The organism is Reinekea sp. G2M2-21 (assembly GCF_015687175.1).
Taxonomy (GTDB): domain Bacteria; phylum Pseudomonadota; class Gammaproteobacteria; order Pseudomonadales; family Natronospirillaceae; genus Reinekea.
In genome coordinates, this window is the sequence record NZ_JADPQG010000002.1 from 692,058 (window position 1) to 807,400 (window position 115,343).

Genomic DNA, 115,343 nt, shown 5'->3' on the forward strand with positions numbered 1-115,343 from the left:
TGGCGAATCAGGAAAATACCGAATGGATTGATGGTGAACGGTAACCAAACCGCCAGATGGGTGTTCGCCAGTCCGAGCGCAGAAATCACCATGTAATATGGGATCAGCGTCAGTACCGGTGGAATCATCATGGAGCCGACCATAATGCCAAAAATAGCGTTCTTGCCTTTGAATTGATAAGTCGCCAGGGCGTAACCTGCCATGCTGCAAAATAACAGAGAAACAGCGGTGCCGATGACGGAAATCGAGAAGCTGTTCATCATGCCAGTCCAGAAATCCATGATTTTCAACAGATTGCCGTAGTTCTGAACGATCTTGTCACCGAGGGCAAAATTGATCCCACCGCTGAACATCGTGGTGCGGTCGTGCGTTGCCAAAATGGCCGACCAGACGAACGGGAAGACGGTGATGAAAACAAACACGGCCAGGAAAACATTTACCACGCCCTTGCCGAGCTTGCGGTATAGATTAACGATAAAAGTCGCTTGATTAAAAGTCATGTTATTCGCCCCCCAGACCTTGGCGGCCGAAGAAATAGAAGTAAACCGCGGTGAAGATGCCGATCACGACAAAGAGGATCCAGGACACTGCCGCAGCGGCTCCCATATCCAACCATTCCCAGGCGATTTGATAGAGGTAGTTGGAAATTGTCTTACCGGCGGTTTGTGCAAACTGGCCGCCGACGGTCAACACGAAGGGTTCGTCGAACAAGTTCATGTTACCGATAATGGTTAAGGTGACGCCGAAGAAAATAAACGGTTTTAGCAATGGTAATGATACATGGCGGAAGCGCTGCCAGGAGTTCGCGCCATCAATTTTTGCAGCTTCGTACAGATCGTGACTGATCGTGGCTAAACCAGCAGTGTATATGACGGTGTTAAAGCCGACGTATTTCCACCATACGACAAAAGAGACTGAATAGCGGATCAGGCTGTTTTCCTGTACCCAACCCAGCGGAAGGACGTCTTTCAACCCGCCGAACAACCAACTGCTCCATCCCGCGTCGGCCAGGTAAGCCAAGACGGCGTTGATAATGCCGCTGTCTTTTGAATACATTACATAGAAGATCATCGATACGGCGACGGTAGACGTGATGTACGGTAAAAAATACGCAGTAGTCAGCCAATGACGAACTTTAGGGCCCATCATCACCAGAAAATAGGCCAGTGGCAGGGCGAATAAATGCTGGGGTACACCCGACAGGATGGCCATGACCAGCGTGTTCCACATGGTTTGCCATAATTGCGGGTCGGTTAGTGACAGAACATAGTTCTCGAAACCGACATATTCCATGGAGCTCAACCCTTCAACCGGGTTCCACAAATGGAATGACAGATAAATCATAAAAAATACGGGAAAGATGCCAAATACGCCGTAGATCAAAATGTACGGTGACAAAAATCCATAGGGTGTGAACTTGGTTAAGAACCGTTCTCTTTTTTGAGTACCCGTTTCTTCAAGCTGGGTTAAATCATGTGGGGATGCTATATCACTGTTCATAACAGTTCTCGCTCACAGGTTTGCGGTTAATTAAAGATAGTGGGTTATTGCGATCAGTCGACGTCTGCCATGAAAAAGATTGGCCGATTGATTGAGAAGCGTGCTGTATCCGAGAGGATTGTCGTTTCATTGCGACACACCCGGAGGTGTGTCGCACAATGCAGAAGTGCTATAGCGGTTCTGCGAACGTTCGATTAACGAACACGACGCTTGATTTGCTTCTCAGCATCTTTCAGCGCTTTCTCGATAGACACACCATCGTTCAACACTTTATCCAATGCTTGGTTGACCAGGTCTTCTGCGATCAGGTCGCCGTTCATTGGTGTGACAGGCGTAATGTTGTTCGCGATGTTGGCAAACATTTGACGAGCTTTCTGGCCACGCAGGAACTCAATTGACTCATTAAATGATGGGTCAGAATAGGTGCCTGTGTGTGCGGGGAACGCAGCGATGTTTTTGAAGCCAGCCAACTGAATGTCTTCAGAGATCATGTACTGGATCAGGTCCCAGGCAGCGGCAGGGTTTTTCGCTTGCTTAGGAATAGCCAGGTAAGAACCACCCCAAGTACCGTAGGTACCTGCTGGCAGATTACTCACGCCCCACAGACCGGAAGTATCAGGAGCAATCCAGTTTTTCAGGTGACCCAGCAACCAGGCACCAGACATTTGAGTCGCAAACTTGCCTTCACGGAAGCCCGCGTACCAGTCTTCAGTCCACTCACTGATGTTTCCGTCCATGCCGCCATCACGTACCGCTTTAGCTAATTCGAAACCACGGACGAAACGTTCAGAGGTGACCAGAGACTTGCCATCGGCGTCGAAGTACAGACCTTCACCTTCTGCAACGTTGAACCGGTAGTAAGCATTGGCAATCGCGCTGGCGTTACCGATCAGCAAAATGCCTTTCTTTTTCAGTTCCGCGCCGTATGCAACATAAGTGTCCCAATCGGTCATCACTTCATCAAGGTCGAAGCCCATGTCTTCCATGTAGTCACGACGGAAGTACATAACGCCTGGACCTAAGTCGACAGGAACTGCATATTGCTTACCATCGTTACCTTTACCGGCTTCAACCGCGTAGCTTGCGTAGTCGCCAGCCATGCCTTTGTAGAAGTCAGACAGGTCAACGAAACCACCGGCATTCACGAAAGAACCGATAAAGCCAACGTCGATTAAAACAACGTCACCGGCACCAGAACCTGTTGCCAGGTTGGTTTTCAGTTTGTTGTGGTGGTCGCCATGGTTGTTTTTCAGCATTTCAATGTTGTGCTGTGGCAAACCATCTTTGATTGCGTTGATTTGTGTATCGTAGTCCGGGAATCCGTCAATTCGGATATCGGCTGCAAAGGTCGCAGCTGCCAGAAGTGACAGTGCAGCAACACCCGCTTTCAGTTGGGTTTTCATAGAGTTATCTCCGCGTTGTTGTTTTTATTGCTGTTGGTAGGTGCGCTGAGCACCCGAATTAGGTAACGGCTGTAAATCAGCCTGTAACCGATTACAGGAAAGATTAAGAATTACCGTGCAAACTGTCAACCGTTAATAAAAGAAAAAACTGATCTCAGTCATACAGATTGCCCGCAATCCGTTGCAATTCCTTATATATCAAGCAGTTACTCCATTGCTGCTAAATCAATGCACTTTAAGCATTGACAGCTAAGACCTGTAAACGGTTACAATTCAAGCGATAAAACAAAAACAATGGACTCAAACCATGAAAACGCTTCTCGCCTGTTTGTTTTTATGTGCCTCAGTTGCTGTCGAGCCGTTGCAGTACTCTTTGGAATTCTTTGCTGATCCGGTACCGGGCTGGAGTAAAAACCGACTCGCAGGTCAGGTATTGCCTGGGAATAGCGGATTTCGAATCTATGACCTGCGACCGCAAGACGCACCGTTTGACGATGCCGAAACCTTCAAGGTGGATACCCCGTTAACTCTGCCGTATGGCGAAAAAAGAATCGCGTTGGATTTGGCTGTCGGCGATAGCATTAAGCCGCTTTGGGGTAACCGGTTAATGCAGTTTCAGGTTAATGGCCGGGAGCTGGATGTTGCCATTTCGGCAGAAGGTGTCGCCAGTTTTGAAAAAGAATTTGGTGACGATGGTAAAGGATTTGTGCCGGCCGTTTCCGGTCATTATGAGTTTGCGTTGGAAAAAGACTTAACCGATGTGCAGTTCCTATCGTTCATGACGGCCGGTGCCGGTGGCTACGACATGACAGTCAAAAATGTGGTGATCAGTGTGCAACCTGAAGAAGATTTACGCCCCCAACCGTACCTTCTGCGCTATAACCGGTTGGGTTACCTGAATGATCAGTCGCAGCCGGTGCTACTCGAGTGGCAAGCCGACCTGACCACCGATACTTTGCCGTTAACGGTGCGTCAGGCCAGTCATGAGGAAACTCAACTGGACCTGAAACGAGGCGCATTGAACAGCGATTCGGGTATGGAATTGACTGTGCTGGATCTGAAATTGCTGCAACCGGATTACACGACGTTGATCATTCCGGAGACTGTCAAGCGAACGAAACACACGTCCGCGTTGCTGCGCATTCGAGATTCGCTGAGCGAATACGAAAAAGCCCGAGATCAGGCCTTAGGCGCATTTCACTGGTTTGACATGCGCACCTATCCCGGTGCGCATGCGCAAGATCATAGCGCCAGGGTGTTTGGTACCAGCGAACGCAAAGATGTTTACGGTGGTTGGTACGATGCCGGTGACTACGGTCGCTACAGCGTTAACGGTGCCTGGTCCGTTTATTTGATGTTGCTCTCTTACGTCGCAGATCCTACCGCCTTTGATGTCGCCATTTCTCCACTACAGCGCACCGAACCTGCCCGCAAAGATGTTCTCGATTTGCTGGTGCCAGAGTTGAACTTTTTGGCGGCCATGCAACGTGACGACGGCGCTGTCTATCACAAAGTTAACCCACGGGACTGGCCCGCACTGACCGTGGCACCGGCGGATGACACTGATGAGAAATTCATTATGCCGATTTCGACCACCGCTACCGCCGACGTTGCTGCGGTGATGAACTTGGCGGCGTTCGTGTTCGGTCAAAGTGAATTGGTGGCAGATAAAAAACTAGCCGCGCATTATCGTTCCGTTGCACAAAAGGCCAGTGCTTTTCTCGACGCGAACCCGCAACGGATCATGATCGAAGATCGCTACGATGGTCATGAGTATGGCGGCCCTTATACCGATGCCAACGATGACGATGAGCGCTTGCTGGCGCGCGTGTCTCACAGTTGGCAAGGTAAAAGAGTGTCTCCGGACGACCAGGAACAATTGTTGGCTCTGGCCGCGCAACCGCGTTTTGGCGATGAAACCCCGGATTGGATGAACGTTCGTTTCCTGGCATTGTTTTCGGCCCTGATGCAACCGTCCGACGACTCCGAATTCTTTGAGCAATTGCTGGCGAGAGTTGAATCGCAGTTTGAGCCACTTCTTCAAGAACAGGTCCAAAACCCTTATGGGATTCTCTACGCCGGTCCCGGCAACGCGTTTAGTTGGGGCAGCAATGGCATCATCGCAACATTGGGTACGCAACTGCTGTGGTTGCATCGATTGACCGGCAATGAGCTTTATTGGCAGGCAGCGTATCGCTCCAGTCATTGGTTTTTCGGGTTGAACCCGCACGGAGTGATTTTCGCCACCGGTAACAGCCGCTTCCATATTCAGCGGCCACATTTCCGACCACTGGTGTCACAGGCGGCGCCACAACCCTTTGGCCTACTGGCTGGCGGACCAAATTCTGTTGAATTGAAAGGCGACACCGCAGCAGCGCCTCTGTTCAACAAAGCACCGATGCAGGTGTATATCGATCATCAGGACTCTTGGGCCACCAACGAAGTGGCCATCAACTGGCAGTCTGCGTGGGCAAGTTATCTCAGTTTGCTGACACAGCGCCAATAGAGGGATTTTCAAACAGCCGCTGTTTCGGCAGCGGTGTGATAACCAATTAAAAAGAAAAGAGACACTTTCTATGTTAAAACAATGCTTGATTACGGCAGGGCTGTTTGCATCCAGTGTATTTGCCAGTACCGATCTGACCTTGGTGCCCACTCATACCTTCAGTTACGAACGGAATTTCAATCCGTTCGATGCGACGGTTGGCTCGGGATACGCCACAGATTTCATATACGAACCGCTGTGGATATTCAACGTATGGCACCCTGAAAATGACTATCCGCGTTTAGCGGAATCGGTTGAATTGAGCCGGGATTTTCGCAGTGTAACTTACCAGTTGCGCAAAGGGGTGAAATGGTCCGATGGCAAAGCTTTCACGGCCAAAGATGTTGTCTTCACCGTTGAGTATGCGAAGGCGCACCCTGAGTATCCGATAAACATCGACCTGTACAATACGCAGAAGCAGACAGGTTTGGTGACGGATGTCGTGGCCAACAATGATTACAGCGTGACTTTTTTTCTGGCGCAGCCCAATGCCTTGGCCCATCAATCCATCGGTCGGTTGTATCCGCTGCCAAAACACATCTTTGACGACATTGCTGACCCACTGAATTACCCGAATAACAACCCGGTCGGTACCGGCCCTTTTTCAGAGGTCGACGCCTTTACCACGACCTACTTCAAAATTTGCCGAAATCCTTTTTATTACGATGCAGCTAATCTGCACATAGATTGTCTTCGATTCCCGCATTACTCCGGTAATGAACAATTGTGGGCCGCGGCGCGGCGCGGAAAAATTGACTGGATGGGTGAAGGCATTAACCAACCTGGCGAGCAATACACCGATCACCTGGATACAAACAAAGTTTGGTTGGCTCCGGGCGCAAACACTAATCTTCAATTCAATACCACAAAAGCGCCATTCAACGACGTGAAATTCCGCACAGCTTTGAGTATGGCGATCGACCGACAGCAACTCAGAGATGTCGATACCTTTGGCTTAACCAGCCCAACTTTGTGGCCAGTGGGGACCGGTCCATTGTATGCCTCGTGGTACGATGAGCAGGCTCTGCAGCCCTACAAAAAGCTTATGCAATACGATCCACAAGCGACCGAAACAGCGCTTGCCGAAGCTGGGTATGTTGACAATGATGGCGACGGTTGGCGCGACCAGCCGAATGGGCAGCCGCTGACGTTTAACGTGTCCGTACCCAGTGGTTGGACCGATTGGTATAACGCGGTGTTAACCATTGTGGAAAATTTCCGAGCGGTGGGTCTAGATGCGAATGTGGAAGCTATGGATGAAAATAAATGGTTTGGCCGTATCCCAACCGGTGAGTTTGATGTCTACGTGATGTGGACCAGTCCAGGCATTACGCCCTGGAAGGTGTATAACGACATGTTTTCCCCGAACAACATGGTAAAGGGCCGAGTATTGGATCAGGCGATGCATCAGTTTCAGTCGGAGTCCATCCAGCGTTGGCTAGCCGACTTCGCGCTGACCGATGATGTTGCACGTCAACATGCACTCATGACCAGCATCCAAAAAACAGTGGCAGACAACATGCCGGTGATCCCGTTGTTTGCCAATCCGATCTGGTATGAATACTCGACGCGGCGGTTTACGGGTTGGGTGACAGAGGATAATCCGTTTGTCCGCCCCCAGGTGCATAACGGTATTCCGGAACGATTGATCCATCTGTTGAATTTGCGTCCGATTGAACCCTAGTGGGTCATGCGGAAAATAAGGTGGCGAAATCGCTTCGCCCTCCTACCGAAGCATGCGTTGGAAAAGTTTGACAGAGCACCACTATGCCTTCACTTTTCCGCCTTGCCTTCGGCGCGATCAATATACGCTTTACTTACCTCATTTCACGCATGGACACTAGCCGCAACACGGGCGACCTGCGTGCTATTGCGTTAATAGGTCGCTTGCGGCGGTCGGCGATCGCCAATGCTCGGAAAAGTCCTTGGCGGAAACGGCTTGCCCCATCAGGAACCCCTGAATCAGGTCACAGTCAAATTCCAGTAATAACATGGCTTGTTCTGCGGTTTCCACACCCTCTGCCAGAACTTTAAGTCGCAGGCTGTGTGCCATACTGATGATGGCTTTCACTAATTCGCGGGAGTGGTCAGACGTGGTCATGTTGCTGACAAACGAACGGTCGATTTTTACCATATCGAACGGATAATCCTGCAGGTAACTCAGTGACGAATAACCGGTACCGAAGTCGTCCATGGAAATGGATATTCCTTGGTTATGCAAGCCGGTGAGCACATCGTTTACGGTTTCGTAGCCGCGTAATAACACCCCCTCGGTGACTTCGAACTCGAGATGGTGACCCGCCAATTGATGCGTGGCCATGCTTTGACTGACGACCTTCAGTACATCCTTATCCCGGAATTGGCGCGGCGACAGATTGATGGCGATACGAAACTCTGGGGTAAGCCTATTAACCCATTCGGCACACTGCGCAACAGCCTGCTCAATAACAAAATGACCGATGGCAATGATCTTGCCATTTTGTTCCGCAATAGGAATGAATTCTGCCGGAGACACCAAACCCAGTTCCGGAGAATGCCAACGCAACAGTGCTTCGGCACCGACTAATCTGCGTCCGCGCAGGTCAAATTGTGGCTGGTAATAGACTTCATACTCCTGGTTCTCCAGCGCTCGGACCATGCATTCTTCGATGCGCAGTCGCCGGCTCATGTTGGTATTCATATCTTTGGTGAAAAAAGAATACTGATTCTTGCCGTGCGCTTTGGAGTGGTACATCGCAGTGTCGGCATTGCGCAGCAGATCGGTCGCGGTTTCCCCATCGCCGGGGTAAATAGACACCCCCATGCTGGTAGCGATAAGCAGATCTCGGTTTTCACTCTGAATGGGTTGATGCAATTCAAAACTGATCTGTTTTACGGTTGTTAGCAGTTGCTGCGGTGAGTCGACCTGATTGAACAGGATGACAAACTCATCCCCCCCTAAACGGGCAACCGTATCCTTGTCACTGACACAGCGGGTCAGACGTTGCGCTGTTTCAATCAACACCTCATCGCCCGCCGTGTGGCCCAAGGTGTCATTGATTTTTTTAAAGTCATCAAGATCCAGAAATAGCACCGCAATCGACCCCTGGTCTCGTTTTGCCTCAGCCATCAGCTTTTCCAGCCGCGTTAAAGCAAGGTAGCGGTTAGGCAGATCGGTCAGCGCGTCATAGTGCGCCTGATGTAAAATCAGCAGCTCATTTTGTTTTTGTTGCGTCACATCGCGCACCACGATGACGACTTGATCGACATGCGGAACCGGTGCCATTCGGGCCTCAAAGTACAAGTCTTGTCCATCTTTCGGGAGCAGATAGTCGAACGTCACCACACGGTTGGTGGTCATGACCTTCGAGAAATTTTCGACAAATTGTTTGCCTATGTGTGCGGGCAGTACATCGGACATGCGCCTGTGAAGAAATTTTTCGGGTGGAATATAAAGGTTGTCCGCCGTCATAGAGCGATAGTCGATGATCGCTTCGTTCGCATCCAGCAAAAAATAGAGATCGGGTAGCAGCAAGAAGAGTGAGTCAAAAATCGAGTTTCTCTGGTTGACTTCGAATTGAGCATCTTTGCGTTGATTATCCAGCTGTACAATGTCTGCGGACATTTTGCGCACGGCGTCGGCTATCTCGCGCAGTTCACCGTGACCAGAAATATTAGGGTCAATTTCAGCACGTGACTTCGAAAACTCCTGCACCGATGCAATAATTTGTTGCGCTGGTCGTTGAATGAATTGACGGTATACCCAAAGAAAAATCAGTGTCACAAGCACGAAAACGGCGGCAAAATAAATGCTTTGTTGATAGGCCCTTCGGGTTATGAGAGCCAGATCTTCCTCGAGGTTATAGCGGGCAATGAGCACGCCATCACGGTCATCCACATTATTAATGTGCAGCGGAAGAGAAAAATACGCATTAATTAATAAGGTTTCTTCATTGAAGGCGACCTGTGCAATTTTAGTTCTTTTAAGGTCACTCAAATACTGTTTATCAAATGCATCGACATTTTGGAATTTGCGAATCAGTGGCGATTGAATACCGGTGATTTCCATCTGCCCGGTTACTAAGTTGACAATGAATATGGAGCGGTACTTTGTATTGACGCTTCGCGCCATCAAGCTGCTGGCCACTCTTTCTCTATCCTGTTTTTGCAGTAGCTGTTCAACTTCGCGTGCCAGAGTTGCCATGTCAAACTGCACCACTTCCAGCCGAGATGACACGAGTGCTTGCCGATCTTGCCGCCAGTCGAACAATAATGTGCCTGTTAATAACAAAAACATCAGAAACATGATGCCGAAGGGCAGCCAGAATTTAATTTTTATGGTCACTGTCGTTTTCATGGCGTTGCGTCTATGTGGCTGTGGTCGATGATCGGACGTGCCATGTGGTCGTTTCGCACCAGTCCCTGGTCTCGTAAAACCTCGGTTGTGTGATCAATCAGCCGTGACAGCGGTGACGGTTGTCCGCTCATCAAATTCTTGGCCTGCCATGCCGTTGGCAGCTCAATGCCTTCATAGGCGCGGTCCAATTCATCGATGGTTAAGCCGGTAAATTCTGCCAGAGTTGCATGCGCGAAGTTGTTATCACTGTTAATGCTGGCAACAGTTTGGTAATAGTCGGCGACCATCGCATTGATGGTGGTCGATAAGGCCGGGTAGGCGGATTCCGTGACGGCGAGAACATCCAATATTTCGTTCGGCATTTCCCGGCTGTCGAACAGTATATGCGCCCCCAGGTTCTGGATTTTCGATTTCATGGGCTCAAAGGTGACGATAGCGTCGGCTTCGTTGAAGCAAGTCAGGTGGTTCTGTAGGGGGCAATACATCAGTTCAATATCGTTTTCAGACAATTGTGCCGTTTCCATGGCCCTTCTCAAAACCAGTGCACTGACTGTGGAATTTTCAACGGCAACGGTACGGTTGCGCAAATCCGCCAATGACTCGACAAAGGGCTTGCCCAGAATCGCGTCGCCGCCCATGGAAATATCGAATATCAGCACAATTCGTAACTCGATACCGTCGTTCGCCAGGGTGATGACTTCATCGAGGGTTAAGGCGCCTGCCTCCAGGGTGCCGCTACGAATGCCGTGCATAACATCGGCTGATGACGCCATGGGAATCAGCTGAAAATCAGACGCTGAGGCGGGGTTGAGTACACTGCTCAGATATAGTGGCGCATAGCCTGGCCAGTTATTTAAACCCACCCGGAAAGGTGGCGCGTGTTCTGGTGCGCAACTGCTGGTGATGTACAGTACAAACACAACGGCAGCGAAAAGTCGCTGATTCAGCAGTGGCATGTGTGAATTCGTAGGGCGAAGCGTTGCGTTTTGGTGCATGCGCAGTTAACTTTAGGTAGTCGTTAACTGGCAGTATAGACAGCGCCTCACAATGTGCGAATGCCAAACGAACGCGCATAACAAGGGTTTCAATTTTTAGACGGCGTGCGCTAACTGCATGGTGTCATAGGGGGCTTGAATCGGATCAATGAAAAAATTATTGCTAATAGCTGCATTGGCGGTGATCGCCTATCAATTCATGCCTTCTCAAACCGTGACGCTGGGGCCGGGCGTGGTGGCTTCGCAGTTGCCAATGCAGCAACCATTGGCGAATGCAAAGCCCTTCAACCTGGGAGACTATCGGATTACCCCCTTGTCGGACTTTGATATTGAGGCAAAGCTTCTCGCAAAAAAACGCTACCGAACCGGTCGGGAAGCTGATTTGTCACCTTACGACCTGGCTTTGGGGTGGGGAAGGATGTCGGACGAAACCGTGTTGGCTAATATCGACATATCCCAATCGGGGCGTTGGTATCGTTGGTCGACTAAGGATTTTCCGATACCGCGACGAGAAATAGAGCAGTCCAGTGCCAACATGCATATGATTCCAGGTGATGAATACGTGCGGGCTCAACTCGACGATCTTGTCCCAGGGCAGCATATTCGGCTGTCGGGATTTCTGGTGCGGGTGGATGCATCCGACGGGTGGCATTGGCAGAGTTCTCTTACCCGCGACGATGTTGGCGATGGCGCTTGTGAACTGGTTTATGTGCGCAGCGTCACTTTGCTTTAGCGCTTTTAGGGTTGCTGGCTTTCCGGCAGTCGGTGAGCGGTCCAGGACACCAGAATTAAAATGGCCGTAATGGCGAGCAGCAGCCATGGGTACAGCGTCAGCGAGGTTTGCCCGGCGATCCAGCCGATAAGCCCGGGTAGCAGGGCAATTCCCAAGCTGGCACCGGTCACCTGTAACCCCATGGCATTATTGAAATGCTCAATACCGACCCGACGCAGGGTCGTCGACACCATGGCAGGATAAAGCGGTGCATAGGCAAATCCGATGATGATAATCGCGAGCAGGTTGATATAAACGTCAGAGCTGATGGCAAACAGGGTGGTGCCCAAAGCGGCAGAGATCAAACCGAATACAATCATCCGGGCAGGTGCAAACTTGTGCGCAATGGTACCCATAACCATACGGCCCACGGTAAACATTCCCCAGTAAATGCTAACCCATAGACCGGCTTGAGCTGTGCTGACACCACGATTTTCAGTGAGTAAGCTGAAGGTCCATAAACCGACAGAGTATTCCAGCCCGCAATAGAAAAAGAAGCTGGCCATTGCTAACCAAATGCGGATGTCTCTGATTGAATGCATCATGGAAGTGTCATGATGGTCAGCGGCATGCTTTTCCTGTTGCAGCGCGGCAGACGATTTTTTCCCAGCGAGCCAGATGCCGGCTGTCACGAAGAATAGGGCTGCCAGTGCTAACTGAAGACCGGCGTGAATGGTGTAGCCTAACTGCCAGGATAAATGCTGGGCCAGAATGAGCGTCATGACGACAGGGCCGATGGTAATGCCAACGCCAAAACTGGCGTGCAGCCATTGCATGAGCCGGTCGCCAAAGTTTTTCGCAACGTAGCCATTTACCGTCGCGTCTGTCGCACCAGCGGCAATACCAATGACGATGGCGCACAAGAGAATAAAGCCAAGGTTAGGCGCCAGCGCATAGCCGATTAACGCGACGCCGGTCAGGGTACAACTTAATGCTAGTAAGCGTCCAATCCCCAAATGCCGCCCCAGCCAACTACTGAAAAAACCACTTAATGCCGCCCCAAGTGTCCCCGACAGTACAATAAGTCCGCTGGCCTCCAGTGGTTGTCCAATTGCCGTACGCATGAACGGCCAGGCGAGACCGAGTAACGCATCCGGCAGACCCAGAGCGATGAACGCGATAAAACCGAGGATGAGCGTCAACGTACGGCGAGACATAAACTACCTTATACAACGGACGGGGATGAAAGCCCAAGTCAGGGGACGCAAAGGTTAACTCAAATCACAAGGGTGCGGAATTTTTTTCAAGTTTGGGCTCAAGCCTGTTTCAGTTTCCTCTATACTGACCGAGACGTTACCTGCAGCCATGAGTATTCGAATACCTAAATGGTTGTGGTTTTAAATGTGTTTTACTTAGGTTCTACTGATGAAGTTGATTTTGTCCCGGTATTTAATATTTGCTTGTATATCCGTGGGTTTTGCCTTTGCGAAACGTCGCATTCTTTATTGGCTGCTTTGCACGTTTATTGCCATTGCGCACAGCAGCCTTTATGCCGAAGAGCCGTTGGTGAAACTGGTAATTGCTTATGAAAACAAAACTCAGTTTCCATACTATTTGGGCGATTCTCAACATGTGTTAGATGAGCCCGGCGCTGCTGTGGATATCGTTCAGCTGTTGCCGAAACGAATTCCAGGCATCGAAATTGAATTAGTACGTTACCCCTGGAGCCGATGTTTAGCATTGTTGGCTGCCGGTCAGGTGGATGCCATTTTTAATGCATCTTATAGCGAAAGCAGAGCTGAATACGGCGTTTATCCGCATACCGATGACGACAAACTGGATGATACGCGTCGTTTGACCACTATCAGTTACAGTTGGTATGCGCTGAAGGGAAATGAGAATCAAACAGTTGAGAAAGTGGTTGCGCCACAAGGTTATTCTATTAACGAACAGATGCGAGCTCGCGGTTACACCTTATACGAAGCGGCGCAGTCGTCATCGGCTTTACGAATGTTGCAGGCAGGACACGTTAACCGCGCCGCCTTACAAACCGTTACCGGCGACTATTTGCTCGCCAATGACCGGACCTTTGACAATATTGTCCGGTTGGACCCCCCGTTAGTTATCAAGCCGTATTTTTTACTGTTTGGCCGTCGTTTTTACGAACAGCATCCGAACCTAACGGAAGCGATCTGGACGGAACTGGCGCAGTTGCGTGAAACGCAGTTGCCCGAACGTATTGAGCATTATCTGCAATCGGAAGGGCGTTAAACAACGGTTTATCATGCCGCGTAATCGTAAGGACCGCCTTTCGCCAGCCCCCGCTGGTAGGCTGGCAGTGCGTGAATCCGTCTGAGGTAGCCTTCAATATTCGGGTAGCGTCGATCGATTAGCCCTCGTGCTTGTGCGGCTTCCAGTGGAAAGCTCATTTGGAAGTCCGCTCCAGACAGCGCTTCACCGGCGAACCAAGTGTGTTGCGCCAGGTGCTGGTCAATAAAGGTGAGTAATCGTTTGACGTTGGGTTGAACAAAGGCACTGCCCACTTGCTGGCTAATGCTTTTAGCTATCGGTTTGGCAAAAAAAGGCATGGGACTGGTGCGAATTTTGTCGAGGACCAGTGAGAGCAACAATGGCGGCATCAGGCTGCCTTCAGCGAAATGTAACCAATACAAATATTGGCCGTGGGCTGGGGTTGTTTTATCCGGCACAAAGGCATGACCATAGCGACCCAGCAGATATTCGATAATTGCGCCCGACTCAGCCATGACGATCTCTCCGTCGGTAATCACCGGCGCCTTCCCCAGCGGATGTATCTGTTCCAGTTCAGCCGGGGCCAGCATTGTTTTTGGGTTCCGTTGGTAGTATTTAACCTCGTAATCGAGTCCTAGCTCTTCCAGCAGCCAAAGCAGCCGTTGCGAACGGGAATTATTCAAATGATGCAGAGTGATCATGGTGCGGGCTCCAATGATAAAGTTCGGGTAACCAGTGTCCTGAGTCGGAAGTTCGTATCGTTTCAGAGCTAATGGGAGGCGCTAGTACAAGGCGCTCTTTGTAGAGAATATCGCGATCTTTTCAAGAAGAGCAACGCCGTTATAGTGTTTTCCATTCGCTCTCTTCGGGCGCGACATTCAAGCTCTCTAGTGTCGTTCTGTCTCTTGCAAATGGAATAACCATTGACTGCGAGGCACGCCTAGCTATAAACCTTGAATGGCACGCTGCATTCATGCGAACTTCTGATTCAGGACACTAGCGACATTTGTACTGAAAAAGACAGGAATTGGATTCATTTGTGTTCATATCCCAGATATTTACCAGAAGGCTTGCTGAAATGGAACGAGATAGCCGAATCGTTTCTGGAAGTTGAGTGATGGCAGGTGTCAGCATCGGACAGTCTGAACAGCTGCATCAGCTGATACTTGATCTGAGTTCGATCTTCGCGTTTTGCGTCCTACCGTTTGTAATTGTCATGATTGAGGCTTAAGTTGCGATTGAGTAAGCTCACATTAGTCCCTGGTAAGTTGTTGATACTGGATAGTCTCAACGGCAAGCAAAATAAGCTGGGTCGGTGTGAATATTCGCTTTGTTTGCCATAAATCAACCATCAACTGCTTTATAGTCCCCATAACGGATCGACGATTCAACATCGATCTTTTTCATGCCAGCGACCTTGCCCTGAAACGAGAATAGATAGTGCGCGGGCAGGGTTTGCCCCAGAAAAGTGGCGAATTCGAATTGGATGGTCAGCCGAGCAATGGAAACCCCAAAGGAGGGCGAAAATTCGTCGATGCTGAAGATGCGCAATGACAGTAACCGCAGGGTTTGCGGGTCTACCTCGGCTTCGCCGCGCATAAAAGCCTGACTGTCTGCTGCGCTCATGTCTTTCAGGTAGGGTGCAAAGGTCAGCAGGATACGCGAATCGGTCACGTCTGCGACGGCAACGGTGCCGGGAGTAATCAGATCCGCAAAACGGTCTTCGCCCCGGCGTTCACTGGCCCGTTCACGTTCTTTCAAAAATTTGCTTTGTTCTTTGTCCGTGGGCGCGCGATCATCCACACTGATTAACTGCCATTGCGGCTCGCGTTTTGGCGTAAAGCTGGCAACCTGACGTTCGTTATCCTGATTGTTCGTGCTTTGGGAAAATGCAAATCGCTGGTGGGTGTCGAGCTCAGCCTCAGCCAACTGAGATTTCAGCAGCTGCTCCCAGTCGGTATCTTGGGCAGTGGTCCACGGTGTCGCGAATAAAAACAGTAAGGTGAACAGTGATTTCCGTATCATGGCTCATGTCTTCAGTTTGGTGGGAGATGGCTTTCAAGCGCGATACCATACGCGAATCTTGAAGGCAGAACTCATCCAAAAGTCACAAAGCGCAATGCGGTTAACGGAAATTGGCCATTAGTCATCCCAAAGGTTCCTGTTTTTTGTGACTTTTCCCTATTCCATGATCGTCAATGCTCTGTAAACTGAATCGGATCGCAGCCACTCGCATAGGATTTCAATGTGAATATACCAACGATGATTGTCGCTATTGTGTTCTTACTTATTGTGGGAACGTTGTTGATTCTGCAACAGGTCAAGGGGTTGCGACGAAAATCGACACCGTCTGAAGAAGAGCTTAAACTGCGCTCACATGTGGCTAATCTGGAACAGCGGGTCCGTACACTGGAACGGATTGCGACGGATAAATCGGCATCATTAAAAGAAGAAATCAACACGCTTTAGGAGTCACTCATGGAATGGATATGGTTTGTCGTCGCTATCGTGGGTATTACCACACTGGGCGACCTCGGGAAAAAATGGCTCGCACTGAAAGCGAAGGATACCAAGCCCGATACCGCGCAGGATCAACGCATCCGGCAGCTTGAAGAACGAGTGGCAACGCTTGAACGGATTGCCACGGATGAAAAAACACATTTAAAAAACACGATTGACGCGCTGTAAGGACAGGACATGGATGTATTCGTATTTGTAATCGCTATTGTGGGTATCGCGACTTTCGGTTCGATTGTCCGCGAAATTATCAAACAGAGTGAAAAAAAATCCGCTCAGCAAATGAATGCCGATGTTGATCAGCGTTTTCAAGCCATGGAAGACCGCATTCGTACGCTCGAACGAATTGTTACGGATCAGAAATCTCAATTAAGGGATAAGATCGATTCGTTGAATTAACGCTCGTTGCGTCAGCGAATTCTGCGTTATTGCCCTCCATTCTAGAAACGGCGGCCGAACGACCTTCGCGGCTGCCGACGCAAACATAAGCCAATTCAAGTTTAACTTATTGTTATTTTGATACTTCGCAGGTTCTTCACAAAGCCACTTTCTTTTCTTTCAGGTTAATTTTTTCCAATCATTCTCTGGCGTACTTTTTTTAGTCTTTCACCTTCTGCAACAACAAGGTAAGGCTTATGAGAAAGGTCATTTATTATATTGCGACGTCTGCGGATGGTTTCATTGCGGACCAGGACGGGGGTGTGGATAAGTTCTTGATGGAAGGTCCTCATGTCGATGACTTTCAACAGGAACTGCAGCAGTTTTCAGATGTGATCATGGGTGCGAATACGTATCGCTTTGGTTTTCAATATGGCATTCAACCTGGCCAGCCTGCATACCCAGGACTAAAACATTGGGTGGTCTCGACACATCTGAAATTTCCGTCGAGCCAGGAGGTTGTCTGCCTGTCGGACGATGTCCTCTCAACACTGCAGTCACGCAAAGAGTTAAACGGCCCTTCTATTTGGTTGTGCGGTGGCGGAGAGCTGGCGGGCTGGATGATGGCGCATGGACTGATCGACGAAGTGAAGCTGAAAGTGAACCCGTTCTTTCTGGGCCAGGGCATACCGCTATTCGGGCGCTCTTCCGCATTGCCAGCGCGAGCTACGCTTAAAACCTCGCGGCAATATTCCAATGGTGTGGCTATTCTGCATTACACTGTTGAGGCATCAGGATAACGTCGTTTATTGGACAGCGACCGGAGGGCGCATGGAGATCTGTCAATACAGGCCAGAAGGCCTGCTCAGGAATTGGATCCATTGCATTATCTTTTATCGAGGGTATTCGTCTGAATGTCCTGTGGAACGTGTTCTTCCCGGTAATTACAGCCAATTGGTGATCCCGCTGGATGATCAGGTGCGCCGGGTCAGACGGCATCAGCAGATCGGCGCCTGCGAATTCAGACAAGGTTGGCTCATGGGGATTCAAACCCACCCGGTTGATTATGAGTCCGAGCAAAACGCCACGACCGTCGTTGTGCAGTTTAACGCGTTGGCACTGAGTCCTCTTTGCCAACTGGCAAGCCATGAGTTGACGAACCAGATGATTGCGTTGGAGAGTCTGGGACCGACTTTCGTTCAATTACGGGAGCGACTCTGTCGCTTGTCTGAGGCCAAAGATATTTTGCAGTTTCTTGAATCATCATTGACTCAGTTGTTAGCCCGTTCGTCGCCAGATGATCGAGTTGTCCGTTATTTGCAAGCCGATCGTATGAGTGATTGTCTGTCTCTGCGAGACATATCAGAAGCCATGGGCTTTAGTCACAAACACTTCATTAACAAGTTTAAACAGGCCACTGGTATTACCCCAAAACTGTACCAACGTCTCATGCGCTTGAATCAGGCATTACTGGGGTTGGGTGGCGGCGAAGCACCGAGAGGTCTGACCGACTTCGGTGATTTTTTTGATCAGTCCCACGCGATCCACGAAATGAAATCCTTTACCGGGCTGACACCGCGCCAATTGCAGCAATCCCGCCGGCCTTACCCCAACGTCATTGAGTTATTTCATGACAGCGCGGAACTTTCTGAGGCGAAGTAACTGTTTACATTTTTCCGGTCGCCATCAGCCATTGCAGGCAATCCGCTAAAGGTTCTTTTACTGGGATCGAGGCGTTATAGCCCAATTCCTGTTGTGCTTTCGCACTGCTCACTTGCAGTTTGTCACTGACGATAAAGGCTTTTTCTGGGGTAACATCCGGTTCCTTTCCAGAGACGTTGGCCCAGAGCGCAGACAGCTGACCGACCAGTTGCAGCACCCAGGCGGGCATTGCTTTTGACGGCGTCGTTTCGCCAACCAACGCGCCGATTTCCCGAATGAATTGTACGAAGCTCATGTCGTCGCCCGACAAGATATAATTCTCGCCCCGGCGCCCTGTGTCGTAAGCACGAATATGCGCTTTGGCGACTTCCTTAATGTCGCAGAAACTGCCGACACCGGGTGGCACGCCAGGTAAGGTTTTGTTTTTAACCATTCGCATCATCTGCGACCAGTTGTGATAATCTGGTGCGCCAACGAGGTGACAGGGGTTGAGAATCACCGCATCGAGTTGACGGTGTTGGACGGCATCTCTGACCAACTTTTCAGACAAATGCTTAGTCCGGTAGTAATTGCAGAAAGACATTTCACCCAACTGCAATGAGGCTTCGGTGATGGTGTCCTCGTGAACGCCGTAGGCGGCAATACTGGACGTATGAATGAAGCGTTTGGCGTGTTTTTGCAGCGCGGTGGTAATGGCGTTTTCCGTTCCTGTTAGGTTGATCCGATCTTGTTGGGCGTTTTTCTTGCGCCACAGGCTGGTGTCCGCTGCCACGTGAAAAAAAGCATCAACCTTATCTGGGCAGCCCGCCAGCAGCGTTTCCAGTTGGGTGACATCGCCGTTGTGCCAATGGATATCCAGACCATCAAATTCAGCTGTGTTCGATGTTGCCCGCTTTAATGCGTGAACCTTCACGCCGGAAGCCGCCAGCTGACGAACGATGTTGGTACCCAGGAAGCCAGTGGCGCCGGTGACGAAGGCGGTTTTTAAAGTCGACATGTTTTTACGTTGCCCTTAACCCAAAACGTTGACTACCATCTAAGCATAAGCCTTCGGTGAAATCTAACCATCGATTGCAAAACTCTCGAGGAACGCGGAGTAAAGGATATGACTCAGACTTCTCCCGGTACGGTGCTGTTCGACATGGATGGCGTTCTGATTGACTCTCATCGCTGTGCGCACAAAATTTTAGCCAAGGTTGCCGCGACGTATGGAATTACGCTGTCCGTCGCCGATATTCGGGCCATGGGCAGCCTCAGTGGCGCGCAGTTTTGGCGAACCCTGAAACAATGCTATGGCTTGACCCCAACGGTGGAAGAGTTGCAGGCCAGCTACCCTGTGGCCGACGAAATTGCGCAGTATTCACAATTGGGACTCATGCCCGGTATAGAACAGCAACTGCAGCAACTGAAGAGTAAGGGCTATCAGCTGGGTCTGGTGACCAGTGCAACACGCGAACGGGTCGACGCCGTTCTAGCTCTGTTGACTGACGCTGACGTGTTCGAGGTGGTGATCAGCGCGGAAGATGTCAGTCGTCATAAACCCGAACCGCATTGCTATCATCTGGCACTGGAGCTCATGTCAGCTAGTTCGGCCCGCAGTGTGGCTGTTGAGGATTCCGCCAACGGTGCCATGGCGGCCTGTCTGGCCGGATGCAAAGTCATTGGTTTTAAGTCGCCGCAATGGGCGGACGACCCCTTCGCTGCGAACGCCTTTGTGGACGATTTTCGCAATCATGATTTATCAACCACAGTTGAGGTTGTCTTAAAGGCATGAGCCGAATTGATATTCTGTTTCAGATGACTCAAATCATTCGCAGCCGGCCCTACACTACCGCAGCGTATCTGTCTGACCGCTTAAACATTTCGGTGCGTTCGGTTTACCGTTATGTGAACGACCTGACGCTGGCAGGTGTACCCATCATCAGTCAAACAGGCAAGGGCTATTGGATCGACAAAGATTTCGATATGCCCCCATTGCATCTGTCCCCGGAAGAATTGTTGGCGTTGTCTTTAGGCAGCCGATTGGTTCAGGCTGTCGCGGACCCGTTTCTGGCAGACGCGGCACAGCAGTTGCTGGACAAGGTTGATGCCGTGGTACCTCATAACCACCGTAAATTGTTGTGGCAAACCCGAATTCACGCACCCGCCGCAATTATTGATGAGCCAACCGCTGCACGCCTGGGTTGCGTGCGACAAGCGGTTGAACAGAAGCAAAAGTTGAGCATTCATTATCTGGACGCTAATGACCGAACGTCTGAGCGCGTCATCTGGCCACTGGCGTTAGCTTTTTGGGGACAGGCCTGGACCATCGCTGCCTGGTGTGAGCAGCGCACTGCGTTCCGCGCTTTTCGAGTCGACCGCATTCGCCAGGCCGATCGTCTTGGCCAGGCATTTCCAGACCAGCCCGGAAGGACACTGGCTGATTTTGTTGAACAGCAGAAAGCTGGCTAAGCCGCAACGAAAGCGCCCTGAGAGCGGTCTGTTGATGCCCATTGAGTGCCCAATTGAGCGCTGACCCGCTCGATGTACAGTTTCAGATTCGGAAATTCTGCGGCGACATCGGTTAATTGAATTTTCAGTTCGCAATTCACTAATTGGCTGAGCACTGCCCAGATCGAGCAATCGTAATGGGTCATCTGCTGCCCGCAAACGAAGGGCTGCTCAGTCAGACGCTGGCTCAGTGCGCTCAGGTCGGCGCGGGCGCGCTCCAGGATAAACGATTCGGGCAACCGGCCCAGCCCCTGGCCATAGAGTGCGTTCCTGGCTTGCTTACGGGCCTTGCTCACAATGAACGGCCGTACCGGAAACGGGATTTGACCGAAAAAAGCGTCTCGCAAAATCGGCCAGGCGCGGTTGTCCATCCAGCGAAAATAAACCATCGCCCAGTACAGGTGGTCTTCCGTTAAACGCTGAAATGCGTGACCGATCGCCATGTCCAAACCTTCGGGATAACGGATGTTCTTATCTTGGATCAGACGGTCGATAATCAGGCTCGAATCGCCCAGCCGTTCAGCGTTGTAGTCGACAAAAGGCACCTTATTGAATGGTCCCTGAAACGGCAGACCTTCCTGAATGGTAAATGGAATTTCCTGCCAGCGCAGAAACGCCTCCAGCTTTAAGCAATAAGGACTGGCATTGGGCAGGCCAAACATCGGTTTTGGTTGGAACAGGGTAATCATATGCGCTCTCCTTGGTTGATTTGGCGAAAGCATACCAACAGGCTACTGCCAACAGGCTGGCAGTAAGTCGTGACAGAGGTTGATAGTTCTTTCAAAAACCGAATGTACTCAATTAGCCGTTAGCGAAATTTCTGCGTGAAGAATCAAAAGGGTCTGAGGATTCAGGCTTAGCCATTAACAATCCCAGCCCGAATCGTCGGACCGGCTCGGCCCTTGACGGCGAAAGTTTCCCAGTGAAACCAAGTCACTGAATGATGCAAACGCTGAAGATAAAAACTAAATACGCTTAAGTAAGTGCCATTCGGGCTGCCCTCTTTGAACGAAAAAACTTCCGAAAGATTATTTCGTTAAGAACTACAAACAAACGTTCAGATCTGACGGGTTCTTCACAACAAAGAATGCCGATATTGACAGCCGAAATTGGCAGAGTTATTTAGGTGCGGGGCCGGACGAACCCCGGACCACCAACTCCGGTTGGAAATGTTGGAATATCTTGCCGGTTTTCTCGCCGAGTCGACTCAGCGCCAGATTCGCGGCTTGTTGACCGAATTGGGCTACCGGGATATTCACCGTCGTTAGGCCCGGCTCAGTGTAGCGCGCCATCACCATGTCGTCGTAGCCCACCACACTGACATCATCAGGCACCGACAGTCCGTGCATTTTCAGCGCGTTCATGGCACCGATGGCCATATGGTCGTTTTGTGCGACCACACCTGTGAAGCGCATATTACGACGGCGTAACCGCTCTATGGATGCCTTACCACCGGCTTCCTGGTAGTCCGACTCAATGACCAATCGCTCATCGTATTCCATACCTGCTTGCTCAATGGCGCGGCGATACCCTGCCAAGCGAGAACGCGCATCGGCTTTAAACAGCGGACCGGTAATGCAGGCAATGTTGGTGTGACCCAGCTCGATAAGATGTTGCGTGGCCAGATAACCGCCCATGTCGTTATCCAGTGAAATACATTGGTCCGGCAGTTCCGGAATGAGGCGGTTCATCAGAATGATCGGGATATTCGCGGTGTCGCTGAGTTTTATGATGTCTTCATCGGGGATGGAGTCGAGATGCAACAGTAGTGCATCGACGCGGCGTTGCATCAGGAATTCGATGGCATCCTGCTCACTGTCGAGGGTGTCATGGCCACTGGTGATGATGAGATGCTTGCCGAGTTTGCGCACTTCATCTTCCGCGGCACGCATCATATCTCCGAAAAAGGGACCACCAAGATCACTGACCACCATACCGACCGTATCAGATTTGTTCGTGGCTAACGCTTTGGCAAAGGAGTTAGGTTGATAACCCAGTTCTTTCATGGCGGCGAGAACTTTTTCGCGCGTCGAATCTGACACCCATTTGTTGCCATTCACGACTCGACTGACCGTCGCCACTGAGACATTTGCGTGTTTTGAGACTTCGCGGATAGTTGCCATAGCAGTCAGGATCTAAGAATAGAGGTTTAATGTAACCGGTTACAGTGAGCTTGCCAAGCACATTTTAGGGTTTTATCGGACGAAAGTCCCCTTCAAAGTCAAAAAGTGGCGCAGATATCTGATGGTTGTTTCAGGTTTTTGCGGCGTGTTGCGGTGCTGTTTCAGATACGGCGCCCGCTGGACCGTTATCTGTGGCCGGCGGGCGATCCGGCGAGGTTACAGAATTTTAAAACGCGAGACTTTTTCTGCTAAGGTTGAGGCTTCGTCTGCCAACTGGTGGCTGCCAGCTTGCATGGCTTGCGCCGACTGTTGTGTCTGTTCGGCGAGGTTAGACACCTGCAGCACATTGTTATTGATTTCATTGACGGTAGCCGCTTGCTCTTCGGATGCGGTGGCAATCAGGTGGCTGAGGTCCTGTACCTCCTCCATGATCCCGGTAAAGCCCGCAATGGTGGTGTCGGCGCGTTGCGTACTTTCGAGACTTTTCGCCACTAGTTCACTGCTTTGCTGCATGACACTGACAGCGCTGGATGATTCTTTCAACATGGTGTCGGTCATCTGCTGGATTTCCAGCGTCGATGCCTGTGTGCGACTGGCCAGCGCGCGGACTTCATCGGCAACCACCGCAAATCCACGCCCCTGTTCTCCAGCGCGTGCTGCTTCAATAGCCGCATTCAGTGCCAGCAAGTTGGTTTGTTCGGCGATTCCGCCAATGGTGGTAAGAATCGATTCAATCCCCTGAACGCCATTATTCAATGAATGAATAACATTCTGTGCTTCCGCCGTTTGTACACTCACTTGCTCCACCAGTGTGCGGCATTCGCCAACTTCCTGCCGACCTTGCCCGGCAACTTTTCCGGCGTCGTTAACTTTCTTCAGTGTGTCACTGGCGTGCTGGGCCACCTCATGTGCCGTGGCGGACATTTCGGTGAGTGCGGTGGCCACCATGTCCAGCTCGTTTTTCTGCCCAGCGACAAACGACAGCGTGTTTTCAGACTGTTTACTGACGGTATCGACACTGTCGTTAATCTGGACCTGTGCCTGCCCAATACCACTAACGATATCGCGCAGACCGTCACTGACGTCGGTCACGGCAGTCTGAATGCGGCCAAACTCATCAGCTTTGGCTTGTTCGTGCGTCGAATGCAGTTCGCCGAGTGCGAGTTTGTGCAGTGGTCGCTGGATTTTTGCGATAGCCGTCTTGAAGTAGCGAGTCAGATAAACCGAAATCGCCAACACAAAGCTCAACGCAATTAACCCGCTGACCAGACCAACCCATATCTGTGTTTTTAAGGCTGTCTTGGTGGTGCTGGCTGACCGTTGCAAGTCATCAAAACTTAACCGAACAATCGCGTCTGTGGTATCAAGAATGGCCGTCATTTGTTCACGGAAAGTCTGCAGAGCTTGGGTTTGCTGTTGCGCCAAACCCACCTGCGTTTGCTTTATGGTGACCAGTCCGTTGGTGTAGTCGTTGGTATCGGTGTTGTATTCACCTTGCGCCGTGATTTTAATCTGCGAGTTGGTGGCACTGAAGGTTTTCAGGAAATCCCGGTACAGGGCTGGGTCGTCGCCCGCCATACTGGGGAGCATGCCAAAAAAGGAATCGAAATCCTGTATCCAACCGGAAAGCTCAGTTTGCAATTCATCTACGCGTTGTGGGTCATTGGCCGACTTCAGCTTTTCAATGATCAACATGCCGTAGTTGGCTGAGGCCGCCAGTTCCTGAATCAAACTGATGACGTAGTCGTCTGTTAATTCGTAAACGAAATCACCGATCAATGGCGTCAGGATATTTTCTGCTTCGCTTAAGGTTTGACTGGCGGAATTGAATTTTGAAATGGTACTGATCAACTCGGTTTGCTGGGTCGACAAGGTATCGATGCCGGAACCGATTGCCGTGATTTGACCATCCAATGTTTGCAACAGTTGCCGTACTTTCGTGGCCAGAGGTTCACTGATGTCAACCGTTTGCATGCGTGTAATTTCATTCAGAATATCACTGGCTAACGATTGGTAGCTTTGCTGCTCAGCCGCAAAATCAGCGTTCGATTTCGATTCCAGAATGGCGAGCACCACCGGTTCCAGTTTCTGCACATCCGAGGCCAGGTTTGCCGCCGAGGAAAATATCGGCAATGCCTCATCGGTCATGCGCGTCAACAGAGACTGAGTACGCTGTGCATCGAAGTAGCTTTTCCCCACGTTGGCAAAAAATATCAGCGCAATGACGCTGAACGCGAGGGTGATTTTAAACACCATGCTTTGACTCAGGCGAGTCGGGATTTGAGCGGTCACTGTGATTTTTCTCCAAAAACAGCGTCTATATATTCGACAAATGAAGAAAATCCTTCTCGCTACCTTTTTGTGGGTAGTTGGTCTGTGCCGCGTTACACGGCACAACGTAATTCCATCGATTGTGGTCGAACGCGCGCTGGGTTTTTTAATACATTTCTATCGGCCCCGCGCGCACTTTCTTTAACCCAGAGTGACGGTCACCTGGCACGATTGACCGGCTTCAATAATGGGCAATACATTGCCGTCAATAGTGGTGCCATCGACGTCCACCGAGGCCACCCCTTTGCACACACCGTTAGGGTTTTCCACACGGATGTGATAGATGGCGCCACGGAATTCGCGGGTTACTTCATAGCCTTTCCAACCGGCCGGAATGCAGGGGTCAACCTGCAGTCCCTGGTACTGTGGTTTGATACCCAGAATATGTTGGGTAATGGCAACATAGTTCCACGCGGCTGTCCCAGTGAGCCAAGAGTTTTTTGCCTGACCTGGTGTCGCCGCTTCTTTGCCGGCAATCATTTGAGCGTAGACGTAAGGCTCGGTTTTGTGCAGTTTAACTTTGTCGTCCTGATACGCGGGAGCGATTTTCGTGTAGTACTCAAATGCGCGATCGCCATTGCCTTGAACGGTTTCGCCGATCATGATCCACGGGTTGTTGTGGCAGAAAATACCGCCATTTTCCTTGTAACCTTGTGGGTAGGTGGATATCTCACCGTATTCCACGTAGTAACGGGTAAAGGCCGGGTAGTTCAGCACAATGCCGTAGTCGCAGGCGAGGTATTGGTTGACGGCATCCAGAGATTTTTTCACCAGACCGTTTTCCAAACCGACCCCGGCCATGGTGCAGAAACCTTGTGACTCAATAAAGATTTTAGATTCTTCGGCCTCATGGGTGCCTACCTTATTACCGGCAGCGTCGTAGGCACGCAGGAACCATTCGCCATCCCATGCGTGGGTTTTAATGGCGTCTTCCATCGCACGGATATGACCTCGGGCGCGTTCGGCTTCCTCCGGTTCACCCAGCTGTTCACAGAGCTCGACATAGTCATTGCCGAACAGAACGAACTGACCAGCAATCATGACCGATTCTGCGCGCCCGCCTTCTTTGTTTTCTGTGGTTTGGAAACTTTCGTTCGGTTCCATTGAAAAGCAGTTTAGGTTCAAACAGTCGTTCCAGTCCGCGCGACCGATCAATGGCAGACCATGTTCTCCCAAGTTACGGGTGACAAAGTTGAACGATCGCGTCAGGTGATCGAATAGGCTGGTGGCTTTGCTGACATCGTTATCGAAGGCAACCGGTTCTTCCAGAATCGTGAAGTCGCCGGTTTCTTTGACATACACGGTGACCGACTGGACCAGCCACATTGGGTCGTCATTGAAATTGCCGCCCACCGCTGCGTTACCGCGCTTGGTTAACGGTTGGTATTGGTGGTAAGCCGAACCATCTTCAAACTGGGTTGCCGCAATATCCAGAATGCGTTCACGTGCACGTTCTGGTACCAGGTGAACGAACCCGATCAAGTCCTGGTTCGAGTCTCGGAACCCCATACCACGACCAATACCGGATTCAAAAAACGATGCCGAACGTGACATATTGAACGTCACCATGTTCTGGTATTGGTTCCAGATGTTCACGCCGCGGTTTAACCGCTCGTCGTCTGATTTAACTACGTATTTACTGAGCAGATTTTCCCAGTAACTATTTAATGCGGCGAAAGCCGATTGCACTTTCTCGACGCTGTCGAATCGTTCGATGGCAGCGAGCGCTTTGCGCTTGTTGATAACAGCCGGGGCTTCCCATTTGTCATCAAGCGGCATTTCCACATAGCCCAATGTGAAGACGAGATCTTTGCTTTCACCCGGCGCCAATGTGACTTCAATATAGTGCGAGGCGATCGGTGACCAGCCATGCGCAATGGAGTTTTTCGGTGCGCCGTTGCTGACAACGTCGGGAGTGTCAAAGCTGTTATAGTCGCCCAGGAAGACATCGCGGTCGGTATCGAAGCCGTGGATGTCCGTATTCACCGAGTAGAACGCGAAATGATCGCGGCGTTCACGGTATTCGGTTTTGTGATAGATAACCGAGTCTTTCACTTCAACCTGACCGGTGGAAAAATTCCGCTGGAAATTGGTCATGTCGTCTTCTGCGTTCCACAGGCACCATTCAACAAATGAAAATAATTTTAGAGTTTTTGGTGCATCGCTGTGGTTGGTCAGCGTCATTTGTTGCACTTCCAGGTTTTCACCTTGCGGTACAAAAAATAACACCGAACTTTCAACATCGTTCTTGCGTCCGGTAATGCGACTGTAACCCATGCCATGGCGGCATTCGTAATAGTCTAAATCGGTCTTGAGTGGTTTCCAGCTTGGCGACCAGGCGACATCGCCATCTTTGACGTAGAAATAACGACCCCCGGTATCCACCGGTACGTTGTTGTAACGGTAACGGGTTAAGCGGCGAAACTTGGCATCTTTGTAGAAGCTGTAGCCGCCAGCGGTGTTGGAAATCAACGAAAAGAACGCCGTATCACCCAAATAGTTGATCCATGGGTACGGTGTTTTTGGCTCCGTAATGACGTATTCTTTGTTGGCGTCATCGAAATAGCCGTATTCTTGTTCAGTTTCATGCGCAGTCATAATTGCCCCTTTAGTGCTTTTATTAGAAGCCGATCAGTGACGGTGCAACGGCAGCCGTGAACGCGTCGGTTTCATTGTTTTTAATGGGTGTCAGTAACGCGTCTTCCCCACGGGACAACGCAAAGCAGGCGCGGGTACTGTGGTAAACGCAGCGCCATAAATCGGCCTTATTGAGATTACCGGTTGGTCGCAGATGTAAATCGAGATCGGTAAACCATTCGTCATTTTCGGTGTCGACCCAATGCGTTTTTATGTCCTGCCACAGTTGGGACAGCGCATTGAGATAACGTTCATCTTGAGTAAAGCGATAAACGTGTTGCAGTGCGTTGCTGGCTTCCGCCTGACCCCACCAGGTTAATGTGCCGGTGGGTTGTCCGGCAGAATCAAGGCCGTACAAAAAGCCTCCTTCGCTGTGCAGACCTTCTTCCAGGGTTAGGTCCACCAGACGTTTCATTTCATGATCCACACAAAGTCCGCGCTCTTTATCCTGAATGGCCTGACACGCCAAGCTGAGCAGCCAAGGAGCTTCAAAGTTGTGCCCATAGGAACGGGCAGGATTCAGTACTTGCCATTGCCGGTCGAACAGCATGGGCAGGTGTTTTTCAGCAGGGAAGATCCGCACCAGAAACAAATCGATAATATGCGTCAGCGATTGCTTGATTGCGTCTGTTGGTTGCACCAGATACAACTGGGTTAAGGCCTCCAATACATGCAGTTGATGACAGCTGTCTGTTTCATTTTCGATCTCTGGGGTGCTTGCGGAAAAATCACGCGCGAATTCACTGGCGTAGGTACCATCCGATCGCTGGTACCGCACTTCAATCAACTGTGCAAGGCGGTTGGCCCGCATTAAAGCGGTACTGTCTCCGCTGGCAGCATAATATTGAGCAAAGGCATACAGGGCATAGGTTTGCGCCAACAGGGCTTTGCTGTCATCACGTGGACGCCCGGCGCTGTCGACGGTCCAATACATGCCACCGTATTCGCGGTCTTCGAACTGGTCGATAAAACCTTCATAACAATGCGCTGCGGCCAAAAACAACCGGGGGTTTCGGGTTTGACGGTAAGCGAATGCGAAACTCCACAAAGCACGGGCATTCATCACTGCCCCTTTGGGGCCAGTTACAACGGGCTGGCCTGTGGCAGACATAGCACCCATGACGCCTTCTTTCTGACGCATGGCGTGTTTGACCCACACAGGTAAGATTTGTTTAGTGACCTGATTTTCAGCGTACTGCGCTAAGAACGAGGGGATATTGGAATTCAATTCTGTCACAGGGAAGTCGCTTTTTGTTTGGTTTATGTAATCGGTTACAGGTTGTTTTCCAAAAAAAGTCCACATATACATTGCAGACTGGGCCTTTCAGGGACAATTAATACCTAAATGGGTCTATTTTCATCGAAATGTGCTTAATTTCGGGCAAAATAGCTGAAAGTAGACGAGTTTCTATTTTTGTTGTTTCCTGTAACCGGTTACAATACGGATTTACAAGTCGCCATGCAACTGCAAGCTGAGGTTTTTTTGACCGAAGTCTAAAAATTTAGGAAAACAGCGATATCTACTGGTCACATCGGCCGAACCCCGGCTCAACCGGAGCGTCGGCCGACTCTGATAATCACGACTTGAGAGCTTGGAAGCGCAAAATGGTGTTGAGTTTGTCCGGTGCTACCTTGCGGGCGTCGCTTAAATAGATTTCCCTGTGTACTTTGCTTTTGCGCTGCAAGCCTTGAGCTGTACAGAAGGCTTCCATGCGACTGAAACTGGCGGGTTCGTCATCGTAAGAACCAACATGCAGCATCTGAACGCAACGCCCCTCCGTCATGGTCGTAAACGACAGGTTGCGGATAAAGTCGTTTTTCTTTTTGACTGCAGCCGCCTCAATGAATTCACTAGCCCGGGCCTCTGTGAGGAAATCCGGTTGACGGATCATCAGGCGGTATTTGAAGTTGTTTTTGTCGAGTGGTCCTTTGTTGGGGTCGATCAGGTCCCAAACGCCTTCCAGCGGATATACCGTGTACTCGAAATAGCCAGGCAACGGATTCTGCCCTTTGTGAGACATGCGAACCGCGTAACTGGCTGCGTAGAGCGCTTCCAGACAGTTTCTGAACTGATCTGACTCAGGGTGCCCCTCGCCATCAATACAGAAAAAACTCAGAGACGGGATGTCGATGACTTCCGGTTCGGTTTTCGGTGCATAGAGCGCTTTCTCGTGTTTCTTCCATTCGTGTTTCATAATAATCGGTCTCCATGGTTGCCTTAATAATAGTCACTTCGGCTGTCAATGAATGTCAGGTATCATTTCGCATCTGCTTTTTCCGTACATCGATTGGTTATGAAGGTACTTTTTCTGTGACGAACACTGCCCGCAATGAACAGCGTTTTATGCCAGTGGCTGTTTTTGGTTTCTTTGTATTTGCGATTAACTTCTCTGGTGACCACGTCTTTTATAAAACGAACACACTTAATCTGGTTCTGTTTTTCGTCGCAATCGTGATATTAACAGCGTGTTGGATGTTCCGAATGCGAAAGCTCAATGTCGGAAATATCCGGCATGAACTAAATCTGCTCCTTGTTCTTATCACATTAACGATTGTCGCAACTGTCCCCGGGTATTTGTTAAATGGGTCTCATTACCGCTACTTCTCGACTCATGAATACGTATTGCATCTATGCAGTCTATTGTGGGTTTTCTATATTCTTCACTCATTCGAAAACGACAAATCAGTTGAATCCTTAGGTCTTTGGTTCGCAGTTTTGACACTTTATTTGTTTGTTGTTTCAGTATTACAGGTTTTAGGCGTACAGCCGTTGATAAGGCTAGGCATTAACTTTTTTGATCGCCAGTGGACCGGTGGCATTATTCCATATAACGGGTTCGATCATCGAGTCGCAGCCACCGCTGGAAATCCGAACTACCTGGCCGGTGTTCTGATTCAATTGTCACCTGTTTTGCTATCTCTGTTTTTCACTAGTTTCCTTCATAGGGGAAAACGCTTCTCTTTGCAACTCAGTTTATTTGCTGTTGCTTTTTCTTTAAGCATGGTGACGCTGGTCTTAACGGGATCCCGTGCTGGATTCATTGCCTCTGCCTTGTCAATGTTGGTTTTCTGCATGCTAGGTGTTTTTATTACGCGAGGGAAAATTAGTTCCACTGCATTTGCTGCTGTCCCATTGGTTATTGGTGTGTTAATCGTATTTCTGGTGACACTAAACAATGAATTTGCAGATCGTTTACTTGCTGTTGGCAGCGACAGCTCCTCGATAACAAGACTCAGTATATGGAAGGCCGCTTTGAACTCCATTTTCGAACACCCAATTCTGGGTTACGGTTTGGGGTCTTCTTATGCTTTGGTCTTCAGCTTTGCCGATCCAGACATCCAATTAATGCACATCAATAGTTTTGTTCACGCACATAATGACCTGTTGGAGGTATGGCAAGAGGGCGGGCTACTCGGTCTTTTAGCTTACCTGGCTTTGTGGGCTTCGTCGTTTCTCCTGGGTTGGTGTGTGATCAAAAACAAATATGAACCGATGACTCGGCGAATGCTTACGCTGGGCGTTGTCTGCGGGCTGTTGGCTATTCACATTCAAGGATTGTTTTCGGTAGCTCCGCGCATGGTTGTGGTGAAAGTAATTACGAGTACTTTATTAGCCTGTCTTTTTTTCCTGGCACGCGGCTATTTGACTAATAAGCTACGTAGCCTATCGACTATTCTTTGCCACCGCCTCACCTGGATAGTGTTGATCGGTCTGCTTTCAGTTTCGATCGTTTGGGTTTATTCCTTTGCACGTGGGCAGTTCAGTTTGACCAATGCGATCGCCTCTGCGGGCTCAGATCCGTTGCAAATGGTTGAGTTAGCTTTGAATGAGAATGTTTCGGATCCATATCTTTTAGAGCGTGCCATCGATATTGCTCAAGACAATAAAGACTATGCTACCGCGTTGGCGTTCGCCTATCGTGTGAGACGGGAACTGGCCCATTTTCGTGATGTTGACGCAGAAACTTCCCATAGCCTTTTGCAGCTAGGGCAACATGAGTCTGCGTTAGATGAAGCGCTGCGGGCGTATCATCGAAACCGTTTTAGCATCCAGAATTTGCAGGTGTTGTACTTTCTATCTTTGAAGAATGAGCAGATGGAAGATTCGAGTGCCTATTTGGCCGATATAATTCGCTACCGTTTGTGTCGATCAGCTTTAAAAGATTGTGAACCGTTAGTGGCTCAGATGGACAGTGAGGTGGCTATGTTGGCCATATCGAGTGCAGGCACCTCAAAGACGTTATTGGTGTCGCCCAGCTTCATGACGGATTATCGAGCTCAATTCATCACCCAGCCTAAGCAAACGGATGTTCGACTGTGGTTGACACAAGCAATCGCTAATGCCTTGATCAGCAGTAGAACACGTATAGATTTACTGCAGCCGGAGCAACGAAATCAGGTCAGAATGGCGTTGGCAACGGCAAAGAACCTTGACCAATTTAATCAAGAGCTTGAGTCTCTGTCGGTTTACTCTGGACGAGGCTTTATTGCAGACTATCGGCAATATCAGGCGAAGAAAGCAGACCTAAATCGCCGCATAACCGCTCTGGAGTCCGATTTAACAGGGCACTTGAAGAGGTTACCGGTCTCGTTTGATTTTGAAGAATTCCGCGCGGTGCGTGACGTTATACTGATGATTTCCGCTGATTTAACACCAGATTACTTATTTAACGGGATATTGGATCTGTATCAATTGGAGTAGAGGATCAAATTGGGTATAGTCAGCAGCTTGCTGAAAGACCAGTTGTATAAAAAGTGTTCAAGGGAGCTCGAATGAACAAAATAACGCAATGGCCTGCATTAATTGCACTCGCCACGTCATTAGTATTAACCGGTTGTAACCTGACTGCTGAAGATCGAGACCGGATCGACAGTGCTGAGGACAATCTACAAAAAGTCGCCTTAGACCCCAAAATTCTCCAACCCAGTAATGATGAAACCATATCCGGTGTTGTCGACGTTATCGTCGATGTAGACGATAGCGTCGAATACGACAAAGTCACATTACAAGTCGGCACAGTTGTTGTCGGTACGTTGACCGAAGCCCCATACACATTTTCATTGGACACCTACTTTCTGGCTGATCAGGAAAAAGTGACCTTGTTAGCCAAGGCATACATGGTTGATGGTAATGTACTGCGGTCAGATGTTGTCTCGGTTGTGATTGATGATACTGCCGCTGGTAGCCTTCAAATCACCTCGCCTGTACAAGGTGAGACCTTTCCTAAAAGTGCTGACGTTACGGTCGCGTGGAACGCGCTGGCCAGTGCAAGTTCCTATGAGTACCAAATCGATGATGGCAGTATTGTTGAGACACAGGAGACTTCAATTTCCGTTACCTTTGATGAAATAGCGAAACACACGGTCAGAATTCGAGCTAAAAATGCAGATGGTGAGCGAGGCGTTTGGACAGAAAGAACGCAGTTCGCAACGGGACTGTTTGCCTTTGCGTTAGATATTAAAAAATATGGCTACTCTTGGGAACGAGATGATCAACCCATCGATTTTCTGATTTCAGATGACGATTTTATCGTTTTGGCTAGTGGCTCCGACGACTACTCTGATGGTTCGGGTGACAGCTACAATGCGAATATTGCCAAAATCAATCAAAGTGGTGAGTTGGCCTGGCATAAGACTTATGCCTCCTATTTAAGCCCCAGTGCTTTGTCATTGTCGCCCAAGGGTTTTTTGGTTAATGCCAGAAAGCAAAATTGGGGAACCGGTGTCGTATTTGAGCTGGATGCAAATGGCAACGTGACTTGGGATTATCAGGTCACAGGTGTGCCAAGAATAGGATCTGAACCCTATAGCAATGAATCTATCAATGGCGTGGTTGCGTTGCCGGATGATCAGGTACTGGTTAGTCGGATGACTTTTGAGTATGAGCAGTACAAGAATGACCCGTCAGACAGTTATTGGCGTTCAAGGTTGACCAATAAAGAACTGGCGTTCGAGGTCATTGATCAAAACACAGACGAAATTCAGCGAACCGTTGTTGAACAACCTGTTGGCGGTGAATATACCACCGTAAATCAATTTATGCTGACAGACGATGACATCATCGCGGCCGGGAAATTTGTGTCGGAATCTGGCGGTAACGATGGTTCTTCAGATAGCTATCAATACATTAGTTCGACCGGCTCTGGCGCCGTATTGTTTCACTTAGACAAAGAGTCCGGTGCGTTGAATAACGCAAAAACACGAACTGGTGGTGGTTTGGCGAATGGTCAGATCAATGATCTGGGTCGCGACAGTAGTGGAAATATCTACGTGGCATACAGTGACTGGAGTCGAGCAGGTGCGACAGTGTTTAACCCAGCGTCCAGTTACAACTTTTTCGCGAATGCAACTGGGGTTGCTTATGGGGTCATGGGCAGTCATGAATCCACGCATGAGGTACTCATTGGTGGGGAGTCGACAACCAGTTACCTGCCTACACAAATGGTAAGGCTTAGCAGTGGTTACGAAACCGATCGATTTAATTTATACGACTATTCAAGTGACTTGAAGATAAAGTCGATTAAATACGATGAACGCTTTGGATTCGTTGTTTTGGCGACAGATAAAGGGAACGTAAACTTTAATAATGGGGCCTATACCGTGTTGTTTAATATATCGGAGTACAACGACTACATTAGCCCTACTGGTTTGATTAATCCTTAAATAGGTATCAATCCATTGGTGTAAGTTAACACTTAAGAATTTGTAAAACGGGGCATCTGCCCCGTTTTTTATTAGACTATTATCAAATCAGACATGAATCCCGTTATGTCTTAGCAGAGCATCGACACTCGGTTCACGTCCACGGAACTCTTTGAACAGTTCAGCCGCGGGCTTACTGCCGCCATTGGCCAGTATGATGTTTCGGAAGTCTGCGCCGGTTGTTTCGTTGAAAATACCTTCCTCTTCAAAGCGGCTGAAAGCATCTGCGCTGAGCACTTCGGCCCATTTATAGCTGTAATAACCCGCCGCATAGCCACCACCGAAAATATGGCCGAATCCATTTTGGAATTTGTTCTCGGCAATGGCGGGCACCACCGCGACTTGTTCGCGCACTGAGTTCAGAATCTGCTGAATGCTGTTGGTGTCGAAACCATCGGACTTCATGTGCAAATGCATGTCGAACAATGAAAATTCCAGTTGACGAACTTTGGCCATCGCGCTCTGGAAATTTTTTGCCGCCAGCAATTTGTCGAGCAGGTCCTTTGGCAGGGGTTTGCCTGTTTCAACATGGCCGGAAATAAACGCCAGCGCTTCTTCCTGCCAACACCAGTTTTCCAAAAACTGGCTGGGCAGCTCGACGGCATCCCAGGCGACGCCATTGATGCCACTGACTGGTTTTACATCTATTTTGGTGAGCATGTGATGCAAACCATGACCGAATTCGTGGTACAGGGTGGTCAGCTCATCATGTGTCAGCAAGGATGGTTTGCCGTCGATCGGTGGTGTGAAGTTACAAGCCAGATAGGCGACGGGAATCTGCGTTTGCTCGTCGTCGAGTTTCATCCGAGTGCGGCATTCATCCATCCACGCGCCGCCACGTTTGCCTTCGCGAGCGTACAGGTCTAGGTAGAACCGTGCGATGAGTTTGCCTTTCTCAAACACGTTGTGCAGCTGAACATCGGGGTGATAGGTTTCGTAGCCTTCGGCGGGTTCGAAGGTCACATTAAACAGGCGAGTTGCGGTTTCAAATAAACCGACAACGGCTTTTGGTGCGGGGAAATAGGCACGTAGTTCTTCCTGCGAAATGCTATAGCGTTTTTGCTTTAATTTTTCGGAAGCATAGCTGACATCCCAGGGTTGCAGATCGGGCAACCCCAGTTCCGTCGCGGCAAACTCGGCCAGTTCAGAAAATTCCTGTTTTGCTTGTGGGTAGGCTTTGTCGGCCAGTTCATCCAGAAACTCGATGACGTCTTCGGGCGATTCCGCCATTTTGGTCGCCAGTGATACTTCCGCGTGGTTCCGATAGCCCAATAATTCAGCCACCTGTTGGCGTTTTTCGAGGATCTGCGTCATCACTGGACCGTTATCGAATTTACCGGCGTCAGGTCCTTGGTCGGAGGCTTTGGAAACATTGGCGCGGTAGACTTCTTCGCGAATCGCCCGGTTATCGGCATAGGTTAACACCGGTATCACGGAGGGCATTTCCAGCGTAATCAACCAGCCGCTTTTGTCTTTTTGTTTCGCGTATTGAGCTAATGTCGCCTTGGCGGAATCCGGTAAGCCGGCTAAGTCTGCTTCGTCAGTAATGTGCTTGCTCCAACTTTGGGTTGCATCCAGTACCTGCTCCGAAAACTTTTGTTGTAATTGCGCCAGTTCGTTTGCCAAGGTGGCGTATTCTTTTTTTTGCGCTTCCGGTAGGTCGATACCGCTCAAGCGGAAATCGAGCAATGCTTTGCGAACCGCTTCCTGTTGAGGTTGCGATAGTTCGCTGAAGTCGTCGCGATCGTGAATTGCCTGATACGCTTTGAATAACCCTTCATGCTGGCCCACCCAAGTGGAAAACTCCGTTACCATACCCAACGCCTTGCCGTAGGCTTCGCGTAATTCTGGCGAGTCTTTTACGCCGTTCAGATGGCCGAAAACCGCCCAAGCGTTATCGAGTAACCGTTCTTTCTGTTCGATTGGGGCAATTACCGATTCCCAGGTAGCGGCAGCAGGGTTCGCCAGTACCTGATCAATAGTCGCTTTGATGTCTGCGATTAACTGTGTAATGGCCGGTTCTATTTCGCTTGGTGAAAATTGGTCAAATGCGGGTAATTCGTGATTCTGTAACAGGGAATTTTGTTCACTCATAATCGGGTTCCTTTCTCGTTACTCAAAACTATAAGGGCAAAGCTCGCGTCTGCAAGGGAGCGGGGGCAAATTGACCAAACCGCGAAACGAGTTAGTGCTGTCATCTGTTCGACATACCGGTGTGCTATACAGCCTGCTTTTGCTGTGAATACGATGATGGTTATGGCTTGGCACCGGCGGCGACTGATTTGGGGCGTCTTGTTGCTCTTTGTGGGATGGCTGATCGGCGTGGCAGTATTGTCGCAAGGACAGTCACGACAGGTGACACTGATTTGGCGAGAGCCATCGTACCGCGTCAGTGCGGATTATCTGGGTGTTGCGATTGATGCTGCGATGCTCACCGAAGGGGAATGGTGGGCGAACTCGGATTCACCGCCACGGCCATTGGATTTCAGCGACTCCGACCTGCTCGCTTGGACGGCTGTGTTGCAACCCGCCTGGTTGCGTCTTGGCGGCACCGAAGCCGATAAACTGTGGCTGGCTGAGACAGGTGACGAACCGATTGGACCCCATTTGAATCGTGAACAGATCACGGAATTTCTGAGTTTTGCGCAGGCCGTTGGTGCTAAACCGTTTATAACTGCGAATGCCGGACCTTTAACGCGTGTTGATAATCAATGGCAGCCCGCCCAGTTGCAACGGCTCCTGAGTTGGTTGCCCCAGGACTACCCAGGCGCGCTGGAGTGGGGCAACGAACCCGGCGCTTATTGGTTGATATTTGGGCGTGCTCATCAGATACCGTTCGCGCAGTTGGCCGATGAATATCGGCACGCCCGACAATGGATTCAACCGCGAAGTATTCCGCTCGCAGGACCGGCGAATGCCTTCTGGCCAGAAATTGGTGAGCCGCTCAAGCAGGTGTTTGGTTCGTCAAAAGACTTTTTGGCCGCCGGTGCGAAGCCGGATATTTTTACCTGGCACTATTACCCGACTCAGTCGAGCCGGTGTGGCGTGAAAACCGAAGGCGCCGATTGGGAAGGCCTGCTCGATACCGAAACCGTGGCGGAATTTGAAAAGCGGTCGCGCATTATTCAACGTTGGTTAACGCAATATTCACCGGACTCAAGGCAATGGCTGGGTGAGACCGGCCCGGCGCAGTGTGGTGGCAAAGCCAAATTAACCGACCGTTTTGGTGCGTCGTTGTGGTGGTTAACACAACTGGGCATTGCCGCTAAAACGGGCAACGAAACCATTATTCGTCAGAGTTTGGTTGGGGGCGACTATGCGCTGTTGCGATATCACCAACAATACTCGCCGAACCCGGATTTCTGGGCCAGCGTGCTCTGGCAGCAAAACATGGGTCCTGTTGGCGTGCCCGTGCAGGGTGCCCGCGATACACTGCATGCCTTCGCCCATTGTCACGCACGGTTGCCTGGCACTCTGACGCTGGTGGTGATCAACGCCGGCAAGCAATCGGTGAAAATCAACCTACCCAATGTCGCGTCCTTGACCTTCATGGACGTTACTTCACTGCAATTGGACAGCCGCTTTACCTTTGTTGAGCGCCAGCTGGCTGAAACCCTTAATTGGCACACACCAGACAACTTGCCCTGGCAGGCAAAAGCGCAGTGGCGTGCATTGCCGGGTTACAGTTACCGTTGGGTCTTGATCCCAAATGTTCCCCAATGTGGTGATTAAGCGGGTAGGTCTATATAATCGTGCGCTTCTTTTACCTTAACGAGGAGCCACCATGCGTCCAAGCGGCCGTCAAAATGATCAACTGCGCGAGATCTCCATTGTTCGTCAATTCACCAAACATGCGGAAGGTTCGGTGCTGGTGAGCTTCGGCGATACCAAAGTGATCTGTACCGCCAGTGTGGAAAGTGGTGTCCCCCGCTTCATGAAAGGTCAGGGCAAAGGCTGGGTTACTGGCGAGTACGGCATGTTGCCGCGCGCGACAGGTACCCGTAACGGTCGTGAAGCTGCCCGAGGTAAACAATCTGGTCGTACCGTTGAAATTGGCCGGTTGATTGGCCGCTCGCTGCGCGCTTGTATCGACATGGAACTGCTCGGTGAGAACACCATTACCATTGACTGTGACGTGATCCAGGCCGACGGGGGTACTCGAACCGCTTCCATCACTGGCGCGTATGTTGCCCTTGCCGACGCCGTTAACCAAATGCTGGCCGATGGCGTTCTGAAAAAGAACCCGATCAAACACAACCTGGCTGCCGTGTCCGTGGGCATCTGGAATGACACCGCCGTGTTGGATTTAGACTACGCCGAAGACAGCACCGCCGAAACCGACTTGAATGTGGTGATGGCAGGTAACGGTGGCTTTGTTGAAATTCAAGGCACCGCAGAAGGCGAACCGTTCCAGCCGGACCAATTACAGGCCATGTTGGCGTTAGCCGAGAAAGGCGCAAAAGAATTGTTCGAGATTCAAAACAACGCATTAGCGGTGTGATAAGGAACCCACATGACCTATTCCATGACTGCCTTCGCGCGTAAAGAACAAAGTTACGACTTCGGCACGCTGCAGATTGAAATTAAATCGGTGAATCAACGGTATCTGGAACCTACTTTTCGGTTGCATGAGACTGTTCGTCCGGCGGAAATGAAACTGCGCGAATTGCTCAAACAAAAAGTGAAACGCGGCAAGCTCGAAGTTAACGTGCGGTTCCATTTAGCGCATGGCGAGCAAAGCCTGGGCATCGACCAAGCCCGTTTAAATGCCGTAACCAAAGCGTTGGAAAAAATTCAGGCCACCGTGGATAACACCTCTTCCATCAACCCGGTTGAATTGCTGCAATACCCCGGTGTATTGATCGATGCCGAGCTGGATGTGGAGGCGGTCAACAAGGAACTAATCAACCTTTATAACGACGCGTTGGATGACTTCCTGGCAGGGCGTGAACGCGAAGGCGCTGTTCTGGCTGCGGCCATTAAAGAACGTTTGGATGACATCACTACCATTGTCGCCGAGATCCGCAAAGAGGTCCCCGAATGGGTACAGACGTTCCGCGACAACCTGCGTGAAAAAGCCAAGAATCTGGGTGTCGACCTGGACGCCGATCGTTTAGAGCAGGAAGTGGTGTTGTTGGCTCAAAAAGCCGACGTTGCTGAAGAGTTGGACCGCCTCGACGGTCACGTAAAAGAATGCTACAGCATTTTAAAACAGAAAGGCGCGGTTGGCCGTAAGCTGGATTTCTTAATGCAGGAATTCAATCGAGAAGCCAATACCTTGGGTAGCAAGGCCACTAAAGAAAGCATTACCCGGAATGCAGTTCAGTTAAAAGTGTTGATTGAACAAATGCGCGAGCAGGTGCAGAACATCGAATAATCGCACTTTTTCAGGTTAATGAAGCTACGGCAGTTTTTTGAGATTGTCGTAGCTTTTTACTCTACGTTTTACCTTTCACTCTTCTCCATGTTTCACCACTGCCAGCAGGGGCGGGATCTTAATTACTCACGGTAAAATTCACGGTTCGGTGTTGAATGCTTTCTATTTTGCTGCCTCGGTCAAGGTTTGGGTCAACATCGCCAAATTGTCGACGTTCCAGAGTAACGAAGCCCTCACAAACACCCGAAGGCGTTGTCTCAAACAGGGTTAACATGTCTGAAACTTTTACGGTATGGTCGCCGTCATCCTCTACCGATACCGTAAACCCGAATTCCGTTTCGCTTCCGCACGCAAGCTCCCATGTAACATCCATGGTGTAACCATCGCCTAAGGCAGGCGACCAGGAAACGTCCAGGTTCTGATTCGCGACCAGATCGGCATTTACGACACTGGCCGTGTAAGGTGCTGGCAACATAACCGTAGAGGAGGGCGCGCTAACCCGTTCTTCTCGCATGAGGGCAACGACGAACTGCGCGTTAATTCTGGAGGAATTAATAGGCGTTTCGTAGTGGATTACACCTAAGAGTCGCTTTTTGCGAAGCGTCCGCTCTATACCATTGATATAAACCGTCAACGTATCCGACGGCGCCAAGTCAATATCGGGCGCATCAAGCCCTGTGCCATCACTGAGCCAAGCTTTTACCGTGGACCAGCCATCGCCCTGTGTGCTTACTTCATACCTTGCATGAATGTCAGCAGTGGCGATATTGCTGGAATCTACAACGGAGCAACCACTGAGTGCTGCCAAAAATAAAAACGCTAAAAGTGCTGTCAGGTGTATTGAAACAGTTCTCATCTATATTCCTTCATAGTGATAGGGTGACTTTTAAAAACTGATAAAGGTTGCAGCAAGCGAGAAATTCAACACCCAATTGCCAGTGTTTGGGGATGTTCACTCAAGCCCCAAACGTTTGGCCATTTTAACGTAGGGAATATCGCCCTTGAAGAACCGATTGCCTTCCGGCTCGAAACCAAATTTACGATAGAAGCCAAGGGCAGATTCTCTGGCATCAAACCAAAACAAGGACACCGTTTGTTGCGAGAGCTCTTCGAGAATATGGTTCAGCATCGCACTGCCAATACCTTGATTCTGGTGGCTTTCGAGTGTTGCAAATTTCCGCAAACGTGCTTGATTTTCGTTCACAAAAACAGACGCCACACAAACCAGTATTTCATCAACAAAACAACCGTAGTGCGCAGCCTGTTCGTCACCCTCTACCTGGCAAAAAGTGCGCGGCTTGTCAGGCCATAACATTTCATGGCGGATGTCGATGGTTTGTTCCCAAGGTATACGAGCTATTTTCATGTCAGTATTTCAGTGTATTTCCAGATTGAGTTCTTAAGAACGACAAGAGCCTCGTTGAAGTAGACATGCCGCAAAGGTCTTTTATTCACAAAGCATCCGATAGATTCTGAATTCTTCCGGAACCAGCATGAAGCCATCTTTTCCGGTATCCGACCCAATGTAGGTTAAGCCACATTTTTCCATAACGTGTCCGGAAGCGGGGTTACGGGATAGATGCTTTCCATAGATAGCTTTTAAGCTGAAACGCTCGATACAAAATTTAATCATCTCTCTACAGGCTTCTGTGCAATACCCACGGCCCCAATGTTCCACACCCAGCCAATAACCAAGTTCTGGATGCTCAGAACTCAAGTGTATCAGACTGATGCAGCCGATTAGCTCCCCATTTTCTTTTAAGCAAATTGCGTAGGTTACTCTGGACTGATTCGCGAAATTTTCACCATGGGTTGAAATCCACTTTTCCGCCAAACCATCTGGATAGGGATGCGGAATGTTTGCCGTGGTAGAGGATACATCTGCGTTGCCCGCTAACCGCTGAACTTGATGAGCATCAGCGGACTCGAACGCCCGAAGTAATAGACGTTCAGTGGTGAGTGTTAGCTGCTGCATCTGTTACCCTTAAACGTTTTTTTAGTGTTGAGCTGTTGTGGCAGTGCACCTGTGCGCAAAGTTCAGAATGCCTCTGCCAGATTGGCAGCAATGAGTTCGTTAACACTGACTGCTCTTTCTTTTGCCGCTTCGAGGTTGCCTTGCTCTTTCAAAATTTTAGTCAATTGAGCTAAGTTTTTGGTTGCGGAAGGGTCTTTGTGTGCCGCGGCATATTGCATCCAAGCATACGACTCGACAAAATCGTTCGGAACGCCCATACCTTGCGCAAACATCAGAGCGAACTCATTGACACTTGGGACGTGCCCATAGACTGCTCCAATACGATATAAAGCGACAGCTTTCTCAGCCGACGGTTTTATGTCGAGCCATCCCTTTCGGTATATTTGGCCCAAGCGAAAAGAAGACTGATAGTCGCCCATTTTCGCTGCTTCACTGTAGTGAAAAAGAGCCTTTTTTGAATCGGCTTGCACACCATCGCCGTTTTGGTACATCAGCCCAAGGTTGGCATGCGATGCAGGGTATCCCTGGCTTGCGGCCCGTTCGAACAATTCCACTGCCTTGGCTATGTCTTTCTTTACGCCATGACCTTGGTAGTAAAGGCTCGCCAGTAAGTGGTCGCCAACAGGGTCACCCGAGTCAGAAGCTTCCTGAAACTCGTCAAGCGCAGTTGCGTAATTCCCCTCATTATATGCAGCGATACCCAGCTCGATATCGGCCCATACTGAGCTCGTTAAACTCAGCAATGCGCACACTAAACATTTCTGAATCATTCTATTCATTCCTTCTTTAGCTTGTATTTCCATGTAAGAAAACTAGATGTAGTAAGGTTTTTGGGGATCGTGATAAACCTACAATGACTAACTTTGCGATCATACTTTATCACTTTCTAGACCTTTCTGGAGCAAGGTCTGGGAACAATAAATAGATAATTGGCCGTTACAGAAGCCTCGGAATAGGGTCTTCGGTGGCAATGCTACCACTTAGGGAAACTTTCCTTGTCTACCCTCATTAGCACTTGAGTTTTGTCGCTGTAGAATTCATTGCTGTAAGTTTTTCTACACAAGCTTTTGGCATTAATAAGCTTTTGATATATTCTTTCGTGTTTTTCATAGAAAGTAAAAAGGCAAGTTTCAATATCAGCTTTAAGTGCTTCTTCTATTGTTCCTTTTAGGAGGGCTCGCAATACTTTGAGTTGATTTCTAAATTCGGGTTCAACAGCGATGCGCCATGACGATGCAAGTCGCCTGCCTTCTTGTCGAATTAACTTAGTTTCCTCCGGAAAGAACTTGTCTGTGTGCACTCCAGCGGAACTGTCAAATGTGATGGAGTTAGTTCCCACAATTTTATTATCAACTTCAGCAACTATTACCTTTGTCTCGGTAATGCCATCTAGTTCTGGAAAATGTACTAACTGTCGCGTTTTCTGAATTTTACTGAGCCCCGCTTGTACAAAAGAATCATGGGTCAAGCGGTAAACAGATTCCATATCGGTTTCATTTGCTAATCTATAAAGTACTTCAATCATCTAAAACTCGTACTACGTATCTATGGAGTGAGCGGAATTTAAGGAAGTGGGTAGCTATCGTCAACCGTAACAGATCAAGGAAAATACAGATATTTTTAGTCCTATCCAAAATTATTGTGTTCAAGTTTCTTAAAACATTGTTTGAAGTGTTAGCACTGGCTACTCATTTTATTTTTCCTTATTTGAATCTAACTTGTCTATTTTTATAAATAGGAAAAGCAAAGGAGTTGGAAGTATTGGCTGCGATAGGTCGGTAGGAGCCGTTGTAGTATCTGGAGTTGGCGTATCTTGATTTGAAGTATCATTTAAGATGCTAAATACTGTTGGGTGAATATCCTATTTTAACTAAGTCGTCGCGGATATCGTTTAACGTAATAGCGTTTGGAATTGAACTTTGCCTTTTTACGAGGTAGCAGGAATTGCGGGGGTTTACAAATTAAGACAATGCTTAGGCTGCCAGAAGTTTCGGTACTTAGAATATAAAAAATTGGGTCTGGAATGGAGGGGTTCCATAGACATTCCGCTTCTCATCAATATAACCTCCTGCTGCCACTTATGGTACTAGAATTCCACCACTAATCTAAGGAGTACCGACACGCGTGATGGTCGTGTTACCTAATGCCACCTGTTAATTGCTAACCTTACATTGCAAAACTGATTGGAATGGTAAAAGCAATCAGAAAAATGCCAAATTTTAATGTCTTCTTGGCCATTGAATGTTTCTACTTGGCCGATTCGACTAGGTTGATAGTGTGATCCAGAAGATCGGAATGACCAACGGCGCCGTGACCAGGAACGACGATTTCAATAACGTAATTCCTCTGCTTGATTCGAGCGATGGACTGAGCCCAATCTTTAATAGAAGCATCTCCGACGAACCCCAGGTTTTTCGTTTCGTGGCTTTTAATAATGCAACCCCCAAAGAGTATTTTGCTTTGCGGTAACCAGGCAACAATATTGTCTTCTGTATGCCCTGCACCAGGGTAAAACAGTTCTATCAGCCCATTGCCTAAAGAGTAGTGGTCACCTTTGAACGTATGCGTAGGTACGGGTTTTTGTTGCAGTACAAGAAGCGAATGCGTTAATTCGGATGTATAGGTCGGGATGGATTTTGAATTCAGTAGTTCAATTCCTACGGTACGGTCGTCATGAGAGTGCGTTGAAACACTGGCGGCAGCTGTGTAGCCTTGATCGGAAATCCAGGTTAGTAGTGACACCGTAGCTTCTTCTGACCATGGAGTATCAATAATGTAAGCTTGGTTATCATCGATAACGACTAATCCATTTGAATCGACAAGCCCATAACCCTCAAACTGCTTATACGAGGTATGTAAATAGACACTTTCGGCTAGCTGGGTAATCTCTAACTGTTTGTCGGCCAATGCCAGTGCCGGTAAGGTCAACACAGTAAATAGGGCAATTAATATTCTGTTCATCATTAACTCTGACTTAAATCCCAGGCTCATGTGACCCCGTATTGAGTGCTTGAAACGGATTCATTAAAAAGTGGTGGTGCGCTCAAGGGCAGACTTGCATTAACTCACACCTTTGGCGTGACCTGGAAATTCCAACTTATTTCTAAGATGCATACATTGATACACGGCAGCAAAGTACCAGCTTGTGTTTGGTATTTACTTTTTAGTCAGATGGATGCTAACCTTTGCATCCGACAGTTGCTCGCGATACGCGTTGTCAGGGGAGGGATTAATCAGATCTTATATCGAATCGGGTAGTACTGGATTGCCAAAGACAGACTTTTCAGTATTCCGGAAAACTCGGTTTTACCGATGTTGAATACGATACTCCAGTTTTCGCTAGCTCGCCCGAACTGTTCTAGATTGAACGCAGGCTTTAGCTCATGCTTTAATTTTATTGCGATTCTTACCGTTGATTCCTCATGGGCTAAAAACTCAAATTCCAAGCAAGGTTCAATAAAGGTTAAGCGGGAATACCGGGGTAATCGATTACTCGAAAGACACTCAAACCAATCATGTAAATCAACCAAATCCGTTGTTTGTAAGGCGGGGTCTGCAGATTCGAATACTTTCTCAGCTTGTGCTACGGTCACCTTAATCATGAGCCAGTTATCGCCAGCCTGTTCCGGGAATTCGTACCCGGTGATTGAGAGCCCCAGCTGAACTTTATTGTCTATATTGGTCAAATTTAACATGGCATCGTTCTATCTTTCCCGTCGAATGACAGAAATGGCTATAGAGTAAAACGTTCAACGGTAAACTCATCACCTTCGTGTTTCGAATTAATTGCCGCTATCTGGAAGTCATCTTCATATACTACTTCGCCAGGTACCTTTGATACTGATGTCTTATAGAGGGTTAAACCGTACTTGTTAGCCATATCAAAATAGAAACTCATTTTTCTGGCGACTTCATTTCCTTCTTAGGTATTTTTATACCAGGTTATCGCTTTATTTGGGTTGCCGGTATCGTAGAATGGCGGTACTGGAAGGATTCGTTCAAAATACGCTTTGTTTTTATAGTAGGTTTCTTTTTCTGCTTCCGTGAAAAGACCCTGTTCTAGTAGTTTCCAGATTGCCACAAAAACTCCGCGTGGCTTGCCTGTCGCCCAGGCAACCTCATTTTCGTGTATACGATAGTATTTCATCCGTTCCCGGTTACCGTGTTGTTCATAAGAAGAATTAAATATGCCAAAATTTTGTCTACCTTAGTGACTTTGTTGCTTGCCTGTTGGTTTATAGTTAGGTACCAAAACGAAGGCTTTTTTGCTGGCAGTTTTGTGTGGCTCTCGATGTATTTTTGGTTTCTCCTGCGGCAGCGTTAAACAGGCATCTCCATTCAAACTTCAGCGCTTGTTATGACTCATCAAATATAACCCGCGCATCCGGCTTATAGTAAATCAAGAAGTTATTGCGGAGTCCTTTTAAGTAAACTCTAATTACTTGCTCGCTGTTCCATGCTTGAAAACAAATGCGTTCAATATCTTCTTGCGACAATGAAAGTATGGTTTTCTCAGCCTCTACTATTTTCACATTTACAGAAGAATGCTCAAGGGAAAGAATCAAGCTCTTTCCATTCTCATATAGATAAATATATGAAATAATTCCTTCGTCGTGATCATGATACTTAGACAGCCCAAATTCCTTCTCGAAGAAATCAAGCTCATTAGGCGCATCATAAGTTAAAATAACCATCCATCCCTCATCAGTTATAACAGTGTGATATACGAACCCAACTGCAAATGACGTGTCCGCACATCACTATTTATGCATTTGCATTCTTACTGGTATTTACGCCGGCATTCGCCATTTCTTCTCTAAGAAGAATTACAGCATATACGATTGATGCGACGGAAGACCCTATATACAAAAAGAGATTTGAGAACAAGACAGATACTATTTGAATATAACCGCGATGCGAGGAAGCAACTTGAGCTAAGCCTGCAAATGCCAAAAAATAAAACATATACCACAACCGACCCAGCACTCCATCTGTCTCTTTAAAATCTCGCGATGATACCTCAAGAAGAATACCGCCAATACAAAGTACCGCAAACGACAAAATATTACCGTTTCTAAAAAAGAATAACGAAGCCGCAGTTACCCACAGGAAAGAACCAACTATCGCCTGAAATCCTTTTCTAAATTTCAACATTCATGAAATTCCATATGATGCATAACGTTTGTGGATGTGGTGAGGTACGAGTCCACAACCCACACTTGCTAAATTAGTAGGTGCTAATTGCTTCATAATTGCCCGGGTAGTCCTCATCAAGCATCTTTTTGATTTCTTCATCAATCTGCTGGAATCTTTCTTCATTAAAACAATTAAAGCTTTGGGAATCTATTACTAGCCGTTCTTCTTTTTGCCTAGCGCCAATAACCTCATAGCATCGCTTATCTCCTGAGAAATAGCAGAAAGTCTCTTCCTTTTTTGGGTTTTGCCTTTCAAACCCATACTCATTCGCTATGGTGGCTAGTTTCGTACAAACCGTTTCTGACTCGCCCTCGAGCGAATACTGACTTGCAACTCCCAGTCCATACGAAGAGCTTAAATATTGAGATGCACAACCTGAAAGATAAAATGCAAATGTGATGATTAGGATTCGAGTCATATTCTTAATTTAACGCAAATCTTAGCGGCGAGCGTGAGCGAGTCCACAGCCCACCGCGTAGCGGTGATTTTAGGGCTGTATTGCTACAGCGTTTTGTTAAGTATTAGTTTACGTAACCATTAAACTTATACTTATTTGTACCAAAATATTTGGGTTCTATAACCTTCAAACTAACTATTTCACCTTGCTTATAGTTAGTGGAACGACGAATGCGCACCCGAACGACTTGATCGGTTTCTAAGCGAACTAACATTACCAGCTTATCACCTTCATCTGAAGGAACTCCGGTCAATGTCTCTACAGTACCAGTAGTTAAGTAAGTATCCCCGAGATTCATATGAACAAATGGAAATAAAGTTAGCAGAGAAATAAAAACAACCATCAATGCTATATCGCTCCAATGTTTCCTTACTAATTGAAGGCGAAGTTTTATGTCGTTTTTATTCAAAAGCATCCATCACTTTAAATACTTAACAGCTTATTCTACCGCTGCAGCGGTTTTTTATAGTTTCGGCATATGCAAAAAAATGTTCGCAACCAAAACACTTTCATGGCCAGTCATACTGCGCACTTCAGTATGCTTTGTCAATTTGATTATGTTGAAAAAAACCGCTGCGCTTTTACTAATAAAAATAGTACCACCTCGGTAGCCCTTTAATGATGAGGGGTTTTGCAAGATGCTGTTCCCCGCCATATTGATATCCCCTTGATTTTACCGCCCCAGCGGTACTATTACGGTTTTTCCGATGTTTTGCCGATACATGGCAATACTTTTGAGAATTGGTAATTAGGGCTACTCATTGGGTTCGCTGTAACTGATGAATTGAACACAGCTTTCGGATGAGAGACGTTCTCGTTGAGCGTCGCAATACATAGCGCTTAGCCGTTTGCTGATTCTGCTGAGTTCTAATTTTTGGGGCTGGCTACGTGTTTAGTTACCCTTCGAATACTTCGCGCTCATGGCAAGAGGAAGATATGGGATTGTCGGGCTAAAGCCCGACTTATTTTATTTCGGCTCTCCGCGTTGCTAAGAAGATTATACCAAGCCGAGTCTTGCGAGTGAGGTGGTGTTCATTCGGTTATAGCCACTGCCCTTTTCAGTATAGGCCTTGGTGATGAGGAAGAAATCGTCCAGCCAAATCGAGTATTCCAGCAATCGGTCTTTCATTCTTGTAGCTTCCAGCAAGTGTTTGTCTTTGATCGATAAGTTTCCTTTGGGGTTGTGGTGGATGAGGATAAGCCGTGTGGCGCTGGCTTGAATAATGTGGCTGATGAGTAAGTTAGTGGTGAGTTCTTTCAATGAAAATTTACCGGTGAGAATGGGTCGGCTTTCTAATAATACACTGCGAGTACTGAGCATGAGTGCGTGAATGGCTTCGTGTTTTAAGTGGATGAAGGTGTTGGCAATGTACAGCTCGGCACGGGCGATGCTGTCCAATAGTACGGGGTTAGTTTTTTCCAGTTCACGTTGATGGGCGTGGGTGAACAGCAGTTCGTCGTCTATGTTAGTGATATTTTTGTACATGATGGTCTCGCTTTTTAAATTCGTTTTCTGTTTTTAAGCATCAGAAACCTTGCCTGCATGCGCAGGCAAGATGTGCGGCTAAGCAATGTGTTCTGTGTTTTTTTTACTGCGTGAGTTCAGCGCCTGTTTTTACTTCGGTACTGCTTTAACAGTTGCTGATAACTCACGTAGGTCACCGAACACGGCTTAAGCCGCATCGAATTTGGAAAAGCTCCGGTGTACAACGCCAGGGCAATACGAAAACGCCACCAGTGCAGGGCGCGTAAATACGCGGGGCCGGTTTCTATCTGTGGGTTTCGGTGCCGGTTGGCGAGTGTGGAGTTTGCTGTTGTGTTAACAGCGGTTTCACAAGGTTTTTTCACTTCAACGGGGTGTTGAAGGTCGCTGTTTTGTGCGCTTAGTTTTTCTTGTGAGTGGAAATTTTCTTGGAACGAGCGGTGCTCTAGCTTAGAATCCTGCTTAGCCATAATTGATACCCTTAATATCGGTTGTGGTTAGCTGCCCTTGAGTGCTCCAACACTCTTGGGTAGCGCTTAGTTTTACGCTACTTTCTTTCCGTTATTTGCCTCCTGAATTTTTCTGAAGTGCCAACCTGTATAAAACACTGGGTGAGGATTGAACACAATTTATTTTTTGTGTGAGGTGAGGTTATTGTGATGGATGTCTAAAAAATTTGGTTTGTTCAATGAGGAGGTGGCTTTTTTTTACATCAGAGTAATGGTCTCTTTCTTCGTTTTGTCGAGTTTGAATTTAAATTCGCGGCATTTGGATAGTTCAAGACGTGTTTTAATTGGGAGGTTTTTTTCGTCAAGGGCCAAACCGGTCCGACGATTCGGGCTTGGCCCTTAACAATCCCAGCCGCCACAAACGACTGGTCACACTTCTCAATTCCGTCTTCGACAGGTCGTTCGCGACTGCCACCGAAACGTCGGACCGCCATTTCCGGCTCACTTGTTCAAGCATCCCTGCTTGAACAACCTGTGAGACGATAATTGCTCCGCGCGGTTGTTTGAAAGGCGGTGAAACAACGGCATGAGTCACTCTCTGGACAGCCAGTTAAACCGTCAGTTCCTGTCGCTATATTTTGACCCACCTAAATGTATCCCATTGCCGACATCGGCGTAAATAACCGCTCCGTCGCATCTGCTTTAGCTGACTTAATTGGCACGTCGCAACGGGTTCAAGGGCATGGATGCCCTTGGAAGCGCTGCGCGTGCAGGGACGCACGCTCAAGCGACCGTTCGAAGAAAGTGGCAATTAAGGAAGAACACCAAAGCAGGCGACAAAAAGGGGGTTTAAGGGGATCGCCCCTTTGAAAGAAAAAGGTCTCAGCGTATTTCAATTATCAATAGACAAGCCCGAATCGTCGGATCGGTACGGTCTTCGACGAAAAAAATCTTCCAATTAAACCATTTCGCTCATTAATGCAAATGCCGCGGATACTTAAAAAGGCGCTTAGGAAATCACCATTAAGGCCTGCCCCACTGAAAAGAAAAAACTAAAATGTTTACCTGCACAAACACCAAAAAAACAACGTGCATAAAAAATATCGCGACCGAAAGCGTGTCTCGGCTATTCACTCTTGCAAGTTAAATGCAGTATCAATTAATGATAAACGCTAGCGCTGGCAAAAAGGGAGCCGCATGGGGATCGCCTCTCAATAAAAAACTTTGAGAAATTTTACCGCCATGAACCACGCCAGAATCTATTTATATTCCGATGCCTCTGGCCATGAGTACCGCCAGCAGGGGAATGAACATCAGTAACGCGAGTTCCAGTCGTTTTATGCCAATAAGAATACTCGGGATGTCGATAAACTCGCGGGTACTTTTTCGCTGCCGTATGAAGAATAGGGTGGGCACAGCAGACAGCAAGCCGACCACGACGAACAGTCCGAACTTAAGTAAAAAAAGGTTGTTCTGCGTGTAAAACACGCTGGGTTTGCCTACCCAGAGCCACATGGTCAGGCCGGTAAATAATACAACGGCGGCGCTTGCGCCATACACCCCATCGATGGCGACTAATTTCCGGAACAGGTGTTTCTCTACGCGCGAACCCAACCATAAATTCTGGGTGATCAACGTAGCGGCGAGCAGGAATATTCCCAAGAAATGCACGTATCGGATGCTCAGTTCGAGTGTCATGCTGCGCTCTCCGTTGCCAGCCATTGCGCTAAGGTGGTGTTGGTACGAATGGCGTCGGCGACTGCTTTTTCACCGTGCCGATCATAGTGTTCCAGTAAGTCGGCGACATCCATTAACGGTTCATCGCGCAGGAGCCAGCCCAGCGATTTTGCGACCCATACAGGTAGTTTCTGCACGCGCAGTTGTTTGTGCTGCGCGTATTGCTGTATCGCGTCGGCCATGGTGATGGGTTCCGGGCCATAGAGCGTTAAGGTTTTATTGCGCAGGGTGGCGTCTTGAATCACCTTGCTGACCAGTTCGGCATAGTCTTGCGCGGTCAACCAATGAATCGGTTTCGTGGAAGGGCCGATGTGCATGAGTTTTTGCTTTTGTTGAAACAGCGGTAAGGTTTCCATAAACCAACTGGGGCGGAAGATCAGGTAAGGTACACCGCTGGCTTTCAGTTGATTTTCAGCGTCCAGTTTGTAGCGGTTGTCGGCACGGTCACTGTATTCGGAGTCGGCGGTCGCTACCGAAATCATGCTCACGAATGCCATGTTCATCGGTTTGATCGCCTCCAAAATATGTTGCGTCCCCACCACATGGTGTTGGTAATAGCTGCGTTCGCTTTGGCCACTGAGGTTGATGTGTACACCTTCTGCGCCCGCGAGTGCGGTGGTTAAGGAAGCGCTGTCGAATATGTCCGCCTCGCGGTAGTCAAAGCCTGGGCCTAGTACGGCGTATGCGCGGGCGGAGTTGCGGGTAACGATGCGTACCGAATGGCCGTTCCGTCGCAGTTGTTTGGCAACCGGGGCACCGAGCATGCCCGTGCCGCCGATTATGGCGATGTTCTTCATAGTTCACTCCTCACAGAATATGGCCATTACCCTAACGGAATAACAAATCGCTTATTAGTGGGTTAATATGACTTTCATTAAGTCATAAATGGGCTAATTCGATGGATTTGGAAGCGGTTTGTTGGTTTGTGGATGTCGTGGAGCAAGGCTCGTTTGCCGCAGCTGCGCGCCGGTTGAAGCAACCGAGCAGTAACGTCAGTCGACGGGTCAGTGCGTTGGAAACCGAATTTGGCGTGCCGTTGTTATTACGGACGACGCGCTCACTCGCGCTTACACCCGAAGGCCAGGCTTTTTTGCCGCTGGCGACTCAGTTGCGGCAGGAAAGAATTCAATTGGAAAGCTGGGCCGATACATTGCGCAGCGAACCCAGTGGGCGTTTGCGCATTACCGCGCCGAGCAGCTTTGCACGCGGTCCGTTAACGAATTGGTTGATTCGCTATCGGGCGGCGTACCCTAAGGTCGACATCGAATTGATCCACAGTAACGACTACCTGGACTTCCAGACGCACCAACTGGATTTCGCGTTTCGGCAGGGGCCGTTGCCCGACTCGGGTTTGGTTGCCCAACGAATGTTCAGTATCGAATACGGTGTGTTTGCGTCGCCTGCCAGGCTCGCGGCCACGGGTGATCTTACACACCCAGACCAACTGACCACTCTGCCGATTATCAGCCCGGGTGCCCGCCAGCAGATTCTGCCCTGGCGTTTTAAACATCAGGTTTGGGTTCCGAAAGGTGCCACCATGTTGTTTGAAGATATGGAGCAATGTTTACAGGCTGCTGCTGCGGGTCATGGGTTTACCTACGCGAGCCGTTATGAGGCGACGCCTTTTCTGCGCAGCGGCGATTTGCAGGAGACGTTGATTGATCATCGGCCTGAACCGGTTGGTTTTTATTTGGTGTCGCCACATCGGCAGTATCGTTCATTAAAAAGTGAGACGTTTCTGCAACACGTTCTGCAGGAACGTGATGCGTTCGGCTTGGCAGATGGTTTGGTATTTTAAATTTTTTCCCTTTTCTTATGGCTGAAAAAAATTCATAGATTTTTTTGAAGTGGCCTCTGCCAAGGTTTTTTTCTATAAATGCATATACCTCTTTAGGGGTATGTCGTTTCAAATTTTTGTGACGCTGTAAATAAATATGAAACGTCGTACTCATTTATTTGTATCCCTTTTGATTTGAATCAATTTGTTTGTAAGCGAAGCGTCAGGAAAGACCTTAGTATTTCAGGGTTATTTGCTCGAACCCAAAACAAACACGTGTCATACCATTCAGAAAGGAAACTCGACATGAAAATAATAAGAAATGTGCTTACGCTGTCCGCGTTCGCCGTCCTCGCCTTTTTTGGCTCAGGGCAAAGTTACGCGGAGTCGCAGGCACTCATGCTCAAGCCGTTTGCCAGCTTGAGTGAAGAAAGTAAAGTCTGTGCTTCGTGCCATAAGGAAAAAAATCCAAGTTTGTACAACCAGTGGGGGCATTCCAAACATTACGGTGCGAATGTCGGCTGTTACGAGTGTCACCAGGCCAATGAGTCGGATGTTGATGCTATTCGCCACGAAAATTTTACTATTTCAGTCATCGTGTCACCGAAAGACTGTTCAAGTTGTCACAACGCTGAAGTTGAAGAATTCGCCAAGAGTCACCACGCCAGTGCCGGACGCATTATTGGTTCGTTGGATAACATGTTGGCAGAAGTGATCGAAGGTGCGCTCACCATGAACGGGCAATCCCCTGCGGCGGTTAATGGTTGTTGGCAGTGTCATGGTTCGGAAGTCAAAGTGATGGCCAATGGTGACCTGGACCCAACCACTTGGCCGAATACCGGTATTGGCCGGTTGAATCCCGATGGCTCAGTGGGTGCGTGTACCGCTTGTCACCAACGGCACGAATTCTCTTTGGCGCAGGCGCGTCGACCCGAGGCATGCGGTAAGTGTCACTTAGGGCCAGACCACCCACAAAAAGAAATTTACGAAGAATCCAAGCATGGCATTAACTTCCAGGCGAATGTCGACCGCTTGAATTTAAATTCGTCTAAATGGATTGTCGGCGAAGATTACGATGCAGCACCCACCTGTGCGACGTGCCATATGTCTGCGACATCTGAATTGCCGGTTACGCATGATGTTGGTGATCGCATTTCCTGGACTTTGCGCCCGGCTATATCTGAAAAGATCGACGCGCAGGCCATCAAGGCAGGCAAGGAAACGAAGAGTTGGCAAGATCGCCGAGCGGATATGCAAGCGGTTTGCTCCGCCTGTCACACCAGTTCGATGATCGATAACTTCTATCAGCAGTTTGATAGTCTGGTTGAGTTGTATAACGATAAGTTTGCCCGTCCCGGTAAAAAATTGATGGATACATTGAACGCCCAAGGTGTGATGACGCCGGTGGCCTTTGATGAAAAGATTGAGTGGACCTGGTTCTATCTGTGGCATCACGAAGGACGTCGTGCCCGACATGGGGCTGCGATGATGGCACCGGACTATACCCAATGGCACGGCATGTACGAAGTGGCAGAACGCTTCTACATGGAACTGATCCCCGAGTACAACGAGTACATTGAAAAAGCCGAGCACGATGGAAAAACCGAAGTCGCTGAGGCGCTGAAAGCGGTGCTACAAGAAATTCTGGAAAGCCCAGAACATCTTTGGTTTACCGGTAATGAGCCACAGGATGTGAAGGACGCCCGCAAAAAAGCGCAGGCTGAGTTTCAATCTCGCTACGCTAACCAGTAAGCGCGTTTACCATGGTAAAACCTGCCTTCGGCAGGTTTTTTAATCGAGGATATTATGGAAAACGAAAAAACATTCTGGCAGCGTTTGTGGACACCGACAAAATGGAAGTGGTTACTGGGTATCCCTATCGGTGGTTTTATAGCGGTGATTGTCGGCGTGGTTGGGCTCGTGAGTTTTAATGCCGTGATGCACGCGACGAACGAGAATGAATTCTGTTACGGCTGCCATATTGGTATGGATACCATTGTTGAGGAGTATCAGGAGTCTATTCATTTCAAAAATGAAAAAGGTATTCGCGCCGGTTGTTCCGATTGTCACGTACCACATGAGTTTTTCCCGAAGATGAAGGTGAAAATCATTGCCTTGAAAGATGTTTATCACATGGCGGTCGGTACCTACAATCTGGATAATTTTGAAGAGCACCGTAACGATTTGGCGGAACATGTTTATGAGACGATGAAAGCAAGAGATTCGCAAGAATGTCGACATTGTCATCGGGTTGAAAATATGGATCTGGCGATGCAACCGCAGCGCGCTTCTTCAAAACACTCGGCAGAGTACATGGCTAAATATGATGTGACCTGTGTGGATTGTCACCAGGGCATTGCGCATAAGCGGCCGGTTATTGAATAGTTCGGTTGTAGCGAAAGAGGCTTCGGCCTCTTTTTTTTATGAACCGAAAACCTTCATTGCAGGAAAAAGCCCGCATTGTCACGCGGGCTTTTTTGTTGAGTTACGGAATTACTCGAATGCCAAAGGATCGAGTGATGGCGTAGGTGCCATCACTCGCCGTGATGGTGAGTTCATATTGGTTGTCTCTGTTTTCATCAAGCGGAGTGTCGCCGTTCAATGGCGCTTTGGACGCCAGTAAGCCAGTCTCGCTGTTCAGTGTAAAGTATGCCGCGTCGTAACTGCTTTGCAGTTCAAACTGCAGGGCATTGCCGTCCGCGTCTGCGGCGCTGGCCTGAAAGCGAAATGCTTCCCCGCTCAGTGTAAACATCTGATGATCCATATGGCTGGGAATGTAAGCCTGCAGACCGTTTGCATCGCTGTTGACGAGCAGGTCGATGTTGCCGTCTTTATCCCAATCTTTGAACATCAGGTTGGCCGTGCTCGATAACCCAGCCGCCAGAGTTTTAGATTGATACTCGCTGTTCGTTGCGGTGCGTTGCAGCACAATCAGGTTACCGCTGATGTCCGAACTGTAGGCGATTTCCGGAATCGCATCACCGTTCACATCGGCAATGGCCGCATGCCTGACTTGTTGCCCCTCGGCAATTGTGATCGATGGAGCGTATTGGCTTGGGTCACCATACAAAGCAGTATAAAAGGCAAGGTGATTGCCGGTCATAATCAGTTCAGGCGGGCCAAATCCATTCAGGTCGGCCACGTGCAGCTCCACGGGTTGAAAACCTGGACCGCTACTGACAAGGCTGCTTTGATTGGAACGTGTGCATTGAACCACGGTCCCCGTGTTGCTGGTGACCAGCGCTTTTGGCAAGTTGCTGTTTTGAAATTTGGCAACGTGCATGCTGTTATCCGCTGAACCGCACCCGTAGATTGCTCGAGTGATGTTCTGCTCGTGGATATAAGTACTTCCACCTTGCTTAGTGGTGATCTCTGCGTAGCCGTTGTCGTCGGTATCTGCAACGGCAAACACCGCGTTTCCACTTGAGAATGCTCGGATGTCCGTGCCTGTCCAGGCGTAGTTGCTGGCGTTGTTGCCACTGAGGTCGTAACGCTCAACCTTTCGTGTAGCTTGGCTGAAGGTGACCACTTCCAGGTAGCCGTCTTCGTCCAGATTGCCCAAACGAAATTCGGTGAGCAAACCGTCCGTGTTGATTGGTGACTCTTCGAAGCTACCATCGTTTTGCTGCATCAACACAAGCAGTTCAGTGTCAGTTAACAGGGCGATGTCGAGCAGACCGTCCTGGTCCACATCCTCAACCTCGAATTGACGAACGGTTTGATTGTGTCGATATACATTGACGACATCCCACGGCGCATTCGCCGTGAACTGCCAACTCGGGGCGGTGCTTTGACTTGCGTTGAGCGGTTCGAGGTCGGCGGTGTCCTTTACTCCGTCATTGTCGTCATCGTCATCACTATTATTGCCGATGCCGTCGCCATCGGTATCGATACTTTCTTGGCGATTTAATGGAAATGCGTCTATGACATCGGGTACACCGTCGTTGTCGTCGTCGGTATCTTCATTATTGCCGATGGCATCGTCATCACTATTCCGTTGTTCTGCCGGGTCGAGTGGGTGGCTATCGGTTAAATCTGGCTCGCCATCGTTGTCGTCATCGGTATCGGCGTTGTTTCCGATGCCGTCGCCGTCGGTATCAAGCTGCTCTGAGGCGTCAAATGGAAACGCGTCATCGAGATCCTCCACACCATCGTTGTCGTCATCGGGGTCGAAATTATCCCCTAAAACATCGCCATCGTGGTTTGCCCATTCACCGGAATTGAATGGATACACGTCTTTGGCGTCGTCTACGCCGTCGTTGTCGTCATCGGTGTCTTTATTGTTGCCGATGCCGTCGTGGTCAGTATCGACAGATTCGCTCGGGTCGAGCGGGAAATCATCGTCTTTATCTGCGACACCGTCATTGTCATCGTCGTCATCGTTAATGTTGTCAATGCCATCCCCATCGGTGTCTGGGTCCAATGCGTTTTCGATGCCGTCTTGGTCCATGTCCAGCAATTCAGGGGTGTCTTGCAGATCTGGCTGGCAAGCGGCCAGCATTAGTACCGCGGCCACTCCGGCCGCGGTTGCTCTAAAAAGGGCCATGCGTATCTTCCTTTAAGATTGTTTTTGTAGTGTTCGTTTATGGTTGTGCCAGCGGCGTCCTTTGGCATCCTGTGAGTATTCCAACATTGGTTCGGTTAAACAGCCGGATTTCTTACGCTGGTTGATCATCTGCTCAGAGAGGGCGGGTAGCCCCATGGCCTGCACAGCCTAACTCGAACAGCGGTCCAATACTGTGTGAACGTTTACATATATCGCCAAATTGACCTGAAATCAAATGGAAGACGGTTTAATTGGCGTTAACCTGACACGGATCTGTTACAAACCGGTTTTCGTATTGGGACGGGGTACTCATAAAAACCACCACAAGGCCGGTGATATGTTTTACCATCGCCGACCATGATTAGCTAAGCAACGAAACAAAAGGACACAGGTTTGGATAAGAACGAAAAGCACAAGGCGGCCATGCAGAAGCAAAAAGCCAATGTGGATGCCTCCATAGAGCGTGCCGATGTTGAGCGTGGCGTTGCCGTTTTACTCACCGGTAACGGTAAAGGTAAATCCAGCTCGGCGTTTGGTATGGTTATGCGCGCCTTGGGCTATGGCCATAAGGTGGGTGTGGTTCAGTTTATTAAGGGGCAGCAATTGTCGGGTGAAGAGATTTATATTCGTGACCATTGCCCGCAGGTCGACTTCTACCAGATGGGAACAGGCTTTACCTGGAACACGCAGGACAGAACAGGGGATATTGAAGCCGCCGAAGCCACTTGGGCCAAGGTAAAGCCCATGTTGGCCGATCCAGCCTATAATCTGGTGGTGCTTGACGAGTTGACGTACATGTTAGGTTATAAATATCTGGATGAAGCGGAAGTCTTGGCAGCGCTGAAGAATCGGCCGGTCGAACAAAGCGTGGTGGTCACTGGTCGTGGTGGTGGCGCTGCCTTGCAGGAGATTATGGATACCGTCTCGGAAGTAAAAGACATCAAGCATGCGTTTACGGCAGGTATAAAAGCGCGGCAAGGTGTGGATTATTAACCGATCGTTTTTCAACTCGCTGTAAGCGAGGTTGCAGAGTAAAAGCGCGTGGCTTACACGCGCTTCAGTCCCACCCATTTTTCTTTCTGCCAGCGGATAATCATTATGAAACCGCGCGTCCATTCATCCATGGCAACCCCGAGCCAGACCCCAGCCAAGCCCCATGCCCAATGAATTCCAAGCAGGTAGGCAAACAGAACTCCGACACCCCACATACTGATAATGCCCATTTTTACCGGGAAAACGACATCACCGGCGCCTTTCAGTGCCTGAATCACAATCAGGTTAATGGCTCGGCCGGGTTCCAGCAGCACAGATACCATGATCAATAAACCAATCAGCGCTTGCGTGTCTGGGTCTGTGCTGAAAAAAGCGGCCAGCGGCGTTCGGGCCAGCATCATGATGAAGGCGACGGAAAACGACACGGTGACACCCGCCATCCAGTATTTATGGACGCGATTCTTCAGCTCCGATTGTCGATTTTGCCCAACGAAATAGGACGATAAAATTTGCGTGCCGTTACCAACCGACATGGAAAAGACGAACATAAACCGGGAAAGCGTTTGAGCAATGGCCGTAGCAGCCAGTGCGGCCGTGCCGAGTTGCGCGACGAAAAACAAAATGGTGATTTGCGCGAAGTTATAACTGAGGCCTTCGCCCGCATTGGGCAAGCCTAGTTTCAGAATGGCTTTTAAATGGACCAGTTCTGAACGCAGAGACTGACGCACCGAAAAGGCAATGTAATGACGCTTGATCAGCACAATGCTGACCATGGCCGCAGCAAACTGGCTGGTGACCGTGGCAATACCCACACCGATAACGCCGGTTTGAGGCAGACCAAAAGGCGGAAACAGGGCAATGTAGTTGCCCACCATATTTACCACGCCCGCCATCATCTGAATCATCATCGGAGACTTACTGAAGCCGTGTGCTCTGAGAATGGTCGATAACAGAATGCTCAGTGACATACCGATCGATAGTGTACCGACGACGGTGGCGTATTGAATGGCGTAGATTTCTACCTGCGGTTCCAGATCGTAAAAACCAATGAAATATTTCACGCCAAAGAAGAACAGAAGACTGACGAACCCAGACATAATGACGGCCAACAAAAACCCGGCCTGAGCGTATTGTTGGGCCAGTGGTTTGTTGCGCGCGCCCAGACTTTGACCGGTCAAAATAGCGGTACCTGAGGAGACAATCATGTAGGTCAGCATCAGGAAAAAAATGAAGTTACCGGTTAAACCCACAGCGGCCACGGCGTCATCCGAATAACGGGCGAGCATGAAGACATCGACCGTCATTAAACTCATGCGAACCACGCTTTCCAGGAAGATGGGCCAGACAATGGTGCGGATATTCATTTTGTCATCGAGGGACGCAGACAGCGGCATAAGAACAGGTCACGGAAAAACGGAGCGCAATTGTAAGCGGTTACAAACTACTTGGGTAGTACTGGATAAAGGCTTTAAAAGGCAACTTTAAAAATGTTTGATCTGGCCACGGAATGCCGCTGATTTTCAGCGCAAAGATGGCACATGAACTATACTGGTAAATGTCAGCGATAGAGGAGTATCTATCATGCATCAAACGAAACCCGTTTACAGTGAAGAGTTCTGTCTGACAGTCATCAAACAATCCGATCGTAAGTTCAGCACCCTGGTTACTCTGGCTCATCAGTTGGGCGTCAGCGTGAAGCAGGTTCAACAGTGGTGTCTTGAGCTGAGAGAACAGTAGCGTTTAACCAAACAGGGAGGCATAGCCTCCCTGTTTTGCGTTGGGCAGTGACGTTTACTTTACCGTCACGTTGAGCTGATAAACGGCCAGCGTGCCTGAGACTTCATTGGCCACCAAAACCAGCGGTTTGCCGTTCGGGCTCTCTTGTGCCGCGACAAACGACATGCCTTCCGGTGCCAGGTCAGCGGCTGCAGGAGACTCTGGGTCGGCAGTGTAGTCACGGTGATTTATGTACTGTAAGAACTCGACGTTTTCCGGGTCGGTGATGTCGTACATCATTAAACCGCCCATCCGTTCCAGGCCGATAATGGCCAGGGTGTGACCTTCGACATAGGCGAGTGTCAGGGCTTCCGGCTCCGGTCCTTTATTGTCGCTTCGGTCGTCTAGCTTGGTTTTATTGTCGGTGGTGTTAAAAAATTCAGGGTAGGCTTCGGCGGTGATACGTTCAAAGTCGGAACCCGAGTCGAACACCAGTTCACCGGTGTCACTGAAAATGGAGAAAGAGCGCGCGCCAAAGCTGTACAGACTGTCATAGCGGTTGTCCAAGGCGTTATAACCCAAGTCCGGTGAAACCGCCAAATCTTCGATGTCATGCAACAACGCAGACGTTGCGTTAGAGAAACTGGCCGTCGCGTGTGGTGTGCTGGAGTCGTTCAGTTCTTTTATTTTCCATTCGTCTTTGTACACGATGCACGCGTCATCCCACAGGTAAGTGGTGTTGCTGCGTGTGTCATTTTGAGCGGCTGCGCTGCAATCTGCCTCCCCAATGCGGTCATCGATGTATTCACGTGCGTCGCCTTCATTGGCCGTCACAATGTAATGCTTGTTGTTGACACTGTAGCTGGCAATCGAGTCCGGTTGGTATCGGCCAAACAGGTTGGCGTGTGTGTTCAGCAGGGCGGTTTTATCGTCTTTGTCGGCGTCCAGAGCGTTACTCTCTTCACCATGGTCTTTGAAGCCAAGACCGTAAACATCGGTAATCTTATAGTCACCGGTTAACTTGATTTTCGCGATAGCGTTGTTTTCCTGCAGCGAAACAAACGCCCATTTGTTGTCTTTGCTGACGGTGATGTATTCCGGTTCAAAATCTTGCGCATGCGTGGTGCTTTCCGGAGCGGGGTTGTTGCCAACCAAAACACCATAGGGCAGGGGGCCATTGAACTGGGCAAAGGTCAGTTGCGTTGCCGTGTCCGCCGGCATGTTGTTGCGTACCTCAACAATGCTGATGCTGCCTTCCGGATCAATGGTGTAGTTGTCGTTCGGTTCGCCTTCATTGGCCACCAGCACCAGTTTTCCATTCGGGCTGAACGTGACCATGTCCGGTAAGGCCCCGGCTTTCACCGCCCTCAGAAAGGCCGGTGTCCCGGTTTGGTCTACGCTGTAAAACAGCACGGCACCGGCGTCCTGTTTGATTTTAGCCTGTACGGCCACCGCCATCAGGTTGTTGGCAATGGCCACGCTGTTGGCACCCCCGACCTGCATGGTTTCGCCCGACATAAAGGCGACGGTTTCGGGTAACGGTAGGCTGGATGACTTTAGGTTCGCCACGCTATAAGGCGTTAGCGATGCTTCGGAAGGTAAGTTGGACAGATCGATTTGATCCAACGTGCCGTCGTTTGCATTGGTGACGAAGGCCGAGCCGGATGCCGCGTGGAAAGCCACGATTTCTGCCGCACCTTCGTCAAACTGACCGGACGCATGGCGGTCGACCAATTCTAATGTTGCCTCGATGGGTTTTACCTCGTTACATGCCGTTAGTGACACGGCAATCGCCAGGACGGAGATCGTCAAACGCATGGTGATGCTCTCTTTATTATCGTGATGGAATTTTTAAGACGCATGCACGATACGGTCGGAGTATGACAGTTTGGTGACCCTCCTCTAAAACTGCGCACTCGGTCTTTCCGCTGAAATTAAGCGCTTTCTGTTGGTCAACTCGGCTTCGAATCAGAATGAGTCAATTAAAATGAGAATTATTCCTCAATTCCGAATATTAATAATGGCTAATATTTCAGAGGCAGTGCATGCTGACCGTCCATTCAACAACACATGGAAGAATAACGATGAAACGGACACTTCTTATTGGCATTTTTGCCGCAACGTGGTTGCAGGGTTGTCTTCCCGAAAAGGCTGAACAAGATACCCAGAACACCCCGCCCGATGCGGGTGATGATATTCGCATTTGCAGTTTTGCCGATGGAAATGGGGATGAACTGGTTACACACAAATCGGCGAACTCCGCAGAGGAGTGGTTATTCATCGACAGTATGTCCAGCGCCAGTGCGGATATAGAGCTGGATGAAGATGATCTTGTGGGCGCATTCGCCGTGACTTCTTTTATCGGCCCTTCTCTGACCGATGCGTTCTCCGGGTTAAACATCTTCTACGCCTGCACGTCAGATGTGTACGCATTGAACCAATGTAACTGGGAGCAGGTTGATACCGAAAACAATGAAACATTGAAAGTAGAAACAGTCCTGGGTGGCGGTGATGCATACACCACGACAGTTTCTTTAGATGAGGGCGACGGATTTGAAACACAGATTGTTTTGGATGGCGTGCTCACAGACCTGGGCAACCTGACCATTATGTTTTATGACAATGGCGTGGTCGATGTAACGCGAACGGCAACCCGAAGCAGTAACGGAACAGAAACCGTCACCTACGCCAGTGCAGAAACCAACTGGACTGCAACAGAAACAGCAGGCTGCTCAGGTTCAATTGATTTTGACTCGAGCGAAGATGGTGAAACAGTAACGTTGGATGCTAGCTGGTCATTATCTGGCACGACAACCAGTGGCTCGCTGGAGTACTTTAAAACCGGGTTAGACAGCACCTACCATTTAACGTGGTAGATATTGCGGAAAGCTAAGGCAACTCTGAATAATTGCTATCTACCTCAGCGGGTGAAGAAATGCGTAAAGTTCGAGGCAAGTTCTGCAGGCAATATTCATTATCTTGGCAAAGAACTTAACAACGAAATTGGCCATTTCAGCCCCGCCCTCCGGGTCCTTCAGATTGATGACTGAGCTTTGTTGTGTGTTTTGAAAAGGACTCGCCATTCTCTGCAACACACGCCTCGCTCATCCTATCGATCTGATAGGTCTGAGGTGATTTGAATTAATCAGAGTTGCCCTAATTTGAATGGGGTCAACATGTTAGGTTGACCCAACATCTCAGACCACCTCAACCCCTTTCCAAAACGCCACATAGCCTTCAATGTTCTTCGCTTTATCTTTCGCGTTCGGGTAAACCCAGGCCGCGTTTTCGTTGGTTTGCCCATTTACGGTGATGGAAAAATATTCCGCCGTGCCTTTCCACGGGCAAACACTGGTGTGGCTGGTTTTCTCGAAGAAGGCCTCATTGAGGCTGGTGGGTGGGAAGTAATGGTTACCTTCAACGACAATCGTTTCGTCGCTGTTTGCTAAGACCTGATCGTGCCATATCGCTTTCATAGACCCTCCTGTGGATAGTCAAAAGCAGACGATTTCAGATGCGCCTGCTATCATTGTGCAATTCTTACGTCGTCTTATCACTTTAGGTTCATTCATGCCGAAAACAATACCCGGAACCCTTTATATCGTTGCAGCGCCCAGCGGGGCCGGTAAAAGCAGTCTGGTCAATGCGCTCATTGCGCGTTTGCCCTTTGTTTACCTGTCTATCTCACACACCACCCGGGCAATGCGTCCAGGCGAAGAAGACGGTGAACACTATCATTTCACAACAGCCGAAGACTTCCTTGAGCGGGTTGGAGAAGGTGAATTCCTGGAACACGCGCAGGTTTTCGATAATTACTACGGAACATCGCAGAAATACGTGCAGAATCAGCTGGATGCGGGTCACGACGTGATTCTCGAAATCGACTGGCAGGGCGCGCAACAGGTACGCCGACTGATGCCAGGCTGCCAAAGCATCTTTATTCTGCCACCTTCCAAAGAAGCGTTGCAGGAGCGTCTGGAAAAACGCCAGCAGGACAGCGCTGAGGTGATCGCACGGCGAATGAAAGACGCTGTGTCTGAAATGTCTCACTACGCTGAGTTCGACTACTTGATCATAAATGATGACTTTTATAAGGCGCTCGACGAGATGTGTACCATTTTTACTGCGCATCGGGTCACCATCGGCCAGCAACAGGCCCGTTATGAGCGGTTGATAGAACAGTTGTTGAATTAGCGATATACCCCGACAACCCTTGCCAAGCCGGCCAATATCCGTACAATTGCGCGGCTTGCAATGCTATGCACACAGGAGAACACCATGGCTCGCGTTACCGTTGAAGATTGTTTAGATAAGGTTGATAACCGTTTTGAGTTGATCATGGTTGCCAGCAAGCGTGCTCGCCAGATTGCGAACGACGGTTATGACGCCCTGGTTGATGAAGACAACGACAAGCCAACTGTTATTGCCTTACGTGAAATTGCCGAAGGCAAAATCAACGCATCTATCCTCGAAAATATCGACGATTAATGCGCCTGACCGTGTCGCGGTCAGCCGTCTTATAAAAAAACCGAGCCCTGGCTCGGTTTTTTTATTGCCGTTTGAAACTCAGTGAATACACTAATTGGCAGATATATTCACTTTGCTGCTTTGGAATCGCTTTGCCAACTGTCCATAACCTCGCTGAACGACTTGACGAATACCTATCGAAAGAGAAGGTCGCGCGCATCAAGCGAGCTTATTTTTACGCAGAACAGGCTCATGAAGGGCAAATGCGACGCAGTGGTGAACGCTACATCACGCACCCGCTTGCGGTTGCGAACATTCTGTCTGAAATGCACATGGACCATCAAAGTTTGATGGCCGCGATGCTGCACGACGTACTGGAAGACACCGCAGTCTCAAAAGAAGCCATTGTTGAACAATTCGGCGAAGGCGTTGCTGAGCTGGTGGATGGCGTGTCCAAACTGACCCATCTGGAGTTTGAATCCAAGCTGGAAGAGCAAGCAGAGAACTTCCAGAAAATGGTGTTGGCGATGTCGAAAGACATCCGTGTGATTCTCGTCAAACTGGCCGACCGGCTGCATAACATGCGCACCATGGGCTCTATGCCGCCGGAGAAAAAACGCCGAAAATCCCGCGAAACTCTGGAAATTTATGCCCCGATTGCGTTGCGATTGGGGATTAACGATTTGCGGGTTGAGCTTGAAAACCTGTCGTTTGAATCGATGTATCCGCTGCGGGCGAGCCGTATTCGTTCGGCTATGCGCAAGCAGTTAGGTCACCGCAAGGAAGTCGTTAACCATATTGAAGCGGCTTTGGCAGAGCGGCTGAAACAGGAAGGCATCAATGCGGATGTGAAAGGCCGCGAGAAGCACCTTTACTCCATATACAAAAAAATGCGGGAAAAGCGCAAATCGCTGAAAGAAATTCTCGATGTCTACGCGTTCCGCATTCTGACCGATTCGGTCGACTCCTGTTACCGAATTCTCGGTGTCGTCCACAATCTCTATAAGCCCGTGCCGAATCGTTTTAAAGACTACATCGCGGTACCGAAAACCAATGGCTACCAGTCGCTGCATACCACGCTGATCGGCTCCAATGGTGTGCCTATCGAAATTCAGATCCGTACCCGCGATATGGAAGATATGGCCAACCACGGTATTGCCGCGCACTGGCTTTATAAAACCGATGAAACACAGAGTAACCAAACCCACGCGCGCGCACGTCGCTGGGTGAAGAATCTGTTGGAAATGCAAGAACGTGCCGGTGACTCCATGGAGTTCATCGAAAACGTTAAAATCGATTTGTTCCCAGACGAAATCTACGTGTTCACCCCGAAAGGGCAAATCATGGAAATGGCCAAGGGCGCCACGCCGGTCGACTTTGCCTACGCCGTGCATACTGACGTGGGCAATTCCTGTGTCGGTTGTTTGGTGAATCGGAAACTGGCGCCGCTCAGTCAGCCGCTGACCAGTGGCGACTCCATTAAAATCATCACTGCGCCCGGAGCACGGCCGAACCCTGCCTGGCTGAATTTTGTCTTTACTGCGAAAGCGCGCTCTAATATCCGTCATTTTCTGGCTCACATGGAACGGCAGGAAGCTATCGCCCTGGGCAAAAAACTGCTCGACAGCCAATTACGGAACTTCGACCGGGATATCGACAGTCTGCTGCCAGACGCGTTCGAAACCGTATTGAGTGAGTCCAACCTGAAAGATCGTGAGAGCCTATTTGAAGAAATTGGTACCGGTCACAAGGCGGTCTATATCGTTGCCCGGCGGCTATTGCAGCTGTCCAGCAGCGAAGAAGTGATCACGGAACAAAGTTCGTTGACCATTCAGGGCACGGAAGGATTACTGATCAACTACGCGAAATGCTGCCGACCGATCCCGGGTGACGCCATCGTCGGTGTCATGTCGAAAGGCAAAGGCATGGTCGTGCACGTTGAGCACTGCCGTAACATTTCGGATATCCGTGACAACACTGATCGCTGTGTACATCTGCACTGGGATAAGGCGATGGAAGGTGAGTTCCTGGTTGATATCCGTGTCGATTTAAGCAACGCTCGTGGTGTGTTGGCCAGTGTCGCTAACGCGGTGTCACACGCAGAAGCCAATATCGAGAGTATTCAGATGCAGGACATGGACGCCACCACGTCACGCCTGAACATCACTGTGTCGGTGACCGGCCGCACTCATCTGGGACGCGTATTCAAGCGACTTCACAGCCTGCCAGCGGTCTCCAAAATCGAGCGGGTCTGAGTCGCTCGAAACCCACCTAAAGCGGAATCCGCAACGCCTCTGCAATTCATTGCTACACTGATTGCGTGCCACTGAGGTCAATGTGATGACCCTGTTCGAAGCGTCCTTTTACAACGATGAAGCAGCCTTGCTGTTGTTTGATCAACACAAACTGATTGCCGTGAATCAGGCTGCTGTGTCGTTTCTCGGCACCGCAACTGACGATTTGATTGGACGAGATTACCAAGACTTTTTCCCGAATGCCGATTTTGATGATCACGCCGTTGTGCAGGGCATGAAACTGCCCTCCGGTAAGCACTTGTCCGTGGTCAGCCGCCGTCAAACGCTGGGAACCGGTCAGCTGGTGGTGAAAATCCGGAATCCTTTGATGGAGGAACATCACCTGGCATCTGAAGAGCTGGTCGCCGATACCCATCACTTTCGACTCTTGCTCGAAAAACTCAATGACGTCATGCAGGAACTAACCCATTGTGAGAGCTTGGGTGATCTCTATCGGGAAGCCGTGGCTCTCGGGCAAAAGCATCTCGGTTTCGACCGGCTCGGGATATTGTTAGTCGACCATGAAACGCAGGAGCAAGTCGGCACTTGGGGTATCGACACGAATGGTCAACTGGTTGATGAAAGCCGGTGGCGAGGCCCACTGGAAAACACAGCCTGGCTGGCGGAAGCGATCCGAAATCCGAAATTTTGTCATTTCTGGGATGATGTCGACCTGCTCAACTGGGGAGAATTTGTTGGCCGGGGTTGGAATGGTATGGCCAATCTGTGGGATGGCGAACGTGTCTTCGGTTGGGTTTCAGCGGATAACCTGATTCATCAGAAGCCGCTGACACCCGCCCAGCAACAGGTGTTTCGATTATTCGCGTTGAATATCGGTCAACTGATCGTTCGTAAGCGGGCGGAACTGGCGTTGCAGCAGGCGAATGCGGAACTGGAAAACCGTATAGCGTTGAAAACTCAGGATTTGAATGATCGTTTACGTGAACTGGAATCGGTGCAGCAGCAGCTGATCGAACAGGAAAAGCATGCTTCGCTGGGCAATCTGGTAGCAGGCGTTGCGCATGAAATCAATACACCGTTGGGTAACTCGCAAATGGCGGTTTCCCATTTGCAGTACCTCAGTGGCCATTTGCAAAAGCAGTTCGCGTTGGGTGCGTTGACCAAAACCGAGTTAACGCAATCCATCGTGGAGATTTCCGAAGCCGCCAGTTTGTTGGAGTCTAACTTTCGTCGCGCCGTTGAACTGGTGCGCTCATTCAAACAGCTTGCCACCGACCAAACGGATGAACAAATGATGTTGGTGAATCTACATGACATTATCGCTAACGTGCTGAGCAGCTTTTATAATCAGTACAAAAACCGTCCCCTTTCGTGTTTTAACCAAGTCGCCTGTGATGTTCGGTTTTATTGCGCACCGGCGAAATTAACACAGATCATTACTAACCTGTTGGACAATGGATTGCGACATGCGTTTCCGGCCGATCTTGCGCACAAGGGGCGAATCGGGTTTAGTGCGGAGTTAACTGGTCAGCAGCTGCGGTTGGTTTACGCCGACAATGGTGTCGGCATTCGTCCGGATTTGATCGGTAAAGTATTTGAGCCGTTGCGCACGTCACAGCGGATGGCCACCGTGGGTTTGGGACTGACCATTATTTATCAATTCGTCACGCAGGATTTTGGCGGACAGGTACGCTGTGAAAATACCGAGCCTAATGGTGTGCGTATCTCCTTGGAATTTCCGGTGTTACTCGATTCAAACCAAGAAGAAATTGCCTAGGGCAACTCTGAATAATTCAAATCACCTCAGTCCTATCAGATCGACGGATAAGCAAGGCGTGTGTTGCAGGGAATGGCGAGTCCATTTCAAAACACACAACAAAGCTCAGTCGTCGATCTGAAGGACCCTGGCCGGCAATGTGATTTTTACCTTTTGCTGCGCTGCCACTGTGCATGGCACTTGTTATCGTTGACGCTTATCAACAAGGCGAGACTTGCCAATGGCAAACTGCCCTTTTACTTATTTGGACTAAGATACATGCAGAAACTAACTTGGTTTGTTCTTTCGCGCTGGTATTGGCTGGCGGTAACGTTGGTCGGTGTGTCGCTGGAGGCTGTCGCGCTGTTTTATCAGCACGTACTTGGCGAGCCACCTTGCGTGTTGTGCATTCATGCCCGTGTTTGGGTGTTGCTTGGTGTGGTCATGGGGATAGTCGGACTGATTGGCAATCGCGTCAAAGCAGTGCGATTGACCGCACAGGTTGGTTTGATTGTGGCCTTGATTGGGTTGCTCAACCGCTCTTGGATTTCGGTCTTGGTTGAACGCGGACTCTACGATGGTCAGTGCGGCATGGACCCGGGATTTCCCGCTTGGTTTTCACTGGATACCTGGTTCCCGCAAGTGTTTGAAGTGTGGACCATGTGTGGCTACACGCCAAAATTTCTGTTTGGTTTTACCATGGGTGAAGGCTTAGTGTTTGCTGCGATCAGTTTGCTGATCATAGCACTGGGTGCGTTGGCTCTGATGGTCATGCCACAACGCCGCTAACCTTTCCGGTTTTGCGGTTTACATTTCAGGTTTTGTTCAGGCATTCCGACGTAGTCTGGCATTTGTGTTAAAAGAGGTTTGTTTATGAAAACTCGTGCTCTCGTTAGAATGCCAGCGCTGCTGGCCTTGGTCAGCAGCAGCGCTTTGTTTGCTCAGACGTTGGAAGTGGATTGGTTGTATTTTTCCAATAATGGCAGCTGGATTTCCCGTACAGAAACGCTTTCAAATTCAGAGAATAATCTGCATTTGCCGGTGGACAACTTATCTGCCAGTCAGTTCTGGTGGCAAGCAGACAACGCCAATACCCAGGTTGTCTGGGCTCAACCGGACCCAATGGGTTTGCCAAAAGTGGGTGCGCCGGTAGAAATTGACGGTATTGCCGGTTTGTGGTTAATCAAAGATGTGAGCGCCAGTCATCTGGTGCTGCAACAGGGCAAAAACGTCCGTTACTGGCCGCAGTCACAATGGCATTTACTGAGCTGGACGTCTTCACTCGACTACGGCATGTCACTAACCGTACTGCAGCCTGAAAAAACAAAGAACACGTTGTTTTACGCGTGGCAAACGCCCGATCTCAGCGCTGAGGTACGCTATCGGTTAGATGACACCGAAGGGGCTCCCAGCCTCTACCAGGAATTGATCGTGTCCAATTTATCCGATAGCGATTATGCGGCACCGGGTTACAGCTTTGCGCAAGCGTCTGGTCAACCTCCCATGCTGGCCAGAACCATGAGTCTGGAAATGTCGGACATGGCCATCCAAGCGCCAGAAGCCAGCCAAAGCCAGGGTGTGCCAACCTTGATTTCGAAACAACCGATTCAGATTCAAGCGGGTTCTCATGTTTGGTTGCCGGTCTCACAAACTCTGCTTAACTCCGTTGAACGTCTCTACAGCGTTCAATGGGACAGTCGTCAACAGGGCTTGCAGCAAACTCAGTCCAGTTTGAAACTGACGGCTAAGCAGGCGTTGCCTGATCTGGCTGGTCCGGTCAAAATTGGGGTGTTTGATCAGCAGATTGCCTTACTTGAAAGTTATTATCAGCCTTCGAGTGCTAAGGAAGCAGTTTTGAATCTGGGGCAGAGTTCGTTGGTCAGTCTCACCAGTAAACAGGTCCGAGAAGGGCAGTGGAAGCTGACATTGGATAACCGCTCTAATGAACCCGCGACGGTTGATCTCACGGTAAGTCATTGGAATGGCAAGATCAGCCAGCAGATCCCTATGACCGTGCGCGTTTCGGCCAATGATTCGAAGTCCATTGAATTGGAATTGGTGGGCGGCAGTACCATTAAGTTGGCGAAATAGCCGACACTCCTTCATGGATGGGCCAGTTGACACGGTCCATCCTTGAGTCACCAGCAGTCGGCAGGAACGCTTGGCAAGCTTTCCAGTGCCGGTTTGGCGAAGTAGTAACCTTGCATTAACGCCACGCCGATCTCCCTCAGATACACATATTCTTCGCGCCGTTCTACGCCTTCCGCCAGCACTGTAATACCAAGTTCCAGCAACATGTTGACGGTGTTACGAACCACGATCTTTTTATAAGGGTCGGAATCGATCCGGTCTACTAAGTGGCGATCCAGTTTAATAATATCTGGCTGCATGTCGGTGAGCAGGTTTAAACCTGAATAGCCTGCACCAAAGTCGTCGATAGCGGTTGTGAACCCTTGATTTTTATACACTCTGAAAATTTCACTGAGTTTGCCATTGGAGATAGGTTGCTCGGATTCGACGACCTCGAAAATGATCCTGTCTTTATCGACCCCATATTGATCGGCGGCTTTCAGTGTCCGTGAAATGCAGGTTCTGGGGTTGTAGATCGCATTAGGCATAAAATTGATCGACACTTTGGCCTGCTGATCAAGTGCCGCCATCGACTTGATAGCCTGGATCCGGCAAGACTGATCAAAGCTGTACTTGTTGCCCTCGGTGACCCGCGCCAGTACGACAGCCGCACCTTCACCCTGTTCGCCCCGCACCAAAGCCTCATAAGCAAAGATGGTTTGAGTCTGACAATTGATAATGGGTTGGAATGCCATAGTGATGCCAAAGTCGAGGCCCTGATAGCAATTGCATTGATGAGTCATGAGAATCGTTGCCGATGAAGATGTAACACTAAGGTTAGGCGGGAACCTGGCGTTTCGCAAAACCGATCAGTTGAGGTGGGATTGAGTGAGCGTTGTTTGAGAAGCCAGGGCGCCGGGTGTCGCGCTCTTTCGAGCAATACGACAGCCAGCCCGCGCGCCCTTATTGGGGAAACTCCCCATCACAGGTTTGTTGGTCGTTTAAGTGCCGTCCAACACTCATTAACATAGCTGGAAAGTTCTAAAAGGAAAGCGGCGGTTACATATTGGTACAACTCTGTTGACGGCCGTCAATAAGACCACTGTTTAGCCTGTCTTTTCAGTTCAAACTCTGTTTTAACGGTGGTTTATGCTGTCCGTTCGGCTTTGGTCAATACCGCCTTGCTAAATTGCCACTATTATCTGTGAGTAACCTAATTGCGCTGTGCGGCGAAAAACGTACACTTTGTTCGCATTTTTGCGTTTACCTTTTTTGCTGGTAGTCAGCTCTCTACAGGAATCTTTTCGAATGGCTTTGCATACTGTTGAAAAAATTGGCGGCACTTCAATGTCTAATTATCCCGCGGTACGGGACAACATTATTCAAATTAACCGTTCACAAGCGCAGATGTACAACCGTGTTTTCGTTGTCTCAGCCTACGGTGGCATGACCAATCGATTGCTGGAACATAAGAAAACCCGAGAGCCGGGTGTTTATGCTCTGTTTGCCAATAACGATTCAGACTGGCAATGGAGTGAAGCTCTGACCGATACTGCAAAGGCGATGCGCGAATTTAACGCAACCTTGTTTGAACAACCACATTTATTGAAGCAGGCGGATCAGTTTATTACTGAACGTATGGAAGGCATCCGGTCTTGTTTGCTGGATCTGCAGCGTGTCTGCTCTTACGGGCATTTCCAGATTAATGAACACCTGGCAACCGTGCGGGAAATGCTCGCCGGCGTTGGTGAAGCGCACAGTGCATTCAATACCGCATTGCTGTTGCAGTCGGAAGGGATCAATGCGCGCTTTGTCGATTTGTCCGGTTGGCGCGAACCGGATAACCTGCCACTGGATGAGAAAATTATTTCTGTTTTTTCCCGTTACGATTTGGCGAACGAGATGCCGATTGTGACCGGCTACACCCAATGTGAAGAAGGGTTGATGAACACTTTCGATCGCGGTTATTCGGAAATTACGTTCAGTAAAATTGCGGAATTGACGGAGGCTCGCGAAGCGGTGATTCACAAGGAATACCATTTGTCGACCGCAGACCCAATGGTGGTCGGTGAGCAAAATGTCAAACCTATTGGCCGAACCAACTACGATGTGGCTGACCAGCTATCATTGATCGGGATGGAAGCCATTCACCCGAAAGCGGCAAAAGGTTTGCGCAAGAAAAACATTCCTCTGCGGGTTAAAAACACGTTTGAACCGGATCACGACGGTACCTTGATCACCAACGACTATCGTTCTAAAACACCGCGCGTTGAAATCATTGCGGGGATTCGCCATGTGTACGCGGTGAACGTGTTTGATCAGGATATGGTTGGGGAGCCGGAACAGTTCTTAGAAATTCAGAAACTGGTGATGGAATTCAACGTGCCGTTGTTGGCCAAAGAACACAATGCGAATACCGTGACCTTATATCTCGATACCGGCCTGAAAGTGGTAAAACGTATTCAGGCACGCCTGGAACGTCATTTCCCGAATGCGGAAATGAGCAGCCGAAAAGTGGCGATGGTGTCGGTTATCGGATCGGATATGAACGTACCGGGTATTCTCGCCAGCCTGTCCACGGCCTTAGCGGCAAAAAACATCAATATCATGGCTATTTACCAAAGTATCCGGCAAGTGGATGTGCGAATTGTGATCGAAGAAGACCATTATGAAATGACCATTGCGGCACTGCATGAAGCGTTAATTGAAGAGCATCGGTACACCGTCAGCGTCGCGTCCTGACGCTACGAACTCTGTCGCGGTGAGCGACAGAGTTTTTCTGCAAAAGCGAGTATCCGACTCGCTGACTTCGACGGGCCCTTAAATTAAATCGCCACACACCTGATTCCGACCGGCTTTTTTTGCGGTCATCAGGCGTTGATCAGCCAGGAATATGAGCTGCTCAATCGATTTATTCTGTTGCCAGGCAATGACACCGGAACTGATGGTCACTGGCCGTTGCATCTTGCTCCACTTCAACTCCGATACCTGCTGACGCAGCCTGTCCAATGAGTACATGGCATCGTGCGTCTCGGTTTCCGGCATCAGCACCAGAAATTCTTCGCCACCAAATCGGGCACACAGGTCCGTTTCGCGGAAACTCTTGCGGATAACGCTGGCTAACCGTTCCAGTACTTCATCGCCATATGCGTGACCGAAGGTGTCGTTAATGCGCTTGAAGTGATCTATATCGATCATCGCAATGGTAAAGGTCGAGTGATAGCGCTTGGCATGATGATGCATTTGCTCAAGTCGTTCCATGGCATAGCGACGGTTGTAGAGGCGGGTTGAAAAATCTCGGGTGTCAGCCTCTTCCGCGCGATGCTGCAAGGCGTGAACATCTTTCATCAAATCGCTGACGTCAGTCAGAAAGAGGATCGTTTGTTTGCTTCGGTGCAAACTCCATTGCACCCATCGCGTTTGGTGGCTGAAGGCGATACCTATATAGCGGTCGGTAATCGCATTACTCAGGATGTCCTGCAGGCTGATGGTTCGGAAATGTCGATTGGTCAGTCGAATGCTTTGCGTCGTCAGCAAAGCGTCATCGAACTGTGTGTTGGCCTTAAGCAGGTTCCCAAACCATTCGAGCGCTAAAGGAGATGCGGCTTCGATGACCTGCCGGTTATTGAAAGCAATGGCTGCTGTGTTGGGGGGCAGCTGCTCAAAGTTCATGGCTTGTGTATTCCCGGTCGAGGCGGAAGAGATGACAGTGCTCATATCGGTTGAGTTCCTGTTCAGGACTCCTCAACAGCAAAAGAGGGTCGGTTTTTCCAAGTAGTTCACACAAGTATAGCGAAAAATTTGCTTGCTGGTGGTTTATTACACTAGGGTAAAAGCATATTTTGGAGAGTATCACTATGAAAAGTTGGGTTTTTTCACAGCAGCAGGTCGTTTTCTGCCTGTGCTCCGTTCTTCTGATCACCACCAGTACCGCTAAAACCGAACTCTACGGGGAGGCGAACGCGTTTGGGCAGTTTCAGACGAATGCCGATGGTTCCGCCTTTCAGGTGGCTGGGTATCTCTCTGAGTTTGGTTTTCGTAATGAGGAAGCAGTTTCGGAGTCGATGAAGGCCCATTTTGATGTGCGTTTCAGCTACAGTGCCATGGACACATGGTACGTATTTACACGTCACGGTCGGGTTGGGCTGTCCGGTCAGCATGGACGATTGGATTACTTTTTCGGCGAGTCACCACTGTCGGCAACGAATGACTATATGCGTTTAATGAATCAGGACCCAGATGCGCTCAGTAGCGCCTTCAATTCCAGTGCCGCCTCTGCTTTGAGCTTGCCAGTCGGGCTGGGTGCCGTCGATGGCATCTGGTATCGGTCACCCAAGGTCTCGGAACAGTGGTTTTTTGACGCTGCCCTAGTGCCTGCCGAAGTGATTGGTGGTGAAACCGGACTTTCATTCGCTGGCCACTTCGAGGATGGCCAGACGAAAGCCAGCCTGGCGTTTGAAATCAATGTAGAAACACCGAATAGCCAGTTGTTGCGAGCGATCGGACAGCGGCAATTCCAGCGGGTGCAGTTGGGGCTGGGCCTGCAGGCGAGTAGCCACAGTGATACCGATAGTTCCGCACGCAGTTATTTTGCTTTTGCCTATGTGCCGGTCACGATAGGGGCAGTTGAAACACGCGCAAAAGCGCTAATGTCGCTGAATCAAGTGACCGATATCAATCAAAACCAGACGTCGCAACTGTATTTGAGTGCTGTGGATGAATATCCGCTATCGAGCCGGATATCCCTATACGGCTTTGGTGAGCTGGAGCTGGCAAACGATCTGCAAGATGCGACCAGCTACGTTGGCGCGGGTTTGCGCATGGTATTTTAAGTCAGTCATATCGCGGGTAGTTTGCGGAGCCATCCTTGCCGCAACCGGTTTATTGGTTTGGAAACAGTGACCGGGAAATGACCTGCCATTGGGTTTGCCAATCTTGCGTCGGTTTCCGCTTAAACTCACTGCGCACGAACTGATTGATTTTGCCTTCAGCAAAGGTAAGCAGCAGATTTGCAGCTTGCGTTTGCGTAATCGTAGGCCGCAAACCCTCGCGGATCTCGGCTTCTCGGATTACCTGCTTTAATTGCATTTCCAGTCGATCAAAGACCTGTATGACGCGCACGCGCAGGCGCTCGACGTCACCTGCCAAAGCATCACCAATAAGTATGCGGCACATGCCGGGGTTACGTTCCGCAAACGCCAACAGCAAGGTTAAAATGGCTTCGCAGCGGGGCACTGCGGCTTCTTCTTCCTGCAAAATCATTTTAACCCGTGAAAATAAAGTATCTTCAATGAAAATGATCAGCCCTTCGAACATCTTAACTTTGCTGGGAAAGTGACGATACAGCGCCGCTTCAGATACACCAACCGCTTTCGCCAGCTTGGCGGTGGTGATGGTCTGCCCCGGGTTGGTTTCCAGCATATGCGCAAGAGCCTGCAGTATCTGGTCGCGTCGGGATGTGGCTTCTGTCATCTCAGTCATCGATTACCCCTCCGCTGTATTGGTAATGAGTGTGCCGACACCTCGGTCTGAGAAAATTTCCAACAGGGTGGCATGCGAGACCCGTCCATCAATGATGTGGGCACTGGTAACACCGCTGTGTACTGCGTCCAGGGCACATTTGATTTTGGGTAACATGCCGCCGTAAATGGTGCCATCGGCAATCAGGTCATCCACCTGCTGTGTGGTCAATCCGGTCAGGATGTTGCCTTCTTTGTCTTGCAGACCAGCAATATTGGTCAGCAGAATTAATTTTTCCGCGTCCAGAACTTCAGCCATTTTTCCGGCGACCAGATCAGCGTTGATATTGTAAGACGCTCCGTCTGTGCCGACACCGATGGGCGCAATAACCGGGATATAGCGACCAGCGCTCATGCGTTCAATAAATTCACGGTCGATGCTGGCGACTTCTCCGACATGACCGATGTCGATGATTTCAGACTTTTGCAGGTCCGGGCTCAAACGGGACACCTTCAACTTGGTGGCTCTAATGCAGTGGGCATCCTTACCGGTTATGCCGAACGCTTTGCCACCGGCTTGATTAATCAGGGACACAATGTCCTTATTGACCAAGCCGCCGAGAACCATTTCGACTACGTCCATGGTTTCAGACGTGGTCACCCGCATGCCATTGACGAACTCGCTTTTAATGGCCAGTTTGTCAAGTAGCTCACCGATTTGCGGACCACCGCCGTGCACCACGACCGGGTTGATACCTACGGTTTTTAGAAGCACGATATCGCGCGCAAAACCGGCTTTCAGTTTCTCGTCCACCATGGCATTACCGCCGTATTTGATAACCACGGTTTTACCTTGGAAGCGCTGCAGGTAGGGCAGAGCTTCATGAAGAACTTTGACGAATTCGCGACTGTTTGAAATATCCAAGGACATAGGTTTCCATTTGTGATCGGATTAACGGCTCGGCGGTGTCAAGACACCGCCAACAGGAGACAACATTTTTGTCGGAGCATTGGCGGCACTGATGGGCCGCTGAAACTCCGTTACGTTAAAATGGAATCTGTAACTGGCTGTCGACACCCAGCAATTGCTGTTTAAACAGATTCTGGATTTTCCGTAAAGAGGCTTCGTTATCGGCCTCAAAGCGGCATACTATTTTGGGTGATGTATTGGACGCTCGTACCAAGCCCCATCCGTCCTGGAAATCGACGCGCACGCCGTCAATATCCGTCACCTGGCCACCGCTGAATTGACCATTGCGTTGCAACGCTTCGATGACGCGGAATTTGCGCTCATCGGATGTGGCAATGGAAAGCTCAGGTGTTGAAAGATCCTGCGGCAACTCATTAAACAGCGTGTCTATTGTTTCGTTTTGGCCGGCCAGTATTTCGATTAAACGCGCCGCAGTGTACAGAGCGTCATCAAAGCCATACCAGCGGTCTTTATAGAAAACATGACCGCTCATTTCACCGGCCAAAACGGCTCCGGTTTCGCGCATCTTTCGTTTCATGAATGAATGGCCAGTTTTCCACATGACCGGTTTGCCACCAAATCCGATAATCAGGTCTTTTAACCGGCGTGAACTTTTAACGTCAAACAGAACTGTGCCGCCCTGATTGGTCTGCAATACTTGCTTCGCCAAGAGCATTAACAAGCGATCTGCGTAGATGATTTTGCCACTGTTGGTGACGATGCCCAAACGGTCGCCGTCGCCGTCAAAGGCAAGACCCAAGTCGGCACGCGTTTCAACCACGGTGCGTGTAAGATCCTGCAGGTTTCGCGGATCGGAAGGGTCCGGGTGATGGTTTGGAAAGTTACCATCGATATCGCAAAACAAAGGTAACACGTGACAACCGATGCCCTTAATTAGTTGAGGTGCCAGCGTGCCAGCAACACCATTCCCACAGTCAATCACAATTTTGAGTGGTCGCTGTGCTTTTACATCGTCACAGACTCGGGCCAGATATGCACTAGATACATCTTGGGTGGTAGTGTTGCCGGTGCCGGACAGGAAGTTCTGATTTTCAATACGATGGAACAAGCCTTTGATTTCGTCTCCGGCCAGCGTATTACCGCCAATGACAATTTTGAAACCATTGTGGTTACCCGGGTTATGGCTTCCGGTAACCATGACACAGGAACTGACTCGCAAATGCTCGCTGGCGAAGTAACAGACCGGCGTAGGTACAACGCCGATATCGATCACATCGCGGCCACTGGCTGCCAGGCCACGAATCAAGGCTTGAGATAATTCTGGGCTGGACAGTCGTCCGTCGCGCGCAACGATGATGGTTTGTTCGCCTCGATCATAAGACTCAGAACCAATCGCAAGGCCAATTTGCATGGCCGTATCATTGGTCAGTGTTTGTCCAGCGATGCCCCGGATATCGTAAGCGCGGAATATTTCTTCACTGACATTGATTTGCGCTTTGGCGCGCGGTTGTTGTTGCATACCCAACAGGTCGGCGTCGCCATCCATCATTGGCACATCGAAGTTTTCCACTTCATCGGCGTTCACCGGTTTGCTGATACTCAGGTCCAGTACGCTGGCCTGTTGGTTTGGATCGTTGGACTTAACGCCTTGACGACCCATGCGCATCCGGTTAATGGTTTTGGCCAGAGTACTGAAGATGGCGAATTCAAAGTCGCTGGTCGCGCTTTTCTGACCGGTGAGCAGGTTCTGCACTAGCTTCGCGAAGGTATTGGCATCGTGCCGCAGTGCCAACTGCAAGCGTTGGCCGGTGAGCAGGATCGGTAAGATACAGATTATGATCAGAGCACCGAAGAAAACCCAAATCAGACCGGTCGACAGGATGGACGCGAAAGCCAGTTCATCGGCAGGCTGGAAAGTCAGTGTCCAGTTCGGATTATTCAGTCTCAGGTTAATGAGTTCGTTGGTATTTTTAGCGCCATAAGTGACCAGGGTTTGTTTGGGCGCACCTTCAAACTGTTGTTCGATGAGCAGGTTACCTTTCGTACCATCGATTCCGCCCAATTGGTTTGCCAGGTATTCCAGGGACTGTGCAACAGCGACGGTGCCGATCAGTCGTCCTGAGCTATTACGGACGGCCTTCACACTTTGTAGATAAGCCGTACCGTTGTATTGGTGAGCTTCGATGCTGAGGTTTTGACCCTGTTCAGCGCGGGTGATCATGTCGAGCCCGGCAAAGCTCAATGGTGGGTTACTGGTGTTGTCCTGCGCCGCTTCTCGAACCGGAAATACGTGAACCGTGAGTGCATTGGGAATCTGGCTGACGATGAATTGCTCTGCTTCACGCAGCTGTGCCGGATCACCAATACTGATTTGGTCGATGACGATCGGACTGGAGGCGATTTGAGACATTAACGCATTGTGCTGATCCAGCACATTGTTAATGTAGGCCTCGTACTGGTTGGCAATACCATCAATTAACGCAGCGCGATGACGGTCGTTGACCGGCGCCGCTTGAGTGCTGACCAGTAGATAGGCCGCAGCAGCCAGCGCAATTACGATGATGCCTATCGGCAGCATTAAGAATGACAATATACCTTTATTGCCAGAGGTCGGTTTACTGCGCGCCGCTTTTTGTTTAGCGGGTTTCTTTTTGGCCACAAAAATGCCCTCTTGGTCTTATTGGGTTCGATGTTGGCAACGCTGCAGGTTTGAGTGATGTGTTCAGAACAGTAATCAGTCAGGCAGCGATCATCCGGCGACAAATTATTTGTCAGTTAATGCTTACTTTAGCTGAACAATGGCCGAGCGTTAATAGGCACGGCCGCTTTTCGATAAAAATAGTCAGGGCTTACTTCGCCGCGCAGGTCCGTCAACCGTGTCCGGTACTGCCAAACCCACCGGCACCTCGTTCGGTGTGTTCAAAGGTATCGACGATATCAAAGCTGGCTTGTACAACTGGCAACAGAACCAGCTGTGCGATGCGATCCCCCGGCTCAATGGTGAAGCTGTCCTGACCCCGGTTCCAGCAAGAGACCATCAGCTCACCCTGATAATCTGAGTCGATCAGTCCAACCAGATTCCCCAGTACGATACCATGCTTATGACCCAAGCCTGATCGGGGCAGGATGGTCGCTGCTAAGCCTGGGTCTTCGATGTAGATAGCCAAGCCGGTTTTAATCAGCTCCGTTTGTCCGGGCTCAAGTGTTAACGGCGCATCCAGTACAGCCCGCAGGTCCATCCCTGCAGATCCATCGGTCCCGTAACTGGGCAATGGAATCTCAGTGCCGACACGTGGGTCGAGGATTTTAAGTTGCAGTTTATGCGTCATTAGTTGTATCCATCGTGGTTAATTGGTTGAGAATAAATCGGGCGACGTCGAGTTTGCTGGCCGGTCCAAAGGTTACGGTTTGAGATGCCGTGACCCAGAGTATTTCGTTTTGGTCGGCGCCGAAGCCAATGTCCTGTCGCGACACATCATTGGCGACGACGGCGTCGACGTTTTTTTTAGTCAGTTTTTTATGCGCGTAGTCCGCAACATTCTGTGTTTCTGCAGCGAACGCGATGACTCGTTCTGGACGCTGTGGATGCTGCGCGACCGTGGCAATAATGTCTGGGTTCTCTTGCAGTGTGAGGTTTAAATCAGTTCCCTGACCGTCTTTTTTCAGCTTCTGGTTCGCCGCTTGTGCGGGTCGGTAGTCAGCTACGGCGGCGGTGCCAATAAAAACATCGCAGGAATCCAGCTGCGCCAAGGCTTCGCGCAACATATCGTCTGCGCTGGTGACGTTGATACGCTGAACGCCAGCGGGCGTTGGCAAGTTCACTGGTCCGGCGATCAATGTGACGGATGCGCCAGATTGAGCCGCGGCCTCTGCCAAAGCAAAGCCCATTTTTCCGCTACTGTGGTTCGACAGATAACGAACCGGGTCGATGGCTTCTCGGGTAGGCCCGGCGGTGATGACTATGTTCTGATTGAGCAGCGATTGTGATGGCTGCATCAACGACAAACTCATTTCAAACAATTGATTGGGTTCAAGCATGCGTCCGAAGCCCACATCACCGCAGGCCTGCTCACCACTGGCGGGTCCGAACACCTGCAATTCCGGCAACGCTTCCTGAAGTGAGGCCAGGTTTTTCTGAGTGACCGGGTTGAGCCACATTTTTTCATTCATGGCCGGTGCCAGCACGATGTTAGCGGTCGTTGCCAGACATAATGTCGTGAGCAGGTCGTTCGCCATGCCGGCGTTCATGCGCGCAATGAAATCCGCAGTGGCCGGCGCAACGATTAACAGGTCCGCCCACCGAGCCAATTCAATATGGCCCATGCCCATTTCGGCATTTTCATCCAGCAAACTCTGACTGACAGGGTTGCCAGACAGGGCCTGCAGAGTAAGCGGGGTGATAAATTCGGTGGCGGCGGGTGTCATGACAACGCGGACTTCGGCTCCGGCTTTACTGAATAGTCGTACCAACTCTGCAGATTTATAAGCGGCAATGCCACCGGTAATGCCTACCAGCACGCGTTTGTTCTTTAAGGACTGTTGGCTTTGCGAAGATAGTGCGTTCATAGACTATTAAACATCCGATCAATTAATTCGCGGGCTTAGAGCCGGGTAACCGTTGTTGAGTTCCTGCGCGAATTTGCTATCGTGGCGGCAACGTTCCGGCGCAGCTCAGGATGGGCAGAATACCACAGCTCGGAACGGATTGGATTGTTGCCAACAAAAGGAATGACCATGTCTATTAAACAATGGCCTGAAGCATTGCGGCCAAGGGAAAAACTATTGGCCCAAGGGGCTGCCACTCTGTCTGATGCCGAGCTGTTGGCCATCTTTTTGCGAACCGGGATCCCCGGGTTGGATGCCGTTGGGTTAGCACAGTCGATCTTAAATCGCTTTGGCAGTCTGGCGCAGTTGTTTGCCGCCGACCAGCAGCAGTTCTGTGAAAGCCAGGGATTAGGGCCAGCGAAATTTGTGCAATTGCAGGCGGTACTGGAAATGGGGCGCCGGTATCTTAAGGCCGATTTATTGACCCGGCCGTCTTTAACTTCACCTGCCGATACCCGTCAGTTTCTGCTGGCGCAGATGAGCGGATTGAAGAGTGAACAATTTGGCTGCATCTGGTTGAACGCTCAGCATCAGGTGATTAAATTTGAAACACTGTTTAACGGCACCATTGACAGTGCTGCGGTGTATCCCCGGGAAGTGGTCGCTGCTGCGTTAGGTTGCAACGCTGCAGCGGTCATTCTGGCGCACAACCATCCGAGCGGCATCGCAGAGCCCAGTCAGGCGGACCAGATGATTACCCAGCGGCTTGAAAAGGCGTTGCAGACCATCGATGTTCGGCTTTTGGATCATATGGTCGTCGGCCAGGGGATTGTCGTCAGCTTTGCGGAACGAGGGCTGCTTTAGTCCCGCAAAGAAGTCAGTATAATGAGCGTCTCCCTGGGGAGGGTACGCTTTGTAAGGTCTTGTAATCAAAGCGGAATCAGAACAAAAAAACAGCAATATCACTTGAGCTTGGACCTTTGTTCTGGTATAAATCGCGCCTCTTTGAATCAGGGCCCCAGGTCCCAACGATTTTAGTTTGAGTTTTAATCGTTTTGAGCATCGCATACAAACCGGTTAAAGCGCTGTTTTAGTCTCACGCGAACTGTTGTAAAACTGTTAGTGCGGAGACAATCAGTCATCTGATGATGTTACTGCACTGTAAACGGCTCGTGCTGAAATCTAAAACTCCTGTGGTCGAATTAACTATTGTTGAATGCGGTGTCACCGACAACTGGAGGCGACAGAAATGTCTAGAGTTTGCCAAGTTACAGGTAAGCGTCCTGTAACCGGGAATAATGTTTCCCACTCACAAATTAAAACTAAGCGTCGGTTCTTACCGAACCTGCACACTCACCGTTTTTGGGTTGAGGGTGAAAAGCGCTTCGTTAAACTGCGTGTATCTTCAAAAGGTATGCGTGTCATCGACAAGCGTGGTATCGAATCAGTATTGGCTGATTTGCGTGCCCGTGGTGAAAAAGTTTAAGGAGCCTGACTCATGGCACGTGATTTGATCCGTTTAGTAAGTTCAGCTGGTACTGGTTATTTCTATACCACTGACAAGAACAAGCGTAATACTCCAGACAAACTGGAATTCAAAAAGTACGACCCTAAGGTTCGTAAGCACGTTATGTTCAAAGAAGCTAAAATCAAGTAATTGATTTAGATTCTCGAAGAACCCGGTTTATACCGGGTTTTTTTATGCCTGCCGTATTCTGCGACGGGATGATTGGGAGATAAGAGAGCTATCGAATTGATCTGATAATCTCTACCAGTGTTTCCAGCTTGCGATTGGACAACTGGCGATAGTCAAAGTAAGGCGAAACGATCAGCTTGGCGGTTCGGTTGAGGTAGAAATGCTCATTAACCGCGTCACAGCGCGCCAACAGTCCCAGATGTTCTGCGTAGGACTTACCGGTGATGAGGTGTATAGCTTTAGAAGACTTGCCCAGTAGCGGCTGTGAAAACAACAGGGCCTGTTTACTGCCGCGCTGTAACAGACGGCCTTCGCGATACTGTTGCCATTCACCTTCAAAGCCAGGTTCAAGCTGGTGCATCAGTTTGGCGTATAGATTGAATATTTTTCGCCAGTGGTTACCGGTTTGCTGCACGATGGACGCAATGTCCCCTGGCTTCATCGGTTGCAGGTCTGAATGTCTGGGATGCTCGTACACACCCGGAGTGTTGCCGATATAAACGGCGAATTCAAATGCAGGGTCACCATAGCCAGAATGATTCGGTGGCATGTTGCGTATGGGCATATTGCGTGTCTGTTTGATCTTAGAAGCTATGATTCTGCCTGAAAGCTCCGGCCACACCAATTGTTATACAGTCGTCCTTTCCATTTTGGAATTGATTATTTCACTTGCAGGGCGCAGACATTAAACTAACCATTCGTAAACTGTTGAAAAATTGATCGTCTTTGAGGGAGTGACAAACGACGTGGTAATCGCGACTTTTCGAACCATACTGTTTTATCTGGCCAGTGTGCCCTTTACGATGATCTGGGCAGCCATCTTTGGCCTGTTTGCCTATTTGATTCCGTATCCAACCCGTTACCATGTAGTTATTGGCGGTTGGGCTAATGTGATGCACTTTTTTACGGTCTATCTGTTGGGTATTCGGGTGCGGGTACACGGTCGGGAGAACATCCCCGAACAGGCGTGCGTGATCATCTCGAATCATCAGTCTGCTTGGGAAACCTACTACATGCAGCATTTGTTCAAGCCACAATCCCAAGTAGCCAAAGCCAGCCTGCTGAAAATTCCGTTATTTGGCTGGACCTTTGGCATGATGAAGCCGATTGCCATTGATCGAAGTAATAAGCGTCAGGCCATGGCACAAGTGATTGAGCAGGGTTCGCAGCGTATTGCTGAAGGTTGTTCGGTACTCATATTTCCCGAGGGAACGCGTTCAGAGCCTGGCTATCCATTACCATTCCGAAAAGGCGGTGCTGTGCTGGCAAAAACGGCGGGCTGTGCCATTGTGCCAGTCACACACAATTCCGGTTCATTCTGGTTAAACAAATCATTCGCTAAAAAAGCGGGCGTAATCGATATCTTTGTACATCCGGCAATCGAAACCAAAGATCGGGATCCGGTTGAGCTGATTGTCGAAGCTGAGCGAATAATTACAGCCCAGTTGTCAGCGATCTCAGATCGAAATGATCGGATTTTGCATCAGGAAAACGAACAAGCGACCGTGTAGGTCGCTTATAAGTAAGGATGCTGGCGCTAAATGAATATTTAGCGTTGCGAATCAATGGCTGCCTGAATCTGTTCAATCGGGTAGGCCCCTTTCAGGATCTGATCACCCACAATAAATGCTGGCGTACCGGTAATTCCGAGTTGTTGCGCCAAGGTCGACGTCTGCTGCAGATGCTGTTTCACGTCTGGATGATCCAGCTTAGCTTCCACGGTACTGCGATCAATACCTACTTTTTTCACGACTTTCCAGATATCGTCAGCGGTTTTGAGGCTGTTAACGGATAATAGTGCCCGATGCAGTGCTTCATACTTATCCGGTTCAGTCAGGTTTACCGCTAAGGCAATTTGAGCGGCAAGGTCTGATGTTTCGGTCAGAATAGGCCACTCTTTATAGACAACTTTCAGGTCAGGATTATTGGCCACCAGCGTTTGTAAAACCGGGTTAACGCGCTTGCAATAACCGCAGTTGTAATCGAAAAACTCAATCAGCGTAACAGTGCCTTCTGGGTTGCCGCCAACCGGATCTATCGCATTGTTGAACAGCATGTCTTTCATGTCGCTGAGTGCAGCGGACTCTTTTTCAGCCTTTTCCAGTTCGGCGCGTTCCTGCAGCAGATAGATAGCGTCCGCGATGATTTCCGGATTTTCCATGATGTATTCATGGACAATCTTTTCAATATCTTCTTTGTTGTAGTCTTCGGCTTGCACGCTGCAGGCGCTGGTGGCGATGACACAGGCTGCCAAAGCTGTGCGCGTCAGAAATTTAGGTTTAAACATGAATACTCCAAGCGTGGTTATAGGCGTCAGACTCAGGCGATGGTCAGAAGTTCCCGGACCTATTGGCCGAAGCGTTGGGCGCCGGCCAGCAAAAAATGTCGTTCAGCTTCTGTTGATGATCGCCCCAGTACCTCGTTGCGGTGAGGGTAACGTCCAAAGCGTGAAATAATATCGCGATGCTGTTGGGCAGACGAGTAAAACCCTGTAATGATTGCGTCAGCACCGGAAACTTCGGCCTTAATGCCTTCCAGCAGTTTTAAAGCCCGGTCCTGCGCGGCCAGATCTTCGCTGTGCACCAGGGGGAGCACTGCAAAGGCTTGCTGGCAGGCGGGTAATGACGCAAAGATGCCTTGCTGCCATCCTGCGTCAGCCCAACTGAGCGCTGAAGGGTCCCAGGCAAAGGCTTCCCGCTTGCCTCTAAAAAGATTGCGACTGAACTGATCAATGACAATGATGGCGGCCAAGATCGCTGGCCCGGTTTCTGGCCAGTCTTCAGGGATGCCTACCGTGGTCAGCTGGTGATGCAAATGGCCGAAGCGCTGGCGGATTTCCTGATCAACCGAGTCGCCACCGGAAAACCACTTCTTTTTCTGACTATCGTCGGGTATGGCCTGTTCTCCAAACCAGTAATCCAGAACCTGTTCCCACACAGGCTGGTTCATGCCTGCTCTGCCATTTCATCAGCAAAGGTTTTGGGTTTCAGAATCTGACCTGCAATAAACGTCCAGTACACTATCATCAGATCCAACCAGTAGGTGCGTCGCTGCAAGACATCCGCTGCAGACATGGTAGTGGGGTTCTGTTGCGCACAGCTGACCGATACCTGATCGAACAGTTTATCGCCTTCACTGGAAATTAGGGGTAACGCGGGCAGCTTCCGGGTCTGGTCAAGCCACTTGGTGAATAGGGTCATGACTTGCTTGTCCCGTGCGGCGTGTTTGCCAGCCGGAATTTTTCCATCGTCAAATGCCCACAGGTCAATTTGTTGCAGGGTTTGCAGCGCCAGGAATACTGATTTTGCCAATGGCATCATTTTGTGACTGTTGAAATCTTCTGGCCAGAATGGTGCACTGGACGCGCGCCACTTGGCGATCAGCGGGTTGACGTCTTTGAGTTTCTTAGGTTTTTCGTGCATCCCCAGTGCTTGCTCAATAATCGCTTTTTGAGCGCTTAAGACATCAGACGCCTGCTTATTGAGAGCCAAAGCATTGGGTCGTTTCTTTTTCTTGGCGCTTTCTGTTGGTGGAACCAGTGCTTCCGGTTTAATCATTAACTCACCCATGCGATCCTGCAGTGGGATGAGTCGCTGGAACTGTTGCCAGAGTTGTACACCGGCCATTTCAAACAACGGGCCGTCGCCCTGGCGAGTGAACACCTTCTGATAGCCGGTCGTGGTGGAGAGGACCCAGAGAGCTGGCGATTCGATGCGGAACAGAGCCTGCACTTCGTCGGCTTTTTTCTCACTCTTGGCCTCTTTGGCGACCAGTGCCGACCAATTCTTACCCCGCACACGCAGCTTACTGCAGAATTCCACAAATTCCGGCCAATCCCGGTATAACAGTTCAAAGCGTTTCTCGATACGCTGTAAACGTAGTGCTTCTGAAAATCCAACCAACTCTCTGGCGACGTTGGTGCCCCGGGCATTCTGATGTTCGCGCATGGGCAGAACCCAATTGTTCAACAACATAGCCCACGGTTTATAGCGATTACGTAAGGCGTTGTACCACTGCACAAAAAGCCCCCAAGTGCGGCTGTAGAAGGTTGAGGCCAGTGGTGTCATGCGCATAGCGAGCATTCCGACAAACTGTTGCATATTCAGTGCTTCCAGTATCGGCAGGCCCAGTTCCAGTGTGGAGGAGCCCTTTACCCACTGCAGGGGTGTTTGATGCACATTCAGAACGGGGTTTTCGACCAGAATGATTTTATCGATTTTGGGTGCGGACAGGTGATCGGCTAATTTCTCGACCATTTGCCAGAGCAGTTCTTCGGTATCTTTTTCCAGCGGTAAACCTTCTGGTTTGGCTGTTTTAGGCCACAGGATGGCGGCCGGTGCGAATAAGAAAAGGGCAATGATCAATTGGATCAGCGCGGGGATAAATTGACTGCCCCAGGTCGAAAAGGACAGTAACGGCAACATTAGCAGAACACCGATAATGGGCAGCAGGATGTAAGTGGCCACGGCGAATGCGGCAAGAATAATCAGGCTGAGGCGGGTGTCCAGCTCCTCTTCCGGATGGCGGTATTTACTGGCGAAATACTGATCCAGTCCTCCTTGCAGCAAGTGTTTGCGCACGTCATCTGGGCTGTTTTTCTGGTTCACGGCCAGCGCTTGGGCTTTGATCACCAGACCAGCCTGCGTGAGCTCTTTTCCCAATTTCAGTGCAGCGTCCTTGTCCATATTCTGTCTCAGGACCGTACGTCGCCCGGCCATCATATCGGCCAGTTGGGTATCGGTTAGACTAAGCTGGTCTTTCAGTGAAAAGCTGACCGCTGTTTTATTCGTTTCTGGTTTAAAGCCCTCAAACACCAAATGGTAACGTGCGTGTTCCATTAATATCGATCCTCAACCGGCATGCTTCGTTATTATTGGGTAGTAAAACTACCCTAAACCGGCGGTGAATCAAGTGACTTTGCCCCGCTTTGCGCGTTAGTTCGAAGTTTTTGGTGAAATGTGTAACCGCAAGTTTACGTCAGGAATGGGCATTGCGTTGATTCAGGGGTTTGGTTTTTACATGCGTCGGCTATTTACTCAGCAAAAAAACGCCACTGAAAGAGTGGCGTTTTTTGTTTCAAACCTGTGATTGGCGTGGCTGTTTAACCAATGCGGTACTCTTCACCATCTTTGCCAGTAAAATGCTTGCGCTGATCGACACAACGGCAGATGCGTTGACCAGCCCGGTTAGTGGTGATTTCACTGTCTCCACGAACCATGCTGAACCAGTGCGAGTCGGTTTGCTCATCGTTCGCGGCAATCGTGACATCCCCTAAATCCATACTCTTGGTTTCGATCTGGATATCGTCAACGTTCGCTTTATCGCGAGATCCGCGTTTGCCATGAGCGTTGAAGATGACTTCGACATGAAAACCATCTGCATTCTTCAGCACGATAGAAGTCGGGTTTTCTTTGTGGCCACTCAGGGCAACAAATTGTTTAGGTTGCTTTAAACCTGCCTGGCTGCCGTCTTCAAAGAAGGCCAACAGGTGCTGGTAGTAAACCACATAGTTGCGGACATCTTTGTGGGACCCTTTGGACAGGGGGAAAACCTTATCCAGAAAGTTTTTGGAGTAATCCATCATTTGCTGAATGCGCGCATCGTTTAACGAGCTGATCAGCGTGACTTCTTCTTTAATGAAGCTTTCGAATCCTTGGCTAGATTCCATGGCTTGAAGTGTGCTAGTTGATAAGGCAGTCATCGTTATTCTCTCATGTCATTTAGTGGTAACGCTCAGCTCTGCGACTTTCCGTTTTACGCTGTTGATTATGCCAAGCCTAAATCGTTATCGCTTGGTTGGTAGAATAGGGTATATTTCACTACAATTTCACAATAAAAATTTCACAGTGTGAATTTTACAAAATGAAAACAAGCAAAAGCCTGATCCGTCAGTCCCATTTCCTGGGCACCAAAATCCGTAACCTGCGCAAACGCAGCAATCTCACCATGGAAGACCTGTCCGCCCGCTGTGTGCGAGTAGACCCGGAATCTGCACCGTCGGTATCCTATCTATCGATGATTGAACGCGGTAAACGGGTACCGAGCGTGGACATGCTTGAAGTCATTGCTGCGGTGTTTCAGAAAGATGTTGAGTGGTTTCTGGACGATGAACCACAGAGTGAGGCCATTGCCCCGGTAAAAAGTGACAGTAAGGGTGGCATTCTGGGCATGCCTTTAGAGCCGAGCTTTTTGTTTTCCAACGATATTCTGCAAATCGCCATACCGGAGTTGTTGTCACAAGCTGGGGTGTCAGGTCGACAGTTCGCGCAGTTGCTGATTCGAGCGTATCAGGAACATCACCAGAACCATTTCCCTGATCTGGAGCGAGCGGCGGAAGATGTGGGTAAAAAACGAATGCCGCTGACGGTTGATGACTTGCTGATGTTGGTGAAGCAGCAAGGTTTGGGCATTCAGTGGATTAAACAGCCGCCCAAAGGGGTCATTGATGAGTTGGGGGTTTATTCCAAAAACATCATTTCATCGTTTCTGGAAGATGGGACCCTCTACCTCAATGAAGTACTGAAAGATTTTCCAACCCGGCTGAAATACGAGTTGGCCGTGCATATAGGTCATTGCGTGCTGCACAGTCGCGATGGCTACCAAACCGTGAAGGCCGTTGGTGGCAGTCACGGTGGTAAGTTCAATAAGGCAGGTGATATCAACACCGCCTCCGGCTCGGTGAACGCCAAAAACATTCTCCGGGCCTGGCGGTCTTTTGAATCCAGTTTTTTTGCCGGTGCGCTGCTGTGTCCCCGTGTCCCGTTCCGCCAGTTGCTGGACCGCAGCGGTTATGAAATTTCGGTGCATAAACAGGTACAGGTTTCCGCTTCTGTCGCCATGCGCCGGATGACTGCCGTGTCACCCTATTCTCATTGGCATTATTTCGATGCCTATTCACCCGGTAAACTGAAGGCGGTGTATCGTGGCAACGGGATTCCGCTACCGTGGGGTAATATGCGAGCCATTGAAGACCCGTGCCCGCAATGGGCGGTGTTTAGAAAAATCAATGAGCCCTCTACCGAGTCGAGTGCGCAGATCTCTATTTTGGATGTGAACGGCCAGCCCAGGTTGTATTGTTGTGAATCCGTGAAGGTGAAAGACATGGCCGGTAACGACCATGTGCTGACGGCGGGTATCGACCTGATCCCAGCGTTGGAAACTCAGGGTCGGAATGCGCTGGACATTGCCCACTCGCTGAAGGATGCCTGTGTTCGCAAAGGCGGTGTGGCAAACATACCAAAATCTGTCAAAACCGAGTTGGCCAGTGTCGCGAAAATTCTGAATATCAACTGGATAGAGCGCGGTATTGAGTCGCCAGCTCAGCTGATCTGTTCGCACAGCAGCGGTTGCCCGCGCGATCCGGATTGCTATAAACGCTGTAAGTAAACGGGCGCTTTCGTGCCCGTTTACTGCTGGTTATTGGCAGTCTGCCGGTAACGTGCCGTAGTAATTTTCGCCGTAGCAGGTCCAGTAGAGATTGTCATCGTCATCAAAAAAAGCTTCGGTGACGAGGTATTGGCCATCGCCTTCCGAGTCTGAGCCTAACCAGACGCCGATGACGCCATTCTCATAAATATCCATTTCCAACGCCCCGTCTTCACTGTACAGCGTGTCGTTTGCAAAGCCCAGGTCGGTAAACGAGACCGGCCATTGGTTGTTGGTCAGCACATAGGTTTCAAACTCACTGTGCACACTGCGGGCAAACGCATAGGCTGCCTCGGTGTCCACGTCATCATTGAAATCTAAATAATCAAAGGCAGAAACGACGTCTGTGGCTCGCTCGGTATACTCCTGATACGCCGGAATCGCGACCGCTGCCAGAATACCAATGATGGCAACCAACATGATTAACCCGAGTATGCCGCCACCGGCGCCCAACCCAATACGAGGGATAAACAAGCTCAAAACCCAGGCAAACCAATGTCGTCGTGGGTGTGACAGTGACTCCCCTCGTTTGAAGGCGATCGCGCTGGCCATACGCTTAGTCAACCATGGGTAGTCGGACGTCAGTTCGTTAAAGGACATCCAGAAGCTCGTCGAGTCTTTAATTTGAGCCATGTACGCTGTGGCATTGAGCGATTTTGCGCGGGAATTTCCGGCCGCAATGACAGACAACGCTTTGATGATGTTGTTTTCACTGTTGGTACAATGCGCGCCGTAGCGGTCACAAGTGTATTCTTCCGCGCGTCGGTAGGCAGCGCCCAGCCATGGCAAGATGAGCGCCGGGGCCAGGAAAAAATGCCATTTCAAATGCCCTCGGTGAATATGACCGAGCTCGTGTCCGATGTAAAAATCGATGGCATCCGGGGTATCTTCCAAAGCATCAACCACGTCCGAAAACAGCACGACGAAATGCCGGCTGAGGAATTTAGTGGCCAGGGCGTTAAACATGTCGGTGCGTAAAATATAAGCCTCTGGAACGTTGCTCAGGCCGATATGATTGCAGGCAGTGAGCAGTTTCTGGTGCAGGTCCGGGAACTGCTCCGGCGTGATTTTAACGCCCGTTCCTTTCAGGTAAGAGATAAACGCCGAATGGGCGAACAGAAACGCGATCCAGCCAATGAGCAAATAGATTAACAGCACACCGAAGGTTACTACGGTGAGAGCCAGCCAAAACAGACCGGCGATGATCGCTGCAATGGTAAAAAGTGTTTTTTCGTTCTTGTACGACAAGTCCATTTTCGTTCCTTTGAATTTATGGGCTCGCCAAGGTAAAGCTGTGTATGAAAAATTGCAACTCACGCTGTCCTTCGCCACAATCGGGGCGGTTAACAATCATCAGGAACAGACAATGGAACGATTTTTTGAACGCCTTATGTATGCCTCGCGCTGGATTATGGCCCCGATATACTTAGGTCTCAGTCTGGTGCTTTTTGCGCTGGGTATTAAATTCTTTCAGGAAGTCATTCACTTAGTGCCAATCATTTTCAGCATGAAAGAAGTGGACCTGATTTTGGTGACATTAACCTTGATTGACCTCGCTCTGGTTGGCGGTTTGATCGTGATGGTCATGTTCTCCGGTTATGAGAACTTTGTATCTAAATTGGACATCGATGAAGGGGATGAAAAACTGAGCTGGCTTGGTCAGCTGGACGCCAATAGTCTGAAAAACAAAGTCGCCGCATCGATCGTCGCCATCTCGTCAATCCACTTGTTGAAGGTATTCATGAATGTGGAAAAAATCGACGATGACTACAAAATCATGTGGTATGTTTTGATTCACTTGACCTTTGTTTTGTCCGCGTTCGTAATGGGCTATCTGGACAAAATCACCAAAAAACCAGTATGACGGACGCTGCTGTCAAACTAATATGGCCCCGTTTTTATGCGGGGCGTTTACTTCAGCTGGCTCTATTTATTACCGATGAACAGCCTATGGAATGGAAGATATCATTTAATACAGATGAATCTCGCGTACCTGCGTATTGGAGTACCGTAAATAGACTTCTTCTAAGTGTTCCGCTTTCAGGTAGTCATAGGAAGTGTTGTTAAACGAGAGCTGTAAATCGCAGCCTTTCAACTGGCTATCATAATCCACACCTTCGTCACCGCTCGGGTCGATGATTTCTTCTAGATTAAACTGCGTAGTGTTTACCAGCATTTTATCGATCGCCCAGCTTTGCAACGCACTTTCCTGCCCACAGGTTAAATCAATCGATTTAAAACGGACGGAGTCATCCAGCGGGGTAATGGTCAGGTCAAATGTCAGTTGGTCTGTTGTTAATCCGAGATCAAAGGCTTCAGATTCAACGGTGACAGGCTGAGGTAATTCGATAAAAACCCGATCATCGTCGTATTTTTTCCGTTTGAAATAAAACTCCAGATACTGAACCGTCGAGCGGTCAAGAGTGAGACTGTGTAGTTCACTTTCTGAGTGCTGATCGGCCAGTAAAACTGAATCTGCACCGTCTCGGTAAGATACATATAGCTTGTCTTTGCCACCGAAGAACAGTGTTGTCGGCATACCAGCCCAGCTCTCGGAATAGGTGAGTAGTTTTGTATCCAATCGGAGGTCTGCATCATCGGCAGAAATGTCGATATCCAATATCAGTTCGTCGGTAGCAAACTCGTCAGATTTAGCGCAGCTCACCAACGTGGTGACAGCGAGTAATGCGCCTAACAGGTAAAATCGATTCATATTTCGTCCCTTCTTTCGTTCCTTAGAATGGTTATTGTTTACTGCATGCGTATCACAATAATGTTCTCGGTATTATTTTTCAACTAATAAAGTATCAATTTATAATTTTGTGGGCACAATTCGAGAGCGGTTGCGTGACAGGACCATCGGAGGACTAAGGGTGATTAGCCGTCCTAAGACGGCGCAATGAATCGTGAATTAAATATCGAGTAGAGGGGGGTTGCACTATTCCAGCATCTGCTTGATGCGGGCTTTCAGCATTTCGATAACAACGCGGTTTTTGCCGCCCCGTGGGACGATAATATCGGCATATTGTTTGGAGGGCTGCACAAACTCCATGAACATAGGGCGTACCGTGCGCTTGTATTGCTCGATCACAGAGTCCACGGTACGACCGCGTTCTTCAATGTCACGTTTCAGGCGCCGGAGCAGACAAATGTCAAGATCGGTGTCCATAAAGACCTTGGCATCGAGTCTTTTTCGGATAATTTTGTCATTGAGCAACAAAATTCCTTCCACGATGACCACTCGCGACGGTAAATGGGTCGTAGTCTGCTCGGAGCGATTATGAATTTTGTAGTCGTAAACAGGCACTTCTACAGCTTCTTGCCTGGCCAGTGCGTCCAGATGCGCAATTAACAGGTCGTGATCAAACGCATTGGGGTGGTCGTAGTTGATCTGTTCGCGTTCTTCAAAGCTGAGGTCATGCCGAGCTTTGTAATAGCTGTCTTCTTTGATGATGGAAATCGCCCCTTCACCCAGCTCATACTGCAGTTCATGATGGATTGTCTGTGCCAATAAGCTTTTTCCGGATGCCGAGGCACCGGCAATACCAATGAAGATGGAAGGTGAATTCATGCGTGTTCCGTATAGTGCAATGCAGGTTTTTCACCGGCGCAACAACGCAAAACAGGGGCGAAATGGCGGTGTGAGGCGGTTAAACGCTGCGAACGTAAGATAAGTTCCGGGAATTTTAGATGGTTCTGAAGCATTTGTCGCCCATTCGTGGGCAGGTGCTTCGGTGATGCGGGTCAACTATTTTGTAATAAAACTACATTTCGGGTGATAAACGGCCAGCATGTGTCTACAATACGCGACCTAAGAATAAATCTTTTAGTCAATGTTTAAGGAACTGCCATGTCTGTGATCAAAATGTCTGATCTGGATCTCGCCGGTAAGCGAGTTCTGATTCGTCAAGACCTCAACGTACCTTTGAATGACGCGGGTGAAGTCACGTCGGACAAGCGTATTAAAGCTTCGCTGCCCAGTATTGAGCTGGCATTGGAAAAAGGTGCGAAGGTGATGATCATGTCTCACCTGGGGCGTCCAACTGAAGGTGAATATGAAGAAAAGTATTCCCTGGCTCCAGTCGCAGCCTACATGGGTAAACTGCTCGGGCGCGACATACCTTTGATCAAAGATTGGGTAGAGGGTGTTGAAACCGATGCCGACGTGGTGATTCTGGAAAACGTTCGCTTTAATAAAGGCGAAAAGAAAAACGAAGACGACTTGTCTAAAAAAATGGCCGCTCTGTGTGATGTCTACGTGATGGACGCGTTTGGTACTGCGCACCGGGCACAGGCATCGACACATGGTGTGGCCAAGTTCGCGCCTATCGCTTGCGCCGGTCCCTTATTAGCTGGAGAACTCGACGCATTAGGTAAGGCAATGGACAACCCGGCGCGACCTATGGTGGCGATCGTCGGTGGGTCTAAAGTCTCAACCAAGCTGACTGTTTTGGAAAGCCTGTCAAAAGTATGTGACCAACTGATCGTCGGTGGCGGTATTTCCAACACCTTCGTAGCAGCGCGTGGTTACAATGTGGGTAAGTCACTGTATGAAAAAGACCTGATTCCTCAGGCTCAGAAGCTGATGGCAGAACTGGATATTCCGGAAGCCGTCGACGTGCGTACAGCGCCTGAATTTTCAGCAACGGCAGAAGCGACCATTAAACCGGTTGACCAGGTTACGGATGACGAAGAAATTCTCGACTTGGGACCGGAAACAGAGAAGGTTTACGCGGAAGTTATTAAGAATGCAAAAACCATTTTGTGGAATGGTCCTGCAGGCGTATTTGAATTTGATAACTTCGACAAAGGCACTCGTGCGATTGCCGAAGCCATTGCTGCGAGCGACGCGTTTTCTGTTGTCGGTGGTGGTGACTGTATCGCAGCTATCCAGAAGTTCGATATGGAAGACAAGTTCTCTTACATTTCCACGGGTGGCGGTGCTTTCCTTGAGTTTGTTGAAGGTAAGAAACTGCCCGCGGTTGAAATTCTTGAAGAACGCGCCAAGCAGTAAAATCAGACAGGCCCCGGCGACTGCCGGGGTTCGTTGTTGTTAAAATATGAAATTGTCCGTTGTGCTTGTCCGTTGCGGGTGCAACCTAATGTACTTAATCTTGAAAGGGTAAACCCATGACTAAGATTCTTGATGTTGTAAAGCCAGGCGTCGTTGCTGGCGAAGACTTACAAAAGATTTTTGAAATCGCCAAAGCCGAAAAATTTGCGTTGCCAGCGGTAAACGTTGTCAACTCAGACTCCATCAACGCGGTAATGGAAGCGGCTGCCAAGGTCAATTCACCGGTTATCATTCAGTTCTCTAACGGCGGCGCAGCTTTCTTCGCAGGTAAGGGGCTGAAAGGCGAAGGTCAGGAAAACCAGATTAAAGGCGCTGTTGCTGGTGCTAAATATGTTCACGCACTGGCTGAAAGCTATGGTATCCCGGTCATTCTGCACACTGACCACGCAGCAAAAAAACTGTTGCCATGGATCGACGGTCTGTTGGATGCGGGTGAAAAGCACTTTGCTGAAACCGGCAAGCCTTTATTCTCGTCTCACATGCTGGACCTGTCAGAAGAGCCTCTGGAAGAGAACCTGGAAATCTGTGCTGAATATCTGAAGCGCATGGACAAGATGGGTATGACCATTGAAATCGAACTGGGTATCACCGGTGGTGAAGAAGATGGCGTTGATAACAGCGATGTTGACCAGGCCGATCTGTACACCAAGCCAGAAGAAGTGGCGCGTGCCTATGAAGTATTGAGCGCGGTTTCGCCTCGTTTCACGATTGCGGCTTCTTTCGGTAACGTTCACGGCGTATATAAGCCAGGTAACGTGAAACTGAAGCCAACTATTTTGCGTGATTCACAAGCGTACTGTGCGGACAAGTTCGGTTTGGCTGACAATGGCCTGACTTTTGTTTTCCATGGTGGCTCCGGTTCATCTGCTGCTGAAATCGAAGAGTCTATTTCTTACGGTGTGGTGAAAATGAACATCGATACCGATACTCAGTGGGCAACCTGGAATGGCGTTCGTGAATACGAAGCGAAAAACCATGACTACCTGCAGGGTCAGATTGGAAACCCAGAAGGTCCAGATTCGCCTAACAAGAAGTACTACGACCCACGTGTTTGGTTACGTGCTGCGCAAACTGGCATGGTGACTCGTTTAGAGCAGGCGTTTACTGAGTTGAATGCCCTGAACCGAAACTAAGTTTTGGTCAATCTGAAGAACCGAGCTTTGGCTCGGTTTTTTTATGCCCGCATGTTCCCTTTTGCGCATAAGACGGCAGACGTCAAAGGGGTGGAACCGGACCGACGTGTTCGATACATGCTGTTGATGATTAGCTTGTATTGCCCTCAGCAGGCACTACAATGAGGGGCAGTTGTATTCAAAATGAACCGTTGTTCGTTGGGCCTGAGCGGTAGAGGCACGAAAGGAGTGGATCAGTTAATGACCTTGAAGCCGAAGCACCCAGTTCTGGTTGCTCTAATCTGCTGTCTGGCGTTGAGTAACGTTGCGCAAACTCAATCCCTGCCACGGAACGTGCTCGTCATTAACTCTTACCACCAAGCGCTTCCCTGGACGCACGCATTTAATGAAAGGCTGATTCTCAGTGCGCAACTGGACTCGGAACATCAATGGCAGCTGTACTTTGAAAATCTGGATGCGACACGCATAGGTGGCCTGACAGACGTTCAGTTCAGCAACCTGTTACGGACTAAATATGCGCACATCGAACTTGATGCCGTGATTGGGGAGTCTGCGCCAGCAGCCACCTACGTTGAAAGACAAAAGCATGCATTTAACTGGCCTGTTCGGGTTCAGTTCAATAGTGTGCTGGAGTCAGATGATGCTCATGCGCTGTATTTTGGCAACAACGATTCTTACTATGTCGATAAAACATTAGATATGATGTTGGCGCAAAGCCCGGCAACTCAGAGCCTGTACTTAATTGAAGCCGGTGGACCACCTGAACGTGAACTTATTGATCTGGTGTCCGATTACCTGTCCCATTACCCATCGATTCGCTTGGTGATTGAGCGAGAATTTACGATACCGGAATTGTTGCAACGAGTTGCGGACTATTCTGCAGACAGCCTGGTCTTGTATGGCGCTGTTTTTAAAGACAGGGAAGGCAAAGCGCAAATCCCCCGTGACGTATTAAAAGAGGTCGCCGCTGTGTCACCGGTGCCGGTTTATGGTTTGTATTCGACATTTCTCGATACAGGCATGGTCGGAGGGCACCTGTCCGATCCTGAAGTAACCGCAGAAAGTTCGTTGCAGGCCATCAGAGACTATGTCGATACAGGCCGATTCCGCAAGGTGTATCCGGCAACGCAAAGTATTCTGGATGTGACGGTGGCCAACAAGTTTCACTTACCCTTGTCTGTAGATGGCATGAATCCGGTTTTACGTAACGACAGAGATCCATGGTTACAACGGAACGTAGAACACATTTCCTGGATCATTCTGATTCTCAGTTCAACCACAATGTTGAGTGTTTTCTGGGCGGCTCGAGTACGGGTTATCAATGCAAAACTCAGCATTTCGCATCAAAAGTTGCACGTTGCCAAGCAACAGCTGATTGAGAAAAATAAATATCTGAAACAACAGTCAATGAAGGATCCCTTGACAGGGTTATTTAACCGGCGAGCTTTTTTACCCAAATTGGAAGAAGCCATGGCCGAGTTTCAACGCTATGGAAACAAATCGACCATCATGCTGATAGATCTGGATGACTTTAAACAGATTAACGATCAATACGGGCATAATATTGGCGATACCTTACTGAAATCATTTTCCTATCTGTTGCAAGCGCAATCCCGTCGTTCGGATATCATAGCTCGATGGGGCGGCGAGGAATTTCTGATTTTGGCCAAAGGCATAGGTGAACAGGAAGCCTATCTGTATCTGGACAATATTCGTCAACGAGTACAGGCCGCTCAAGAAATCGATGGCCGTGTTATTTCGTTCAGCGCCGGCATCTGCGAAATCGCCGATCATAGCACTGTCGAATTGCTGATTGCAGAAGCGGATGCGGCTATGTATCGCGCAAAGAACAGTGGCAAGAACTGCACGGTTATTGCTACAGCCAACCAACTTTTTTAACCAACCCGTGGACCGTAGGTCCGGAGAGTTTCAATGCGCGGTATTCTTCTGGTTCTGATTTTATTAGGTATGTTTTATTTTTTAGTATTGAAAAAGGAGGACATTGAGCGGCTGGACCTGGAAAAGGCAACTAACCAGGTTGAGCAAGTGGAAGAGGATGTAACACGGGCGCTGGATGAAGCACAGCAAAAGCTTAACGATGCCTTAGACGAATAAATCACCGGATGACAACAAACACCGCGTAAAAGACAGCTTTGTGTCTTCCTGCGGCATTAATGCGAGTGTGCAGTTGAATCTTAACGCTAACCTCGATACTTTCTCCACCTACAATAATAATTCCGAGTCTCTCCATGCGTTTGAAAAAAATCCTTCTCGCGGGTATCGCGACAATTATTCTGTTGGTTATCGCAGTTTTCAGTCTGGCCAATTTTCTGGTGGGATATTCACCGGTCTATCTTTATAACGCACCCTCTGTCGCTACAGGCATTGGTGCGAAGCTTGCCTGTTCCGGACGTTTTGTCAGTGGATTCGACATCGAGAAAACCGCACAGGATATTGAGGTCTATTCGCCTATTTTGACCATGTTGGATTATCAATACGATGAATCGCAGCAGGCGGTGTCTGCATCTTTGTTGGGGTTGAAAACGCGAACCGCCCAATATCGGCCCGGTGTTGGCTGCGCGCTGGAGTATGCTGGTATAGATGAGCGATCGCAGATTCAATGGCCTGTCATGAAGTCACCCATGGCTGCTTGGCCAAAAGGGAACGTGATTTTTACCGTGAACTCTGACGTGCAGCAAAAGCTCGATGCCATGTTGGTGGCAGACAACACAAGCGGGCACGACACTCGCGCGTTACTTGTTGTTCATAAAGGTAAAGTCATCGCAGAATCTTACGTTGATGGCATTGACGCTGACACCCCGTTACTTGGCTGGTCGATGACTAAAAGTTTGAATTCTGTCGTACTGGGTCATCTTGAAATGAACGGCAAGGTGAACGTTGCTGAAACAGAGCTGTATCCGGACTGGCGCAATGACGCCCGCGGTAATATCAAACTGGAAGACCTTTTACACATGACCGACGGTTTGGCCTATGACGAAACATACGATCCGGGGCAGCCTGCCGTACGGATGTTGTTTCAGGAACCTGACGCCGCAGCGTTCGTTGCGCAATTGCCGTATCGGGATGAGCCGGGGACTCACTTTACCTATTCGTCGGGTAGCGCGAACATCATCGCGGATATTGTGCAACAGCGCATCGACGGGGGTGTGCAGGAGGATGTGAACTACATCGTGAATGAGATTTTCCGACCGATGGGTATGACCAGTGTCCAATACGAGATGGATGCGTCAGGGCTGTTCATTGGCAGTTCCTACCTTTATGCCACAGCGCGCGATTGGGCACGTCTGGGGCAGCTCATGTTAAATGGCGGTACGTTGAACGGAACCCGAATTCTCAGTGAAGATTATGTACGTCGCTCACTTACTCCGAACACCTCTGAAAACAAAACAGATTATGGATATCAATGGTGGCTGAACACCAATCCAGAGAAACGTCGCTGGCAGGATTTGCCCGCAAATACCTTTGCGGCAATGGGGAATAGGGAACAACGCGTCTTAGTTATTCCTGACGACGAGCTGGTCATTGTGCGAATGGGGTGGTCACCAAAGGATTATGTTGATAACGAGAATTTCGCGGAGATTCGATCTTGGATCCAGTAATCAAGGCGATTGATTGGCTGTGTGGTAATTGTAGATTGTGGCCTGCGTTTAACTCAATTCTGGCCAGGGCTCACGCTTGGTAGCGTTCTGGTAGTTAATGGTTGGACTAATTCGCCCGCCTTGGCGACATACAATGTATTGGGTGTCATCGGCACCCAGTTTTCATTGGAGAGGGGCACACTGGCGAACAGTATCAGATTTTGCTGATGCCCGTTGATGGTCACGCCGGATAATTTGGCCTCCGAGTCCGCACTGCAATACCGACACAGGTAGTGCATACCGGGCGCTCGAACAACGCCATCCGGCTGGGTGCGCTTGTTCGAAAACGCATAGAGATATTCACTGTCACTGAAAATGATGTTCAATGGACCAAGATGGCTTAGGTCAGTCAGGAAACGTTCGAGCAACCCAACCTGTGTCGAAAAATCTCTGTCTGCATTGTCGGTCATCACCTGTAGCAGAGCCGAAAATATGATTTCTGAATCGGTGCTGCCCAGGGGGTGATACAGTTGACGAAGAGATGCATCGGTGACAGTCGGCACGTGCCCGTTGTGCGCAAAAATTATTTTCTTGCCGTGCAGGGGAAATGAGAACGGCTGGGTATTATTCAAGCTGACATTGCCTTGAGTGGCCAGTCGAATATGGGCAAGCGCGAGGGTTGTTAATGGCGCGCTGGCGCGAACCAATGCCTGAGTTTGCGAGTTCGCCGCACTTTCCGGCGCCTTGATCAGCCATGCGTCATTACCCTGATAATAGGCAATACCCCAGCCATCTTTGTGTGGCCCTGTTAACCCGCCATGTTCTGCAAAAACAGACATGGATACCTGGATGCTGGTTGGATGCCGTGCCGAGACGGCGAACAATTCACACATAGTCACCTCTGCTGTTATCCTGGTAATTATATTAGAATTTTCTAATATTAAGATTGAGGCATATCAGCTTTCGGATGAAAATCAGAATGAGTCGGAGATGACGTAATCACGGGAGGCGATGCGACGAGTCGTGCCGGAGCGGCCTTAATCACCATTGCGCAGGCACTTCACTGAGCAGCGCCAAGGCGGTTTTCATGCGATACAGTGGTGACTCCAGTTCCAGGATTTGTTGCATCACATTCGGGTCGGTTTGCAGAATGCCAAACAGTTCGTAAGAGAAGGCGGTTACTGGTTTTTGCTGCCATTCTTCGCTTTGTAGTAGTGCGGAAATCTCGGGTCGATCCGCTGTCAGGGCAATTAACCGATGAAGCAGTTTGTCTTTCAGTTCGATAGCTTCCTGCTGCTGCGAATCAGAAAGTGGGTGGTCTTCCAGTGGCTCGGCCTGGTAGATGGAAAAGGGCAGCGTCTGCGTTTCCTGGATGAGTTGATACCGCTGACGCAGGTGAACGTTAATCATCAGACGTCCGTCCGGTAGAGTTTTCACGATTTCGCAGGGACCCGCCGAGACGATTCCAACAGGCTTGTAGGTGTCTTGATTAGACTGCAACGCAAGTTCAATAGGCTGATCGTCAGGGGCTTGATGGACAACCTTTTCGACGTGACAAACCGCCATGGGTAACTGTTGGTCGACGCAGGTTTGCACCATTTTCCGATAACGGGGTTCGAACACGTGCAAGGGGTACACGGTACCCGGAAAGGCGACACAATTTGGAATCGGGAACAGCGCGATATCGGTCATAAACTACCTGCAAACAAAGTAGGATACGACAAAGTATAGCGGATGGATGATAACCGGTTGGTTATCCTCCATCGCCCGGGCAGCGCGAATCAGTTGATCAGATAGCTGGCGTATTTCATCCGCTTCTGTAATTGATTTGCCGCCTCTGCCGGTGCTAATTCGGTGGTCATGAACTCGGTAATAACCGCACCGATCTCATCTTTGATCACTTCACGTACCGCCATCCCCTGTGACAGCGAAGGCACTAGGCTGCCATTGTCTTGAGCTTGTTGTGTTCGTTGAGCCGCAAACGTTAAACATTCACTGACGGCTGCCAAACCGGTGCCACTGTAGGCAGGCAAACCGCCTTTGTAGTTGTTGAACAGGAACTGAGTGTCTTTGTTGGTGATGGTCTGGAAGAACGAAGTCTGATCTGGTCCCATCGGCAACGCGGTGGAATTCAATGAGGCAATGGACTCCACTTTGATCGCAACACTCTGGTGTTCACCTGGGAACTCGGTGCAGTAATAGTGTTGGTTGGCAATGCGACCTTTGCGGGCAAATTCACCGTGTACCCAATCGCCTTGGATGAGCAGGCCCACTTCGGCGTCCATCAATAGCTGCGCGGACTCATGCCATAAGGTGCCGGCGGGTGCGCGTTTGATATAGGGTTTCATAGTTTGCAAACGTTGAAACACCGCTTCGAAGTCGGGTTCAGCTTTGCGCAATGCGGTGGCATTCAGATCATCAAACAATTGCACGTAAGGTTCGGCACCAAACATCGCCAAGTACAGCGTTTCAAACAACAGGATATCCTGAGTCTGACTGCCATCGTGCGCGATGGGCGTGACACCCTGTGCTTGCAGGGCCTCGAGCAGGGCAATGAAATTCGCCCAGCTGTTATCGAGCGCTAATCCGGTGGCATCGACCAGCTGTTTATTGGCCCAAACCCAGTTGCTGGTGTGCACGCTCATCGGCGCTGCAATAATCTGGCCGCGATGGGTCACAGTATCCATTACGACAGGAGGGAAAATATCAGCCCAACCCTGTGCTTGAGCAACTGGGGTCAAACTGTGCACCAGCCGCAGATCGTACCAATGTCGGAGTGCTTCATTGTTCAAGGCGAGAAAGGTGGGCCCTTGTGCCAGTGAGCTGGCCAACGCCTTGATGCTCGCGGCATCTTTCATCTGATCGTGGGTGGGTATTTCATAATGCGGTGAAAGCTCGCTTTTCAGCAGGTCTTTTTCCAGCACTTCCAGGGCTTTTTTTTCACTGGGCGTTTGCCAGGAATGGAGTAGGGTGATCGGTGCTGCGGATAGCAGCGAAGGTACCATCAGAAATACTGACAGCCAAACAGCAGGGACTAGTTTCATGTGGTCTCTCTTGGTTAATCGCACGTATCGAGAGTACGTTTTATTATTAGACGGCGAATATAGCATTATTTTAAGCGCGGTTGGCAGGCGTTTTTGGGGATTTTGCTCGTTGCTCATCGCTGCGTCTGTACAAAGAGCTGTACGAAAACGTTGCGTTTTTAAGGTTAATGCCAATGAACTGAAAACGTCGTTAGCCGACAGAAGACATAAAAAAAGCCTGCGTGGCAGGCTTTGTTCATGATTATTGACTAATGTTTGAAAGCTATACCAGCAGTGCTTTCATGGCCTGCCCGGTTTCAGCAGCGCTGTTACCCAGCAGTAAGTGGACGATACGATCGTTGATTTTCATCACATGCGTTACGCCCAGCTTTTTCAGTTCGGCTTCATCGAGGGTGACCTGGCTGTTCAATTCCAGTCGTAAACGACTGGTCGCGCAAGCCAGGACATCAACCACATTGGATTTACCGCCTAGACTAGCCAGCAGTGCTGAGGCCAGAACACGGTGTTCTGTAGCGACATCAGCACTGATGTCAGGCTGTTCCGTTCTAACGACGTCAGAGCGAATCAGCTCGTTTTTTTTTCCAAGAAATCGGCCATTTTGGTGCGTAGGATTTCTGCTTCCATACCAAAGATTGCCTGTACCCCTTGACCCATGACCAGTACTGCAGAAGCGCCGTAGCTCTTGATCGCTTCTTTATCGACCTTGTTAATGTCTTTCACTTCAATGCGCAGGCGCGTGATGCAGTTATCCAGTGTCGCAATGTTTGCACCACCACCGAAGGCTGCCACAATGCCACCAACCCGGGCGTCGTCACCACCTTCGCGAACTTCAGCAGCCAATACGACTTCGTCTTCACGACCAGGTGTTTTCAAGTTCAGGGCTTGGATAGTGACCCGGAAAACTACGTAGTAAATCACTGCGTACATCAAACCGAATACTGGAATTAGGAAGCCTTTTTGTGAGTTGGAAAACAGGACCACGTAGTCGATGAAACCGTGTGAGAACGATGTACCGTGAACCACATCCAGAGCATTCATCAGGAAGAAAGCTGAACCTGCCAACAGTGCGTGAATCACATACAGAACTGGTGCAACGAACAGGAATGCGAATTCAATCGGTTCAGTGATACCGGTTAAGAAAGACGTGAAGGCTGCAGAAATCATGATACCGCCGATCTTGGCGCGGTTTTCTGGTTTCGCGGTGTGCCACATAGCAATAGCCGCAGCGGGTAAGCCAAACATCTTGAACATGTAACCACCGGCTAACTGACCAAAGCCATTACCGGTGGCACGGGTTGCTTCATCGGCAGAAAGATAACAGGTCAACACACCATTCAGGGCTTCACCGGCTGAGTTCACACAAGAACCGGCTTCAAAGAAGAACGGCGCGTTCCAGATGTGGTGCAGACCGAGTGGAATCAGCGACCGTTCAACCACGCCATAGATGGCAAAGGCCAGCTCTGGGTTCTGATACGCAGCCCACAATGAGAATGCTTTAATCGCATCACCAATCGGAGGCCAGACCCAAGAAAGTACCGTACCCAACGCAATAGCACTGAAACCGGTAATGATTGGCACAGAGCGTTTGCCGGAAAAGAAACCGAGGTAAGCCGGTAATTCCAGTTTGAAGAACTTGTTGAACGCCCATGCAGCTACGCTACCGGCCAGAATGCCGCCGAGAATACCCACGTCGGTACCCGGAGCAAGAACGCCGAGCGTTTTGATCATAATGAAGTAACCAACAGCGGCCGCCAAAGCAGACACACCGTCGTTTTTCGTGAAGCCCAGTGCCACACCAATGGCGAACAGCAGCCCCATGTTGCCAAAGACGGCACCCCCGGCCTGTTCCATAATCTGCGACACAATCGCCGGCAGCCAACTGAATTTTGCGGCACCGACACCAAGCAGAATACCTGCGACGGGTAACACGGATACGGGAAGCATCAGTGATTTACCGACCTTTTGCAGAGCGGCAAAACCTTGTTTTCCTGCACTCATAGTCTTTCTCCTAGTTTGTTGTTTTCTAAATTGAATTGTGGTGTTCCACGCGTTGTGGGTTACTCCGACACCGCGTGTTGTTTTTAATTCGGTTGCATCAGCTCAGATATTGTTTGGTTGTTTCCAGGTACTCGCGTACTTCGCGGGCGGTGGCAAACTGCAAACTCTGCTCGGCTAATTCGCGGCACTTCGAGCTGTTCAATGCACGAACGCAGGCTTTAACATCCGGTAGTGACGGCACGCTGGCTGAAAGCTCCTTAACGCCAAGCCCCACCAGTAATGGCACCGCCAAAACGTCCCCGGCAATTCCGCCACAGACGCCAACCCATTTCCCGTGCTTTTGCGCCGCATCCACGGTCATCTTTATCAGGCGTAGAACACTGGGGTGCAAAGCGTCTGCCAGACTGGCGAGTTTGGGATGTCCTCGGTCCATCGCCAGTGTGTATTGCGTCAGGTCGTTGGTCCCGATGGAGAAGAAATCAACTTCCGGCGCCAGGATATCGGCCATAACCGCAGCGGAAGGTACTTCGATCATGATGCCAACCGGAACTGGTTGAGCGCCGAGTTTTTTCTGTTCTTCCAGCAAGACTTGCTTCGCAAGACGCAATTCGTTCAGGTCGGAAATCATCGGGAACATAATGTGAATGTTGCCAAATTCTGCCGCGCGAATAAGCGCCCGTAATTGCTGTCGAAACAAGGCTGGTTTGTCGAGTGAAATACGAATACCGCGCTCACCTAAGAAAGGGTTGTCTTCACTCGGCAGTGGTAAATAGGGCAGTGGTTTGTCGCCACCAACATCCAGCGTACGTACAATTAACGGTTTGTCTTTTCCGAGTGCTTCAGCGGCAGCGCGGTAAGTTGTAAACTGATCTTCTTCACTGGGTGCGGAGCTTCGGTTCAGAAACAGAAACTCTGAACGTAGCAAGCCTACCCCTTCACCACCGGCGTCGTTCACAGTCATGGCATCTTTCACGCTGCCGATATTCGCCACCACTTCGATTTTTACTTTGTCCTGAGTCAGCGCGGGTAGTTGCACGTGTGTGCGATTGAGTGTGCGGATTTTCTCCTGTTCAATCATCTGCGCTTGAATGTCCGCGATCTCATCATCGCTTGGATTAACCTGCAATTCACCTTGGTCGCTGTTTAAAATCACTCGCGTACCGTTCGTCAGTTCACGCGCAAAATCGTCGATGCCAGCGATGGCCGGAATGTTCATCGAGCGTGCCAGAATCGCACTGTGGGAGGTTGCGCCACCGCCGGTAGTGACAAAGCCGATCACTTTGTTTTTATCCAGATTGGCGGTATCTGAAGGGGTTAAATCCTCGGCGACCAAAATACATTGTTCCGGTAGTGAGAGCGCACTTTCCTCAATACCGAGCAGTATTCGCAACACGCGGTAGCCGACGTCACGTAAATCGGTTGCGCGCTCCGCGAGTAAGGCATTGTCAAGTGATTTTAGTTGAGCCACTTGACTGTCCACCGTTTGTTGCCAAGCGCTTGCCGCGTTCGCGCCGTCTTTAATCAACGTGTTGGAAACGTCCGATAATTCCGGGTCACTGAGCAACTCGATGTGGGCGGTAAATATTTTGGCTTTTTCCGGTTCACTTTTTTCCAGTTCGGTTTGCAATGTTTGCAACTGATCCGCGGCGATCACAATGGCATCCGCTAACAACGCCAATTCGATAGCCGTGTTCTGACGTTCGCCGGGAATGTCGTAGTGTTGTTCTTCCAGTTGGTGGATAACACCGATGGCAAATCCGGGTGATGCAGAAACGCCCTTCAACAGTTGTTGATCATGACTTGGTGGGAACAGCAGCGACGGCTCTTCAACCAGGGTTGGTTGGTCATTGGCCGCAGCGGTGACACCTTCCTCACCCAAACCGGCGCGGATAGCTGGCACTAACTCACTGAGCGCGTCGCGTGCATCGGCGCCATTCGCGTGTACTTGAATAACCGAGCCTTGTCGAGTGCCTAAATTCAGAATGGCGGTTAAGCTTTTAGCCGCGACACGTTTTTCACCACAGGATAATTCAACGACGGCGCTGTACTCTTTGGCGATTTTAACCAACGCGGCCGCAGGGCGCGCATGTAAACCTGCTGGATTGGGTAATGAGATTTGTTCACTGTCTAACCATTCTCCCAGTGATGATTCTTCCATCGGTACGACTTCGCCGAAACCAATCGACAGTAACTGCTGCCCGCACTGGATTGACGATTGTTGTGTTGGCGTGATTACGCAATTCATGGCGTCGCCATTGGTCAAAATAATTTCAGTCATCAAAGACTTCGCATGTTTTGCGACAAAGTCCGCGTCGAACTCGATCAACGGTTGTCCTTGTTTTACCTCGTCGCCCTGAGCGACCAATGCATTGAAGCCTTCGCCCTTGAGCAACACGGTGTCGATGCCAATGTGCATCAGGACTTCGAGACCATTGGTCGCGCGAATGGTCAACGCGTGATGGGTGTTGGTCAGTTGAATGATTTGGCCGTCGAATGGCGCTTTCAGAATTTGTTCAATCGGATCAATGGAAATACCATCGCCCACCATCTTTTCCGCAAAGACAGGGTCCGGAACGTGTTCAAGAGGTATGACTTGACCCGCGACCGGGGCAAGAATCGTAAGTGGCGGAAGCGCCTGGGAAACTATGTGCTGCGTCGACATGGACCGCTCCTGTTTTTGAATTGCCGCGATTCTATGCTGGAGCAGGGGTGCAGAAATTTGATGTACATCATTTTTAAACAGTCGCTTACACTTAGACGCATGACCGTTGCACTGTGCTACGCAGGTGTTACAAGTTGATACATTACAGGCCTGCTTTTGTGATGTGATCGTGTTGCGGGACAGGGTGAGCCTGTGTTATTCGTGCGAGCTTCTAACTCAGGACACTACCGTTGTCACCATTTACTAAGGGAATCACATGACTCAGCAAATTCACGGTGCTCGTTATCTGCAGGGGCCTGTCTGGGGACACATTGTGCGTATGACCGCTTCAGGCGGTTTGGGTTTGCTGGCGCTGTTCGCCGTGGACCTGGTGGATTTGTTTTTTATCAGTCTGATTGGCGAACAGGAACTCGCCGCTGCAGTCGGTTTTGCCGGTTCGGTGATGTTTTTTACGCAGAGTCTGAGCATTGGTTTGTCCATTGCGGTGGGTGCGACGGTATCGAAAGCCATTGGCAGTGATGCTATGGCGAAAGCTGCTGAGTTGGTGGCCAGTGGTATCGTGCTGGTCTTTGGTTCTTCCGTGTTGATTACTGCCTTGGTGTGGATTTTCCGTCAACAGTGTTTGTCGTGGTTAGGCGCCGAAGGGGCAACGTTGGATTTCGCCGTGATGTATCTGGGCATCATTTTACCCGCCTTTCCTTTCTTAGCCGTTGGTATGTCGATGGGTGGTGTGATGCGGGCGCAGGGCGACGCCAGTGGTGCGTTGTGGTTAACGCTCAGTGGCGCGTTGGTAAACGCTGTCTTGGATCCGATTCTTATCTTCGCGCTCGGTCTGGGGTTGCCTGGTGCCGCCATCGCTAGTGTGGTCAGTCGCTTCACCATGTTTTTTTTCGGTATCTATAAAGTTTTGCAGGTGTATCAATTGCGAAGCAAACCGACTATAAGGACGGTTCGCCGAGACTGGCAGGAGTTGAGCAGCATTGCCATCCCGTCTGTACTGACGAATTTAGCCACGCCCATTGGCATTGCTTTTGTCACTGCCAGTATGGCGCAGTTTGGTGTCGCTGCGGTGGCCGGTAATGCGATCATTTCCCGGTTGCAGATGGTCGCTTTTGTGGGCTTGTATGCATTGTCCAGTGTCGTCGGACCTATTGCCGGACAGAATTGGGGGGCCAGACAGTTTAGCCGTGTCGAAGATGTCTTGCGTGATTCGATTCGGTTTGTGTTGGTCTATTGTGTCGTAGTGTGCAGTGTGTTGGCTTTAACCACACATTGGATCATTGCCGTCTTTCAAGCGTCTGATGATGCCGCAACTCTGATTCGTTGGTTTACCTACGGCGTTAGCCTGATGTTTATATTCAACGGTATAACCTTCGCGACGAACGCGTTATTCAACAACCTTGGCGCGCCCAAGGCGTCCACTGTGTTTAATGTGGCCAAAGCGACGCTGTTCACCATTCCCTTCGTTTGGGTAGGCGCTCAAGTCGGTGGGGCAGCGGGTATTCTGGTTGGCCAAGGCATTGGTGCGGTGGTAATCGCGTTGGCCGGCTGGTATTGGTGCCGACGGTTAATTCAAAGGCTGAGGCTGGCTCCCTGACCGGAACACATCCGCAAGCATTCACAAGCGCAGAACAGATTAAGACGCCGAGTAGGCGACGACGCAATTTCTGCCTCGCGCCTTGGCGTCATAAAGTGCTTCGTCTGCCTGGCGAAACCATTGATCGATGGCTGCTGAGTTCAGTGGTGCAACGCCAAATGACGCAGTGACGTTGGTGTCTTCAGACAGCTTCGCATTAGTAATCTGCTCTCGTAAGTGTTCTGCGAGGGAAATGCCGCCCATTAATGATGTCTGTTCGCTGACGATGAGGAACTCTTCACCGCCCCAACGTACAAAATGATCGCTGTCACGGATGTGCTTGCGTACCAATTGCGCAAGACTTTTAAGTATTACATCGCCTTCCTCGTGCCCGAAACGGTCGTTTACCTTTTTGAAATGATCAATATCAAACAGAATTAACGTGCTTTGCTGTTTGAATTTTTTGTAATTTTGCAGGACCTGGTTGAGCACATCACGGACCCCATTTCTGTTCAAACAGCCGGTAAGGGCATCTCGCTTGGCCAGTGTCTCAAACTTATCACGTTCAATTTTCAGGAATGCATTGATGCCTTCAAGGTCCGCGGCACGCTGACGGCTGATGCGATAATTTTGTTGCATCCGCTTGGCGGATACCGCCAATTGAGTTAGCGCCACGAGTAACCAACCGACGAGTATGCTCAGATAAAGTGTTTGTGCGCTGACCCATTTACCGGAAAAAGTCACTGAGTGGATATCAAATGCTACTTGCCGGGGGTTAGGGTTATCACCAGTTGAAATCTGCAGTCGGTCAACGTTGTTCAGGTTAACGTCTGTCGCGACTTCTTCAGATTGCGAGAATATCCACCAGGAAGGGATTTGAAAATGACGCATTGACAGTCGGTAGGTTTGACGTTGTTGGGTGGGCAGCAGAGTTTGCATATTGGCGCGACTGACCCGTGTTTTGTCATGAAGTTCTTTGTTTAACAGGTACACGAGCAGGGTATCACGCTGTGACGACCGATAGTCGAGATCCAGTGTCAGCGTGTCAAACGGTCGTAAATCTATGCCGTCCTGGCGTCCATTGTTGAGATTGATAATGAGACTGCAAAACGCAAAGGTGCCGGACGTTCGTGTTTGACATTCCAGGCTTGGGGCTCCGTCATGAAAGGCAATTCGTCCGACCGACTGCCCGCCGTTAATATCATCATTCAAGATAGACAGCGCCGAACGTTGGCTGACAGGAACAATAAAGTGGGTATTCATGCCAACATGCTGCCAGATCACCAACCCCATACTGATCAGTATCAGGCTGATGTAAATGAACTCTTTTGACAGTCTTATCGGATGATCAGTCACAATACCGCTCTGAGAAATCACTATTCTAGAAGTTTAGTCGAAAATGGCGGGATAACCGGTTTCTGTTCCTGCCGACTCAGCCCGTTCAGGCCTATGGTATTGCGTTGTTTACTCGAATGTAAGCGCTTTCATTTGAGGGTGAAAATCACTACACTGAACCGAAATTGAGTTTAACTGTTAACCGACCTGCCGACCGCCATTTGTTGGCCAAGGAGATATACGTGAAACACCTTCATTTGAATACCCTAACCGGAATGACTGCAACAGCCATCGTGCTCAGTAGCTGCCAACTGCTGCCAACTCAGCAACCTGATGCGTTTGTGGGTGACAACTGGCAGTTGGTCTGGAACGATGAATTTTCTGCCGAAACGATCGATCTGAACAAGTGGGGCTTTGAGACCAATTGCTGGGGCGGCGGTAATAACGAGCTGCAGTGTTACACCGATCGGTCTGATAACTCCTTTATTCGCGATGGTAAACTGGTTATTCGCGCACAGAAGGAAACATTTACAGGTCCGGCGGATATTCTACCGGCAGATTATGATGGCACTCCGGTACCGACTAAGACATTACCCTATACGTCGGCTCGTCTGCGTACACTGAATAAGGGCGATTTTAAGTACGGACGTATAGAAGTTCGGGCCAAAGTACCGGGTGGTCAGGGTATTTGGCCTGCCATCTGGATGTTGCCAACGGATTGGGTTTACGGTGGCTGGGCCGCCAGTGGCGAAATCGATATCATGGAGGCGGTAAATTTAACCGACGATGAGTCTAAGCAGGTGCACGGCACATTGCACTACGGCAAAGAATGGCCAGCCAACAGCTATAGTGGTGCCTCGTTTGACTTTGTCGACAGTGATCCCACCACGGATTTTCACACCTATGCGATTGAATGGGCAGATGGCGAAATCCGCTGGTATGTTGATGACGTTCACTACGCAACTCAACGCGAAACAGGTTGGTTTTCGCAAGCCGTCAATGATGAGGGCGAGCTCTATAACGTGCCGGGATCAGCTCCGTTCGATCAGCGATTTCATCTGCTGTTGAATGTTGCTGTGGGCGGCAATTGGCCAGGTAATCCAGATGACAGCACTGAGTTTCCGGTGGAAATGGAAGTGGATTACGTTCGCGTGTTTGAGTGTCCGGGAGCACAGGCGTCGCTGGTCGGATGTGCGACTAAAAACCCGCGCGCGGAACGTGTTTTTGGCAATCAGCCGCCGGAAATTATCAAAGTCGAGTTCGATCCAGACTTCATAAAAGCGGATGTCGTCAACGTGTTTGATAACGATGACGTGTCGCCTTTCAGTTTGGGGCAATACGTGGGCAACGGCAGTGTCGATATGAGCCAGATCGCGGTTGAAGGGCGCGGCCAGGTCACTCGTCTTGCCTACAACACCGATGAGTCTGTTGTTTACTGGCAGGCACCCTTAGGATTCGATTTTAGCGAATTCTCACGTTTGGAGTTTGACTTGCAGGTACTGGCCGACTCGCGCAGCAGTGGTGGCTTGATGATGAAGATCGATTGTTTCCATCCTTGTGGTACCGGCGATTACCCAATTGTGCCACCTGCCCCAGGTGAATGGACCCATTACAGTATCGCGCTGCAGGATCTTGTAAAGCATCCTGGTTCTACACTGGATCTGACTAACATTAACACTCCTTTGGTAATATTCCCTGACTGGGGTAACCAGAAGGGCGTGGTCCTGTTGGTGGATGACGTGAAGCTGGTGCGTTAAAAAAACTGAGTGCGCTAAGGGAAAGCAACCCGTCGGTTGCTTTCCTGTCATCATTCAACTCATCACATCGAACAAATGAAACCAACGTATTATTTCAAACCGTACAAAATCAGAACGCTTTGTTACATTAACCTTTGCCAAAGCTGGTTACTATTCGACCAATTTTCCGGTCGTTGCTATCCAGACATTTCTGAATCGAATTTGCCAGGTGCGCGTCCCGGTCCGCGCTGAATTCAGTGCACTCTTTGAAACAAACGGACTGGAAACTTATGTGCGTAACAGGGCCACCTTCGCTTTAGGCAAACTATGAATACCAATGTCGTGATTGAACCGTTAACCCAGCAGCGGAGCGTATTATTGCCGCATGTTATTAAAGGGTTGTCTGCCGCCCCTTCGATGGATGACCTGTGCCGTCGTATCGTCATCAGCTGCTCCGAAGATTTGGGTTTCGATCGTTGCGGTTGCTTTCTGTATGATGCAGCGAATAATCAGAAGTTAGGTATGTGGGGTATTGACGATAACGGCCAGTTGGCCGATGAACGAGGTATGACCGCGCCTATTCGGGATCACGAGCGGATTCCACATCACCAGGCCAACGCGCCACTGGTATTCACCGATCATTCACTGTATCACCAAGATCAGTATCTCGGACAAGGGACACTGATTGAATGCGCCATTTTTGATGGCGATGCACTGCTGGGTTGGCTGTTCGTCGATAATTTTTTAACTGGCCGGGCATTTTCTCAGGCCGATATTGAATTCATCCATCTTTTCAGTACCGTCGTTGGCCAGTTAATGGTCAGGGCAAATCAGCAGGCAGCGTTGACAGAGCAAAACCGGCAGCTCAATGAAACCATCCGACAACTGGAAGCAGCTCAACACGAAATAACCGAAGTTAAGAAAATGAAATCGCTTGGACGGTTGGTGTCCGGTATTGCTCATGAGTTAAATACCCCGATTGGTACGTCGTTGACCGCGGTCTCCCACATTCAGCAGCTAGCCAATACATTAAGAAAGACATATGTGTCCGGTACGTTATCTAAATCGATGTTGGAATCGTCGTTAGACGCCATTCTCGAAACGGCCAGTGTTGGTTTGCAAAGTGTGGATCGCGCGGGTCAGCTGATTCGCGATTTTAAACAATTGGTGGCCTGTAAACATACCGTGCCCCAGGCAGCGACAGATGTAAAAGCGGTAATTGAGCGGGTGTTCAATGATGTAGCCCGGCAGTTTGACCACAACGTGATACTGGAAATGCGCGCAAACATCTCAGCACAATGCTGGTGGCTGGCGGAAGAGAGCTTTACTCATGTGATTCGTGAGATTTTTCGCAACGCGATGCTGCACGCGTTTTCAGAGCAGCCCACAGGTACCCTTTGTGTGGAGATAAAAACGTCGGAGCGATCGGAGCTCTGTTCGTTGGACCTAGTCATTGCGGATGATGGTGTCGGTATGGGCGATGCGCTCGCTCAACTGTTCGATCCGTTCTATACCAACAATCCACAGCGAGGTTCCGGACTGGGAGCCAGCATGGTGTACAACACGGTAACCCATGGGCTTAACGGTAAAATTGAGGCCGCGAACGGTGACCCTTCAGGACTGATCTATCATTTGACCATACCCTCGTCACCGGTCACGATGACAGTCGGATAATGAATTCTGCCCCACCCAGTTTCGACGATTGCGCGATAGATATCGTGCCATTGTGCCAGTACGCGATTCGTTCTGCGATTGCCAGCCCCATCCCAAATCCCTGAGGACTGTTTTGTGTTTCACCGCGAACAAAAGGTTTGAACAAAGTGGACCGGTGCTGCTCGGCGATGCCAGGACCGTCGTCGTGTATGTGTATGTCCAAATGCTCTTTGGTTCGCGATACCTGCACCAGAATCTTGCTGTTACCATAATGCAGCGCGTTATTCAGAATATTGTGGAGCAACATTTTCAAATAGGTCGGTTGGCCGGCAATGGTGGTATTGGTGTTAGGTGCAGCATCAATGGTGACAACGCCCAGGGGGTGACTGTCACGAAAATTGACCAATATGTTTAACACGTCAACCGGCTCTTTTTGTACAGTCACCAGAGACTGCTCCAGCCTTGCGTAGTTCAGTAACGCTTCAACCAGGCTTTGCATTTCATCAATGTCGTTACTCAAATGTTCCTGATATTTTTGGCGCTCTTCCGGGTTTTCCGTTTCAGATAAAATATCGATACCGAAACGCAAGCGGGCCAAGGGGGTGCGCAGATCATGTGAAACGGCGCTGCTGATCAGTCGAT

General features: G+C 49.6%; 103 protein-coding genes (2 of these 103 cut by a window edge). 44 read left to right on the top strand and 59 right to left on the bottom strand.

Annotation, left to right across the window (positions count from 1 at the left end; genetic code table 11):
- From IYN85_RS11720 to IYN85_RS11730, 3 genes are all read right to left on the bottom strand, one after another.
- Positions 1-500: the 5' portion of a carbohydrate ABC transporter permease gene (locus tag IYN85_RS11720; protein ID WP_196159066.1), read on the bottom strand. The gene continues 355 nt to the left of window position 1, outside the view; the window shows 500 of its 855 coding nt (coding positions 1-500); its start codon is at positions 498-500; the stop codon falls past the left edge of the window.
- Position 501: 1 nt separating this feature from the next.
- Positions 502-1,500 carry a carbohydrate ABC transporter permease gene (locus IYN85_RS11725; protein ID WP_196159067.1) on the bottom strand — a complete coding sequence of 333 codons (999 nt, stop codon included), beginning with the start codon at positions 1,498-1,500 and terminating at the stop codon, positions 502-504.
- 194 nt (positions 1,501-1,694) lie between these two features.
- A complete protein-coding gene (locus IYN85_RS11730) occupies positions 1,695-2,903 on the bottom strand; it encodes an extracellular solute-binding protein (protein WP_196159068.1) in 1,209 nt (402 codons plus the stop codon).
- Positions 2,904-3,210: 307 nt separating this feature from the next.
- Here IYN85_RS11730 and IYN85_RS11735 point away from each other — a divergent pair, with 307 nt between their 5' ends.
- Positions 3,211-5,409 carry a glycoside hydrolase family 9 protein gene (locus IYN85_RS11735; RefSeq protein WP_196159069.1) on the top strand — a complete coding sequence of 733 codons (2,199 nt, stop codon included), beginning with the start codon at positions 3,211-3,213 and terminating at the stop codon, positions 5,407-5,409.
- 70 nt (positions 5,410-5,479) lie between these two features.
- Complete coding sequence (locus tag IYN85_RS11740) at positions 5,480-7,132, top strand: ABC transporter substrate-binding protein (RefSeq protein WP_196159070.1); 1,653 nt, start codon at positions 5,480-5,482, stop codon at positions 7,130-7,132.
- A 183-nt stretch (positions 7,133-7,315) separates the two neighbouring features.
- Here the strand turns inward: IYN85_RS11740 and IYN85_RS11745 are convergent, their stop codons facing one another.
- Positions 7,316-9,784, bottom strand: a complete 2,469-nt coding sequence (locus IYN85_RS11745) for a bifunctional diguanylate cyclase/phosphodiesterase (RefSeq protein WP_196159071.1) — start codon at positions 9,782-9,784, stop codon at positions 7,316-7,318.
- A complete protein-coding gene (locus tag IYN85_RS11750) occupies positions 9,781-10,740 on the bottom strand; it encodes an ABC transporter substrate-binding protein (protein WP_196159072.1) in 960 nt (319 codons plus the stop codon). Before IYN85_RS11750 ends, IYN85_RS11745 begins: the two co-directional genes overlap by 4 nt.
- A 187-nt stretch (positions 10,741-10,927) precedes the next feature.
- On the opposite strand from IYN85_RS11750, the gene IYN85_RS11755 reads away from it, so the two are divergent.
- The gene (locus tag IYN85_RS11755) at positions 10,928-11,512 is read left to right on the top strand and encodes a hypothetical protein (RefSeq protein WP_196159073.1); all 585 of its coding nucleotides are present in this window, start codon (positions 10,928-10,930) and stop codon (positions 11,510-11,512) included.
- 5 nt (positions 11,513-11,517) lie between these two features.
- Here IYN85_RS11755 and IYN85_RS11760 read toward each other — a convergent pair whose 3' ends face one another.
- Complete coding sequence (locus IYN85_RS11760; protein ID WP_196159074.1) at positions 11,518-12,708, bottom strand: sugar MFS transporter; 1,191 nt, start codon at positions 12,706-12,708, stop codon at positions 11,518-11,520.
- Positions 12,709-12,916: 208 nt separating this feature from the next.
- Between IYN85_RS11760 and IYN85_RS11765 the strand changes: the two genes are divergently transcribed.
- Positions 12,917-13,762: an ABC transporter substrate-binding protein gene (locus tag IYN85_RS11765; RefSeq protein WP_196159075.1), complete on the top strand. Its 846-nt coding sequence runs from the start codon at positions 12,917-12,919 to the stop codon at positions 13,760-13,762.
- 11 nt (positions 13,763-13,773) lie between these two features.
- Here the strand turns inward: IYN85_RS11765 and IYN85_RS11770 are convergent, their stop codons facing one another.
- Positions 13,774-14,442 carry a glutathione S-transferase gene (locus IYN85_RS11770; RefSeq protein ID WP_196159076.1) on the bottom strand — a complete coding sequence of 223 codons (669 nt, stop codon included), beginning with the start codon at positions 14,440-14,442 and terminating at the stop codon, positions 13,774-13,776.
- 643 nt (positions 14,443-15,085) lie between these two features.
- Positions 15,086-15,766: a hypothetical protein gene (locus IYN85_RS11775; protein ID WP_196159077.1), complete on the bottom strand. Its 681-nt coding sequence runs from the start codon at positions 15,764-15,766 to the stop codon at positions 15,086-15,088.
- A gap of 222 nt (positions 15,767-15,988) precedes the next feature.
- On the opposite strand from IYN85_RS11775, the gene IYN85_RS11780 reads away from it, so the two are divergent.
- The 5 genes from IYN85_RS11780 (at position 15,989) to IYN85_RS26380 (ending at position 18,298) form a co-directional block, all read left to right on the top strand.
- Positions 15,989-16,210: a hypothetical protein gene (locus IYN85_RS11780; RefSeq protein ID WP_196159078.1), complete on the top strand. Its 222-nt coding sequence runs from the start codon at positions 15,989-15,991 to the stop codon at positions 16,208-16,210.
- A gap of 9 nt (positions 16,211-16,219) precedes the next feature.
- Positions 16,220-16,429: a hypothetical protein gene (locus IYN85_RS11785; protein WP_196159079.1), complete on the top strand. Its 210-nt coding sequence runs from the start codon at positions 16,220-16,222 to the stop codon at positions 16,427-16,429.
- 9 nt (positions 16,430-16,438) lie between these two features.
- Positions 16,439-16,657 (top strand): hypothetical protein, encoded by a 219-nt coding sequence (locus tag IYN85_RS11790; protein WP_196159080.1) that lies wholly within the window; start codon positions 16,439-16,441, stop codon positions 16,655-16,657.
- A gap of 236 nt (positions 16,658-16,893) precedes the next feature.
- Complete coding sequence (locus IYN85_RS11795; RefSeq protein ID WP_196159081.1) at positions 16,894-17,436, top strand: dihydrofolate reductase family protein; 543 nt, start codon at positions 16,894-16,896, stop codon at positions 17,434-17,436.
- 31 nt (positions 17,437-17,467) lie between these two features.
- Positions 17,468-18,298: a helix-turn-helix domain-containing protein gene (locus tag IYN85_RS26380; RefSeq protein WP_370592191.1), complete on the top strand. Its 831-nt coding sequence runs from the start codon at positions 17,468-17,470 to the stop codon at positions 18,296-18,298.
- Between the two features lie 4 nt (positions 18,299-18,302).
- On the opposite strand, the gene IYN85_RS11805 is transcribed toward IYN85_RS26380, so the two are convergent.
- Positions 18,303-19,295 (bottom strand): SDR family oxidoreductase, encoded by a 993-nt coding sequence (locus tag IYN85_RS11805; protein WP_196159083.1) that lies wholly within the window; start codon positions 19,293-19,295, stop codon positions 18,303-18,305.
- Positions 19,296-19,403: 108 nt separating this feature from the next.
- On the opposite strand from IYN85_RS11805, the gene IYN85_RS11810 reads away from it, so the two are divergent.
- Together IYN85_RS11810 and IYN85_RS11815 are read left to right on the top strand one after the other, a co-directional pair.
- Positions 19,404-20,072 (top strand): HAD family phosphatase, encoded by a 669-nt coding sequence (locus tag IYN85_RS11810; RefSeq protein ID WP_196159084.1) that lies wholly within the window; start codon positions 19,404-19,406, stop codon positions 20,070-20,072.
- Positions 20,069-20,749, top strand: a complete 681-nt coding sequence (locus IYN85_RS11815) for a YafY family protein (RefSeq protein WP_196159085.1) — start codon at positions 20,069-20,071, stop codon at positions 20,747-20,749. The genes IYN85_RS11810 and IYN85_RS11815 overlap by 4 nt, the downstream gene beginning before the upstream one ends.
- On the opposite strand, the gene IYN85_RS11820 is transcribed toward IYN85_RS11815, so the two are convergent.
- The 6 genes from IYN85_RS11820 to IYN85_RS11845 all read right to left on the bottom strand — a co-directional run bounded on the left by IYN85_RS11820 (position 20,746) and on the right by IYN85_RS11845 (position 30,074).
- Positions 20,746-21,477 carry a glutathione S-transferase family protein gene (locus IYN85_RS11820; protein WP_196159086.1) on the bottom strand — a complete coding sequence of 244 codons (732 nt, stop codon included), beginning with the start codon at positions 21,475-21,477 and terminating at the stop codon, positions 20,746-20,748. The two genes, IYN85_RS11815 and IYN85_RS11820, sit on opposite strands and share 4 nt — an antisense overlap.
- A 429-nt stretch (positions 21,478-21,906) precedes the next feature.
- Positions 21,907-22,911 (bottom strand): LacI family DNA-binding transcriptional regulator, encoded by a 1,005-nt coding sequence (locus tag IYN85_RS11825; RefSeq protein WP_196159087.1) that lies wholly within the window; start codon positions 22,909-22,911, stop codon positions 21,907-21,909.
- 216 nt (positions 22,912-23,127) lie between these two features.
- The gene (locus IYN85_RS26385; protein ID WP_196159088.1) at positions 23,128-25,203 is read right to left on the bottom strand and encodes a methyl-accepting chemotaxis protein; all 2,076 of its coding nucleotides are present in this window, start codon (positions 25,201-25,203) and stop codon (positions 23,128-23,130) included.
- Positions 25,204-25,383: 180 nt separating this feature from the next.
- Complete coding sequence (locus IYN85_RS11835) at positions 25,384-27,840, bottom strand: GH36-type glycosyl hydrolase domain-containing protein (RefSeq protein ID WP_196159089.1); 2,457 nt, start codon at positions 27,838-27,840, stop codon at positions 25,384-25,386.
- A 22-nt stretch (positions 27,841-27,862) separates the two neighbouring features.
- Positions 27,863-29,116, bottom strand: coding sequence for an AGE family epimerase/isomerase (locus IYN85_RS11840; RefSeq protein ID WP_196159090.1), 1,254 nt, complete (start codon positions 29,114-29,116; stop codon positions 27,863-27,865).
- Between the two features lie 340 nt (positions 29,117-29,456).
- On the bottom strand, positions 29,457-30,074 hold the full coding sequence (locus tag IYN85_RS11845) for a GyrI-like domain-containing protein (RefSeq protein ID WP_196159091.1): 618 nt from the start codon (positions 30,072-30,074) through the stop codon (positions 29,457-29,459).
- Positions 30,075-30,190: 116 nt separating this feature from the next.
- Between IYN85_RS11845 and IYN85_RS11850 the strand changes: the two genes are divergently transcribed.
- Together IYN85_RS11850 and IYN85_RS11855 are read left to right on the top strand one after the other, a co-directional pair.
- Entirely contained in the window at positions 30,191-32,581 is a 2,391-nt protein-coding gene (locus IYN85_RS11850) for an O-antigen ligase family protein (RefSeq protein WP_196159092.1), read from the top strand.
- Between the two features lie 71 nt (positions 32,582-32,652).
- Positions 32,653-34,542: an Ig-like domain-containing protein gene (locus IYN85_RS11855; RefSeq protein ID WP_196159093.1), complete on the top strand. Its 1,890-nt coding sequence runs from the start codon at positions 32,653-32,655 to the stop codon at positions 34,540-34,542.
- A gap of 87 nt (positions 34,543-34,629) precedes the next feature.
- Here the strand turns inward: IYN85_RS11855 and IYN85_RS11860 are convergent, their stop codons facing one another.
- Positions 34,630-36,675: a M3 family metallopeptidase gene (locus IYN85_RS11860; protein ID WP_196159094.1), complete on the bottom strand. Its 2,046-nt coding sequence runs from the start codon at positions 36,673-36,675 to the stop codon at positions 34,630-34,632.
- A gap of 162 nt (positions 36,676-36,837) precedes the next feature.
- On the opposite strand from IYN85_RS11860, the gene IYN85_RS11865 reads away from it, so the two are divergent.
- From IYN85_RS11865 to IYN85_RS11875, 3 genes are read left to right on the top strand one after another with little or no spacing between them, the layout of a single operon-like run.
- Positions 36,838-38,313 (top strand): hypothetical protein, encoded by a 1,476-nt coding sequence (locus tag IYN85_RS11865; protein WP_196159095.1) that lies wholly within the window; start codon positions 36,838-36,840, stop codon positions 38,311-38,313.
- Between the two features lie 52 nt (positions 38,314-38,365).
- Complete coding sequence (rph, locus tag IYN85_RS11870; RefSeq protein WP_196159096.1) at positions 38,366-39,082, top strand: ribonuclease PH; 717 nt, start codon at positions 38,366-38,368, stop codon at positions 39,080-39,082.
- A 12-nt stretch (positions 39,083-39,094) separates the two neighbouring features.
- Positions 39,095-39,958, top strand: a complete 864-nt coding sequence (locus IYN85_RS11875) for a YicC/YloC family endoribonuclease (protein ID WP_196159097.1) — start codon at positions 39,095-39,097, stop codon at positions 39,956-39,958.
- A 118-nt stretch (positions 39,959-40,076) separates the two neighbouring features.
- On the opposite strand, the gene IYN85_RS11880 is transcribed toward IYN85_RS11875, so the two are convergent.
- The 16 genes from IYN85_RS11880 to IYN85_RS11955 form a co-directional block, all read right to left on the bottom strand.
- Positions 40,077-40,814 (bottom strand): hypothetical protein, encoded by a 738-nt coding sequence (locus IYN85_RS11880; protein WP_196159098.1) that lies wholly within the window; start codon positions 40,812-40,814, stop codon positions 40,077-40,079.
- A gap of 96 nt (positions 40,815-40,910) precedes the next feature.
- A complete protein-coding gene (locus tag IYN85_RS11885; RefSeq protein ID WP_196159099.1) occupies positions 40,911-41,324 on the bottom strand; it encodes a GNAT family N-acetyltransferase in 414 nt (137 codons plus the stop codon).
- A gap of 81 nt (positions 41,325-41,405) precedes the next feature.
- The gene (locus tag IYN85_RS11890; protein ID WP_196159100.1) at positions 41,406-41,933 is read right to left on the bottom strand and encodes a GNAT family N-acetyltransferase; all 528 of its coding nucleotides are present in this window, start codon (positions 41,931-41,933) and stop codon (positions 41,406-41,408) included.
- 62 nt (positions 41,934-41,995) lie between these two features.
- The gene (locus tag IYN85_RS11895; protein ID WP_196159101.1) at positions 41,996-42,703 is read right to left on the bottom strand and encodes a tetratricopeptide repeat protein; all 708 of its coding nucleotides are present in this window, start codon (positions 42,701-42,703) and stop codon (positions 41,996-41,998) included.
- Positions 42,704-42,906: 203 nt separating this feature from the next.
- The gene (locus tag IYN85_RS11900; RefSeq protein WP_196159102.1) at positions 42,907-43,458 is read right to left on the bottom strand and encodes a GNAT family N-acetyltransferase; all 552 of its coding nucleotides are present in this window, start codon (positions 43,456-43,458) and stop codon (positions 42,907-42,909) included.
- Between the two features lie 722 nt (positions 43,459-44,180).
- A complete protein-coding gene (blaDIM, locus tag IYN85_RS11905; protein WP_196159103.1) occupies positions 44,181-44,894 on the bottom strand; it encodes a DIM/SIM/IMP family subclass B1 metallo-beta-lactamase in 714 nt (237 codons plus the stop codon).
- Positions 44,895-45,166: 272 nt separating this feature from the next.
- Positions 45,167-45,628 (bottom strand): hypothetical protein, encoded by a 462-nt coding sequence (locus IYN85_RS11910; RefSeq protein WP_196159104.1) that lies wholly within the window; start codon positions 45,626-45,628, stop codon positions 45,167-45,169.
- A gap of 227 nt (positions 45,629-45,855) precedes the next feature.
- Positions 45,856-46,080, bottom strand: coding sequence for a hypothetical protein (locus IYN85_RS11915; RefSeq protein WP_196159105.1), 225 nt, complete (start codon positions 46,078-46,080; stop codon positions 45,856-45,858).
- A 208-nt stretch (positions 46,081-46,288) separates the two neighbouring features.
- Positions 46,289-46,627 (bottom strand): hypothetical protein, encoded by a 339-nt coding sequence (locus IYN85_RS11920; RefSeq protein ID WP_196159106.1) that lies wholly within the window; start codon positions 46,625-46,627, stop codon positions 46,289-46,291.
- Between the two features lie 70 nt (positions 46,628-46,697).
- A complete protein-coding gene (locus tag IYN85_RS11925; protein ID WP_196159107.1) occupies positions 46,698-47,087 on the bottom strand; it encodes a hypothetical protein in 390 nt (129 codons plus the stop codon).
- 73 nt (positions 47,088-47,160) lie between these two features.
- Positions 47,161-47,547 (bottom strand): hypothetical protein, encoded by a 387-nt coding sequence (locus tag IYN85_RS11930; RefSeq protein WP_196159108.1) that lies wholly within the window; start codon positions 47,545-47,547, stop codon positions 47,161-47,163.
- A 103-nt stretch (positions 47,548-47,650) separates the two neighbouring features.
- Positions 47,651-47,995: a hypothetical protein gene (locus IYN85_RS11935; RefSeq protein WP_196159109.1), complete on the bottom strand. Its 345-nt coding sequence runs from the start codon at positions 47,993-47,995 to the stop codon at positions 47,651-47,653.
- A gap of 588 nt (positions 47,996-48,583) precedes the next feature.
- On the bottom strand, positions 48,584-49,072 hold the full coding sequence (locus IYN85_RS11940) for a JAB domain-containing protein (protein ID WP_196159110.1): 489 nt from the start codon (positions 49,070-49,072) through the stop codon (positions 48,584-48,586).
- 116 nt (positions 49,073-49,188) lie between these two features.
- Entirely contained in the window at positions 49,189-49,539 is a 351-nt protein-coding gene (locus tag IYN85_RS11945) for a hypothetical protein (protein ID WP_196159111.1), read from the bottom strand.
- A 1,242-nt stretch (positions 49,540-50,781) separates the two neighbouring features.
- A complete protein-coding gene (locus IYN85_RS11950; protein WP_196159112.1) occupies positions 50,782-51,216 on the bottom strand; it encodes a DUF2214 family protein in 435 nt (144 codons plus the stop codon).
- Positions 51,213-52,052, bottom strand: coding sequence for an SDR family oxidoreductase (locus IYN85_RS11955; RefSeq protein ID WP_196159113.1), 840 nt, complete (start codon positions 52,050-52,052; stop codon positions 51,213-51,215). Before IYN85_RS11955 ends, IYN85_RS11950 begins: the two co-directional genes overlap by 4 nt.
- A gap of 101 nt (positions 52,053-52,153) precedes the next feature.
- Here IYN85_RS11955 and IYN85_RS11960 point away from each other — a divergent pair, with 101 nt between their 5' ends.
- The 3 genes from IYN85_RS11960 to IYN85_RS11970 all read left to right on the top strand — a co-directional run bounded on the left by IYN85_RS11960 (position 52,154) and on the right by IYN85_RS11970 (position 55,417).
- Positions 52,154-53,053, top strand: coding sequence for a LysR family transcriptional regulator (locus IYN85_RS11960; RefSeq protein ID WP_196159114.1), 900 nt, complete (start codon positions 52,154-52,156; stop codon positions 53,051-53,053).
- 285 nt (positions 53,054-53,338) lie between these two features.
- Complete coding sequence (locus IYN85_RS11965; protein ID WP_196159115.1) at positions 53,339-54,784, top strand: multiheme c-type cytochrome; 1,446 nt, start codon at positions 53,339-53,341, stop codon at positions 54,782-54,784.
- Between the two features lie 54 nt (positions 54,785-54,838).
- Positions 54,839-55,417 (top strand): NapC/NirT family cytochrome c, encoded by a 579-nt coding sequence (locus IYN85_RS11970; protein WP_196159116.1) that lies wholly within the window; start codon positions 54,839-54,841, stop codon positions 55,415-55,417.
- A gap of 100 nt (positions 55,418-55,517) precedes the next feature.
- On the opposite strand, the gene IYN85_RS11975 is transcribed toward IYN85_RS11970, so the two are convergent.
- On the bottom strand, positions 55,518-57,578 hold the full coding sequence (locus tag IYN85_RS11975) for an FG-GAP-like repeat-containing protein (RefSeq protein ID WP_196159117.1): 2,061 nt from the start codon (positions 57,576-57,578) through the stop codon (positions 55,518-55,520).
- Positions 57,579-57,971: 393 nt separating this feature from the next.
- Here IYN85_RS11975 and cobO point away from each other — a divergent pair, with 393 nt between their 5' ends.
- Positions 57,972-58,571 carry a cob(I)yrinic acid a,c-diamide adenosyltransferase gene (cobO, locus tag IYN85_RS11980; RefSeq protein ID WP_196159118.1) on the top strand — a complete coding sequence of 200 codons (600 nt, stop codon included), beginning with the start codon at positions 57,972-57,974 and terminating at the stop codon, positions 58,569-58,571.
- Positions 58,572-58,624: 53 nt separating this feature from the next.
- Here the strand turns inward: cobO and IYN85_RS11985 are convergent, their stop codons facing one another.
- Entirely contained in the window at positions 58,625-59,965 is a 1,341-nt protein-coding gene (locus IYN85_RS11985; protein WP_196159119.1) for an MATE family efflux transporter, read from the bottom strand.
- Between the two features lie 187 nt (positions 59,966-60,152).
- On the opposite strand from IYN85_RS11985, the gene IYN85_RS11990 reads away from it, so the two are divergent.
- Positions 60,153-60,308 carry a hypothetical protein gene (locus tag IYN85_RS11990; RefSeq protein ID WP_196159120.1) on the top strand — a complete coding sequence of 52 codons (156 nt, stop codon included), beginning with the start codon at positions 60,153-60,155 and terminating at the stop codon, positions 60,306-60,308.
- A gap of 54 nt (positions 60,309-60,362) precedes the next feature.
- Here IYN85_RS11990 and IYN85_RS11995 read toward each other — a convergent pair whose 3' ends face one another.
- The gene (locus IYN85_RS11995; RefSeq protein ID WP_196159121.1) at positions 60,363-62,105 is read right to left on the bottom strand and encodes a choice-of-anchor I family protein; all 1,743 of its coding nucleotides are present in this window, start codon (positions 62,103-62,105) and stop codon (positions 60,363-60,365) included.
- A gap of 266 nt (positions 62,106-62,371) precedes the next feature.
- On the opposite strand from IYN85_RS11995, the gene IYN85_RS12000 reads away from it, so the two are divergent.
- The gene (locus IYN85_RS12000) at positions 62,372-63,163 is read left to right on the top strand and encodes a hypothetical protein (RefSeq protein ID WP_196159122.1); all 792 of its coding nucleotides are present in this window, start codon (positions 62,372-62,374) and stop codon (positions 63,161-63,163) included.
- A 321-nt stretch (positions 63,164-63,484) separates the two neighbouring features.
- Here the strand turns inward: IYN85_RS12000 and IYN85_RS12005 are convergent, their stop codons facing one another.
- On the bottom strand, positions 63,485-63,763 hold the full coding sequence (locus IYN85_RS12005) for a DUF427 domain-containing protein (RefSeq protein WP_196159123.1): 279 nt from the start codon (positions 63,761-63,763) through the stop codon (positions 63,485-63,487).
- A gap of 94 nt (positions 63,764-63,857) precedes the next feature.
- On the opposite strand from IYN85_RS12005, the gene gmk reads away from it, so the two are divergent.
- The 6 genes from gmk to IYN85_RS12035 all read left to right on the top strand — a co-directional run bounded on the left by gmk (position 63,858) and on the right by IYN85_RS12035 (position 70,856).
- Positions 63,858-64,481 (top strand): guanylate kinase, encoded by a 624-nt coding sequence (gene gmk / locus IYN85_RS12010; RefSeq protein ID WP_230390680.1) that lies wholly within the window; start codon positions 63,858-63,860, stop codon positions 64,479-64,481.
- 84 nt (positions 64,482-64,565) lie between these two features.
- Positions 64,566-64,775, top strand: coding sequence for a DNA-directed RNA polymerase subunit omega (gene rpoZ / locus IYN85_RS12015; RefSeq protein WP_196159124.1), 210 nt, complete (start codon positions 64,566-64,568; stop codon positions 64,773-64,775).
- Positions 64,776-64,906: 131 nt separating this feature from the next.
- Complete coding sequence (locus tag IYN85_RS12020) at positions 64,907-67,009, top strand: bifunctional (p)ppGpp synthetase/guanosine-3',5'-bis(diphosphate) 3'-pyrophosphohydrolase (protein WP_196159125.1); 2,103 nt, start codon at positions 64,907-64,909, stop codon at positions 67,007-67,009.
- Between the two features lie 85 nt (positions 67,010-67,094).
- On the top strand, positions 67,095-68,786 hold the full coding sequence (locus tag IYN85_RS12025; protein WP_196159126.1) for a sensor histidine kinase: 1,692 nt from the start codon (positions 67,095-67,097) through the stop codon (positions 68,784-68,786).
- A gap of 258 nt (positions 68,787-69,044) precedes the next feature.
- Entirely contained in the window at positions 69,045-69,554 is a 510-nt protein-coding gene (locus tag IYN85_RS12030) for a disulfide bond formation protein B (protein WP_196159127.1), read from the top strand.
- 84 nt (positions 69,555-69,638) lie between these two features.
- On the top strand, positions 69,639-70,856 hold the full coding sequence (locus IYN85_RS12035) for a hypothetical protein (RefSeq protein WP_196159128.1): 1,218 nt from the start codon (positions 69,639-69,641) through the stop codon (positions 70,854-70,856).
- A 47-nt stretch (positions 70,857-70,903) separates the two neighbouring features.
- Here IYN85_RS12035 and IYN85_RS12040 read toward each other — a convergent pair whose 3' ends face one another.
- Positions 70,904-71,638 (bottom strand): EAL domain-containing protein, encoded by a 735-nt coding sequence (locus IYN85_RS12040; RefSeq protein WP_196159129.1) that lies wholly within the window; start codon positions 71,636-71,638, stop codon positions 70,904-70,906.
- Between the two features lie 505 nt (positions 71,639-72,143).
- Between IYN85_RS12040 and IYN85_RS12045 the strand changes: the two genes are divergently transcribed.
- Positions 72,144-73,577, top strand: coding sequence for an aspartate kinase (locus IYN85_RS12045; RefSeq protein ID WP_196159130.1), 1,434 nt, complete (start codon positions 72,144-72,146; stop codon positions 73,575-73,577).
- A 78-nt stretch (positions 73,578-73,655) separates the two neighbouring features.
- On the opposite strand, the gene IYN85_RS12050 is transcribed toward IYN85_RS12045, so the two are convergent.
- Complete coding sequence (locus IYN85_RS12050) at positions 73,656-74,552, bottom strand: GGDEF domain-containing protein (RefSeq protein WP_196159131.1); 897 nt, start codon at positions 74,550-74,552, stop codon at positions 73,656-73,658.
- Positions 74,553-74,692: 140 nt separating this feature from the next.
- On the opposite strand from IYN85_RS12050, the gene IYN85_RS12055 reads away from it, so the two are divergent.
- Positions 74,693-75,667: a hypothetical protein gene (locus IYN85_RS12055; RefSeq protein ID WP_196159132.1), complete on the top strand. Its 975-nt coding sequence runs from the start codon at positions 74,693-74,695 to the stop codon at positions 75,665-75,667.
- A 49-nt stretch (positions 75,668-75,716) separates the two neighbouring features.
- Here the strand turns inward: IYN85_RS12055 and slmA are convergent, their stop codons facing one another.
- The 5 genes from slmA to coaBC all read right to left on the bottom strand — a co-directional run bounded on the left by slmA (position 75,717) and on the right by coaBC (position 81,791).
- Positions 75,717-76,316, bottom strand: coding sequence for a nucleoid occlusion factor SlmA (slmA, locus tag IYN85_RS12060; RefSeq protein ID WP_196159133.1), 600 nt, complete (start codon positions 76,314-76,316; stop codon positions 75,717-75,719).
- Between the two features lie 3 nt (positions 76,317-76,319).
- Positions 76,320-77,225 (bottom strand): acetylglutamate kinase, encoded by a 906-nt coding sequence (gene argB / locus IYN85_RS12065; protein WP_196159134.1) that lies wholly within the window; start codon positions 77,223-77,225, stop codon positions 76,320-76,322.
- Between the two features lie 115 nt (positions 77,226-77,340).
- On the bottom strand, positions 77,341-79,884 hold the full coding sequence (locus tag IYN85_RS26390) for a hypothetical protein (protein ID WP_370592193.1): 2,544 nt from the start codon (positions 79,882-79,884) through the stop codon (positions 77,341-77,343).
- Positions 79,885-80,095: 211 nt separating this feature from the next.
- Entirely contained in the window at positions 80,096-80,554 is a 459-nt protein-coding gene (gene dut, locus IYN85_RS12075; RefSeq protein WP_196159135.1) for a dUTP diphosphatase, read from the bottom strand.
- Positions 80,544-81,791: a bifunctional phosphopantothenoylcysteine decarboxylase/phosphopantothenate--cysteine ligase CoaBC gene (coaBC, locus tag IYN85_RS12080; protein ID WP_196159136.1), complete on the bottom strand. Its 1,248-nt coding sequence runs from the start codon at positions 81,789-81,791 to the stop codon at positions 80,544-80,546. Before coaBC ends, dut begins: the two co-directional genes overlap by 11 nt.
- A 168-nt stretch (positions 81,792-81,959) precedes the next feature.
- Between coaBC and radC the strand changes: the two genes are divergently transcribed.
- From radC to rpmG, 3 genes are all read left to right on the top strand, one after another.
- Entirely contained in the window at positions 81,960-82,634 is a 675-nt protein-coding gene (gene radC, locus IYN85_RS12085; protein ID WP_196159137.1) for a DNA repair protein RadC, read from the top strand.
- A 385-nt stretch (positions 82,635-83,019) separates the two neighbouring features.
- A complete protein-coding gene (rpmB, locus tag IYN85_RS12090) occupies positions 83,020-83,256 on the top strand; it encodes a 50S ribosomal protein L28 (protein ID WP_196159138.1) in 237 nt (78 codons plus the stop codon).
- 12 nt (positions 83,257-83,268) lie between these two features.
- Positions 83,269-83,427, top strand: a complete 159-nt coding sequence (gene rpmG, locus IYN85_RS12095; protein WP_196159139.1) for a 50S ribosomal protein L33 — start codon at positions 83,269-83,271, stop codon at positions 83,425-83,427.
- Positions 83,428-83,515: 88 nt separating this feature from the next.
- Here rpmG and IYN85_RS12100 read toward each other — a convergent pair whose 3' ends face one another.
- Entirely contained in the window at positions 83,516-84,031 is a 516-nt protein-coding gene (locus IYN85_RS12100) for a hypothetical protein (RefSeq protein ID WP_196159140.1), read from the bottom strand.
- Positions 84,032-84,212: 181 nt separating this feature from the next.
- Here IYN85_RS12100 and IYN85_RS12105 point away from each other — a divergent pair, with 181 nt between their 5' ends.
- A complete protein-coding gene (locus IYN85_RS12105) occupies positions 84,213-84,977 on the top strand; it encodes a lysophospholipid acyltransferase family protein (RefSeq protein ID WP_196159141.1) in 765 nt (254 codons plus the stop codon).
- A 38-nt stretch (positions 84,978-85,015) separates the two neighbouring features.
- Here IYN85_RS12105 and IYN85_RS12110 read toward each other — a convergent pair whose 3' ends face one another.
- The 4 genes from IYN85_RS12110 to IYN85_RS12125 all read right to left on the bottom strand — a co-directional run bounded on the left by IYN85_RS12110 (position 85,016) and on the right by IYN85_RS12125 (position 89,167).
- Positions 85,016-85,753, bottom strand: coding sequence for a DsbA family protein (locus IYN85_RS12110; RefSeq protein WP_196159142.1), 738 nt, complete (start codon positions 85,751-85,753; stop codon positions 85,016-85,018).
- 59 nt (positions 85,754-85,812) lie between these two features.
- Positions 85,813-86,415, bottom strand: a complete 603-nt coding sequence (locus IYN85_RS12115) for a DUF924 family protein (protein WP_196159143.1) — start codon at positions 86,413-86,415, stop codon at positions 85,813-85,815.
- On the bottom strand, positions 86,412-88,304 hold the full coding sequence (locus IYN85_RS12120) for a hypothetical protein (protein WP_196159144.1): 1,893 nt from the start codon (positions 88,302-88,304) through the stop codon (positions 86,412-86,414). The genes IYN85_RS12115 and IYN85_RS12120 overlap by 4 nt, the downstream gene beginning before the upstream one ends.
- Positions 88,305-88,567: 263 nt before the next feature.
- Entirely contained in the window at positions 88,568-89,167 is a 600-nt protein-coding gene (locus IYN85_RS12125) for a malate synthase (protein WP_230390681.1), read from the bottom strand.
- A gap of 161 nt (positions 89,168-89,328) precedes the next feature.
- On the opposite strand from IYN85_RS12125, the gene IYN85_RS12130 reads away from it, so the two are divergent.
- Complete coding sequence (locus IYN85_RS12130; protein WP_196159145.1) at positions 89,329-90,852, top strand: DUF3612 domain-containing protein; 1,524 nt, start codon at positions 89,329-89,331, stop codon at positions 90,850-90,852.
- A 30-nt stretch (positions 90,853-90,882) separates the two neighbouring features.
- On the opposite strand, the gene IYN85_RS12135 is transcribed toward IYN85_RS12130, so the two are convergent.
- Positions 90,883-92,145: a M48 family metallopeptidase gene (locus IYN85_RS12135; RefSeq protein ID WP_196159146.1), complete on the bottom strand. Its 1,263-nt coding sequence runs from the start codon at positions 92,143-92,145 to the stop codon at positions 90,883-90,885.
- A 112-nt stretch (positions 92,146-92,257) separates the two neighbouring features.
- Here IYN85_RS12135 and IYN85_RS12140 point away from each other — a divergent pair, with 112 nt between their 5' ends.
- Positions 92,258-92,755, top strand: coding sequence for a TIGR00645 family protein (locus IYN85_RS12140; RefSeq protein WP_196159147.1), 498 nt, complete (start codon positions 92,258-92,260; stop codon positions 92,753-92,755).
- Positions 92,756-92,860: 105 nt separating this feature from the next.
- Here IYN85_RS12140 and IYN85_RS12145 read toward each other — a convergent pair whose 3' ends face one another.
- Together IYN85_RS12145 and udk are read right to left on the bottom strand one after the other, a co-directional pair.
- On the bottom strand, positions 92,861-93,604 hold the full coding sequence (locus tag IYN85_RS12145) for a hypothetical protein (RefSeq protein ID WP_196159148.1): 744 nt from the start codon (positions 93,602-93,604) through the stop codon (positions 92,861-92,863).
- Positions 93,605-93,829: 225 nt separating this feature from the next.
- Positions 93,830-94,462: a uridine kinase gene (gene udk, locus IYN85_RS12150; protein ID WP_196159149.1), complete on the bottom strand. Its 633-nt coding sequence runs from the start codon at positions 94,460-94,462 to the stop codon at positions 93,830-93,832.
- Between the two features lie 279 nt (positions 94,463-94,741).
- Here udk and IYN85_RS12155 point away from each other — a divergent pair, with 279 nt between their 5' ends.
- The 5 genes from IYN85_RS12155 (at position 94,742) to IYN85_RS12175 (ending at position 100,718) form a co-directional block, all read left to right on the top strand.
- Positions 94,742-95,905, top strand: coding sequence for a phosphoglycerate kinase (locus tag IYN85_RS12155; RefSeq protein WP_196159150.1), 1,164 nt, complete (start codon positions 94,742-94,744; stop codon positions 95,903-95,905).
- A 116-nt stretch (positions 95,906-96,021) separates the two neighbouring features.
- Positions 96,022-97,098, top strand: coding sequence for a class II fructose-bisphosphate aldolase (gene fbaA / locus IYN85_RS12160; protein ID WP_196159151.1), 1,077 nt, complete (start codon positions 96,022-96,024; stop codon positions 97,096-97,098).
- A gap of 240 nt (positions 97,099-97,338) precedes the next feature.
- Complete coding sequence (locus IYN85_RS12165; protein WP_196159152.1) at positions 97,339-98,997, top strand: GGDEF domain-containing protein; 1,659 nt, start codon at positions 97,339-97,341, stop codon at positions 98,995-98,997.
- A gap of 33 nt (positions 98,998-99,030) precedes the next feature.
- Positions 99,031-99,213, top strand: coding sequence for a hypothetical protein (locus IYN85_RS12170; RefSeq protein ID WP_196159153.1), 183 nt, complete (start codon positions 99,031-99,033; stop codon positions 99,211-99,213).
- A 134-nt stretch (positions 99,214-99,347) separates the two neighbouring features.
- Complete coding sequence (locus tag IYN85_RS12175) at positions 99,348-100,718, top strand: serine hydrolase (protein ID WP_196159154.1); 1,371 nt, start codon at positions 99,348-99,350, stop codon at positions 100,716-100,718.
- 53 nt (positions 100,719-100,771) lie between these two features.
- On the opposite strand, the gene IYN85_RS12180 is transcribed toward IYN85_RS12175, so the two are convergent.
- From IYN85_RS12180 to ptsP, 6 genes are all read right to left on the bottom strand, one after another.
- Positions 100,772-101,590 carry a class II glutamine amidotransferase gene (locus IYN85_RS12180; RefSeq protein WP_196159155.1) on the bottom strand — a complete coding sequence of 273 codons (819 nt, stop codon included), beginning with the start codon at positions 101,588-101,590 and terminating at the stop codon, positions 100,772-100,774.
- A 148-nt stretch (positions 101,591-101,738) separates the two neighbouring features.
- Complete coding sequence (locus IYN85_RS12185; protein WP_196159156.1) at positions 101,739-102,389, bottom strand: LON peptidase substrate-binding domain-containing protein; 651 nt, start codon at positions 102,387-102,389, stop codon at positions 101,739-101,741.
- Between the two features lie 89 nt (positions 102,390-102,478).
- On the bottom strand, positions 102,479-103,741 hold the full coding sequence (locus IYN85_RS12190) for an ABC transporter substrate-binding protein (RefSeq protein ID WP_196159157.1): 1,263 nt from the start codon (positions 103,739-103,741) through the stop codon (positions 102,479-102,481).
- A 262-nt stretch (positions 103,742-104,003) separates the two neighbouring features.
- Positions 104,004-104,309, bottom strand: a complete 306-nt coding sequence (locus IYN85_RS12195) for a PTS transporter subunit EIIB (RefSeq protein ID WP_370592198.1) — start codon at positions 104,307-104,309, stop codon at positions 104,004-104,006.
- Positions 104,306-105,739 carry a PTS glucose transporter subunit IIBC gene (gene ptsG, locus IYN85_RS12200; protein WP_196159159.1) on the bottom strand — a complete coding sequence of 478 codons (1,434 nt, stop codon included), beginning with the start codon at positions 105,737-105,739 and terminating at the stop codon, positions 104,306-104,308. Before ptsG ends, IYN85_RS12195 begins: the two co-directional genes overlap by 4 nt.
- Positions 105,740-105,836: 97 nt before the next feature.
- On the bottom strand, positions 105,837-108,401 hold the full coding sequence (gene ptsP, locus IYN85_RS12205; protein WP_196159160.1) for a phosphoenolpyruvate--protein phosphotransferase: 2,565 nt from the start codon (positions 108,399-108,401) through the stop codon (positions 105,837-105,839).
- Between the two features lie 256 nt (positions 108,402-108,657).
- Here ptsP and IYN85_RS12210 point away from each other — a divergent pair, with 256 nt between their 5' ends.
- On the top strand, positions 108,658-109,998 hold the full coding sequence (locus IYN85_RS12210; protein ID WP_196159161.1) for an MATE family efflux transporter: 1,341 nt from the start codon (positions 108,658-108,660) through the stop codon (positions 109,996-109,998).
- Between the two features lie 39 nt (positions 109,999-110,037).
- On the opposite strand, the gene IYN85_RS26395 is transcribed toward IYN85_RS12210, so the two are convergent.
- Positions 110,038-111,333, bottom strand: coding sequence for a GGDEF domain-containing protein (locus IYN85_RS26395; protein WP_196159162.1), 1,296 nt, complete (start codon positions 111,331-111,333; stop codon positions 110,038-110,040).
- 221 nt (positions 111,334-111,554) lie between these two features.
- Here IYN85_RS26395 and IYN85_RS12220 point away from each other — a divergent pair, with 221 nt between their 5' ends.
- Together IYN85_RS12220 and IYN85_RS12225 are read left to right on the top strand one after the other, a co-directional pair.
- Positions 111,555-113,069, top strand: a complete 1,515-nt coding sequence (locus IYN85_RS12220) for a family 16 glycosylhydrolase (protein ID WP_370592194.1) — start codon at positions 111,555-111,557, stop codon at positions 113,067-113,069.
- Positions 113,070-113,375: 306 nt separating this feature from the next.
- Positions 113,376-114,722, top strand: coding sequence for a sensor histidine kinase (locus tag IYN85_RS12225; RefSeq protein ID WP_196159163.1), 1,347 nt, complete (start codon positions 113,376-113,378; stop codon positions 114,720-114,722).
- Here IYN85_RS12225 and IYN85_RS12230 read toward each other — a convergent pair.
- Positions 114,703-115,343 carry the 3' portion of an ATP-binding protein gene (locus tag IYN85_RS12230; protein WP_196159164.1) on the bottom strand. It continues 631 nt past the right edge of the window, so 641 of the gene's 1,272 nt are visible here — the last part of the coding sequence; its start codon lies beyond the right edge, outside the window; it ends in the stop codon at positions 114,703-114,705. The two genes, IYN85_RS12225 and IYN85_RS12230, sit on opposite strands and share 20 nt — an antisense overlap.

Coding starts and splice junctions, on each gene's coding strand:
- IYN85_RS11760 (WP_196159074.1), bottom strand. CDS start 12,708: ATGTCTCGCCGTACGTTGACGCTCATCCTCGGTTTTATCGCGTTCATC.
- IYN85_RS11775 (WP_196159077.1), bottom strand. CDS start 15,766: ATGATACGGAAATCACTGTTCACCTTACTGTTTTTATTCGCGACACCG.
- IYN85_RS11745 (WP_196159071.1), bottom strand. CDS start 9,784: ATGAAAACGACAGTGACCATAAAAATTAAATTCTGGCTGCCCTTCGGC.
- IYN85_RS11925 (WP_196159107.1), bottom strand. CDS start 47,087: ATGTTGAAATTTAGAAAAGGATTTCAGGCGATAGTTGGTTCTTTCCTG.
- IYN85_RS12170 (WP_196159153.1), top strand. CDS start 99,031: ATGCGCGGTATTCTTCTGGTTCTGATTTTATTAGGTATGTTTTATTTT.
- IYN85_RS12135 (WP_196159146.1), bottom strand. CDS start 92,145: ATGGACTTGTCGTACAAGAACGAAAAAACACTTTTTACCATTGCAGCG.
- IYN85_RS11985 (WP_196159119.1), bottom strand. CDS start 59,965: ATGCCGCTGTCTGCGTCCCTCGATGACAAAATGAATATCCGCACCATT.
- IYN85_RS12045 (WP_196159130.1), top strand. CDS start 72,144: ATGGCTTTGCATACTGTTGAAAAAATTGGCGGCACTTCAATGTCTAAT.
- IYN85_RS11950 (WP_196159112.1), bottom strand. CDS start 51,216: ATGACACTCGAACTGAGCATCCGATACGTGCATTTCTTGGGAATATTC.
- IYN85_RS11900 (WP_196159102.1), bottom strand. CDS start 43,458: ATGATTGAAGTACTTTATAGATTAGCAAATGAAACCGATATGGAATCT.
- IYN85_RS11855 (WP_196159093.1), top strand. CDS start 32,653: ATGAACAAAATAACGCAATGGCCTGCATTAATTGCACTCGCCACGTCA.
- argB (WP_196159134.1), bottom strand. CDS start 77,225: ATGTCCTTGGATATTTCAAACAGTCGCGAATTCGTCAAAGTTCTTCAT.
- IYN85_RS12100 (WP_196159140.1), bottom strand. CDS start 84,031: ATGCCCATACGCAACATGCCACCGAATCATTCTGGCTATGGTGACCCT.
- IYN85_RS12115 (WP_196159143.1), bottom strand. CDS start 86,415: ATGAACCAGCCTGTGTGGGAACAGGTTCTGGATTACTGGTTTGGAGAA.
- IYN85_RS12185 (WP_196159156.1), bottom strand. CDS start 102,389: ATGACCGATATCGCGCTGTTCCCGATTCCAAATTGTGTCGCCTTTCCG.
- IYN85_RS11895 (WP_196159101.1), bottom strand. CDS start 42,703: ATGATTCAGAAATGTTTAGTGTGCGCATTGCTGAGTTTAACGAGCTCA.
- ptsP (WP_196159160.1), bottom strand. CDS start 108,401: ATGTCGACGCAGCACATAGTTTCCCAGGCGCTTCCGCCACTTACGATT.
- IYN85_RS11875 (WP_196159097.1), top strand. CDS start 39,095: ATGACCTATTCCATGACTGCCTTCGCGCGTAAAGAACAAAGTTACGAC.
- IYN85_RS11940 (WP_196159110.1), bottom strand. CDS start 49,072: ATGTACAAAAATATCACTAACATAGACGACGAACTGCTGTTCACCCAC.
- IYN85_RS11770 (WP_196159076.1), bottom strand. CDS start 14,442: ATGATCACTCTGCATCATTTGAATAATTCCCGTTCGCAACGGCTGCTT.
- IYN85_RS11805 (WP_196159083.1), bottom strand. CDS start 19,295: ATGTCGACTTTAAAAACCGCCTTCGTCACCGGCGCCACTGGCTTCCTG.
- IYN85_RS11930 (WP_196159108.1), bottom strand. CDS start 47,547: ATGACTCGAATCCTAATCATCACATTTGCATTTTATCTTTCAGGTTGT.
- IYN85_RS12040 (WP_196159129.1), bottom strand. CDS start 71,638: ATGACTCATCAATGCAATTGCTATCAGGGCCTCGACTTTGGCATCACT.
- IYN85_RS11790 (WP_196159080.1), top strand. CDS start 16,439: ATGGATGTATTCGTATTTGTAATCGCTATTGTGGGTATCGCGACTTTC.
- IYN85_RS12210 (WP_196159161.1), top strand. CDS start 108,658: ATGACTCAGCAAATTCACGGTGCTCGTTATCTGCAGGGGCCTGTCTGG.
- IYN85_RS12125 (WP_230390681.1), bottom strand. CDS start 89,167: ATGACTGCCTTATCAACTAGCACACTTCAAGCCATGGAATCTAGCCAA.
- IYN85_RS11725 (WP_196159067.1), bottom strand. CDS start 1,500: ATGAACAGTGATATAGCATCCCCACATGATTTAACCCAGCTTGAAGAA.
- IYN85_RS11845 (WP_196159091.1), bottom strand. CDS start 30,074: ATGAAACACGAATGGAAGAAACACGAGAAAGCGCTCTATGCACCGAAA.
- ptsG (WP_196159159.1), bottom strand. CDS start 105,739: ATGAGTGCAGGAAAACAAGGTTTTGCCGCTCTGCAAAAGGTCGGTAAA.
- IYN85_RS12000 (WP_196159122.1), top strand. CDS start 62,372: ATGAAACGGACACTTCTTATTGGCATTTTTGCCGCAACGTGGTTGCAG.
- slmA (WP_196159133.1), bottom strand. CDS start 76,316: ATGACTGAGATGACAGAAGCCACATCCCGACGCGACCAGATACTGCAG.
- IYN85_RS11880 (WP_196159098.1), bottom strand. CDS start 40,814: ATGAGAACTGTTTCAATACACCTGACAGCACTTTTAGCGTTTTTATTT.
- IYN85_RS12050 (WP_196159131.1), bottom strand. CDS start 74,552: ATGAGCACTGTCATCTCTTCCGCCTCGACCGGGAATACACAAGCCATG.
- rpmB (WP_196159138.1), top strand. CDS start 83,020: ATGTCTAGAGTTTGCCAAGTTACAGGTAAGCGTCCTGTAACCGGGAAT.
- rph (WP_196159096.1), top strand. CDS start 38,366: ATGCGTCCAAGCGGCCGTCAAAATGATCAACTGCGCGAGATCTCCATT.
- IYN85_RS12110 (WP_196159142.1), bottom strand. CDS start 85,753: ATGTTTAAACCTAAATTTCTGACGCGCACAGCTTTGGCAGCCTGTGTC.
- dut (WP_196159135.1), bottom strand. CDS start 80,554: ATGACGCATAAACTGCAACTTAAAATCCTCGACCCACGTGTCGGCACT.
- radC (WP_196159137.1), top strand. CDS start 81,960: ATGTCTATTAAACAATGGCCTGAAGCATTGCGGCCAAGGGAAAAACTA.
- IYN85_RS12005 (WP_196159123.1), bottom strand. CDS start 63,763: ATGAAAGCGATATGGCACGATCAGGTCTTAGCAAACAGCGACGAAACG.
- IYN85_RS12180 (WP_196159155.1), bottom strand. CDS start 101,590: ATGTGTGAATTGTTCGCCGTCTCGGCACGGCATCCAACCAGCATCCAG.
- IYN85_RS11885 (WP_196159099.1), bottom strand. CDS start 41,324: ATGAAAATAGCTCGTATACCTTGGGAACAAACCATCGACATCCGCCAT.
- IYN85_RS11835 (WP_196159089.1), bottom strand. CDS start 27,840: ATGACTGCGCATGAAACTGAACAAGAATACGGCTATTTCGATGACGCC.
- IYN85_RS12145 (WP_196159148.1), bottom strand. CDS start 93,604: ATGAATCGATTTTACCTGTTAGGCGCATTACTCGCTGTCACCACGTTG.
- rpoZ (WP_196159124.1), top strand. CDS start 64,566: ATGGCTCGCGTTACCGTTGAAGATTGTTTAGATAAGGTTGATAACCGT.
- IYN85_RS11975 (WP_196159117.1), bottom strand. CDS start 57,578: ATGGCCCTTTTTAGAGCAACCGCGGCCGGAGTGGCCGCGGTACTAATG.
- IYN85_RS11740 (WP_196159070.1), top strand. CDS start 5,480: ATGTTAAAACAATGCTTGATTACGGCAGGGCTGTTTGCATCCAGTGTA.
- IYN85_RS11945 (WP_196159111.1), bottom strand. CDS start 49,539: ATGGCTAAGCAGGATTCTAAGCTAGAGCACCGCTCGTTCCAAGAAAAT.
- IYN85_RS11755 (WP_196159073.1), top strand. CDS start 10,928: ATGAAAAAATTATTGCTAATAGCTGCATTGGCGGTGATCGCCTATCAA.
- IYN85_RS12175 (WP_196159154.1), top strand. CDS start 99,348: ATGCGTTTGAAAAAAATCCTTCTCGCGGGTATCGCGACAATTATTCTG.
- IYN85_RS11960 (WP_196159114.1), top strand. CDS start 52,154: ATGGATTTGGAAGCGGTTTGTTGGTTTGTGGATGTCGTGGAGCAAGGC.
- IYN85_RS12035 (WP_196159128.1), top strand. CDS start 69,639: ATGAAAACTCGTGCTCTCGTTAGAATGCCAGCGCTGCTGGCCTTGGTC.
- IYN85_RS11990 (WP_196159120.1), top strand. CDS start 60,153: ATGCATCAAACGAAACCCGTTTACAGTGAAGAGTTCTGTCTGACAGTC.
- IYN85_RS11825 (WP_196159087.1), bottom strand. CDS start 22,911: ATGGCAACTATCCGCGAAGTCTCAAAACACGCAAATGTCTCAGTGGCG.
- IYN85_RS12190 (WP_196159157.1), bottom strand. CDS start 103,741: ATGAAACTAGTCCCTGCTGTTTGGCTGTCAGTATTTCTGATGGTACCT.
- IYN85_RS12030 (WP_196159127.1), top strand. CDS start 69,045: ATGCAGAAACTAACTTGGTTTGTTCTTTCGCGCTGGTATTGGCTGGCG.
- IYN85_RS11965 (WP_196159115.1), top strand. CDS start 53,339: ATGAAAATAATAAGAAATGTGCTTACGCTGTCCGCGTTCGCCGTCCTC.
- IYN85_RS11890 (WP_196159100.1), bottom strand. CDS start 41,933: ATGCAGCAGCTAACACTCACCACTGAACGTCTATTACTTCGGGCGTTC.
- IYN85_RS11955 (WP_196159113.1), bottom strand. CDS start 52,052: ATGAAGAACATCGCCATAATCGGCGGCACGGGCATGCTCGGTGCCCCG.
- IYN85_RS11910 (WP_196159104.1), bottom strand. CDS start 45,628: ATGTTAAATTTGACCAATATAGACAATAAAGTTCAGCTGGGGCTCTCA.
- IYN85_RS12055 (WP_196159132.1), top strand. CDS start 74,693: ATGAAAAGTTGGGTTTTTTCACAGCAGCAGGTCGTTTTCTGCCTGTGC.
- IYN85_RS11995 (WP_196159121.1), bottom strand. CDS start 62,105: ATGCGTTTGACGATCTCCGTCCTGGCGATTGCCGTGTCACTAACGGCA.
- IYN85_RS11735 (WP_196159069.1), top strand. CDS start 3,211: ATGAAAACGCTTCTCGCCTGTTTGTTTTTATGTGCCTCAGTTGCTGTC.
- coaBC (WP_196159136.1), bottom strand. CDS start 81,791: ATGAACGCACTATCTTCGCAAAGCCAACAGTCCTTAAAGAACAAACGC.
- IYN85_RS11795 (WP_196159081.1), top strand. CDS start 16,894: ATGAGAAAGGTCATTTATTATATTGCGACGTCTGCGGATGGTTTCATT.
- IYN85_RS11785 (WP_196159079.1), top strand. CDS start 16,220: ATGGAATGGATATGGTTTGTCGTCGCTATCGTGGGTATTACCACACTG.
- gmk (WP_230390680.1), top strand. CDS start 63,858: ATGCCGAAAACAATACCCGGAACCCTTTATATCGTTGCAGCGCCCAGC.
- IYN85_RS11815 (WP_196159085.1), top strand. CDS start 20,069: ATGAGCCGAATTGATATTCTGTTTCAGATGACTCAAATCATTCGCAGC.
- IYN85_RS12140 (WP_196159147.1), top strand. CDS start 92,258: ATGGAACGATTTTTTGAACGCCTTATGTATGCCTCGCGCTGGATTATG.
- IYN85_RS12225 (WP_196159163.1), top strand. CDS start 113,376: ATGAATACCAATGTCGTGATTGAACCGTTAACCCAGCAGCGGAGCGTA.
- IYN85_RS12025 (WP_196159126.1), top strand. CDS start 67,095: ATGACCCTGTTCGAAGCGTCCTTTTACAACGATGAAGCAGCCTTGCTG.
- IYN85_RS11820 (WP_196159086.1), bottom strand. CDS start 21,477: ATGATTACCCTGTTCCAACCAAAACCGATGTTTGGCCTGCCCAATGCC.
- fbaA (WP_196159151.1), top strand. CDS start 96,022: ATGACTAAGATTCTTGATGTTGTAAAGCCAGGCGTCGTTGCTGGCGAA.
- IYN85_RS11915 (WP_196159105.1), bottom strand. CDS start 46,080: ATGAAATACTATCGTATACACGAAAATGAGGTTGCCTGGGCGACAGGC.
- IYN85_RS11865 (WP_196159095.1), top strand. CDS start 36,838: ATGGCTTGGCACCGGCGGCGACTGATTTGGGGCGTCTTGTTGCTCTTT.
- IYN85_RS12155 (WP_196159150.1), top strand. CDS start 94,742: ATGTCTGTGATCAAAATGTCTGATCTGGATCTCGCCGGTAAGCGAGTT.
- IYN85_RS11920 (WP_196159106.1), bottom strand. CDS start 46,627: ATGGTTATTTTAACTTATGATGCGCCTAATGAGCTTGATTTCTTCGAG.
- IYN85_RS12130 (WP_196159145.1), top strand. CDS start 89,329: ATGAAAACAAGCAAAAGCCTGATCCGTCAGTCCCATTTCCTGGGCACC.
- rpmG (WP_196159139.1), top strand. CDS start 83,269: ATGGCACGTGATTTGATCCGTTTAGTAAGTTCAGCTGGTACTGGTTAT.
- IYN85_RS12120 (WP_196159144.1), bottom strand. CDS start 88,304: ATGGAACACGCACGTTACCATTTGGTGTTTGAGGGCTTTAAACCAGAA.
- IYN85_RS26380 (WP_370592191.1), top strand. CDS start 17,468: ATGGAGATCTGTCAATACAGGCCAGAAGGCCTGCTCAGGAATTGGATC.
- udk (WP_196159149.1), bottom strand. CDS start 94,462: ATGAATTCACCTTCCATCTTCATTGGTATTGCCGGTGCCTCGGCATCC.
- IYN85_RS11810 (WP_196159084.1), top strand. CDS start 19,404: ATGACTCAGACTTCTCCCGGTACGGTGCTGTTCGACATGGATGGCGTT.
- IYN85_RS11750 (WP_196159072.1), bottom strand. CDS start 10,740: ATGCCACTGCTGAATCAGCGACTTTTCGCTGCCGTTGTGTTTGTACTG.
- IYN85_RS12165 (WP_196159152.1), top strand. CDS start 97,339: ATGACCTTGAAGCCGAAGCACCCAGTTCTGGTTGCTCTAATCTGCTGT.
- IYN85_RS11860 (WP_196159094.1), bottom strand. CDS start 36,675: ATGAGTGAACAAAATTCCCTGTTACAGAATCACGAATTACCCGCATTT.
- IYN85_RS11970 (WP_196159116.1), top strand. CDS start 54,839: ATGGAAAACGAAAAAACATTCTGGCAGCGTTTGTGGACACCGACAAAA.
- IYN85_RS11730 (WP_196159068.1), bottom strand. CDS start 2,903: ATGAAAACCCAACTGAAAGCGGGTGTTGCTGCACTGTCACTTCTGGCA.
- IYN85_RS11765 (WP_196159075.1), top strand. CDS start 12,917: ATGAAGTTGATTTTGTCCCGGTATTTAATATTTGCTTGTATATCCGTG.
- blaDIM (WP_196159103.1), bottom strand. CDS start 44,894: ATGAACAGAATATTAATTGCCCTATTTACTGTGTTGACCTTACCGGCA.